The following is a 115343-nucleotide window of genomic DNA, read 5'->3' as shown; positions in this document are numbered from 1 at the left end:
CTGTCTTTACATTTGTTTTCATTTCCCGTAGCTGACGCTTAGATGATAGTGAATGGAGCTGCAAGATGGTATCTTGATCTTCTTCAATAACCGTCAATGTTTGTGTTTGCTTTGCATGTTCTGGTTCTTGAGTAGTCATACTTCTAAATTGATTTAGCGTTGACTGCATATTCGTCATATATTCATGGACGGGATAGCAAATAAATACGTCCTGATTGTTATACGCTTCTGGTTTATAATAAACGTCAAATAAAGCAACTGGATTATCAAACGTAATCATATTAAGCTCCACACGCTTTTCTTCTCGTTCTCGAACGAGAGTTTTTAGCTTTTCATGACTGTCTTTATCAATTATGTCGGCTATATCGCTAGCTGGTAAAAACATTTTGGTCACGCTTGGTGTAAAATCAATGATTTGTCCACTTTTATCCACAATAAATAACGGAACGGGAATAGCTTCAAGCGATAATGACGTCATATTCCCCCCCGATACAAGAGACTGCTTCAGTGCGTTTTCAAACAGCCACTGCTCAAATTGTTCAATCTCGTTAATAAATACGGTTTGTGTTGAACCGTATCCAGTTAAATCATAATGTTGCAATAACCTCCCCCCTACTAACGCAGTAGGTGAATAGGTTAAACTTTCTATTTCGTTAATATATTGCTTTAAGCTTGGTAACAAATGCACCTGTGAAATAGATATTCCAACAACTTCTGGCCTCCGCTTTTCAATGCTGTTAATAGCGTATGGTAAAGGAAGGTTAGCTCCTAAATTCCCCACTTCCCATTTATACTTTTCAAGCAAAGATGCCAACATTTTTAGGCCAATATAGTGTTCTTCTCCTTCGACACAAAAAAGCAAAGCACGCTTGCTTGGCAGCTTTTCTTTATTCACGGTAAACTGTAGTCGAGAAAGTATATAATCACATGTTGCCGTAGCCAAATGTTCATCAGCAACTGAAATTTTATTCTCTTGCCACCATTGCCCAATCTGATACATGGTACTGGTTATTAGACGATAAGTATCCAATAAGGACGAACCATTTTCTATATATGAACCCACAATCAACCAACTTTTTTGTATCTTCCCTTCAACAAGTGATTTTGCTAATACTACGGGGTCGTGGTTGTCCAAAATGAACACATCCTTTCTCTTCTAGATAGAGAGCAAATCTTTTGGTAAAGCCTCTTTTTCACATGACGGACAGTAAGCGTAGACACCTTCTCGAAACGCAACTTCAACCTTTTTCTTACAGGCTTTACATTCAGCATTTACATGTCTTAAATAATCTTGGAAAATTTTTCTCGTTATACCACCTGTATTCCCGCAGTGATGACAAACAAACCGAATTTTTCCTTTTACTGTCACTTCAGCGTCTCGAACGCTATAACATTCCGAACATCGATCCCATATATTTAAGTAGTCTGCCAATGAATATCCTGCCTTATTTACCTGTAGCCATTCCTGCTTTAAATGACTGGAAACGGGCGTCATATCAACATAACTTAAAAACATTTGGACAAAGTCTGAGTGCTCAATGCGAACGGTTAAAGAAATAGAATTCCCCTCATTAATTTCGTTACTACACCACAAACTTTTCTCATCCATCGCAAAGATAAAAAAAGGAAAGTGAGAAGGTATAATTTCAACTCCTTCTTTGACCTTAAGCCTTCTTGGTTCTTTTGTCAAAATTGTAACCGTTCCCCGAAACTCATTAATCGCTTCCCAAAGCCTATTCGGCCATTCTTTTGTAGTAGGCAACACGATAAATAATTTATTTTTCGCACGTTTAATATCCATTACTATCTTGTGGACATCGATTCCTTTATGCCAAATTAACTGCTTATCTTGAATCATTTCTTTTAAATATTCATTCGGTTGATAGATAGCATTTCGTTCCTTCATATATTGAAGTAGCTTAAAAAGCAATCTCTCGTTAGGCAAACGTTTAGTTAAGTAAGGCAGGTCACCTATCATAATAAATTTTCCTTTTGCTCTTGTAATTGCTACGTTTATGAGACGGTCCGCTAATTCATTTATAAGAAGTATACCTGGCTTTGAAAAAGGATGACTATCAACTGTATCAAAAATCATAAGATCTTTTTCAGAACCTTGAAACTTATGAACTGTTGCAGCAAGAATATGCTCCTCAGGAATCACTCCTTTTACTAGATCTCTTACAAGCTGCGCTTGTGCTCGGTATGGGGTAACATAGCCTAATGATGTAATTCCACTTTTAAATGCGCGAATAAGCAAGCTACTTGAAATAAAAGCAGATACTAAATTATACCGAGATCCCCCATTTTTTTCTTTTTGAGCAAATGTCTTAATACCGCTTGTATTCATCAGCACAAGGGCTTTGTCTACAAACGGTTTTAGTTGAGCAATCGCTTCTCTTTGTACTACAGATGCATGGTCGCTTACTTTACCACCATATACATGAGCGTTTGTAAACGCTGAAATATTTGGGTGCATACGACGCTGTTGCTTTAATATCACTAAATGTGGATGCCAGTTTCCTTCATGGATTTGTGCAGCAATTCCTGATTGCTCAAATACATCACGCCCTAACGCTTCTTGCACATACGCATGCTTTGATTGAGAAACGGCTGGAAGCTGCTTAAAATCTCCACAAACAACAATGTGTTTACCTAACGAAGCAGCTAAAGCCACTTGTGGCGTATAAGCCATGCTCACTTCATCTACAATTACTACATCATATTCTTTTTCATAAACGGATGCATCCGTTGCCACTTTAGTTAATGTTGTGCCAATAATGACTGCTTTTTGCACTAGCTCTTTTTCAAGCTCAGCCATCTCTTGTTTCACGCTATTGAGCTTCTTTTTAACTTGTTGAATCTCACGCTCTTTAGAAGGATATCTCGTTAAACGTACATATTGTTCTTGTAAATCCTTCTCTTTTCTCGCAAGATCTGGATGCTCGTGTTCAACTAATAGAGTCGTAGAAAGTTTTGTTTGAAGCTCCTCATTTGCCATAGTCCCGTAACGTACAACCTCTCCTTTTTTCCACTTGTGCTTAGCCTCAATACGTACTAACGCCTCGTTCATTAATACGTCAACAGCTGCATTGCTATGCGACACTACCAATACGCGCTTTTTCTTCCGGTACATGCTATTAATAATGCGTGATAGCGTGTATGTTTTTCCTGTTCCCGGAGGTCCCCATAAATACGTTGTTTGATTATGATGAGCTCTCAGTAAGATTTCATGAAGATCGTTTTTCATTTTGTATTCTTCATGATTCACCTTCGCCGCACCCGTCATTAAGCGTTTAACTCTAGCACGCTTTTTCTTATAGTCTTTCAGTTCTTCTAACCGGTCAATCAATGCTTGTAAAAGTTCCCATGGTTCGTTAAATAAGTATAAAATAGGAACATCAGAACCTAAATAAACCCCTACCTTTACATATACCTCGTGTTTTTCATGAGCTAAAATCTCGCCATCAAGCTCTGCATCCTGAACCTTTACGCGCATGCTAGTTCCATCGATTACGTTAAAAAAGCGTACCATCTGAAAACGGTACACAAAAGCTTCTCCATATCGTCCTACGTATTCCCCGTTAACTAGCTGCTCTTTTTTTCCGCCTTCTTTCTTCAAGTGGCTAATTTCAATTGATAAAGCCCGAACCCACTCTTTTAAATACTGTGAAACTGTTTTTTTCAATTGAGTTAAGCACTGTCACAACCTTTTTTCTAACAGTGCCTTTCACCTCCAAATCATTCATTCCGTTCTCTACAACTTTTCTATTCTAGCATGTTCCAACACTTTATGCAGGCATAAAATCCGACAAAACTTTCATAGTTTTTTCTACCATTAAGTATGAATAGGACTATTTGTCTACAAATAACGACAAAAATCACACAAGTATTCTTCTTTATTTTCCTTTTTGTAACAAACTATCTATACTATTGAAACATTCCTGTTACATAAGGTTGATAGAATGGTAATAAATTCATAGTCACAAAGGAGAAAAAAGAATGAAAAAGCATATTTTTTCACTTGGTGCAACGGCACTTGTTTCAATGGGAATTGCAGGCATGGCATCAGCAGACGCGGAAACTTATAAAGTTCAGTCGGGCGACACGCTTTATAGCATTTCAAAAAAATATAATGTATCGGTGAAAGACTTACAAGCATGGAATAACTTATCATCCACTATTATTTATACAAATCAAACCTTACATATTAGTAGTTCAGCTGATACGCATACAGCATCACCAACATCTTCTACATCCCAAAATACATATAAAGTTCAATCAGGTGATACGCTTTATCGCATTGCAAAATCTCATGGTTTATCAGTTGAGCAACTAAAACAGTATAATAACTTATCATCCAATATTATTTACGTTAACCAAGTGCTAACTGTAAATGGGGCCAGCGCTGTAACAGCACCAGCCGATAAAAAAATAGAGCAACCCCAACAACAGGCTCCTACTAGTACATATAAAGTGAAGCCAGGAGATACGTTGTGGAGCATTGCCCAAAGGCATGGTATTTCAGTTTCAACATTACAGCAGCTAAACGGCTTATCAGCAAACACAATTTACATTAATCAAACGCTTAAAGTAAATGGATCTGTTGCTCCAGCACCAGCTGCCCCTGAGGTATCGAATCCTGTATCTTCTAAGCCACAAACACCAAACCCTTCTGAAAATCAAGAAGTAAAAAAAGAATTTCAGGTTGTTGCTACGGCTTACACAGCTTTTTGTACTGGCTGTAGTGGTATTACAAAGACAGGAATTGACCTACGTGCAAATCCAAATCAAAAAGTAATTGCTGTTGATCCATCTATTATTCCTCTTGGGTCACGCGTATACGTAGATGGATACGGAGAAGCAATTGCAGGCGATACGGGTGGTGCTATTAAAGGGAATCGTATTGACGTTTTTATTCCATCTCAAAGCGACGCGATGAAGTGGGGCCGTAAAACAGTTACAGTTAAAGTATTAAACTAAAAGAAGCCTACGGGGCTTCTTTTTTATTTTAGTGTTTAAGCCTCACCTTAAAGGGAATAGGAATTCTAAGACAACAACGTAGACGTTTCAACTATTTAGATTGCTATACTGGAGGTTATCACTATGAATATTGGCACCTTATATTTTCCAACGAGCGTATTATTATTAGTTGTTTTATTATTAGGAGGCCTTTACTTTTATTTTAAAAGACGCCGCAAACATAATAAAAAGTAAAAAGAAGCTATTGTAGCTTCTTTTTTAAACGCTCTTTGTTTAACGATTATAAAATTGAAAATCCTTCTTGATTTTAGGTAGCTCTCTTACTTCTTGAGACATTTCATTTCCACACATTGGGCAATTATAATCTGACGTCACAAAATCTTCTCTCATCCATCCGTTACACGAGTCAGACTGGCACGCATAAACATTTGTATCCATCATCTGAGTAACCTGTTCTTCCATACCTTTTTTCGCAAAATACATGAGCACAGCTCCCTTTTTTTCTTAGTATATGGAAAAAACGCTTTTTTATTTAAGGTATTGTGACAAACTATGTCAAAATTTACATTTGTTTGTTTTGAATCTCTTTGATAAATTGTATATAATTACATAGTGAACAATTATATTGAAGGAGTTTAAAATGACCGATTTATTTTCAAGATTAAAGTTAGAAAATCAGCTTTGTTTTTCTATTTATGCTACGTCACGTGAAATTACAAAAGTGTATAAGCCTCTTTTAGATAAAATTGGCGTTACGTACCCACAGTACTTAGCTCTTCTTGTCCTATGGGAGCATGGAAGAGTCAGCGTAAAGAAAATGGGAGAACTCTTATACCTAGATTCTGGTACGCTAACTCCGATGCTGAAACGTATGCAAGAGCAAGAGCTTGTAATCCGTGAACGCTCTCAGGAAGATGAGCGCGTTGTATTAGTAAGCTTAACAGAAAAAGGCGCTTCACTTCGAGATAAAGCTTGTCAAATTCCAGATGAAGTATTTAATATGACAGATTACTCTCCTGAAGAGCTAGCAAATTTAAAACAAATGCTTCACCAGCTGTTAAACGCTATCCATAGTCACAATGGAAAAAGCCAATAAAAAAGCAGTGCACTTTTGTGCACTGCTTTTTTATTCAGCCGTCGTATTTAACGTTACGTCAATGTTCCCTCTAGTTGCTTTTGAATATGGACAAAATTCATGTGCTGCCTTCACTAGCTTTTCAGCCTCTTCTTGAGATACCCCTTTTAAATGAGCGTTTAACGTTACTGCTAACTTAAACCCATCATCAGCTGGGTCTTTCATTAAGCTAACTTCAGCCGTAATTGATGATTCGATGGAATATTTTTGCTTTTTAGCAATTAGATTTAAAGCCCCGTCAAAGCAAGAAGCATATCCTGCTGCAAAAAGCTGCTCCGGATTCGTTCCTTCTTTTGTATTGTTTGGTGAAGGCATTACTAAATCTAGATTAATTAAGCCATCATCTGATTTGACATGCCCTTCACGCCCACCTACTGCTGTTGCTTTTGAAGTAAATAAAACTGACATCAAAATCACCTCATATACGTAATTGTAAAGTCCTTGCTCATGCAAAAAAGCTCTTGCACGCTCTATGGATATATTACCCTTTTAGAGTGGATTGAAACATGTCGTTCTATACTCTCTTCTATTATTTTTTTAACCCCTTTCGTATAATTTCATCACCATATTTACTTTGAAGCTGCTGAACTGCTTTATAGAGCGGTTCATCTTTTACGTGCCGTTCATATGTAAATAAACTAAGCTGCTCTTGATTTCGATCGTTCATTCGTTCTACTTGTAGAGCTGCTACCCCTAACAAGCGAACTGGTTCACCGTTCCAATGCTTTTGAAGCAACTTGTTTACCCAATGAAGCAACACTTTTGACTGATTGGTCCACTGATCAATGGTTTGGGTTCTTGTAATTGTTTTGAAATTACTATAGCGAATGGTTAACTGAATCGTTTTGCTGACTACTTTTTTGGCATGCATTCGCTTACTAACAGACTCAGCGAGATCATTTAAAATCGGTACCATCTCCCGATCATCCGTCATATTTTTCGCTAATGTTTTTGAATGTCCAATCGACTTAAATTCCGACCTGCGATTTGGATTTACAGGTCGATCGTCAATCCCATTAGCTCTTTGCTTCATTTCTACTCCTCTTACTCCAACTGTGGCCTTTAGCTTATGATCATCTGCGTGCGCTAGCTCTTCAATCGTATGGATATGAACGGCATTCAACTTCTCAGCGGTTTTATTACCTATACCATGCATATAAACCACTGGGTGTGGCCAAAGTTTCTGATGAACATCGCGCTTTCTTAAAATTGTAATTCCAAGCGGTTTTTTCATGTTGCTTGCCGTTTTAGCTAAAAACTTATTTGGTGCAATGCCGATTGAGACCGGTATTTGTAACTCATTCAAAAGATCGTTCTGTATTCGCTGTGCAATCTCGAGTGGCGTACCTTGATGAAAGCAATCCGTTATATCTAGATATCCTTCGTCAATAGAAGCAGGCTCAAGAATAGAAGAGATCGTTGATAAATAAGAAAACATTTGCGCTGATACTTTGCGATAAAGAGTAAAATCTGGTTTTAACACAATTAGCTGAGGAAAAATTTTTTTAGCTTCCCATAATGGCATCGGTGCATATATTCCTTTATTGCGAGCCGCATAGTTGCACGTTACCACAATCCCTCTACGCTCTTTTGGGTTACCCGCAATGGCCATAGGTTTTCCTTTCAGCGCCGGATTACGCGCTTCTTCCACCGATGCATAAAAAGCATTAACATCAATATGCAATATGACTCTTCCCTTTTTTGGATACATGCCTTTCAACACACTCACCTTCTTTCTATCCGAACCAACAGAATATATGTTCTTATTTTAAACCAAAAAACAATTAATGTGAATAATTCTATAGCGGTTTGTAATATGATGGACAAAGAGTAAAAAACGGGCGGATTGTTTGATGAACATCCCTTTGAAGCATTCGTATACTATAATAACTTTGACAAAAATGGGGGAAACGCCGTGGTGGATCAGATTATCACAGTAATTCAACAGTTTGGATATGGATATTTCTTTTTATTAATCATCATTGGTGCTAATTTCACACCTATTCCAGATCCTCTCTTTATTATGCTTGCAGGTAACCATGCCACTCTTTCTACTTTTCACCCTCTTATTGCTTTTCTCTTGACTTACAGTGCCATGATGCTTAGCTTATATGTTAAATTCTTATTTGCTAGATGGTTTCGCAAGCAAACAATAAAAGCTCTCTCTCAATCACGCTTTCAAAAAAAGCGATATGAAATTGAAAACCTCATTACCTCATACGGTTCCTTCGGCATTATGCTCAGCTTCTTCTTGCCGGGAATGCGACACGTTATGCCATTATTTTTAGGAACAACGAAAATGCCTCACCTTAATTATATAACAACAACATTTTCATTTGGATTGGTTTGGACGTTTGCGTTTTTTTTATGGGGGTTTAAAGTTGATGATGCCGCTTCATTTGAAACCATTTCTCAATTCACTATTTTGTTTATTGCCATCAGTGTTGGAAGCTTAGCCTATAAAAAGCGAAAAATGCGTAGTAAAGAATGAAAAAAGCCAATCCTCTAAGTAGAAGATTGGCTTCTTTCACATAAGCTGATATGCATAATGCTTCATGAATAGCTTTCGTGCTCGATAAAGTGCAGACTTAATAGTCGTGACTTTCATGTTAAATTGTTCAGAAAGCTCTTCATATTTTAAACCATACTCATATTTTAAGATCAATAGGTTTTTATATTGAGGCTTTAATTTATTTAAAGCTTTTACATATTGCTCAAATTGCTCTTTGGATAATACAAAATCCATCGGTGCATTTTTTAGCTCTGTTGGTCCCTGTGTTAGCACATAGCGAGTATGAACGGAATTTTTTCTGATTAAATCACAGCGCTTATTTAAAGCAACTCGAAACAACCAAGCTCTTTCTTTCCCCTGTTCAACTTTATGTTGATTTTCTAAGTATTTCATCGCTACATCTTGCGTGATATCTTCAGCATCTTGCTTGCTGACACCTCGCTTTTGCAAATAAGCTAGCACCTGTCGCAAATATGGTTCAATATTGCTAGCACTCATATTTCTTCTCCCTTTATTTTAGTAATTTTTCTTTAATAAAGTCTGGAACTGTCTCCTCAGTAAATTCCTGGATTTCAGGAGTACTAGGATCTTCTTTATAATAGATACCGACTAAATAAGCTCCGTTGCTTGCCCAAGATACGGTTTCTAAAATTTCTTCTTTTTGATCGTTATTCTTCACTTCAATCGTTTTCTCAGATTCTACTAATGAAGGAAATTCTTCGTCTGCATAAAAGTCTATTTCATGCTGATGTGGATTTTTTAGCACAACTATTTTTTCAATATCTTCTGGTAATACACGCACTTTGTTATATAGGCCTTTCTTCTTTAGCCAATCGCTCACTTCATCATACGATTTTTCCCAGGTTACGTGTTGCTTATTTTTGCCTTGGCCCGTATTGAAATCAATATAAGCCCATGGTCCGCGCTCGCTGTACATTTCTTCAAATGTTTCGTTTTTCATCGACGTTTTTAGTATTTCAGCAAGCGCTTTAATATCTTCTGGGTTGCGAATGCTAGCTTGCTTACTAATTTGTCCATCCGAGGTAATTTGTACATTTGTAACATCACTCATATCTCCACTTCGTAAAAATGGATTAAAGTTTTCTTTAAACTCTTTTGTTTCAGCGATTTTCTTATACAGTGGATGATACGCTTTAAAGTTCAACTCATACTCACGCACAAGCGTCTTGCCGTTTTTAAGCTTATAGGCAATTGCTGCTGTGCGCCCATCATCTCCTTGAATATCCTTACTTGTCATTGAGACTGGATTCTTTGCTAATTGTTCATGTAGCCGATGAATTGCTTCAACTGCTTCTTGACTCGTATAGTAATAAGGAGGAACATACTCGTTTCCATATTCTGTGTACTGTTCACTGGTTGGATCTTCAGTAAGTAAATAGGTTCCTTCTTCGAAATAAACACTTTCTACTTCATTTAGTGCAGGAACCTTTGATTCATAGCCAAACGCATCAATATGAACAAATGCACCAATAGCAAAGAAAATAGCTAATGAAATCACATATCCTTTCCAATACTTAGCGATTCGCCACGTTTTGTGTAAAATGACCTGAGCAACAATATACCCAATAAGAGCACCTAACACATAGCCAAAGACCATCCATCCAAATGTTCCTTGCATGGACCCAAAATAAACACCGCCAACAAGTAGCGCACATGTAGTCACACCGTAAACAAAAATTGGTTTCACCCATTTAAATGAAATGGACTGAGTGGCCGCTTCGATATGACGCTTTTTATACGCGATGTATCCAATCGCATAAAAGATAATGATAAGTATGACGTAAATCCATGGACTAATTGTTAAATTCTTTTTCGTCATTAGCTCCGTCGCATGTAAAAACGGTATTAATTTTTCAGCACTTTTATTTAAATAATAATCAATTGGGAATCCATACCAATAGAATTTTAAATTTGATAAAAGAAGCATAACGAAGCCACCAGGTAAAAGAAACAGAACGTATAGGAAAATAGCTTGTAAGATTGAGATACCTGTGAACATTCCAAATGCTACTGTTCCAAAGAACACAACAAGGTTAAAAATAATTGTGTAACCTGCCCATACCATAATGTCTTTTGCTGTATAGAGATCTGTAACGTTTAACATCCCTTTTACAAGGCCGATTATACCTGCTGTAATTACCACCGGCACGACAAGAATTGCGATACCCACAATGATGTTTTGGTGATATAAAGCTTCTCTTCGAACTGGCAAACTATGAAAATAGTCTGCTGCTGCTTTGGTTTGAATATAACGGAATAAAAAAACCGCGAGTAACACCGGTACTGTAAACATAAAGACAAGCTGTAAGCCATCGAATAGCTCAAATAATGTCTTAATCTTTTCTGGCTTAAATTCTGGATTGCCCGTATACTTCATTAGAAGCTGGAGAGGAAGAGCAAACAAAAGAAGGAATGAGTAAACTAATCCGATCCACCCTACGCTTCTAAATGACTGTGTGAACAGCCCTCGATTAAACGATGATATTTTCGATGGCATAACCAACATCCCCCATTTCGTAAATAAAGATTTCTTCGAGCGTAAGCGGTAAAATATCAAATACAAGCGGCTTGTATGATTGAATGCGAGACGCTAGCTTATTTTCTTTACCACGTACAATACAAAGAAGTACGCTTCCTCGCTTCTCTTCGTATAAGATTTCCAAGTCTTCATGAAACGCAAGCGGTACGTCGCCTTTAAAAGCTACTTGAATCTTGTGAATATCTGATTTCAAATCGTCAAGGTCTTTTTCAATTAACAGCTGTCCTTGATGCAAAATGCCCACATGATCACATAAATCCTCCACTTCACGAAGGTTATGAGAGGAAATTAAAATGGTCATCTCGCGTTCCGCTACGTCTTGCACTAGTAAATTCTTGATTTTTTGACGCATAACAGCATCCAGCCCATCTAGAGGCTCATCTAATATTAAAATATCCGGCATCGTGGATAAAGCGAGCCAAAATGCTACTTGTCGCTGCATCCCTTTCGACATACGGTGTACCTTTTTCTTCAAGTCAATTGGAAATGCCTGCTTTAACTGCTGAAAACGTTCTTCGTTCCACGTTGGGTACATATTCTTGTAAAATTGCGCAAGCTGCTTAATCGTGGATTGTGCAAAAAAGTACGGAATGTCTGGAAGAAAAATGATGCTTTGCTTAAGAGCCACATTTTCAAATACTTCTTCATTGTCAATATGTATGCTCCCTGAATTTTGACGATAAATGCCCGCAATTGTTTTTAATAATGTTGTTTTACCTGCACCGTTGGACCCAAGCAAACCATAAATAGATCCTTTTTTAACAGTTAGAGAAACATTGTTTAATACTTTTATATCTTCAAAGGATTTTTTTACTTCGGTTAATTCAATCATCACTTTCTCCCCCTTTGACGGTTTGTTCAGCTTGTGAAATAAGTGATAAGATTTCTTCTTTTCCCATTCCTAAATACATCGCTTCAGCAATAAGCTTTACTAAATCCTCTTTCATTTTTTTCACCTTTTCATTGTTTAATAGTTCCGATTGCGCCGTCACAAAACTTCCTTTTCCAGGAATTGAATAAATATAATTTTGATGTTCTAGCTCTCGATATGCTTTTTGAATTGTATTAGGGTTAATTGTTAGTTCTTTCGCTAGCAAGCGTACAGACGGCAGTTTCTCGTCTGCTTTAAAAACCTCATGGATAATTAGCTCTTTTAACTTATCAACTAATTGTTCATAAATAGGCTTACGACTACGAATATCTAAATCAAACATACTTTCCCTCCTCTCCATCACATTTATCATTCATCATGATCGTATGTTCAGGTGTACTAACCGTACTAACTGTACTACATGTGTTACTACAGTTAGTATTATACAACGTTATCTGGAAAAAACAAGTACTTTTGTGACTTTTATTACAAAAAGGTAACAAACAGATTAGCTAACGTAATTCAATTCGATAACTTATAAATCTGATAAGGAAAATAGGTATTAAGCTATCTATTAACAAAAACTTACTATATAATGAACTCATAAGATGTTTTATGTAAGGAGCGATTTACCATGTATTACGACGCATTGCGAACCTTTGTGACGGTTGTAGAAGAGAAAAGCTTTACAAAAGCTGCTGAAAAATTGTTAATTTCGCAACCAAGCGTAAGCGTACATATAAAAAATTTAGAAAAAGAGTTTCAAACCTCATTGTTTTTACGTTCGCCTAAATTATTAAAAATTACGCCAAGCGGCGAGATCCTTTATACTCGTGCGAAGCAAATGATTCAAATATATGAGCACACGAAGCGAGATATTTATGAACATCACCACTTAGTTAAAGGCACTTTAACAATTGGAGCTAGCTTCACAATTGGTGAATACGTTCTTCCTTCGTTTCTCGCTAAGCTTCAAGCACAGTATCCCGATATCAACGTAAACGTAACGATTGGCAACACAAAGGAAATTGCGCAGCTGGTTCGACACTTTAAGTTAGATGTAGGATTAATTGAAGGACAAACCGATGACCATGAGCTCCATATTGAACCGTTTATGGAAGATGAGCTCGTGGTTGTAGCGGGTACGGCTCATCCATTAGCAGCACAGCAGCACGTTGCAATAAGCGAGCTTCAAAACGAAGGTTGGGTTGCGCGCGAAACAGGGTCTGGTACAAGAGCCTATCTTGATCTGATGATGAGTTCAAATGGACTAAAAATGAAGAGCATGTTAACCATCAGCAGCAATCAAGGAGTTAAGGAAGCAGTTATGCAGAACTTAGGATTATCGGTCCTTTCAAAATCCGCTATAAAACAAGATGTGGCACAAGGCAATTTAGCTATCTTAAACCTTGACACTGAACCATTTAAACGGAAATTTTCGTATATTTATCCGACCACGAATGGACAAAATAAAATCGTAGAACTGTTTTTACATCTGTTAACGTCTAACTAATAAAAAGCACACTTCAAAAAATTGAAGTGTGCTTTTTCACCTAATCACGCCTGTTGGAATACAAATTGGAGATTGATCCACCTGGTTTTTAATAATCGTTGAAGATAAACGAAAAACGTCTTCAATCATTTTCTCTGTAAAGACCTCTTCAGGTGGACCTTCCTTATAAATAGTTCCTTCAGAGATACTAATTAAGTAATCACCATAGCGAGCAGCTTGATTTAGGTCATGCAGAACCATCAAAATTGTTCGCTTATGTTGTTGATTCAACGAACGCAATAGTTCTAACACTTCGATTTGGTGAGCCAAATCAAGATACGTCGTTGGCTCATCGAGCAGCAAAAGGTCCGTTCCTTGAGCAAGAGCCATCGCAATCCATGCTCGCTGACGTTATCCACCTGAAAGAGCATCAAGCGTACGTTCACTGAAAGCATCCATGCGCGTTGCACGCAAAGCTTCGTCAACAATTTGGTGATCTTCTTGCGTATACCTTGCAAATAGCCCTTTATGAGGGTGGCGTCCATAGTAACAAAGCTCTTTAACAGTTAAATCTTCGGGTGCTTCGGGAGACTGCGGTAAAATTGCTAGCTGCTTCGCTACTTCTTTAGACGAATGACGGTGAATATCTTTTCCGTTTAAATAGATGCTTCCTTTTGATGGCTTTAAAAGTCGAGCTAATGACCGAAGAATTGTTGACTTCCCACATCCGTTTCGCCAAGTTCATGCTTAACGGTTACGGTTTCACCACTTTTTCATCAGTGGACTTAGACTCTTCAGCCGCTCCTCCACAAGCTCCTAAGAACAATAGTCCTGATAAAGCAGCAACCATTCCTAAGCTTTTTTTCATTCTTATACTCTTCATATGTACTTCCTCCTACTGCATATAAACCTTACCGTATATGATAATCATTATCATTAATACTAGACGTTTCAATTAGAACACTCAATAGTTTTCTCACAATTTGGTAGATAGTCTTAGTAAACAAATAGTATTATGACAAAAACAAACCGCTTCTTTCACGTCGAAAGAAGCGGTTTGTTTTTGTCATAATACATACGTAGCAAGTGCTTTTTGCACCTCATAAATATTTTTGTCTTTACGAAACTCTTTTACGATTGGAGCCGTTGAGCTTGAAACCCAGATAACAAGTTCTGCGTCTAAATCAAATGTTCCAGCCGTTTCGACGCTAAAGTGCGTAATATTTCTATATGGAATGGAATGATAGCTGGTTTTCTTGCCAGTTACACCTTGCTTATCAATTAAAATTAATCGCTTGTTTGAAAAAACAAAGATATCTCGGATCAGTTTAAACGCATGCTCTACCTGTTCTCCCTGTACCAAAATGTCTCGCAAATCTTTTTCTACTGAAGACACGCTTACTTCAGATGCATTGCCCATTAAACCATCTAGTAAACCCATATGATTCACTCCTTTACTGTTCCTACTGCTTTTACCCTATATTATAGGTTCATAAACAGCTGGTACTATTACATACGTTTCAAATGTAGTTATGTTTCAGTTTTTTTTACATAGATTGTAAAGTGAATTCAAAAAGAAAGGATGTTGTCATTGTTTTTTCATAAAAAAGAACTCCAATATCTTTCGAAACCCGACCGTCCTGATCCCGTTTTTGCCAGACAGCTGCAAGAAGTTTTAGGTGGACAGTTTGGCGAGATTTCAGTTGCCATGCAGTATCTGTTTCAAGGTTGGAACGTTCGAGGAAACGGTAAGTACAAAGATTTGTTAATGGATACTGGAACAGAGGAGTTAGCTCACATTGAAATGCTCGCCACTATGATTGCTAGGCTACTAGAAGGCGCACCAGTAGGAGATCTTGAAAAAGCTGCACAAGACCCTGTTATTGGAGCTATCCTTGGAGGTATGAACGTTCAGCATACGATTGTTTCAGGGCTTGGTGCGATGCCAGTTGACAGCATGGGTAACAAATGGAATGCAGGTTATATTGCAGCAAGTGGAAATCTATTAGCAGACTTCAGAGCCAACTTAAACGCTGAGTCTCAAGGACGCTTACAAGTTGTTAGATTGTACGAATCAACAAACGATCGCGGTGTAAAAGATATGCTTTCATGGCTCATCGCCCGTGATACTATGCATCAAAATCAGTGGATTGCCGCCATTAAAGAACTAGAAGCAAAAGAAAACGTTGTTGTGCCTAGTACCTTCCCGAAAGAATTAGAAAAGCAAGAAGTTTCGTATGTGCTGTTTAATTTTTCTGAGGGTGAAAAAAGCGCGACAGGACGGTGGGCTAGCGGTACGAGTATGGATGGCCTTGGAACGTTTCAATACGTGCAGCAGCCTGAAGCATATGGTGGTAAACCTAACTTAAACCCTGCTCCTTTTTATATTCATAATACACTTCCAAAAAACTTACGCCCTTCTTCTCATACACTTCCTCCTTCACATATGTAAACAAATCTTTTCTCCATCACAGGTTGATGGAGATTTTTTTATCATTGCTCTTTACTTTCTGTTAGGATAAGAGTTAGATACTGAATTTTTCTTTACAGGAGATGACAAAATGATTGAAAGAATTTATTATACGTCCCCTTATACAACAAAGTGGACTGCTTCTATTTTATCTGCATTTGAAAGCAACAATCATTATTACGTTGAGCTAAACAAAACTGCTTTTTATCCTGAAGGTGGTGGTCAACCATCTGATACTGGTACTATCGCAGGTCATAAAGTATTAGATGTCGTGGAAAAAGATCATTCCGTCTTCCACGAAATTGACACATTATTAGAAGTAGATACTCAAGTAGAGTGTGAGATTAATTGGAACCGTCGCTTTGATCATATGCAGCAACATACAGGGCAACATTTGCTCTCAGCAATCTTAAGCGATGTGTTTAACATACATACTGTAAGTTTTCATTTAGGCAAAGATATCGCTTCAATTGATGTAAATGTTTCTTCCATTGATGAAGATACGTTAATAGAAATTGAACAAACAGTAAATAAAGCCATTTATGCGAATAAACCGTTAAGCACATATTATGTATCACAAGATCAGTTATCAACTCTTTCTCTTCGTAAAATGCCTGATTTAGAGGATGAGCAAATTCGAATCGTCGAGATTGATACGCTAGATATTTCAGCGTGCTGCGGAACCCACGTAAGAAGCACGGGAGAGCTAGGTATTATTAAGCTATTGAAAACTGAAAAACAGCGAGGACAAATTCGATTATTTTTCAAATGCGGCATGAGAGCGCTAAAAGATTATGAACAAACTCACCGCATTCTTTCTCACGTCAGCCACCATTTTAGTACAAAAAGTGAGCTTGTCTTAGAGAGATTAGAAAAACTAGAAGCTGATTTCAAAATACTTAGCAAACAAAACGAAGTACTAAAATCTGAAAATGCTCATTACTTAGCTCAATCTCTTCTTGATAAAAAGCAAGGTATTGTTTTAGTTCATGAATTTGAAGATAAAACGTTAAAGGATGGACAAGCTATTATTAAGCAGCTGCTTCAAACTGAGAATATGATTGGTATTTTCTCCTCCTCTTTAGAACCAAAAGTTATATTAGCACATAGTACCGATAGAATTCACAGCGGAAACCTCTTTAAAGAGCATCTTAATCGATTTAATGGAAAAGGTGGCGGAGGTATAAACCAAGCGCAGGCGCAGTTTTCAACGACGGAAGATCGTAACCACTTTATCTCCTATCTCCAAGAATACTTACAAAAAGTATAAAAAAACCACGCGTTAAGCGTGGTTTTTTATAAGTAATAGCTAATAAACAATCCAACTGACAACAATAGTCCGAAGAATGTATTTGTTTGCGCAGTAGATTTCATTGCAACAATCATATTCATCGGTGGCGTACCCGACACAAATCCTTTAATAGCTCTAATTGGTTTTGGGATACTTAAGAAAACTAACAGCGCAAATGCACCAACCACTCCTGTTATGACAAGAACAACAATCCAAATATATGAAATAACAAATAAAAATCCAAGAAAATAAACTGCTTTCTTTTCGCCTAGTAAAATGGCTAGCGTTTTACGTCCGCCTTTTGTGTCTTCTTCGATATCACGAATATTATTGGATAAGTTAATTGCCCCAACTAAAAAAGCAATAGGAATTGAAACAAGAATACTTTCTGTCGTTATGAAGTCCGTTTGAATATAAAAAGAAATTAAAATAAACAGAGCCCCCATACATACACCCGCAAACAGCTCTCCAAAAGGTGTATAAGCAATCGGCAGTGGTCCTCCTGTATATAAATACCCAATTGCCATACCGAATAGTCCGACAAGCGCTAACCACCATGTACTGCTCATACAGATGTAAACACCTAATAATAAAGAAAGTCCATAGCAAGCTAAGGCAAGCTGCAACACGGTTTTCGGCTTCATTCCATCGCGCACAATGGCACCGCCAATCCCTACTGAGTCTTCCGTATCTAGCCCTCTTTTAAAATCATAGTATTCATTAAATAAGTTCGTCGCGATTTGAATAAACAAACACGCAAAAAGCATGGCTAAAAATAACCATACATCAACTTGTCCAACATACATTGCCATCACTGTTCCAATTAACACCGGTACAAACGAAGCTGTTAATGTATGGGGACGAGTTAACTGCCACAGTACTGTTTTTAGCGGTCTTTTAGGTTGAGCGTAACTCGTTTGACTCATCATCCTCTTCCTTTCATTTTAAAAGTGAACATGTCACCTTTCTCTTTCTAGTTGATAATTGTAGAAAGCGACCATACACAGCTTACATATTTCTAAAAAACAAGTAAACGTTTTTATTTTAATACTACTTTTTATTATCTGGTACAGCTTTTCCTATTCAACGCCTATCCATTATAACAAAAAGTTCACACATTCGACATAGAATTATATCAAAAAAATAACGATTGGAAGTTGGTCAACGTCTGTGGCAAAGCACTACATGTAAAAGAGTTTGGGACATAACAAAATGATTGCTTCTAAAAGACGAACAATAGCTGTTCCCATCTCTTTAGTTTGTCTGAACACGTTCGTTCCATTGCGCTACGGCCACTCGCTTTCCAAACGGTTTTTCCCAATCAACAAAAAGCCTGAACGATTAAAAGTTGTGAACTCTCAATCGTTCAGGTATAGTAGGGGCTGAACTACTTATGTCTCAGTCTCTCTTCTTTGTTCATACGACGCAAAAATAAAGCGACCTTGATCATAAAATACGTAACCTCTTCAGGTACGGCTTCTTTAATTGGCTTTAGCTTATCATCTCCGACCAATTCAACCGCTTCGTTGACAAGCTCTTGCTGTTTAGTTGTTAAAATGGTATGCCAATCTATTTCGTACCCTTCTTCGGCACATTTAAATAAATGATTTTCAACTGTTTGCGTACTTAATTCTCGCTTTGCTGCAATCTCTTGAATGGAGGAACCCTCTCTCCACATTTGATAAGACTCTAGATGAGACCCTTGCTTAGATGCACTTTTTGCTTTTTTTTCCCTCTGTACTTCAATGATCTGCCTCTCCCGGTCAGGGTGTTCAGCGCAAAAGCTCACAATCGCTTTAATAAAGCGATCTCCATACTTATCAAGCTTTTGGGAACCTACTCCTTTTACATTCTCAAACTCAGATACCGTCTCAGGAAGCTTTGCACACATATCCCGAAGCGTATCGTCTGAAAAAATAACAAAAGGAGGAACGTTTTCAAGCTCGGCTATTTCTTTTCGTAAAGCGCGCAGGTGCATAAACAGCTCATCATCCTGCACAAGCTGATTCACTTGAATTTGTTCTTTTCTCATTACTTTTTCTTCACCAAGAAGTACCCCTTTTCCCTTAGCTGCGACAGAAAGAGTTGGAAAAGACCCTTGTCCAACCAAAATATACTGCTCTGAAATAAGAAATTCGATAAACTCACTTACTTCTTTTAACGACTGCTTGCTCATTACTCCATAGGTAGAGAGTTGGTCAAAGCGAAAGTCTAGAATCTTTTTGTTTTTAGAACCCGTTAATACTTGAGCAATCATTGTCTTACCAAAACGCTCTCCCATTCGAATCATACAAGATAAAACCTTTTGTGTATCAACCGTTACATCAACAGCTGTACGAGTATCTGTACAGTTGCTACAGCGACCGCAAGCATGAGCTTCCTCTTCACCAAAGTAGTGTAAAATGTATGCCTGCAAACATTCTTCTGTGTGACAATAATTTACCATTTGCTGTAGCTTCTCCAGATCTTGAACAAGCTTTCCTGAATGGTTAGTTGACTGCTCAATTAAAAAGCGCTGAACGCGAATATCCTGAGCCGAATATAAAACTATACACTCACTCGGCAAACCATCTCGCCCTGCGCGACCCGCTTCTTGATAATAGCTTTCCATGTTTTTTGGAAGCTGATAGTGAATGACGAAACGAATATTGGACTTGTCAATTCCCATTCCGAAAGCAGAGGTAGCAACCATAAGGGTTACGTCATCCTGTAAAAAGCGGTTTTGCTCATGATCTCGACTTGATGCACTCATTCCAGCGTGATATTTCCCCACTTGTATACCTAAGCTTTGCAAATGTTCATGTAAACTGTCCACTTCTTGGCGCGTTGCGGCATAGATAATACCAGCTTCTTGCTCATTTTTCTTTACATACTCATCGATATAAGATAGGCGGTCTTGCCCTTTAACAACGGTAAACGACAGATTAGAACGCTCAAACCCTGTCATGACCGTATTTTGTTCCTGAATTTGTAAAGCTGTACAAATATCTTCTCGAACCTGAGGCGTAGCAGTAGCCGTCAGCCCAACCACTATTGGCTTGCTCGGTAGCTCGGAAATTAAGCTGCTGATGCGTAGATAGCTAGGCCTAAAATCATGGCCCCACTGTGAAATACAGTGTGCTTCATCAACCGCGATTAAAGGGATAGGTAACGATTTAAGTTGCTCAAAGAAAAACGGTGACTCTAGGCGTTCCGGTGCTATGTATAAAAGTTTATACACACCAAGAGAAACTTCTTCTAATCTCTCTTCCACTTCTGACGATGTGAGTGAGCTGTTAATATACGTTGCTGATATTCCAGCTTCATTCAGCGCGTCCACCTGATCCTTCATTAGGGAAATCAGTGGCGAAATAACGATTGTTGTTCCTTCTAATAAAAGTGATGGGATTTGATAACAAATGGACTTCCCTCCACCTGTAGGCATGATACAAGCGGTATTATGACCTTCTAAAATATGACGTATCGTCTGCTCTTGCCCTTGGCGGAAGCTGTCGTAGCCAAAATAAGTTTTCAACTGTGATAACGCTTTTTCAAATAACAAAGAAACTCCTCCTTACAAAATACATATCGGGGAATAAGCGAAGAAATTATCTTGTGGGTAATGGATTCATTTTATCAAAAAGTACTAGGAGTTCCTAGAAAATCTTTTGTTTCTTTAGACAAAGTGAGTATTATTTCTTAAAAAGGAAATAATTTAAATATACAAAAAATGTAAAAGAATTGATTGCATTGATTCACGCTATTGAAGCATTAACAACGTATTTAAAAACAATTAACACCAACAAGCACGAACCATTACATATAGGAGAAGCTATGGGATGCTGGCTTTATTTTACTACACTTACCGAAGAAATACCGGCCGTTGAAACGTCTTTACATACAACAACAGATAAAACGCTATTAGAACTTGCTCATGAATCAAAACTGTTAGCTTTGACTCAGCGAGATAAGCTCAAGGAATTCATGCTACAAGAAGGGATACCACTTTCTGATATTCCAGCTCCAAAACCAAAATCTGATCCTCACCAAATACCTCTGGGTGTACGCGCAACAGATTCTGAAATTGCTAATTTAATATCAGCAAAGGTTGCTTCGAACATCATTATGTGCAGTACAAACATTAGTCAATCCATCCGTAATGATGTTGGTATGCTCTGGCTAAAGTTTCATAGTGAAAAGGTTGCCTTTGGCTTTAAGGTAAAAGAAACACAGCGGGAAAAAGGCCGGTTAAAAAACCGCCAAGCTACACTCCTCCGGGTTCTTAAATTCACATGTGTAAATTTTTTCGACATTTTTGGTTTAACTTTCTCCAAAACGTCTATATACATAGCAAGGAGATTGATATTCTTCTTAAAGAACGAATGAACTTAACCATTAGCACGTTGCACGTACTAAAACTAGGAGGTTTTACAAATGACAAACGTAAAAGTAGTCGAAAATGGTGTTCAGGCAAAAGAAACGATTGATCAATTCTTACGAAGTGGATATACGAAAGATGAAGTTTATTTGCTCGCACATCACAAAGAACGCTCCAAGCATTTAACAGACGCAACGGATGTAAACAACATTGGATTATCAGAACAAGGACTAACTGATGCAGTCGCAAACATTTTCCGTTCACGAGGAGATGAGCTTCGTTCAAAAATGGAATCGCTTGGGTTATCTCAAGTAGAGGCTGAAAAGTATGAAGAAGAATTGGACAAGGGTCGCGTTTTAGTCGTGGCCAGTAAAAGTGCATAATTAAAAAGACGCGACTAGTAGTCGCGTCTTTTTACCTGTTTTTCCTTAATCGTTTTCAATGTGAAATCATATTCCCAAACGCTTGAAGTTGTTAATTCTACACATGCTAATCTCCCTTTGCTCACAACCTGAGCTCCGAGGTCGATTCCAATTCTCGCCCCGTCAAATGCTACGTTCGGTGCCGGCGTATGTCCGTGGACAACAGGTTTACCGTTTGTTTCTTGCAGGAGGCGATTAATTGGCGTTTGATAAAACTCTTTGCGGGGTAGCCACAAGTTGCTTCTATTAATAAAAGCAGTTTTATAAGGTAGTTGAAAGCCAGCATGCGCATAAACGTATTCATTATCTTCAAAAATAAGAGGTAGGTCTTTTACCCACTGAATGGCTTCATCAATACCCTGTTTCCCAAATGCTTCAATAATGGTGCTCGAAGAACGTTGCCCACCAAACTGCGACCACATCGGATTTTTACCTTCAATATACCAAAGCATCATTTCTTCATGATTTCCGATTGTGACGTGAACGTGTTCATACGCTTCATTTAATCTTTTTATTTCTTTTAAAACTTCACCGCTATAGGGACCACGATTAATCATATCTCCTACGATTACGAGCTGATCTATGTTTGGGTTAAATTTCACCGCCTCTAATAAACGCATCATTTCATAATAACTGCCGTGAATATCACTTATTGCAAATTTTCTCACGCTGCCCTCTCCTTTTTACTTCATGAATCTATTATACGCATAGGCCAGATGGTTTTGAACTCGGTAAAAAGCCGCTAATGCTAGCGACTTTTTTAATCACAAGATTTTATGTATTGTTTTCAATCTTTACTTTTACGCTCCCAACCTTGAGATCGAGCCCATAATCAATGATAAATAAAATGGAAGCTAAGATAAATTCAGCACCAAAGGATAGCGTAATTCCTTTAACGAATGTATCCGCTGTGTAAATAGCAAACCAAGAGAACCAAATGTCGATAGTGGCAATTAAAATGAAGCGGCTTAAAGCTGATGTAGCGAAGGGTTTAAATAGTGAAATGAGTGCTCTAGAAAGTAAATCTACTATGCTTCCAACAATCAGTACAAGCAAAACAAACCATAAAAAAGCACCTGTTGTTGTATACGTAACTCCCACAAATTTAAATATGCCTAAGAGACCAAAAAAGTATACTCCTGCGATAACAACAAGCGCTACGATGATAATTAGCGTAACGAATGAAATCGCAATTACCTTGGACATCATATCTTCTTTTTTCTTTTGTTTTCTCATTCTATCTCCTTTACTGTTAGGGTTAAGTTAAATTATACCAAAAACCAACAAAAAAAGGGCTAGAAAAATCTAGCTCCTTCTTTCTTGTCACTCTTTTTTCTTCAGCGCTTGCTTTAATGCATCCCCTAAGCTTGAGCCAAAGTCACTGTCGTCACTGTATTTATTAAGCAGTTTTCTTTCTTCTCGCTTCGTCATTTTTTTCTTTTTGTCTTCTGCTTTTTCAACAACTTGACACTGACGACATTGGAAATACTTACCTGCTTTTCCGTCGTGAATTTCCATCTTTTTATGGCACTGTGGACAGCGACGATTGGATAACTTTGGATCTTTAGAACGTCGGTAGCTACATTCAAGGCTAGAGCAAACAAGTACTCTCCCTTGCTTTGTCTTTTTCTCTTTTAAGAATGAGCCACATTCTGGACATTTTGATCCTGTTAAGTTATGAGGCTTATACGTTTCTTCACTCGTTTTTACCTGCTGCACAAGCTTTGCTGTTTGCTTACGAATGTTAGCTAAAAATTCTTTTGCGTTTCCTTTTCCTTTTGCAATTGCTTCTAGCTCTCGTTCCCATTTGGCTGTTAAATCAGGTGATTTTAGTTCATCTGCTACAAGCGAAATAAGCTGCTTTCCTTTTGGCGTCGGATGCAGACGGTTATTTTGTCGATCAATGGACTCATTTTGTAATAGCTTCTCAATAATATCAGCACGAGTTGCTGGCGTTCCAAGATTATGCTTTTCCATTTGAGCAAGTAAATCCGCTTCTGAATGACGAAGAGGTGGTTCTGTTAAAGCATGCTTCATTTCAACCGATTTAATGGATAAAGCAGCGCCTTCTTGTAAATGAGGTAACGATGCCTCTTCTAAATCACTATTAGTTACTTGTTTAAATCCAAGGTTTATCACTCGTTTTCCTTGTGCTACAAGCTGCTCTCCGTTCGCTTCAAGCTCTACTTTTACCGTTTCAAATTCGTACGCAGGGTAAAATAGTGCCATGAAGCGCTTAGCAATTAAATCATACAGTTTGCGCTCATCCGAAGATAAATCCTGCAAGAAGACAGGCTGGTCGGTTACGATAATCGCATGGTGATCGCTGACTTTTTCATTGTTCACTACGCGTTTTGGCAGCTGTGCATTTTTAGCAATCAGCGGCCTCACTTCTTCTTTATAGGCACCTGATACGGCTTCTAATCGCTCTTTCATCGTTCCAACCATATCCGTTGTGAGGTAGCGAGAATCTGTTCGTGGGTAGGTTACGAGCTTGTGTTGCTCATATAATTTTTGTAACACGTTTAACGTCTTTTTAGCTGAAAATCCGAAGCGCTTGTTAGCATCTCTCTGCAGTTCATTTAAATCGTATGGAAGAGGCTGTGCTTCTTTCATTACTTTCTTTTTGACATGCTTAATTATGGCTTCACCCGCAAGTTTATCACGAAGTTCTTTTGCTTTTTCTTCATTAAAAATGCGCTTTTCTTGGCCGCCTTGCCACTTTGCTTCAAACCCAGGTAAAACTGCGGTTAACGTCCAGTACGGCTGCGGCTTGAATGCTTGAATTTGCTGTTCCTTTTCGATAATCATGGCTAGAGTTGGAGTTTGTACCCTTCCTGCTGATAAAGGCTCTTCATACTTTGTTGTTAGCGCACGGGTAACGTTGAGGCCAATTAGCCAATCTGCTTCTGAGCGACAAACAGCTGAATCATACAGGCGATTAAACTCTTTTCCAGGCTTTAGTTCTCGAAACCCTTGCTTAATCGCTTTATCTGTTTGAGATGAAATCCACAAGCGTCTAAATGGCTTGTTCCATCTTACTTTTTCCATGATCCATCTCGCAACAAGCTCTCCTTCGCGCCCTGCATCTGTTGCAATAATTAACTCTTTGATGTCGCTACGTTTAGCCAGTTGAGAAACTGTTCGAAACTGTGGGCTTGTTTTTTTAATCACCTTCAGTTTCATTCTCTCGGGCATAATCGGTAAATCTTCCATTCGCCACGTTTTATATTGATTATCATAATCTTCTGGTGTTTGCAATTCAACCAAATGACCTAATGCCCACGTTACGACATATTCAGGTCCTTCAATATAGCCTTTTTTCGTTTGAGTGCAGCCAAGTACACGTGCTAAATCTCGCGCAACGCTTGGCTTTTCTGCTAATACAAGTGATTTCATTTTATGTATACCTCCAATTCACTTGTTCCATTATACATGTATTATGATTGTTTGTGTATGATTAGATAAGTTTACATAATAATTTTATAGTCTATTATAAATAAAAAAAACCATAGTAAAATGGGACTGACCCCTGTTTTTGAGACAGGAATCAAAACACCTTTTAAACAACCCGTTTTCTGTATTGTACAGGAGACTGGTTGTTTAATTTTGTTTGAATACGGGCATGGTTATAATACGTAATATAGCTTTTGACGGTTTGCTCTATGATGGTAGTCGTAGTGTATGTCAACTCGTCAAGGTAGAACGTTTCAGACTTTAGTGAGGAATGAAACGATTCAATTGAGGCATTATCTGCAGGCGTCCCTTTTCGGGACATACTCATGATAATGCCTTTCTCTTTAATTGTTTGTTGATAAGCATACGATGTGTACACAGAGCCTTGATCACTATGCAACGTGCACCCTTCCGGTAGAGAAGGGAGTTGGTTAAGCGTGTCTAAAACAAACGCGACATTTTGACAATCACCTATGGAATACGCAATAATCTCTCCGTTAAATAAATCTTGAATACTTGAAAGATACAATGGTTTCGGCCCAAAAGGCAAGTACGTAATATCAGTCACGAGCTTTTGAAGAGGGCGTTCAGCTCGAAAGTCACGTTTTAATACATTCTCTGCAACCTGATAAGGTTGCCCTGTTCGCTGCCGTTTCTTCCGTTTAACGCGACATTGCCAACCGTATTTCTGCATGGTACGCTGCACAAACTTGTGGTTAATCTTCATGGTTCGCTTGAGTACAGCTGTGATCTTCCGATAGCCATATCGAAACTTGTGTGCACGACATTGTTCACCCACTTGCTGTTCCATCCATTTCTTTCGTGTATCCTGTTGACTATGCTGCTTCCAACGGTAGTAAGTGGACCGAGGAATACCAAGATGGAAACAGATTTGATAAATAGGGATTTGTTCTTTTAACTCTTCCACTAGGTTCACTGCGATTTCTGGTACCACTTCCTTTCCAATTCCTTGTACTTTTTTAAAATCTCGATTTGTTGCTTTAATTGTCGGTTCTCAGTCTTTAACTTAGCTGTCTCGTTTTCAAAATCAGGACCTTTTCCATAGGCATATTGCTTGCCTACTGGCTGTTCCAACCGGTGTACATCCCCATTTTGATACCACTTCATCCATGTTTTTAATTGAGTAGGATTCCGAATGTTTAGTTGTGATAATACTTCTTTTACAGGTACACCGGCTAACCTCATTTCAATCGCTTTTAACTTTATTTCGACTGGATAACTGACTCTTGTTCCCATAGAAAAAACACCTCCAAGTGATTGTTAGGTACTACATACCCAGTTTTCAACTTAAAGGTGTTTTTTATTTGTCTCACTTTATGGGGTCAGTCCCAAATCTCATTCTATCTCTTTTTTTATTTATAGTGTCCATACTATTTCTTCTCTTTACTTCCTACAATCACCTTCTTAACTTGCCTCAAGACTTATCTATGATTTTATGTCGGGTTTAACATTATTTACTGTAAGCAGTTGTTTACTTATCGCTCATATATTATAGTAACAGTAAATTCTTTATTGTAGACAAAAAGGAGATGCTCAATCGGTGACATTTAAGGAGACTTTCACTTATCACGCTAATTCCTTATCCTCTAATAGCAGTACCACTACAAGTATTGTTAAATAAATGGCCTAAGAAATTTAATATCCTCTACTTGTTAATTTACTGTTTGATAGCTACTCTATTTCTTTATGTTTCCTATAAGCTTAAAGGAAATTGGTCTACTCCAATTAACAATCATGGTGACATCTTGGCATTTGTAGTAAGCGCAGCAGTTATATACTGGTTTTGGGATTCTATTATTATGAACAGGGATGAGTATCCTTATTATTAAAATTAAGACTAATTCCTTAACTAATTTATATAGAACTGATTATTGATGGATTTCCATTAAATTCAAGTCACCATAATTCATGTTATCGAAAGTAAAGAAGCTCACTTATAAAAAGTGAGCTCTAAAATGAATACTAAGCCTATTCAATCAACAGCGCAATATTCCTCTCGAATGGTTCTTCTCTTTTTCCTCATAAAAATCCCCTCGGTAGTATACAGAATAGATTGCTTTCTTTTACTTGTCTATCATAAGAGAAACATACCATATTTCGCAAAGCTTTTTATATAAAAACTCTTTTTAAATCCGGTTCAAGAAAGCTATTAAATAATTTTTAAAACGCTTTCAATTATTTGTTTATATTTCGGAAAATAAGAGACCCTGATTAAGTTCTATATAGCTCTCTATTGAATTAAATCTTATTTTGTTAAATTAATCCCAATTAACGTAGGTTGATCGCTACTTCTATAAAATTTTTTCAGCCCTGTTTATCCTGATTTTAATGAATGTGTTCTATTAAAGATTTATAACTTTTTCGTTAGTTAATGAGCGTCGACGCTCAAGTTCAACATCCATTGCTGCACGCTTAGCATCGAGGTTATAAAACCACATTGTTATTCCGATAAGTAAACAAATAGCCAAGGGTACCCATATAAAAACAAGTTCAATATAGGTTAAAGTGGTTGAACTTTGTATAGCATTTGGCACATAACCACCCATTTTTAGAATAACTCCTACGAACGCACTTCCCAGTCCGAGACTTACTTTTACAAAAAAACCTTGAAAAGCAGCAATCATACCCGCAATACTTCTATGATTTTTGTACTCTGAATAATCGATAATGTCTGGTTGAATCGCAAATGTGATGCCAAAGATACCATAAATTCCGAGTCCGGTTATCGCTAGTCCTGCTATGAGTAAAAAAGGGGAAGATTTTCCGAGATATATTACTAAATCTCCGATAATATAAATGGCAGTACTCATAAGCAATACATTCTTCTTTGTCATCTTTTTTTGAAGCCAAGGTAAAATAATTAACATGGGTAGCCCTGATAGAATTCCGAATAGACCAACGAAAGTTAACCAGCCTTCATGTCCAAGATTATACGTAAAGTAATAGATTACAGTCGTATTTCTTATGACAAAAAGGGCGAAATAGAGAAAATTCACAATAAAAAAAATAAATGCTTGGTCCGTTAACCCTTTAAAATCTTGTTTAAAAGAGGATTTCCCTGGTTGAGTCGACGGTGGAACAACCTCTTTCGTATTCATAAAAGTGAACACAAATATTAACATTGCTGCAATGGCATAAATGCTCATCGTAATTAAAAATCCTTTTTGTGGATCTCCATGTCCGAAAAATTTTACTAGTGGCGTTGTAATGGACATTACTAAAGCAGTTCCAATCAATGCACAAATCATTCTTGTCGACACTAACCAATTTCGTTCATGGTTATCTGAAGTTAACCTTGGTACAATTGTATTCAGTGGTATATTTACCACTGTATAAGCAATGTTCAACAAACAATAAGTGGCATAAGCCCAAATAATTTTCCCCATCATATTGAAATCAGGAACAATAAAAGTCACTATAGTAAATAGAGCAAAAGGAATAGCTCCTATCAGGAAATAGGGTCTTCCTTGACCCCATTTCGTATGCGTTCTATCAACCAACACCCCCATCCCAATATCTGCAAAAGCATCAATTATTTTTGTTACTAACATTAAAGTACCGGCCACTGCGGCTGTTATTCCAAAAACATCGGTATAAAAAAACAAAAGGTAAGATGCCATTGTGCTAAATACCAAATTGCATCCTAAATCGCCAACACCATATCCAATTCTCTTTTTCCATTTATCCATGTGTATTACCCCACAATTTTAAATTGTTTTTTGTAGTATAGGATCTTCATAGTTTTCGAATGAAAGCCTTGTTAGCGTTCTCATATCATTTTTTAAATTATTGTATATAGATTTGTAAACCTTGTAATAGTCATTATACTTCTCATGACTCTTCTTATTTGGCATGATTTTTTCATCTAACACTTGCCATTGTTTCACATCTTCATAAGATAACAGCCCTGTTCCAATTCCAGCTAGCATGACATCTCCCATATTTGCCTCTACATCATGTATTGGACAAACAATCGGATAGCCAGTTACATCAGCAAAGATTTGTCTCCACAATTTTGATTTTGTTACTCCCCCAGCAAGTAGGATAGATTTACCCAAATTTTCTCCAGTCGCTTCCATTGCATCTCGCAAAGAAAATGCGACCGCTTCCAAAAATGCACGGTAAATATGAGCTTTTGTATGGGCTAATGAAAGTCCCACAATCGTCCCCTTTGCATCTGAATCCCAAACAGGACTTCTTTCTCCCATAAAGTAAGGAAGTACAATTAGACCTTCACTACCAACAGGAATGGTTTCTGCTTGTTCATTTAACGCATCATAGGCATTCTTCCCCCCGGATTTTTCCACTTCAACTTCAAATTGACACATTGTTTGACGAAACCATTTTACAATCGCTCCTGCGGTAGCACCACCAGCAAAATAATAAGAAAGCCTTTTTGCATCGTATAGATATGGCCAAACAATCAGATCTTTTCCTTTCACTGGTTTGTCTGAAACCAATGCTGCACACATTGAAGTTCCAATTGCTGCTGCATAAACACCTGGTTCAAATACACCAAGTCCAATATTTGCTGCACCACAATCAATACCACTTGCTATCACGGGCATTCCTTTGGAAAGCCCCAATTCAACTGCAGATTCTTTCGTTAATCTACCGACAATGTCTGTTGATTCTACAATTTTCTTTGGCATCATTGACAGAGGAATACCCATCTCTTCCATCAGTTCTTTAGACCAGCTTCTATTGTTCATATCAAAAATACCGCCGATATTTCCTGCAGAAGAATAATCAATGGCAATTTTCCCTGTTAGTTTATAAATAACGTAATCATTTGGGGGCAAAAACAGCTTTGTCTTTTTCCAGTTTTCTGGTTCATGCTTTTTCATCCATAAGATTTTGGTATAACCATAATAGGGATCAGCTCCATTGTGAGTAATTTCTAAAAGTCTTTTTTCTCCAACATTATCTAAAACCCATTTTGTTTCTTCTTCTGCTCTACGATCCATCCAAATCATACAAGGTCTCACCGGTTCCATATTTTCATCCAAAGGAATACCAGAACCACCATACAAACCACTGATAGCAATTCCTTGTATTTTTTCCGCAGCAATCCCTGATTTCTGCACTGTATTTCTAATAGAAGTTTTGGTAGCCTGAAGCCATACTTCAGGCCATTGTTCAGCCCATAATGGCTTTGGGGTTAATACATCATATTCCTGTAAGTCTTGGGCAATTAGATTACCTTCTGTATCCATTAAAATTGTCTTGGTACCGGATGTTCCAATATCTGTACCGAGTAAATAATGCATATATAGCCCTCCAATCTTGAAAATTAGAATCTGTTAGTCTATTAAATACAAGTAAAAGCACCATCTACTACAAAGTCTGCTCCTGTGGTGAAGCTGCTAGTATCTCCAGCAAGATAGACACATATAGATTGAAGTTCTTCTGGTCTTCCCATTCTCTTAAGGGGAGCCATTTGATTCCATTGCTCGATTAATGGCAGCAAACTTGGAGAATTTAATGTAAGTTCTGTACCCATATAGCCTGGGCTAATACAATTTACACGTACATTTCTTGTAGCCCATTCTACTGCCAGAGATTTTGTCAACTGAATTACTCCTGCTTTAGAAGCGTTATAGGAACACTGGGGCTGAGGTACGTTCACAATGTGACCTGACATAGAAGCCGTATTAATAATAGAACCTCCACCTTGCTTTAACATTATTTTTCCAGCTGCTTGAGCTGTTAAAAACACACCAGTTAGATTAATATCAATGACCTTTTTCCACTGATTAAAAGTCATTTCTTCTGCAGGTACATTCATACAGATTCCAGCATTACAGAAGGCAACATCTATACGACCAAAAACGTTAAGTATTTTTTCAATCATGTTATCTACATCTTCTGGTTTTGTGACATCGGCTTCAATTGCAATCGTTTCAACCTCATGATGTTCTTTTAACTCAGCTGCGGTTTTTTGAGCTGCTTCAAAATCCAGATCCACAATTGCTACATCGGCTCCTGCTTCAGCAAAAGCGATTGCAACACTCTTTCCAATACCTCTTGCTCCACCTGTGACAAAAATTTTCTTTTCATCTAATCTCATTTTTTCAATGATCCCCATATTTAATTCCCCCACTTTTAATAAAGTAGTTTTATAAAATATATTTATAAAACTACTTTATATAATATATCCTTTTTATGTATGAGTCAATATAAAGAAATAGAAAAAGGTAAATTTACCCTTCACTTACTTTGCGAAAGTTGTTATTGCATCAGCTTCTGTGATATATTTTAATTGAAGTTAAAAGAAGAAATTTTATAAATTTTTTTTATATAATGAGGTTCTTTCATGGATAATAACATTACATTTAAAGATATAAAGAAAAGTAATTACTCGGCGATCTACCACCTTATTTATCAAAACGAGAGACTCTCCAAACAAGAAATTGCGAACCAACTTCATCTGAGTTTACCAACTGTAACCCAGAATTTAGTTCGTTTGGAAAAGGAAAAATTAATTGAAAAGAGTGGACAGTTTGAATCCTCTGTTGGTAGACGTGCAGTTGCTTATGCAATATGCCCACAGGCTCGTATTAGTATTGGTGTTGAAATTCTCAAAAAGACAGTTTGCATTTTAGCAATTGATTTGCTTGGTATTACATTTAAAAAAACGAAACTATCAATCAAATATTCAAATACAGACCGTTATTTCAAAGAAGTTAGCGATGCTGTAGATGATTTTATCTCGTCTCTTAATGTGGAAAAAGAGCAAGTTCTTGGTATTGGTTTTGCAGTACAAGCTTTAACATCAACTGATGGTAAGAGTATTACATATGGAAAAATATTAAACTGTACAGGTTTAGATATTCAGGTATTTTCACAGCATCTAGATTATCCTTGTGTGTTTTTCCATGATGCAAAGTGTGCAGCTACTACAGAACTGTGGATTAGAAATGATATTGGAGACATTATCTATTTGTCAATAGGTACCCATCTTGGGGGGGCTCTTATTATAAATAATCAAATTTATATGGGAAGAGAAGGGCATAGCGGTACGGTAGAACATATGACAATCGACCCTCATGGAGACCCATGTTACTGTGGAAAAAAAGGGTGTATGGAAACATTTTGTTCTGTTAGTGCCCTGTTAGAAGAAGATGAATCACTAGAATTCTTCTTTAAAGAATTACGATCTGGGAACACTTCCTATCAAGAGAGGTGGACTTCATTTTTAGATGGTTTAGCATTTTCAATCAATAATATTCATCTTGTTATTAACAGAGAGTTTATTCTAGGTGGACATATATCTCCTTACTTAAAAGAAAAAGACATTGAATTTCTTCACAAAAAAATTTATGATAAAACCCCATTTCCAAGTAATGAGGCCTTTATTCATATTAGCCGTTCACCTGAAAATGGAGTTCCTATAGGTGCTGCTATACCATTCGTTCAATCTTTTTTAAATACAATTTAATTATATAGATAAATTAAACAAGTGAGCATTACTATAGCTGAAAGTGAAATCTTTATATAATGTACTACTATCCACTTTAGATTAACTCTATTAACAAGTTTATAAAACGATGAAAAGGTTATCGAACAATAAACCTAACTAGTGAGGAGCTTAATGCCAAACCATATGCTCCAAAAGACTTAACAAGGATAAAGTTGAATCCCACATTTAATAAAACAGAAAGTAGCAAAGGTAGAGGTTAAGGCTGCGTCAGAATCGCTAAAATTTGTATAGATGACTTTTACAAGCTCAGAAATTAAATAACATATACCTACTATTGCTGGAGCTAACAGAAGAAACATATATACTAGCCCTTTCTCCATGCTTTTCTTGAATAATGCAATATCCTTGTCATGAAAGGCTTTCACAATACTAGGATAGATCATGGTTGCTACCGTTACACCAAAAGGAGCATCTCATATCTTAACGAGATATGAGATGCTCCTTTTATAAGTCATTGTTCTATCTTTTCTTTTCGTCCAACAATCCAAGCTAACGATAAAATTGAAAACGTTACCATAATTGCAGTTAACATACCTACACGCACCTCTTTTTTCCTTATAATTACAGTATGACATAAAATTAAAATAGAATCTAAGGGTATATATCAAATATAAAGTTAAGTCATTTTTTTATGCAAAATTCTTGATACGATAAGACCAATTCCGCCTAACGCAATGAATAAAACAGCTCGGATGGCTAAAGGAATGAACGGTAAATCATAAAGAACAAGCTTAATTAAAGTAAGAAACAATAAGCTAATTCCAATATAAGTACCCGCTTTGAATGATTTTACTATACCAATAGATAAACCAATGATAGCTAGTAAAATCCACGAAAATGTCAGAGCTAATGTTTGAGTATTGGTCGATAACGCTTCTGTGAAAAGTTGAACTTCCTGCGTGACAAAACTTAAGGTTAAAATGGTAAATAAAATACTGGTACTTGCTACAAACAAGGTCGATTTTTTCATTGAATTATTTTGAATAAACACTAAAAAAAGCATTGTGCCTAAAAAACCAAGCCAATTTAATGTCGGTTGTGAAAATACCGCCTCAATTGGTATCGCCATAACAGCAACTGCGCTGATTGTGTAAATTGCATATCCCACAAATTTCTGAATTGGATTGTTATATTTATGTGCTAAATAACAAGTAACAGCTCCTTGAATAATATAAAGCAACAGTGCATCTTCTTTATTAAGAAGCTGATTAATCAAAAACGCAATGCCAATGACTAAATAGCTCATAAAAAAGTCAAATTTCACCTTTTCTTTTTTATATACCTTAATACATAGGGCATATACTACAATAAGTACAGCAATTATAATGGTAACAGTTGTTTTTTCCATCGTACTACTTATCCAGCCATAAACGATAAATAAGCTTGCCAAAGTAGTTGAGGCATAAATAAACTCATTCCCCTTGCGAACGGCTGACAGTAAAAGTAAACAGACATGTTGAATAAGAAGAGCTGCTCCTAGAAGGGATGTAAACTCTACAAACCAACCATATACTAACAACACTACATTCAAGAGTATTGCCGCTAACCCATATAACACATGATAATTCAATCTCCACGCAATGAACGCAAAAGCGAGGTATAAGAGCGTTTCGTAGCTAATAAACACAAGTTGATTGGGTGAGTTACTTTCTATTAAGAACGGTACAAGCACCCCGCCAATTATGCTAATGATCCCAAGCGCTTGTGAACGATAATAAACAGTCATGCCAAGCCCTGCTACAACCCACAGCGCGTTTAACATAAATGCAAACGAAGGCCCAATCATTCCATATAAACTATGCGCTGCAAACGTTGTTAGCATTAGGATTGGAACGGACCCACCAAGGAGCACTTGCCCTAATACAGAGCGTTTTTTTACAATTTGCAAATGGCCAACACCTACAAATGCGGCGCTTACAATATATCCTAGCGTAACCTTGACACCTTCACTCATTACCCCGTAGTCAGAAGCAGCTTTAAATCCCCAAAGAACACCAATTATAAAAACAAAAATAAAAATGCGGGGCAACCATATTTGAAAAAGCTGTTCTTCCCAATTCGTTGATTTTTTCACTTGTTGTTCATAAACTTCAGTTGGCTTCATCGGCTGATGAGAAACCGCTTCTTCATGATTTGAAGGTTTCTTTGCCTGCACTGTAAATTCTGTTTTGCTCCCATATTGATTAGTAAGTAGTTGCTTTAACTCCTTTACTTCCTCCTCTAATACCGTAATCTTTTTTTCTAGGTTCTCTATTCTTTTATGATCCATAACATCTCTCCCTATAGCTTTATCAATTACCAAATTATATCATTTTAGTGTTTTTTAGGATATCTCTTTTTTCAATTTAACAATAAAAAGTGCAGGCTAAAAATGCCTGCACTTTCTGCTCATGTAAAGTATTCAATTTTTGCATTTGGAAAGAATTGACCAATATAGTATTCAAGCGTTTCACGAAGCTCATGCTCTTCGTCCTTTGTATACACATACTTTCCAATCCCATAGCGTCCCCACTTATAGCGACGCTCTTCTTCATTCATTTGTAGCTTAGACTTTGGATAGTTCTTTTCAATGACACGTTTGGCTGGTTTTGTAAATCGATGCTGAATCATTTCAAATGTAATATCATCACGCGATTCCTGTGGAATGGAAGCATCCAGCTTTTCAAATAGCTCGCGATACCCATCTCTCCATCCCTCATGGATATAGATAGGTGCTACGATAAACCCCAGAGGATACCCCGCTTTTGCCACTTTGTTCGCTGCTTCAATTCGGTAATCTAACGGTGACGTTCCAGGTTCAAAATATTTAATAACATAATCAGCATTCACGCTGAAACGAAAGCGCGTTTTACCGTTATGTTTAGCATCAAGAAGGTGATCTACATGATGAAACTTTGTCACAAAGCGAAGTTGTCCTAAATCGCTTTCTCCAAAATATTCAATGGCATGCTTGAGCGTATGAGTTAAGTGATCAATACCTACAATGTCAGACGTACACGCAGCCTCAAAACGCGTAATTTGTGGTGCTCGTTCTTTCATGTATTGCTCAGCTCTATCTAGAATTTCTTCTACATTTACATACGTTCTGATGTACGGCTTACTTCCCATCGTCGTTTGTAAATAACAATAGTGACAGTGTCCCATACACCCTGTTGCAAAAGGAATTGCGTATTCTGCCGAAGGCTTGGACGTATCAAAATTTAGCGTTTTACGCACACCCACAACAAGCGTTGATTTTGCATTGCGATACTTTTGCAGGTGATTGTCTCCAGGAATATTTCGAACCTGGTTATGAGACGTTGTTTCGCGAATTTCAATGCCCATTTTTTCAAATTTATCTTTTAGCTCTACGCCTAGCGGATATTCTAAAGCACGTGGCTCAATATATACTAATTGCGGTACAAACGGTTTTATCACATTCATCACTTCCCTTTACTTTTCACTTCATAACATTTAGTGTTCGAAAAAAGGAATGGCATATGCCTGTTAAATGTAGGCTAAAAAAAAGACGCTGTTTAAACAGCGCCTTTTTTTTAGCCTTCGTACGGTTCGTAATCAAATAGTTCGTTATATGCTCGTTCTGCTTCTTCATAGCTTGTGTATATCGCATCATCATCTGATAATAAGTGATACGACTCATGTAAAAGCAGCGCAACGTCGCTGTTATTTTCAGGATGCTGAACTACTTCTCCCTGCGTAATATTGGCTACGTTTGCCGTATGAGGGTTTCGATAGATCACAAAAACTTGGTCCCCAACATGATATTCTTTTTTCATTATGTCACCTTCTCTATTTCAGCTTTATTTCTATAGTGTCCGCACATAGTGATTTTATAATGGTGCTTTTTTACACTGTCTGACGTTCAATAAGCTGAAAAGGAAGTTCAATGTATTGAAGACTTTTATCAAGCACAAGTTTAAATAAATGCTCCCCCATTTCAAAAAGTGGTAGCTGAATAGTAGTAATGTCTAAATAAGCTGTTAACGGATGATTATCAAACCCAATAATCGCAATGTCTTTGGGCACTGATAAACCTTCTTTCTTACAGCGAGTTATAACTCCTACTGCAAGCTGATCATTGGTAACAAGCAATCCTGTTGGCCGGTCGTCCATTGCAAGCAAACGATCTACAATCATATCTCCATCTGTTATGTATAAGCAATCTGTGAATACCCACTCTTCTCGTATCGGTTCTTGCAACCTCTTCATAAAATCACCGTAAGCATTAGCTCGCTGTTCACTGTTTGTACCACTCATCCTGCCTACGCAGTAACCAATTTTCTGATGTCCGTGCTCATGCAGGTAAGATAGGGCTTTTTCAAAAGCTGCGTAATGATTAACGTACACGGACGACACCTTTTTAGCTGTTCCGTCTTCGCATACAACAACAGGGCCATACGATTGATACTCGTTAAGAACACTCCAATCATTTGCTCTAGAGCAAATGATGACACCATCTACCTGCTTGGTTTTCAACATATGAAGTGCTTCAATTTCCTTCTTTACATCGTAAGCTGTTTGGCACAATACAAGCTGACAGTGAGCGCTAAGTGCTTGCTTTGAAATCCCTTCAAGTATGACGCTAAAGTATGGGTGATTAATAAATGGAAGAACAACTGCAATCCGATTAGTCTTTCCTTTTGATAAAGTAACCGCATTGCTATTTTGCTCATAGTTGAGCTCATCCACGACTGCTTGTACACGCTCTCGCTTCTCTTCGCTTACATAAGGGTGATTGTTCAAAACTCGCGATACGGTAGAAACGGATACCCCAGCTTTCTTTGCAATATCTCGAATATTTACCATTTTTCTCTCCTTTTGCTCTTGTTCTGAAACGCGTTTCATCATTTATGCTGTTTTTATTATAACGAAAGGTGGTCATAAATGATGCTTGGATTGGTTATTTTATTTGTTTTATGCGGAGTTGAACTTTTACTAGCTATGGTAGCTTTAAAGCAAAAACCAGATTTATGGAAGGAGGTTGAATTCGAAGATTTTTATGATTTTTACGATTCAAAAAAGCGATAGAAACCTATCGCTTTTTCTAATTATTTATGTACAACCTCTTCAGTGATTGATCGACCTTTTGTCTGATCTATATCTAACCATTGCCACTCTTCATGTAGGCGAATCCTTCCGTCTGGCAAAACCTCCGGTGTAGAAAAGCATGTGCCTCCGCGAATTTCATAAGCTATGTTAACATGCTGATAGCGGAATGTAAGACAGCTCTTTTCGTCTATAGTCCCAACTAACGTCCCGTATAAAATGTCTCCACCTTCATACGTTGCGTGAATAATTCTGCCTTCTTGCTCATAGCGAAAGGTCGTATGAGAAGATACTTCACCGTTATCCGTATTCTGTACAGATCGAAACACTCGATTCCTAAAACAAATCATCCTTTCACCTCTTTTTCAATATTCTAACATTTTAACTCTAAAAAAAGATGACATCAACCCTTCTTTCCGGTTGATGTCATCTAATGAAATGATGAAATTAAGCTATTTGTTTTTTAGCAGGTTGTTTATGAGTAAGCTTTGGATAATTAAAGACAATCGCTAAAATTCCAAATATCGCTGTTAAGATTGGATAAAATGCGAATGGCATTAGTTCAACTGAGGATACTTTTGCAAATTCTGATGCAATTAGCATTTGCGCTCCATATGGAACAAGTCCCTGCACGCTACATGAAAATAAGTCAAGTATACTTGCTGACTTACGGTTATCGATTTCGTATTCATCTGCAATCTCTTTTGCTAAAGACCCGACCGTAATAATTGAAATTGTGTTATTAGCTGTCGAAAGATTTGTCGCGCTTACTAATCCAGCAATACTAAACTCTGCGCCTTTTCTTGTTTTAATATTACGTGTTAATAGCCCAAGCAAGAAATGGATCCCTCCATTATACTTAATAAGTTCAACGACTCCACCAATTAAGATGCTGAGAATAATGAGTTCAGCCATACCGCCAATTCCTGTTGTAATAGCTTTTGCAAAGGTTGCTAGCGTATAGCTTCCGTCTGCCAATCCAATAATTCCAGCTACAACAATACCCCCTGTTAAAATTGCTAACACATTTAATCCAAGCAATGCTGCAACCAGCACTCCTATATAAGGAAGCATTTTTACAAAGCTAAAACTTTCAACATCTACATTAGAATTATTTCCAAGCGTCATTACTAATAAAAGAACCATTGTAATAATTGCTGCTGGTAATACAATTAGAAAATTCACTTTAAATTTATCGTTCATTTTTGTTTTTTGCGTACGAACCGCAGCAATTGTTGTATCAGAAATAATGGATAAATTATCTCCAAACATTGCACCGCCGATAACGGCTGCTACGGCTAGTGCTGCAGAAATATCCGTTTCAGCACTTACTCCAACTGCAATTGGTGCTAGAGCCGCAATGGTACCAGTAGAAGTACCCATCGCAAGTGAGATAAAAGCACCGATAAAGAATAATCCAACAACAAGCAAGCTTTGTGGCAAAACAGATAAAGCAAGGTTAACCGTTGAATCAACCGCTCCCATGCCGCTTGCTACTTCTGAAAAAGCGCCCGCCAGAATAAAGATAAAGACCATAATCATCAAGTCCGGATGACCTGCGCCTTTAGCAAAGCGCTCAACCTTCGCATTTAGCGTTTCTTTCCGGTTCATCGCTAAGGCAACGATAGCCGCTACGATAATTGCTACAAGTACAGGAAGCTTATAAAAATCACCTGTAATAATCCCCGAGCCTACAAACAAAGCTAGAAATACTCCTAGCGGCAGCAGTGCCCAGCCGTTTTCTTTTTGTTTTCCCATGTTTACACCTCTTTGCATAAATAAAAGACCTCTTCATCAAGAAGAGGCCCTCTTATAATTCTTTATAAGAATACGCTCTTCTCATCTTTCAAACAAAATTGTTTGCTGGATTTGGCACCGCACTCTGTGAGTCAGTTGCCGAGACATCATCGGGCCAGTCCCTCCGTCTCTCTTGATAAGAAGTATAATATTTTTTAAATTTATTATTCAAAATTAACTCTTAACTACTTTAATATCTTTTACTTTCCTTGTCAAACACTATTGTAGAAAAACAAAAAGAAAGAAAATTCAAATATCAATTCGCTACGTCTCGCTTTAAGAAAAACAGCCAAGCCGTTCCAACAAAGAAGATTAGATGAGCTATAATAATAAATAGAGAAAACGGTAGGGTCATCCCAGGGAAATACGTTTGATTTCCATCCATATATTGACTAAGGTTGGTGTTAGCAAACAGTAAAATAATTCCCCACTGTACTTGAAACTCAGATAAAATTCCAGCAAGCATTTTTGCTCCTACTCCAACAACAATGCCAAGACCAACTGCTAATGCACTATTTCTGAATACCGACGATAGCATAAACGCAAAAGTAACCATCATAAAGGTTTCAAGATATGAAACACCATATGCAATCCAGATACCTTGTCCTTCTTGACCATTAAAAGCTCCTCCTGAAAAGAAAATAATCCCCCAAATGATTGAAAATAAAAAGAAGGCAGCCAAATAGTACAAGCTAATAAAAACGCTAGTCAGGTATTTGGATAAAAGAATAGTTGAGCGACTCTTAGGACGAATTAATAGAAGTTTAATCGTTCCTTTTTCAAATTCAGATGCAACAATCGATCCAGCAGCGGCTACAGCAAAAAATTGGACAATAATTAAAAAGTTTGAAGTGAAAGCAACAAAGCCTGGCAACGTTTCTGTAATTCCAGCATTCGTTGTAATAGCTCTCATTATAAGAGCCATTCCAAGCGTTAAGACAGCAATTGCCAGAAATACGACTTTCGTGCTTTTTTTCATAAACCACTTCATATGTTCATTTTGTATTAAATTAAGCATTGAAATCTCCTCCCGTAACAGACATAAACGATTGTTCTAGCGATTCATAAATTGGAGTAATTTGGTATACTTCAATGCCTTCTTCCACTAGAAGTTTATTAATAGCAGCAGCCTCTTTCGGTTGAGCTTGTACAGAAAGCTGCTTTTCTTTTATTGCACAAGTGTAGCCTTGATTTGATAGCAGATTTTCCGCTTTTTCTACAGCATCAACTGCAAATACAATCGTTAGGTTCTCTTCTGTATTACGCTTAGCTAATTCTTGAACAGATAGCAGTCTGCCGTCTTGAATAATCCCTACGCGATCACACAAGGCTTCCACTTCTTTCAACAAATGGCTAGCAATAAGAATTGAAATTCCTTCTTCTTTGCACAACCGCTTTAAATATGTTTTAAATTCAATCATTCCTGCTGGATCCAAGCCGTTAGTAGGCTCATCTAGTAGCAGTAGTGACGGTTTATGTAGAATAGCTTGTGCAACTCCGAGGCGCTGACGCATTCCGAGTGAATAAGTCTTTACCGGTTGGTGAATGCTTTTTTCTAACCTTGTTAGCTCGACCACTTCATCGATTCGATTTGCAGACACACCGTGCATTCGTGCAAAATGCTTTAAATTTTGATAACCTGTCAAATATCCATAAAACTCCGGGTTTTCAATGATTGCACCAATTGATTTGACAGCTTCATTAAATTGTTTGCGCTGGTCATGATTGTTAATGGTAACGTCTCCTGTTGAACTTACTAAACCTACAACTGCTCGAATAAGCGTAGTTTTACCCGAACCGTTTGGACCTAGTAACCCAAAGATTTCTCCTTTTCGCACAGACAATGATACGTTATCCAAAATAATTTTATTGCCAATCTTTTTCGTGACGTTATGAACCTGTAGTACCTCTCTCTCTGACATAATGTTCATCCTCTCTTCTATGTAATCCGTCTTTTATTTTTCCTTGTTTTGAGGTATTTGTCTAGATTAAAACAAACCATTCGTTTATTTTTCATTTTTTTGGTAAGCTATACGTATATATATTTTTTTATAAAGGGGATGCCGTTATGGAATTAGTCGTTTATTTAGCAGGACAAATTCATGATAATTGGAGAGACGATATCAAAAAGCAAGCGGAGGACTTAAAGCTTCCAATTACGTTTGTAGGACCGATGACGGACCATGATCGCTCGGATAATATCGGCGAAGTCATTTTAGGTAAACAAGACTCAGCTATTTTAAAAGATGAAGCCGCTTCAGCTTTTAACAACTTGCGCACAGAAGTACTGCTTAAGAAATCCGACGTAGTCATTGCGCTTTTCGGTGAAAAATACAAACAGTGGAATAGCGCAATGGACGCGGCTACAGCCGTTGCATTTAACAAGCCCCTTATCCTTGTACGTCCAGAAAAACTGCACCATCCTTTAAAAGAACTTTCAAACAAAGCACAAGTTGTCGTTGAAACACCAGACCAAGCAATTCGTGCACTGGCTTATATCTTTGAATAAGGCTGATTCATAAGTATTTTAGTTAATGAGATATCCGAACGATCGCTAACCTGCAATCGTTCGGATATTTTTTGTTCGTTCCCAAAACAAGTTAAAAAACTTGTGGAATGGAGCGTAAGACATTCGGCTCCTGCCAGAAATAGAGTAAAAGCTGAGCCTCCTTGACGTTATTCCTTGGTTCATGTACACTTTATGTTCAATTTATTGCTATTGATATCGCTCTTGTAAAGAAAGAATGATATAATTTGATAGATATTGAATTTGGAGGATTGCTCATACATGATTACAGTTAGTAATGTAAGCCTACGTTTTGCAGACCGTAAGTTATTTGAAGATGTAAACATTAAGTTTACGCCTGGTAACTGCTACGGATTGATTGGAGCGAACGGTGCTGGAAAGTCAACATTTTTGAAAATTTTATCTGGTGAACTTGAGTCACAAACTGGTGATGTACATATGGGACCTGGCGAACGCCTAGCGTTCTTAAAACAAAACCATTTCGAATACGAAGAATATGAAGTATTAAAAACCGTTATTATGGGTCACGCTCGCTTATATGAAGTGATGCAAGAGAAGGATGCTATTTATATGAAAGCTGACTTCACTGATGAAGATGGAATGAAAGCAGCTGAGCTTGAAGGTGAATTTGCTGAACTTAACGGTTGGGAAGCTGAATCTGAAGCAGCGATTCTTTTAAAAGGTTTAGGCGTTTCTGAAGATCTTCACGATAAAAAAATGGCTGAGCTGACAGGTAGTGAAAAAGTAAAAGTATTACTTGCTCAAGCTTTATTTGGCAAACCTGACGTTTTACTACTAGATGAGCCGACCAATAACTTAGATATTCAGGCAATTCAGTGGTTAGAAGAGTTTTTAATTAACTTTGAAAACACAGTAATCGTTGTATCCCATGACCGTCACTTCTTGAACAAAGTGTGTACGCACATTGCGGATTTAGATTTTGGTAAAATTCAAGTTTACGTTGGTAACTACGACTTCTGGTATGAATCTAGCCAGCTCGCTCAAAAAATGGCATCTGATGCTAATAAGAAAAAAGAAGAAAAAATTAAAGAACTTCAGGCGTTTGTCGCTCGTTTTAGCGCCAATGCATCAAAATCAAAGCAGGCAACATCTCGTAAAAAATTACTTGATAAAATTACGTTAGATGATATCCGTCCATCTTCTCGTCGTTACCCATACGTAAACTTTACGCCAGAGCGTGAAATTGGAAACGACGTACTGCGAGTTGAAGGTTTAACAAAAATCATTGATGGTGTTAAGGTACTAGATAACGTAAGTTTTACAATGAATCGAGAAGATAAAATTGCGTTAGTTGGCCGTAACGAAATTGCAAACTCAACGCTTATGAAGATTCTAATGGGTGAAATGGAAGCAGATAGCGGTACATTTAAATGGGGTGTAACAACATCTCAATCGTTCTTCCCGAAAGATAACTCTGAGTACTTTGAGAATAGCGACTTAAACTTAGTTGAGTGGTTACGCCAATACTCACCACAAGATGAAAGCGAAAGCTTCCTTCGTGGATTCCTAGGAAGAATGTTATTCTCTGGTGAAGAAGTACTAAAGAAAGCCAATGTATTATCTGGAGGCGAAAAGGTTCGCTGTATGCTTTCTAAAATGATGCTAAGTGGTTCAAACGTTCTTCTTTTAGACGATCCTACCAACCACTTAGACTTAGAATCGATTACGGCATTAAATAACGGATTAATGAGCTATAAAGGTGCAATGATTTTCACATCTCATGACCATCAGTTCGTTGAAACAATTGCGAATCGCATTATTGAAATCACGCCAAACGGAGTGGTTGATAAGCAAACAACATATGATGAATACCTAACAAACACAGACTTACAAAAACAAGTTAAAGGTATGTACGCTTAATCATAAAAAGGTGACGAATATTCGTCACCTTTTTACTATACTTGAATTCCACGCTCCATCAATTTTTGTTCAAAGTAAGAAATCATCACGCTTAAGGTTTTGACTCGCGCATATTGCTTATCGTTACCTGCAATAACAAACCACGGAGCTTGATTCGTATTCGTATATTTAAACATATGCTCTACCGCTTCTTCATACTCGTCCCACTTTTTTCGATTACGCCAATCTTCTTCTGTTAACTTCCAGCGTTTGAAAGGATCCGCTTCCCTTTCTTTAAAGCGCTTGAGCTGCTCATCCTTACTAATGTGGAACCAAAACTTTGCTACAATATAGCCGTTATCCGTTAACGTACGCTCAAACTGATTAATCTCTTCGTACGCCCTTCCCCACTCACTTGTTGAAATTAAATTTTCAACGCGCTCGACGAGTACGCGTCCATACCAAGAACGATCAAATAAAGCTATTTGCCCAGCGTGCGGCAATCTTGTCCAAAAGCGATGAAGATAGTGATACCTACGTTCATCATCAGTTGGTGCACTAATCGGATACACGTGAAAGCCTCGGGGGTCCAACTTTTGTGTAATACGCTTAATAGCTCCCCCTTTCCCTGCCGCATCCCACCCTTCAAACGCAAATATAATAGGTACCTTTTCCATATAGATAATGTGTTCTAACCGCAATAAGCGTAGCTGCAAAGATTTTAGCTTTTTTTTATATTCTTTTTTAGATGAAATCTTTTTAGACAGATCAATATCTTCTAAATTCATATAATCACTCCTACCTACTAGTCAGTAGTATAGTATGAACGTTCTAGGCTGTAATTATGTTATTGAAACATCTTGCTAATGAGCTCATAAGAATGTAGCTTCGCCTGGAAATCGTGAATGTTAGTAATGATTAAGAATTCATCGTTATTATATTCATTTTGTAAGCGTAACAATTTAGCATGAACAGTTTCTGTAGATCCTACAATCATTCGACTCCTATTTTTCTTTATTTTTTGTTTCTCATATTCAGAATACACGCGCTGGTTGACTTCATTAATAGAAGAAACCTTTGTATCTTTTCCTTTTTCTACTTTGAGCAACCAATCATCAAGCGTTTTGGCATGTTGCTCCGCTTCTTCGTCTGTATCAGCACACACCACAAATACGCAAACGTTCGTGTGAGGCACTTGCTGATAGTCTGATGGAACGTATTCTTGTCGATAGTGTTTCAGGGCTTCTTTTCCTCCAATAGGAGAAATAAAGTGACCAAACGTAAAGGAAACGCCAAGTTCCCCAGCTGCTCGCGCACCTCGTTTGTTAATGCCTAGCTGCCACATCTCAGGCTTAGTATCACTTTTGGGATAAGCTGTTACCCCGTAATAAGGGTGATTTTCAGGAAGGTTTTGCAGCAAATGTCCCTGTAGCGCTTGAATTTGACGTGGAAATTCATTCAGACTTTTTCGTACTCCGTCTGTTAATGCTAACCTCGTTAGTGCATCGCCTCCTGGAGATCGACCTAATCCCAAGTCAATTCGCCCTGGAAACAAATTCTCTAATAACTGTACGTCTTCAGCCACTTTATATGGGCTGTATTGAGGGAGAAGCACGCCTCCAGAGCCAATTCGAATCGAACTTGTTTGAGATGCCAAATGAGTCATTAATAAAAGTGGCGAAGAGCCTGCTAACCCATTTGTATTATGATGTTCAGCTACCCAAAAGCGATGATATCCTAGTCTTTCTGTCCACTTTGCTAGCTGTACCGTCTGAGCAAGCGCATCTTTTGCTGTTTGGCCGCTTGATATTGGAGACTGATCTAATACGCTTAAAATCATAATTGATATCACTTCCTTTGCTTTTATTTTAAAAGAAAGAGGCTTGCTCGTCCGTTATTTTGCTTAGTCATTTATGTATACATATTTACAATTTCAGTTGCTTTCTTTTTTAAGGACTCCCGTAATTCTTTTGGTTCAATTACTTCTGCATAACGTCCTAAATTCAGCAATATATTTGCCGTAAAATCAAGGTCATCTCGACCAATTACTGATTTTATTGTTCCCGTTCCATCGTTATTTATGGTTATATGAGGTCCTAAGCTAGGATTTGCACTTGCTAACCGCACGCCTTCTTTTGTTATTTCAATATGCAACAATAGAGCCTTTTTGGGAATACAGTCTTGAGCTAACCATTTCTTTAACGTTAGCGATTCCGTAAAATCTTCACCTAAGTTCTCTATTTTTTTTACCCTATCTGCACGAAAAAGCAGGATTTTTTCTTTTTTATAGCTATATGCCGGAAAGTACCATAGACCTTCATGCGCATAAATACCAATTGGTTTAACAATATGCCCCTTTATCCCTGTTTTACTTTCATACTGAATCGCTATTTTTTTATGCTTCATTGCTGATAGCAATAAGTCTTTTAAAAGGGGGGCTTCCTCTGAACGATTTGGCGTTAAAAATACAACAAAATCTTTTATCTGTTCTAGCTGATTTCTTACATCTGCAGGTAAATGAGTATAAAACTTTGTTTTTACCCTCTGAGTATCTACTTGAAACGGGATTGTAGGATAATGAGTGATCATTTCAAGTAAAAAATACATCATTTTTCCTTCTTCCTCAGAAAAGAATAAAGGAGGCAATACGCGATTGTTCAAAACACGATAGCCGCCATATTTTCCTTTTTCAGCATATAAAGGAACCCCTAGCTCCTGTAAATCCAATAAGTAGCGCTGAACAGTACGCACAGACATATCAAACTCTTCTGCAACTTCTCTAGCAGTAAAATAGCGCTTCGCATTAATATAAAACATCAGTTCAAATAACTTTTTTGTTTTCATAATATTCACCTATCTATGACAGTTTTTGACGCATTTAAATGTTATTATCATACACGAAGCGGGTAAAATATAATAGCGATTTGCTAAGGAGGAACATGGCATGACAAGAAAAGTAATTTTATATATTGCAACTACAATTGATGGATTTATTGCGCGTGAAAACGGAAAAATTGATTGGCTAGTGGAGAATGAAACAAACGAAGATTATGGATATAATGAATTTGATGAAAGCATTGATACCGTATTTATGGGTCGACACACGTACGAACAAGTATTAACGTTCGGCGAGTTTCCTTATAAGGGAAAGGAAGTATTTGTAGTGACAACAAAAAAGGTCGGCAAATCTGAAGATATAACGTTCATCTCACCTACAGAAGTTCACGACAAAGTCACCGAATTAAAGAATCTGGAAGGGAAAAACATCTTTCTTGTAGGGGGCGGGTCACTAAATGCACTATTTTTAAATGAAAACTTAATTGATGAGTATTGGATCTTTCAAAAGCCTATATTGCTAGGAAGTGGCATTCCTCTCTTTCAAGGAAATGTAGCTGACACGCCACTTTCGTTAATTGATTCAAAAATTTATCCTTCTGGATTTGTTTTTCTTAAATTTGTGAATGATAAGAAGAGACTGAGACATAAGTAGTTCGGTCCTTACTATACCTGAACGATTGAGAGTTCATAACTTTTAATCGTTCAGGTTTTTTGGTTGATTGTGAAAACAATGTTGGAAACAGGGTGGAATGGAGCGTAGGACACTCGACTCCTGCGGGAAAGAGAGGGAAAACTGAGATCCCGCAGCGCAGCGAGGAAGCTCAGGTTCCTCCCCGCGGAAAGCGAGTGGCCGTAGCGCAATGGAACGAACGTGTTGAGACAAACTAAAGAGATGGGAACAGCTAGTGTTCGTCTTTTAGAAGCAATCATTTTGTTATGTCCCAAACTCTTTTATAATTCGTTATTCATCTCTTTTACTTGCTTGTCACTTGGCAATAACCACGTTAGAATTCCAATTAGAGGAAGGATACTACAAAACAGCATAATAAATTTTAGGCTATATATATCCGCTAACTTTCCAAATATAACGGCTCCCAGCGCTCCCATCCCGAACGCCAAGCCCACGATAAGCCCTGAAACAAGGCCGATTTTTCCAGGTAATAATTCTTGAGCGTAAACTACCGTAACGCTGAAACTAGATTGAAGAATAAAACCAATAAGCACTAACAACAGGGCTGCTGCACCAAGCATTACGTGCGGTAGCATAAGTGCAAATGGTGCTGACCCAAGCATGGATACCAACAAAACGTTTCGTTTTCCGAAACGATCTGCTAAAGGTCCCCCAAAAAAAGTGCCAAAGACTCCTGCAACCATAAATAAAAAGACATAGATTTGTGCATGTTTTATTGTGACTCCGTATGCTTCAATTAAATAAAATTGGAAGTAATTCAAAATCCCAGCTCCATACCACGAACGAGCAAAAACTAAAAAAATTAATAAAGCAACAGCGAATACTAATTTGCTTGTCACTTTCATTTCATTTACTGATCGCTTTTTTTGCAACTGTTTTCGAACAATCAGCTCTTGCTTGTACCACGTTGATACATAGTAAAGAGTTACAATACCAACTGCTGCCAAGAGTGTAAACCACATTGTACCAAACTGACCTAAGCTAATAAAGATAAAAGCAGTAAATAAAGGCGCCATCGACTGCCCCGTATTACCTCCTACTTGATAGATGGACTGAGCTAATCCCCTTTTCTGTCCAGCAGCCATATAGGCAACACGTGACCCTTCCGGATGAAAAATGGCTGATCCTAAGCCAATAAACAGCACGGACGCTAGAACAAAATAAAAGTTAGGTGCTAGCGCTAAGCCAATAATGCCGACTAAACTTAAACACATTGCAATTGGTAATAAAAATGGGAGTGGCCGCTTATCTGCGAAGATACCAAATACCGGCTGCATGATAGAGGATGTCATATTCAGCGCAAATGCAATCCAACCAATTTGCGTATAATTTAAATTCATTGATTGCTCTAGAATGGGAAAAAGCGCTGGAACAACTGATTGCATGCAGTCGTTTAAAAAGTGACCTAAGCTGATAGCAAATAAAATACGATAAATAGTTTGTTCTTGTTTCGTTTGTAACTTTACTGCTGCTTGCATATAAAACCTTCTTTCTATTACCTTCTCGTTCCTGTATAAACTTTCTATGAACTTGTATTATATTCTTCAACCAAAGAAAATTTCCTTTTTTGAAAAGCAATTATATTTATATCAACCTACTATTTTGATAAAATGGAAAAGTAAGCGTTTTATATAAAGCGTGTGGGAGGAATGAACAATGGTTAAAAATAAAGTTGTATTAATTACAGGGGCTGCTCAAGGAATTGGCTTTCAAATCGGCGAGCGTTTTGCTGAACATGATGCAAAGGTTGTCTTGACTGATTTAAATGAAGAAGGTGTTAAAAAAGCAGAGCAAGAACTCTCTTCAAAGGGATATGACGTCTACGGTGTAAAAGCAGACGTCACAAATGAAGATGATATTAAATCGATGATTAACGCTGCTTCTGCAAAATACGGAAAAGTTGACGTATTAATTAACAATGCGGGCATGCAGTTTGTCTCCCCACTCGAAGAGTTTCCAACTGAAAAATTTGAACTTTTATTAAAGATTATGCTGACTGCACCTTTTGTTGCTACAAAGCACGTCTTTCCTCTTATGAAGCAGCAAAAATTTGGTCGCATTATCAATATGGCATCCATAAATGGCTTGATTGGCTTTGCAGGAAAAGCTGCTTATAACAGTGCAAAACACGGAGTCATCGGCTTAACAAAAGTAGCGGCGCTAGAAGGTGCTGAACATGGAGTAACCGTTAACGCTATTTGCCCTGGCTACGTAGATACGCCTCTTGTCCGTAACCAATTACAAGACTTAGCTCGTACGAGAAACGTTGAGCTCGAGAAAGTACTTGAAGAAGTAATTTATCCACTCGTCCCTCAGAAACGTTTATTAGATGTAAGCGAAATTGCCGATTACGCCCTCTTTCTAGCAAGTGATGCAGCAAAAGGCGTGACCGGTCAAGCTGTCGTTATTGACGGGGGATATACGGCTCAATGAAAACAAGAGAGGGCTCTTTTAGCCCCCTCTTGTTTTCAAGATTAAGAGAAAGGTGAAGTATTCTTGTTAGAATCCAGACGACTCACTTCCTTATCTTTCCATTTAAAACCTATGCTTTTCACTACTAGCTCTTCACTCCCACTATGCTACACTAGTGATAGAAACAGAACGGGGGAACATGTATGATGATAGCATCTTTAGCAGATAGCATCATTTCAGAAATCAATCATCTAATTCATGAAGATTTAATTGTAGCCGATACGTCTGGCATGATCATCGCCAGCACGGATAAAAACCGAGTAAATACATTTCATGAAGGAGCTCTCATTTGCACGCAAAAAAAGCAAAAGTTCATTATTACTCAAGAAAATCAAGCTCCTTTAAAAGGCGTCAAAGCGGGAATTAATCTTCCAATCCTTTTTCAAAATCAAATTGCTGGTGTAATTGGTATTACCGGTAACCCAGAACGCGTATCCGCTTACGCCGAAATTTTAAAAAGAATGACTGAACTAATGATGAATGAACGCTACTATTCCGAGCAGCTTGAATGGCAAGCGCGAGCACTTGAAGCGTTTGTATTCGATTGGGTCCAAAAATCCGATTGGAGTGAAGAATTTATCCACCAAGCGGAATTGATTGGTATCGATCTTTCAATTGAACGACAAGTTTTAATTGGTCACTGTTCAGACGTAATGAATAACAAAATGTTAAAAGATCTTATGGAGAACTTTAGTCAGGACAACAAGGATGTGTTTGTTCGCTGGGGAAACGACCGCTTTGTTATTTTACAAGCTGACCAAAAGACAAAGGAACGTACGCTTCACTTTGCTAAGCAAATTAGCCGCCATTTCAAAACTCGATATCAAGTAAACGCTTCAATTGGAATTGGACAACCTGCTTCTCCTAGAATGGTTCATCAATCTTTTCACGAAGCGGAACGAGCTTTGAGTACTGCAAAAAAATCCGGAGCTATTATATTTGATGATGACCTTCGTCTTGAAATGTTGTTAAAAGATATAAAAAAAGAAACAAAGGTTGAATTTATTCGCAGAACCATTTCCCAGGTTATGAATGATCAAGAATTAATAAAAACTGTTAAAACGTTTTTAAGGCAAAATCAATCCTTCAAAGCTACGGCAGATGCACTGCACATTCATATCAACACGCTACACTATCGAATAAAGCGAGTCGAAGAATTAACTGGACTAAACCTTCGCCATACCGAGGACTTGCTCATTTTTCACCTCGCTTTTTTGTTTTTAGATGAATAACCAACGATACCGCATAAATAACTGCTACACTTTAGAGGATTAACCATAGTTAATCCTTCTTCTATTTCTTATTATAAAAGTAAGAATTCGTTTACTTAAAAGGAGCTATAACCATGATACCTATTGAACTAAAGAAATCCTTTGAAGACATTGTCGGCGCCCATAATTATGATGACTCAAAAGCTGGTCGACTCGTTTACTCCTACGATGCTACACCTCAATTCCAATCACTGCCTGATGCCGTTATTGCGCCCAATAACACTGAAGAAGTAGCAGCTATTGTAAAACTATGTAATGAATATAAAATTCCGATTGTACCTAGAGGGTCGGGCACAAACTTATGCGCAGGAACCTGTCCAACTGAAGGTGGTATCGTTCTTTTGTTTAAACATCTAAATCAAGTGTTAGAAATTGATGAAGAAAACCTAACTGCTACAGTTGAGCCAGGCGTCATTACCTTAGATTTCATCCACCAAGTAGAAGAAAGAGGTCTGTTTTATCCTCCAGATCCAAGCTCGATGAAAATTTCTACAATCGGGGGAAATATCAACGAAAACTCAGGGGGGCTTCGCGGTCTTAAATATGGCGTTACGCGCGACTATGTGTTAGGGCTTGAGGTTGTACTCGCAAATGGAGACGTTATTAAGACGGGAGGAAAGCTCGCAAAAGACGTAGCTGGCTACGATTTAACACGCTTGTTTGTTGGTTCTGAAGGAACTCTTGGAATCATTACAAAAGCAATCTTAAAACTAATACCAATGCCTGAATCAAAAATGACGATGCTTGCTCTTTATCAAGACCTTGAAGCCGCAGCAAAATCGGTGTCAACGATTATTGCGAATAAAATTATTCCGACTACGCTTGAGTTCTTAGATCAACCAACATTAAAAGTCGTAGAGGATTTTGCTAAAATTGGGCTTCCTACAGATGTAAAAGCTGTTTTATTAATTGAACAAGATGGACCAATTGACATTGTGAAGCGAGACATGCTGAAGATGGCTGCCATTTGTGAAAGAGAGCATGCTGTATCGGTAAAGGTAGCTGATTCAGAAAAAGAAGCTGATGATCTTCGCACAGCAAGAAGATCTGCCCTATCAGCTTTAGCGCGTTTAAAGCCAACGACTATTTTAGAAGACGCAACGGTTCCAAGATCTGAAATTGCAAAGATGGTTGTGGCCACTAATGAAATTGCTAAAAAATATAACTTAACAGTTTGTACATTCGGTCATGCTGGAGACGGTAACCTTCATCCAACATGTTTAACAGATGTACGAAACCATGAAGAAATTGAGCGTGTTGAAAAGGCCTTTGAAGAGATATTTATTAAAGCGATTGAGCTCGGAGGCACAATTACAGGTGAACACGGAGTTGGCGTCATGAAAGCTCCTTATCTTGAGCTTAAAGTGGGCAAAGAAGGAATTGCTGCAATGCAAGCCATTAAGAGTTCCCTAGATCCAAATAACATTCTCAACCCAGGGAAAGTTTTTGCTAAAGATTCCCGAAAACGAGTGGTGATTACAACATGACAACAGTTAAAGAACGCGAGAAAATCCAAAAGCAATTTAAAGAACAAATGAATGAAGATGAACTATTAAACTGCATGCGCTGTGGTTTTTGCTTACCAACCTGCCCTACTTATATTGAATCAGGCTTTCAAGAATCGCATTCTCCAAGAGGAAGAATTGCGCTCATGAAAGCCGTAGTTGACGGTGTTATTGAGCCTGATGAAGATGTAGAAAAATCGTTAAACATGTGCCTTGGCTGTAGAGCCTGTGAGCCTGTATGTCCTTCTGGAGTCAACTATGGACATTTACTTGAAGAAGCAAGAGATATTATCAATCAAAATAAAAAGCACTCTATTCCTGTAAAAACGATTCGAAAAGTGGTATTTGAAGGACTGTTTCCTCATCAAAACCGCATGCAAAACGCGACAGGGTTACTTAGCTTTTATCAGCGTTCTGGCCTTCAACGAATTGTTCGCTCTACCGGAATACTAAAGCTTCTTCCAGACAACCTAGCGTCAATGGAAACAGTATTACCAACTGTTCCTCCTTTAAAGGAAATGAAAAATCGACCTACCCATTTGCTTTCAAAAGTTGAAACAAAAAAACGAGTGGCCTTTTTTTCTGGTTGCTTGATGGATACCATGTTTATGAAAACAAATGATGCTACAATGAAGCTACTTCAGCTTGCGGGTTGTGAAATTGTGATTCCTAAAAATCAAGCTTGCTGCGGGGCTTTACATGGTCACAGTGGTGAAAAAGACGGAGCGAAACAGCTTGCGAAGCGCAATATTCAAGCCTTTGAAGATTTAAAAATAGATTATATTATCACAAATGCAGGAGGCTGTGGTGCTTTTTTAATTGATTATGATCACCTGTTAAAAGATGATGTTAACTGGGCTGAGCGCGCTCAAGCGTTCTCTAAAAAGCTGAAGGATATAAGCAGTATTCTTGTCGATCTTGAATTTTTCAACATGAAACTTTCACTGCCTCAACAAGTGATTACGTATCAAGATTCTTGTCACTTGCGCAACGTCATGAAAACATCAAGTGAACCTAGAAAGCTTTTAAAAGCCATTGCTAACGTAGAATATAGGGAAATGAAAAATGCAGATAGCTGCTGCGGATCAGCTGGTATCTATAACATCGTTGAATCTGAAATGTCCATGCAAATCCTCGATACAAAAATGAAAAATGCTGTGGCTACACAAGCTACAACGATTGTGACAGCTAATCCAGGCTGCCTTCTTCAAATGAAGTTAGGAATTGAAAGGGAAGGATTATCCTCGAAAGTAAGGGCTGTTCATCTCGTGGATTTATTACTTGAAGCCGTGCAAGAATAACCCTAAAAAAGGAGCTCTACAACTAGAGCTCCTTTTGCTATTTCTGTTATTTCCACCACGTATCAAACATAGTTGCCGGAAGCTGGCGCTTATGCTCAGTCATTCGATAGCGCTTCTCAATCTTTTCAGCTACTTCTGGCCCCACTTCTTTTCCTTCTAAATAATCATCCAGCTCATCATATTTAATGCCTAATTCCGTTTCGTCTGCTTGGCCTGGCTTGTTATCCAATAAGTCTGCAGTTGGAACCTTTTCATATAAGCGCTTATCTGCACCTAGTTCTTTTAGTAATTCTTTTCCTTGGCGCTTTGTTAATCCAGATAACGGTAGGACGTCTGCTCCACCGTCTCCATACTTCGTGAAAAATCCTGTGACTGCTTCAGCAGCATGATCTGTACCTATTACCAATAGTCCATGTTCCCCGCCAATTGCGTACTGCGTAATCATACGAACACGTGCTTTCACATTTCCTTTATGAAAGTCTCCCAATTCATGACCAGCTGCTTCATTAAAAGTTTGAGAAAATGACGTAACTGTTTTTTCAATGTTAAATGTAATCGTTTCATCAGGCTTAATAAAATCCAATGACGCTTGCGCATCGTCTTCGTCTTTTTGAACTCCATACGGCAAACGAACCGCGATGAATTTTGCTTCATAACCTTCTTTACGAAGTTCTTCAACTGCAAGCTGAGCAAGCCTTCCTGCTAAGCTTGAGTCTTGACCTCCACTAATCCCTAACACAAGCCCCTTCGCGTGAGCTGTTTTTACATATGTTTTTAAAAAATCAACGCGTTTACGAACCTCTTCTGATGAAGTGATTGTTGGAGAAACGTTTAACTCTTTCATAATTTGCTGTTGAATTGTCATAATAAGCTCCTTTCAATTTCTCACTTATCTTTTATATAAATGATGATTCTTAATATAGTCATAGCATGCGTCTGGTAGTAAATAGCGAGGTTCTCCACCTCTGGCGAATTCCTCTCTGATATAAGTAGAGCTAATTTCCATAGCTAATCCTTTATCTAAGAGCTGAAAGCGACCATCATCATAATTTCGTAAAAGCGGTGAGCGGCTAATTGCTTGTAACATGTCAATGCCATTTCGAGCCATGACAATAAACTGATTTTCGCTGACAAGCTCTTCTGACATTTTCCATTTACCATCCGCAATATCAACCAGTAAGTCTGCACCCATGATGAAATAGAAATTTGCTTTTGGCAAAAGCTTTTTGAAATAATCCATTGTGTAGTATGTGTAATGATAACCTGGCAATACGTTTAATTCATAAGTATCTAATAAAAATTTAGGATTAGTTGAAATAGCTTTTTGAATCATGGCAACGCGATGGTCATCGGTTATTTGCAAGCGTTTATCTGTACGTTTATTAGAAGATGGAAGAAAGATAATATAATCTAGCTTTTTACGATGAGCTACGGTTGATGCGGTCCACAAGTGCACATTAGTAATTGGATCAAAGGATGAACCGTATATTCCAATCTTTATTCCCGGTGAAGTAAGCTGATTGAGTTGCTTCGTATCATTTAACTGTTTCAGTTCGTTCCACTTATTTTCTTCCATCTTCAGTATCCCCTTTTACGCTTGATTTAATTTGGATGAGACTTTTTTACGCACTTCATTTATTTGACGTGCTTTGTTTTCCCAGCATTTCTCACTTAAATCAACTGGGTATTCCTCTGGATTTCGCGTTCGTTTATACTCATCCCAAAGTAACCCTAAGTTATCTTCTGCATACTGTTGGATCGTCTGTAAGTTTGGCGTTTGATACACAAGCTCTCCACTTTTGTATATATCTTGATGAAGTTCTTTTGCTTCAAAGTTTGTCACGAATTTACTAATAAATGTATGCACTGGGTGGAACATTTTTAATCGTTCTTCACTTTGTGGATCTTCACCTTCAAGGGTAATGTAGTCACCTTCTGATTTGCCGTTCAGCTTATTGATGATACGATATACGCGCTTTAAGCCTGGTGTACTTACTTTTTCAGGGTTAGCGCTAATTTTAATTGTATCAACCATCTCACCGTTTTCTCCTTCAATAGATACGAGCTTGTATACAGCACCTAATGCAGGTTGGTCATATGCCGTAATAAGCTTTGTGCCAACACCCCACATATCGATTTGAGCACCTTGAGACTTCAAGTGCATAATAGTGTCTTCATCGAGATCATTTGAAGCCACAATTTTTGTATCAACAAATCCCGCTTCATCTAAAAGCTGACGTGCTTTTTTAGAAAGATATGTTAAATCTCCGCTATCTAATCGAATCGCTCGAAAGTTTATTTTATCTCCTAATTCTTTTGCAACTTTAATAGCATTTGGCACGCCTGATTTTAAGGTATCATACGTATCAACTAAGAATACGCAGTCTTTATGGCGGCGCGCGTATTTGTGAAACGCTACGTACTCATCTTTATAAGCTTGAACCATTGAGTGAGCATGGGTTCCTGCTACTGGGATACCAAATTTTTTCCCAGCTCTCACGTTTGATGTTGCCTGAAATCCACCGATGTATGCCGCTCTTGTTCCCCAGATTGCTGCATCCATTTCCTGAGCGCGGCGAGTACCGAATTCCATTGCTACTTGATCTCCAACTACATGCTTAATGCGAGAAGCTTTTGTAGCAATTAGCGTTTGGTAATTAACAATGTTTAAAATAGCCGTTTCAACAAGCTGGGCTTCAATTAACGGGGCTTCAATTCGTAAAATGGGCTCATTTTGAAACACAAGCTCCCCTTCTACCATTGAACGAATATTTCCTGTAAAGCGTAGCTCTTTTAAAAAGTCTAAGTAGTCTTCTTTAAACCCTACTTCTTCACGTAAATACGTAATGTCTGATTCTGAAAAACGAAAGCTTTCAATATAGTTTATAATGCGTTCTAATCCCGCAAATACTGCATAGCCGTTTCCAAATGGAAGCTTGCGAAAGAACACCTCAAACACTGATTTTTTGTTATGAATACCATCTTCCCAATACGTTTCACCCATATTAATTTGATACAAATCCGTATGCAGCATAACGCTATCATCTTTATACACAGTCATTCTATTTTCCTCCAAATAATCAATCCACAACTTATTTAATAACCGTTGCGTTTAATGAATTCTTAAAATGAGTTAACGCCCATTCATGCCCTACTTGGTTAAAACTTGCAACCGCTTTTTCATACACGGTGATACTAAATCCTTTATTATACGCGTCTACAGCAGTATGCAAAACGCAAATATCGGTGCATACGCCTACTAGATGTACCTCAGTAATTCCTCTTTCCCGAAGCTTCATTTCCAAATTTGTGCCTGCAAAAGCACTGTATCTTGTTTTATCCATCCAGTAAGTGTTTTGGTTTTCTTTGTACGTATCATATACCTCTTGTAACGTACCGTATAAACTTCTTCCCTTTGTACCTTTAATATTATGTGGCGGATATAGTTTGGTTTCAGGATGGTATTGATCCTTTTCTTCGTGCAAATCAATTGCAAATACCACATAGTCACCGTTATCGATAAATTGCTTAGTTAAGCTAACTATTTCTGATTCAATTTGCTGTCCAGGCTCTCCACAAGTTAAAGCTCCTTTATCGTCTACAAAATCATTCGTGTAATCGATGTTTAAAAGTGCTTTCATTACTTTTCCCCCTTATCATTAATTAACAATAAACAAATTGTTTATTAATTAATATCTAGCTGTGTAGATAGATGTAGCAAAATCTGCATCAATAAACCGATATAGCTTTGTTGGCTTTTTAGATGTTCTAGTCGTTGTTTGTCCTTCTACTTCTTCAATAAAAGGCAGCATTCGAATCTTACGCGCAAATGCTTGATCACTCCTAATTGCCGGATTATCCGTAATTGTAAGCAATACAGCCTGAAGCTCTGAATACGTAAACATTTTAGGTAAAAATTTTTGTGCAACCGTCGTCTGAAGGAGATCTTTTTTAATTTCAGCAATTCCATCTTGAATAATTTGAGCATGATCAAATGCCAGTGGTAGTGAAAAAACTTCTTCTAAATCAAAAAGTTCAACGTTTGCTGCATCATCATTTGCTTGTCTTTTAGCTAACATTTCTTCTGGTACAATGGCATAGTGAGCATTTGAAATAACCCATCCCCGTGCGTCTCTCCCAGGTTTATCATAGACTCCATACTGCTTCATATGAATACCAGCTACACCTGTTTCTTCTTCTAGTTCACGCTTAGCTGCTTCATAAGCGGATTCAGCAGGGTGCACAAATCCACCTGGAAGCGCCCATTTGCCTGCTTCTATATTTTGTTCACCTTCAGCATTTAAAATTGCTCGTTGAATCAACATTAGTTTTAGCACCATTTTTGGTGGCTTATATGCTTCTTTTTCAGTAGCTACAATCGTAAACACAGCAATATCTGCCGTATATCCGTATGGCTTTGGATATTCTTTTTTTACATTTTTTTGATCATGATTTAACATTGCTCTATCTCCTGATTAGTTTTATAATTAACAATTTGATTAATGTTAATTATACGTACTTTTTTTATAATGTCAACAAAAAGAAGTGAATTTATGCTTGGATAATAAAAAAAGCACCGTCGTATAGGGGACTGACCCCATAAAGTGAGACAAATAAAAAACACCTTTAAGTTGAAAACTGGGTATGTAGTACCTAACAATCACTTGGAGGTGTTTTTTCTATGGGAACAAGAGTCAGTTATCCAGTCGAAATAAAGTTAAAAGCGATTGAAATGAGGTTAGCCGGTGTACCTGTAAAAGAAGTATTATCACAACTAAACATTCGGAACCCTACCCAATTAAAAACATGGATGAAGTGGTATCAAAATGGGGATGTACACCGGTTGGAACAGCCAGTAGGCAAGCAATATGCCTATGGAAAAGGTCCTGATTTTGAAAACGAGACAGCTAAGTTAAAGACTGAGAACCGACAATTAAAGCAACAAATCGAGATTTTAAAAAAGTACAAGGAATTGGAAAGGAAGTGGTACCAGAAATCGCAGTGAACCTAGTGGAAGAGTTAAAAGAACAAATCCCTATTTATCAAATCTGTTTCCATCTTGGTATTCCTCGGTCCACTTACTACCGTTGGAAGCAGCATAGTCAACAGGATACACGAAAGAAATGGATGGAACAGCAAGTGGGTGAACAATGTCGTGCACACAAGTTTCGATATGGCTATCGGAAAATCACAGCTGTACTCAAGCGAACCATGAAGATTAACCACAAGTTTGTGCAGCGTACCATGCAGAAATACGGTTGGCAATGTCGCGTTAAACGGAAGAAACGGCAGCGAACAGGGCAACCTTATCAGGTTGCAGAGAATGTATTAAAACGTGACTTTCGAGCTGAACGCCCTCTTCAAAAGCTCGTGACTGATATTACGTACTTGCCTTTTGGGCCGAAACCATTGTATCTTTCAAGTATTCAAGATTTATTTAACGGAGAGATTATTGCGTATTCCATAGGTGATTGTCAAAATGTCGCGTTTGTTTTAGACACGCTTAACCAACTCCCTTCTCTACTGGAAGGGTGCACGTTGCATAGTGATCAAGGCTCTGTGTACACATCGTATGCTTATCAACAAACAATTAAAGAGAAAGGCATTATCATGAGTATGTCCCGAAAAGGGACGCCTGCAGATAATGCCTCAATTGAATCGTTTCATTCCTCACTAAAGTCTGAAACGTTCTACCTTGACGAGTTGACATACACTACGACTACCATCATAGAGCAAACCGTCAAAAGCTATATTACGTATTATAACCATGCCCGTATTCAAACAAAATTAAACAACCAGTCTCCTGTACAATACAGAAAACGGGTTGTTTAAAAGGTGTTTTGATTCCTGTCTCAAAAACAGGGGTCAGTCCCTAGGACGACGATGCTTCTTTATTCGTTATCTTGCAGCTAATCCGACAGTAAAGCATTTGTCTTTCACCCACTCAATGACATACTCAATTGTTGGACAATAGATAAACAAATGACAATCTTGCAGTTTTGTCACCACTGTTAAAGCTTCTTTCAAATTTACTCGCACAGCCGGAATACGATAATCTTTTGAAAATAAAATAACGTGTTCATCATAAATTTTCATTGTTTGTAGCCATTGAATAACCTGCTGAACCTGCTGACATTTTTCTTTAATTAGCACTCGTTTCCAATCAATGGTATTCGTTTTTGTAAAGGGGAATTGCCCCACTAATTTTTCAAAATAAATGCTCGACTGTTTACTTGTCAAAACATCGACTCTATTTCCTAATTCTTCAATTAATTTTTTAAATGGTTTCATTGTATACCTCCATCCACTCATCTTACTCTGTCTGAAAACCGACATTTTCAGAAAATATCTAAATTTAACTGTACCATAAATTCCACAGATTCACTTTGATGAGATAGAATGATATTTATGGAATTTTTTTATTTAAAGTAGATATATGGACCTAAAACAAAACCATTTAAAAAGAAACCTTCTCTACACCATTAAAGTTCGCTATTCCATTACTTTCATTTGCTTTTCCAACAGTCTGTTAAACAACAACCCTTTGTCAGCCGCTAGACTTTTAAACTCTCCCTGCTGAATAACTTGTCCTTCTTGAAGTACAAGTACTTGATCAGCATTGCGAATTGTAGATAATCGATGAGCAATTACAACAATAGTCATTCTGCCTTTTAAACTATCTAAAGCCCGCTGAATTTTATACTCATTTTCCGTATCTAACGCACTGGTGGCCTCATCTAACACAAGAATTTTTGGTTTTTTTAAAATAGCTCTTGCTAGCACTAAACGCTGTCGTTCACCACCAGACAGCTTTATTCCTCTGTCTCCTATTAACGTATCTAAACCGCTTGGTAGATTTTCTACGAAATCAGCAGCTAAGGAAAACTGAAGAACTTCCCACATTCTTTCTTCTGTAGCGTTAGGATCTACTAATAATAAGTTCTCTCTAATGCTCGCATTAAATAAAACTGGATCTTGCGGCACATAGCTAATCAACTGTCGAAATGCCATTATGTTAGTAGCACTTAAAGGAACACCATCTATAAATACGGCTCCTTTTTGAGGTTGATTTAACCCCATTATAATATCAATCAATGTACTTTTCCCAGCACCTGAGCTTCCTACTAGTGCCGTCATTTGATGAACTGGAATGACAAGATTGATATTTTGTAATGCGTAGGCTTCTCCGTCATCGTTGTAACGAAAATGGATATTTCGACAAGCGATTTCTCGTTTAAGTACGAGCTGAGTACTTTGTGACTGTCTATTACCGTACTCTTGCGCTTCTCTACATTCCTCCTGTAAAAGTTTAATCGCTTCAAAAGATGGAAACGACTTCGCAATTTGTTCTAACTCCCCTTGTATACCCGCTACCTTTGGCCAAAGCCTTGAAAAAATTAAAATAATGAGCATTAGCTGGCTAGCTTGGGCCTGGAACAACTTAATCGCAACAAAGATAAAGAGAGCAATAAAAATGGAGGAAGCTACTTTATAGTAAAATTGAGACGTCATCTTCATCTTTGTATATTCCAGCTGCTCACTTTGCATTTGTTTCGTAATAGATGAGTGCCATTCTACCCTCGAAGCTTCTAATGTATTGCTCTTGATATCTTTAATACCATTAATTTGATCAGTCAACCCTGCTACGTAGTCTCTGCCCAATGTGAAATTTCGCTTTCCTAATGACAATGACTTTCTCAAAAAGGTTCGATTGAAAAAGAGCAAAATCGCACCGCATAATAATACAAATAGCGTAATAACAGGTGAGAGCAATAAAGCTAACATAATTTGAATACACGTAAACACTAAAGAAGTCATAAACTGCAAAAGTGCGTGAGTGCCTCCACTGACTCTAGCCACTTCCGTTTGTAATAAATGAATAAGATCTGATTTTCTTTTTCTTAAAAAAAAGCTCCAATTAGCATGTAGAACGCTCTCATATGTTTGCAGGCGCATCTGTCGAAAAAAACCCTGCTGTATCATCGCATTTTTAATAGAGACACGCCTGTACAAAAAGTACTGAACAAAAGCAATCAATACGAATACTACTAAAATAAGCGAAAGACTAAGCTGGTTCGGTACATATGTAAACAACTCAAAGAATTTCATCCCCGATTCATTTACCTTACTAAAATCAACGATTCCACTCATAGTAAGCATTGGAACTAACAATAAAATAGCTACTCCTTCAAGTAAACTAATGGCTACCATAGCCAATAAATTTAAATAAAGAGCCTTTCCAGCATATGAGTGAATTTGTTTCAAGAAATAAAAAACATAATTCATAAATCGACTACACCTCCTAGGAAAATACTTGCTTCCTAGTTTTGCGCCATGCCCATAATACAGGTCGCAAAGGAAAATAGAAAAAATGTAAATAGCTTGGTAAAGGGAGCGTTTCAGCATCCTCTGGATAAGGATATAAAAAGCTAAGCAAGAACCATGCTTTTTGTTGAGTTGACATCAGCGAAAACAAATGACGAGAGTGATAAGCGGAAATGTCTTCGGCTAAAGGCTCCGTATGCAGATTAATCATTTGTTCTAAATAATAAAAGGCTCCTTGTGCTAAGCGTTTTGCCTTTTTTGTTATAAAAAGCTTGTGTGCTCCTTCGGGGATTGACGACTGAAAACATGCTTTTACTAGCAAAAGCGCCTGCCCACCGACATGGTAATTAGAATGTTTTTTTAACAGATTATATACCAGCTTCCATTCTATATCCTGATTTAAAATTTGATGAATATCTGCTAACCAGCGCAGTCTTGACCAGCCGTGCCGAGCTCCATGAGAGATTAAAAACACAGTTAGATCTTCTTGTCCTAAAAAATACACAGGCGAACTTGTTACGGTGCTTAGCCTTTTGCGACTCCATAATTCTTTAAACTGTGGCTCACTGCTTGGGCCTGGATTTAACCGCCAATGAATCTCAAGCTTAATGCGCTTTATAGGATGAAAGTAGGTTACGTGATGATGTCTCCACTTCCAGTCACCCAAGATCGTTTGGATATAATCATCTTTTTCATATCCAAGACTAACAAGCAGCTCTTCAGCTTGCTGTAGATGCTCTATTGAAATTAAAAAATCTAAGTCACTCGATGTCCGAAGCGATAAATTCTGATAAAGATGTTCTGCGATAACAGGACCTTTTAAGAACAAAGTTGGAATATTCTCACCTAAGAATAAGGTACTGACTGCTTCCATTTCACCACTTAAATAAAGCATTTTAATCGTATTATGCTCATATTGTGCTTTTAGTTTTTCTGAAACTGCTTTTGGGATTTTTAATTTCTTATTTTCATTGAGCTTTACATGCAGCAAAGGATATACCCGATGATGCATTGCTAACTTAAAAAAATGATTCCAATCGATTGACCGTGTATAATTAACCCAAGATTCTTCACTTTGATCGTCGTGCTGGTTCCTTAACAACTCTAAAATAAGCTTAAGTTCCTGCGGAATATTTGTTAATGGTAACGTCTGGTTCATCCTGTTCTCCTTTTCGTGGGATGCTTTGCAAACTTTGCAATGACGGTATAACGCTCTTTTCCTTCAACACCTGATACATAAAAGCTCCCACTTCGTAACCACGCGTGAGCTACTAGCTGGTGATCCTCATCTTTAGCCGTTCCTAAATAAAGTGTGCTTTCAATATTTCTTTTTTCCAGCATCTTCATCCCAGCTAGCGCTTTAACCAAGCATTGACTTTCCCAAAAAGTGTAGCCGCTCATTGCGTAAAGCGCGTCTGAAACGTTTTGAAGCGTTTGTTTATGAGCTGCCTCTGTTTCAAAAGAAGTTTCATTCATCTGTAAATGAAGCGATGATGCCACTTTTTCAAATGACTTTTCTTTCATCAAGCGTGCCCATGCTAAATACACAAAAGCTTCAATAAATAAACGCTTTTTTTGACGCTCCAATTCTATAAATCGCCTGCACCTACTCCAAATTTTCATGATGGCCCCCTGCTAGTTATTTATTAGGTGCGTCTTGGATTAAAAGTAAGCCTTCAGCTTTTAGAGAGGTTAAAAAGTGAATGACCTGCTGCTCACAAACGTCTTTTTCGACTTCATACTTTTCTGTTAAGCGTAAGATTAGGTTGCTCACTGTCATCGGTTGCTTTAATTCTTCCCAAATACCACCACCAACTTCACCTAGATTGTAATATTTGCTGTTTTGAATGCTTAGCATAACTTTCTCTCCACCCATATCACTTACAATCTGTCCTTTTGCTTGTGCAACAAGTTGGCTTTTTTCAATCACTTGGCTATTTATCATTTTTCTTCTCTCCTTCATGAATTTTATGTAGAATACTCTCTACTAACTCACTTGCTGTAAAGCGATTAATAGGTCGTTTTAGCTGATACATACTGATTTGGTTAGCGACGGATACTGTGGTTTGAAAATGCCAATCATACAGATTAAACGATTCCATTAAAAAACGACGATACGTATGATTAAACAGCATTTGGAGCTTTTCTATACCCGCTACTTCGTTTATTTCTATTTCCTCTTGATTGCTTTTTACCAACTCTACTACGCCTGCTAGCGGAACTGGACAATTAGCAAACTGAGAAGTAACTGGAATCGAAAACTTTGTTTCACGCTGGACAATCGGGCGATATATGGTAGCGTTCATACCAAAATGACTTAAGCTTTCTTGCCATAGCTTTTGCTGTGGATAAGCAGGAATCACAACTGGCTGGTTATTCTGCAAAGGCAGGGCAATCACATCATCTGTTAGCAGCTCGTATCCTTTTTGTAAAAAAGCTGACGCTAGCGTAGATTTACCCGCGCCTGATTTCCCAACAATTCCGTACGCTTTTCCATTAATAACAACTGCACTTCCGTGTAAAGGCAGGGTTTTTCGCTGCAATAATAGTGCACCCATGCAAGAACCAAGCACATACAGCCTTATTTGATCTTCATTTGAGTTTTTCATAGGACATATGCTAATCTCATTGCCATTTTTTACATCAAAAATGGCTACATCAGGGACTTTAAAAAAGAATCGATTTGCTTCAACATGAAAATATTGATCTTCACGGCATGTTTGATTCCATAAAAGCTCCAACTCTTTTATTTGCACGGTTACTCCCTCTTCGCTTTTTCCTAAATCGACCGCTATCAGTTCCGGGAGCTTCATTTCACTAGCAATTAATAATCCAAACGCTTGATACCTTACTTTTGTTTGAATATCTAACAATCATCACGCCTCCTCTATATTAAAAACACTTTTGTTCATTATAAAGAACAACCAGTGAAAAAGATACGTTCATTAGTTGAAAGATACCCTTATACTGATAAAGTGCGTACAAGGGCAGTCCATCAATTAAATCATCTATTTAGCTATGGTGAATCACTTCATCAACATCAGGCTGCACTGCATCTGGTGTTTTAATTCCAGGCCCTGCCATCGTCATTTTAACTTCTACTACCTCTAATACTGGTAATTCCCACTGTTTTTTCATTCGTTCACCCCCTTTCAATTCATTTTTTTCATAAACCGATAAAAAATTAGGCTACGCATAAGCAATCGAAAGCGAAGGTCGAAAATCAATTCAGGCTTCGGGATAGTACCAATCGTCTTTTTAGCTTCTTTTAAAGAAGCCATATCAAGATAACAAGCCATTTGTTCATCAGAAATTAAAGCTTCAACTTCCTGTAGAAAACTTGGCCATGCTTGAACCATACGTAAAGTCCCGTCAGCGCCTTGCACACCTTTCACCTTTTGATTCATACGAATGTTATCCGGAAGCATCCCTTTTGTAGCTCTTCTAATCAGCGATCTGTCAACTCCATCTTGTACGTATTGAGATTCTGGGACGGATAAGCAAAAACGAATCACGCGCAAATCGTTGGTCGGGTCTCGATCCCACACACCATACCGTACAGATAGTTTAGAGCCATATGTACCAGTAATATTCCAATAATAAGGGTGTTCAAATTGTTTCTCTTTCACTTCATATACGCTGGTTATAGCATTTCCTGTTAAATCAATTTGGTGCTTCTTCAGCTTTTTATATACGTCTTGCTTTCGAGCAAAGTTGGGATTAACCATTTGTGGAAATTGACTTTCTTGCTTTCGGTACGACGACAAATGTAGTAGTGGAAAAGCTTTTCTACGGACAAAATGAAAAACCCTTGAGCGAGTAACGCCGATGTTTTGACTATACAGTTTCATCTCGTGAGACAGCTTTTTCAAAGATAACTTCTTCAAAAGAGATGCCTGGTAGTCAAGCGCATGCCCCCAAGAAATTGTCCAGTTTCCTCTTTGACCATTTAACAAAATACCTATATTCTGTCGCGCAGCTTCTTCATAAATTCCTTTAAGCCAAAACGTGTTCTCAAAAAATTTGTAGGGCATTTCTAATAAGTCAATCCAATCATCGATTTCCGTAAATGGATTTCGCTCTTTAAAATCTAGATAAGTATCTTCTATATTCCCTAAATATTGGACAGTTGATTTTATAAATTTTTTCTCATTAGCTATTCTATATTTTGGCGTCCAATCAACGAAATCTTGAATAGGTACATAGCTAAAGGTGCGAAGTTTTTCCTCTCGATTTCGTAAAGCTTTCGCAGCGAAGCTAACAACTGACCCTGAATCCAATCCCCCGCTTAAATGTGCACCAATTGCTTTATGCGTACGAATTCTTGAGCTAATAGCTACTTGAAAAACTTCTTTAAATGCTTCTTCATATTCCTCGTTTGTTTTCAATAGCAAGTCTTGTTGCTGAATAAATGCATAGCGTGTTAGCGTTACGCGTCCGCTTTTGACGATGATTTGATAACCAGGAGACAGCTGCTTGATCTGTTCGTATACCGTTGAAGATGTATCAACGGACTCAAAGTTCCACGGAATTGTTAAGAATTCTGCTATCCACTCTTCATTTCTTTTTGACCTCACGAATGGCAGATGTAACAGCGGGCGAACAAGGGTAGAAAATGCGAATGTTTCGTAACCATGATGATAATAAAGTGTACGAGCTCCTGAGAAGTCTCTTGCCCCAAACAACTGGTTTTCGCTTTCATCCCAAATCATAAAAGCAAAGTCACCAATTAAATAACTTGGACAGCTACTATTCCAGCGCTCATATGCAAGTAAGATTAGCTCCGTATCAGAAATGTCTCCCCAAGCGTTTTTATCAACACCTAACTTTAAAAAAAGCTCTTCACGATTGTCAATGATAGCATCCGCTGTGATAACAAGCTTTTTCTCTAAATGATAAAATGGGATAGGTTGAGAAATAGATTCAGGCGTAATCCATTGATTATGACAACCCAAAAACAAACCTTTTTGACGCCAAACCTGAATATCATCGGCTGGGTATGATTGAAATGAACGCATTACCCGGTTTATTTCTTCGGTTGATACTTCTCTTGAATTAAAATGGTATATACCAGCAATTGCACTCACTTCTCTACTCCCCACTTTTCTATTCTTAATAAAGAACACATAATTAAAAAATATATCTTATTTTTGTTCTTTATAAAGAACTTTACTATATTTCTTTCTTCATTGCAATACTGTTTCTTCCAGTTTTGTCGTCAATTATTGACCTCTACTAAAACCTTTTTGGAAAGAAAAACGAGAACGACTAGCCGCTAAGCTGTTTACTACTAACTTCTTAAAATAAGAAAACTCCGGTGTACGATGAAAAATTGCCCAATAGAAACCATTAATAATAACTAAATTAAGCACACAGTTGGATAAAAATAACAGAATACTATCCGAACCTTTAAGACTAGACGTCACCAAATGCGTTACGAACAAAGGAATTAAAGCAAATAGTAAATACTTAAAATAGAGCTGGAAGTATTGGCGTAAAGGCTTATGAAATACATATTTATATACCATTTTTGGTTTAACCCAAAAGATAACCGCTATGTTGCTGATGAGCGTTCCTAAAAAAATACCTGATAAACCCATCACTTTTACCAGCACAAGTGACGCAACGATATTCACAGCACCTTCAATTAAAGGAGCATATCGATCTTGATAAAATATTCCACCCGCTTCTTTAAATCGATCTACCGACCCTCGCATTAAAAAAATATACAAATTTACTAATATGAGGCCAATCGTTAGTGAGTCTAATAGCTGTTCTTCATTAAGCCATATCAAAATAAACGAATTAATCGTATTCCACAGTGAAATAACCATACATGACACCAACCAAAAGCTTATAAAAAATAAACGTTGATGAACGACAAACGCATTTTCTCGATTATTTTCTGTGAGCAGCTGGCCAATGCTTGCTGTTATACCTGATAAGCCGTTTAGTATGGTAGCTTGAAACGCACTAATAATCATATAGTAATTATTAAACACTCCTACTACTCCTAGGTTAATATAGTAAGCCATGATGATATTATCTGTACTAAACACCAAGATACCGCCAATTTTATGAAAGAACATGGCTTTCATATTCTTCGTTAACTCTCTTTTTTCTGAAGGTTCTATTTCTCCCTTTACCTCAAATACCCAAGCAAACTTTTTATGAATTAAGCGATTTAATATATAATAAAAGAGAAAGTTAATAACGAGCTGAATAATCAAGAAAGCATATAAGCTTGGATATAGTTTTAATAACACAAACTGTAAAGCAAAGGTCCCCAGCTTAGCTAAGGTCATGCTCACAGCTATTCGATATTCTTCTTGTGCTACAATGAGCAAACTAAATTTATATGAAAAAAAATAGGTGATAACGCTATTCGCTAAAAATAAAAGAAAGTATATTCTTGCGTCCATTATATTCAAATTTCCTTTTATAAACAGCGGTAAAAACGGCAGCATACATATACCTACGCCCAATATAATTGCACCAATTATTTTATAAAATTTAGCATAATAATTAAGGTATCCTTTAATCTTGATTGTATTTCTTTCAGCAAATGGTTGATATAAAGCATATACAATTGCACTACCAATACCTAATTCTAGAATTGATAGCATCCCAATCATGCTAGTATATAGCGCAGTAAGCCCTAGTAGTTCGTTACCTAAAGCATCAATAAAAGCTTTTCTCACTATAAAAGCGGGAAATAATAGTAGAATAAAAGATAATACGTTCATCACCGCATTTAAGGTTGCTTTTTGTACTCTCATTTCATCTTCCACCTTTAATTTGCGGCCTCAAGTAAGGAATACACCTTGAAGATTTCAGCTTCTGTCCCTACTTGTTCATGGCTCAGCTTTTCACAGACAGACTTTTTTAATTCACTATCACAAATCATTTCTTGAATACCTTTAGCCAAACTGACAGCGTTCATTTTTACAATTAATCCATTCTCTCGATCTCTAAGCTGATTATAGACAATCGGAAAATTAGTAGCGACAATCGGCTTTTTCAATAGCCTCGCTTCCGCCATAGCTAAACCATAGCCTTCTAATTTAGAAGGTTGCACGTAGATATCCGCCTGATGTAAAAAAGGATAGGGATTTTGATATGTGCCTAAAAAAACAAATACACCTTCTAAGTGGTAGGCGGCTACTTTTTGCTTTAGGTTCTGTTCTAGTGAGCCTTCACCAATTGCGTACCACTTTATATTGAAGCCTTGCTTTTTTAATCTATAGCACGCTTCAATGGCAAGATCATAGCCCTTTTGCTCAACAAGTCGCCCTATTGTCAATATTCTTATGCCATCGAACAAATCAGTAAACCCTCCTTTTTTTATTGCCATCTCATAAATGAGCGTAGGAGAGATAATATCATAAATGACTTCCACTTTTTTTGCTATGCTTGGTAGCTCAGTCGTCAACACTTCTTTACATGAATCCGAAACAGCAATAATATGGTGAAATTGATTATAGTAATACACATCAAATTTTTTATGATGACGAATTAATTTGTAGTCAGTATTTATCCAGGCAAGTTTTTTAGCTGCCTGTACTTTCTCTGCTACAAAATAAGTTGGCATTCCTTGACTATATGCAATCGCTACGTCATATCTTTGTTCTAGCGGTTCCATTCCTCTATTCGCCCATGTCCATAAAATTTGAGAGGAGTGCATTGTTTTCTTTTTTAAAGGGTTACGCAAAGCAAGCGATGCGAACGTTCTAAAATAGAGTGATTTAAACTCTTTTTCTTTTACTAAATCTACTCGCTTTTTAGCTTGCTTTTTCATATACGCAGGCTGCGGTAAAATAGTAACTTCCTTTGGAAGCATATTTAAATAGAGTCCCTCAATTGAAAATAATAGTAAATCTACTTTATATTTTTGATAATTAAAACAAGCTAATAGTGAGATTAGGCTTTTTTCGGCCCCTCCACTATTTAAAGAGTCGATTACAATTAGGATCCGTTTTTTCATTTAGTTTGCCTCACTTTTCACACGTCTTCTATTTAAGAATACGGCAACCTAGTTCATTAACTCATAAAGCTTCTCTAATTCTTTCTCATTGTGATAGTTTATACTTTTACACTTAGAAGTTAGCTGACTCCTCAAACCCGAGTTATGTAGCATTTCTTCAATTCCACTTGCTATTCCTTCTATAGAAGCTTCACATATAACGCCGTCTTCATAGCTCTTCACCTGACTCACAGCCGTTGGGTAGTTCGTAATAAGCACCGGCTTTGCAAGGATTTGCGCCTCACATATCGTTACTGCTTTCCCTTCGTACCTGGAAGGCTGCACGTATAGATCGGCTGCTTTTATATACGGATATGGATTCATTTTTTTTCCTACCAGTAGGAAATCATTCTCTAAATTATTTTCTTGGATTAACGATTGGAGCATCTCCTCATCCCCACCATATCCAACCACGTACCAGGCGATATTACTATGCCCTTTTGCTTTCAAGTATTTGAATGCTTGCACAGCTCGATCAATCCCTTTAGCATGAGAAAGCCTAGCTACCGTGACAATTTTAAATCGATTATCTTTCGCCATTCGAGATTCTAAAGGCTCATTAGCTTGATTTTCAATAAGCTTAGGGGAGCGAATGTTTTCAACCACTGTTGTTTTATCAGCTAAAGAAGGATACTTTCTTAAGAATGCTTGTTTACACTCTTCTGACACCGCTACGATGTGGTTAAACTGTTTCCATACTTTAAGGTCGAGTACCTTATCCGTTTCGATCGTAGAAAAATCAGTATGTATCCACGCAATTTTAATTTTAGCCTGTACTTTTTCTGCTACAAAATCATGTGGCCATAGATAGCTAATTGCTACATCATACTCTTGCTTCAGAGCAGGTAAGAAAGGCAGAGCATACCTCCACATATACTGCATTTGCTTATAGCCATTTTCAGCACTTTTACAGTAAGCTACTCGATACTTAGCTAAAAGTCGAGCTAGCACAATGGGGAACTGCTTATCTTTTATATTTTGAACAATTGATTTACGAAACGTTTTATATGCTTTTAATTCTGGTAACAGTTTAGCTTTTGATGGTAAGTCCGCAAATAAATCTCCTGTATGACTATGAAGATGAAGATCTACTTCATATGCTTCATAATCAAAATGACCGAGCATACTTAATAAGCTACGCTCCACACCTCCTACTTCCATGTCAAACGAAGAGATTAACATTTTCTTCATGGCTTCACAATCCCTTCGTTATAATGCTACGAATATATGCTAAGTTGTTACCACCAATAAGCTTGACAACTGCTTGCTTTGCCATTCCTTTCGCTTTTTGCCGTGGGGAAAGCCAGCTTTTATAAAAATGGTGGACCGCGTACGTTTCTTCCGTTTGAAGTAGACGACAGTTTATATAATCGTACGGTGAAAAATAACTTTGCGGATAAATAACTGCCATTTCTTCAATATACTGTTGCTCTCCTGTTCTTTTCATTCCCATTTTTTCAAACATTTTTGTCATAACAGCGACGTTTGTCAGCTGGTTGTAGGATCCATCTTTTTGAATAAAGCTTTGCCCATCATAATAATCAAGCATGTTCTTTATAATAGGATGTTCTTTCATAGCACCAAATGTACTTGTCGCGACAAAACTTTTTTCTTCAAAACCAAAGAAAGACTGATTGATTAACAAATTATTAAAGGATTTAAACACTTCTACATCTGTGTCTAAATAAATTCCGCCCATGTTATACAACGCTTGCATTCGAACATAATCACTGACAAATGCATACTGCTCTTGTTTATACGCTTCTTTCACGTATTGGTTAGACTCTAACGATGTATTTGATTCATTCCACTCAATGATTTCGTAATCTTTCAAACAATCTCGCCAGCTTTGAATACACTTTTGAACTAATGGAGGCTTTTCTTTATTACCAAACCAGCAGTAATGAATAATCTTAGGGATTGTTTCTTTGGATTTAGCCACCTCTCATAACTCCTTCCTACTATTCTACCAACGTATTTTTCGTTTCCTGCTGCCATTTAATAAACGCAAAAACCCTTTTATACTCTTCTAACTGTTCTTTTTTCACACCTATCTTCTTTAGTTCATCAATAAAATCTAGCCATTCTTGTTCCGGGAGAGAGTCATGTTGAGGTTGTAATTCTAATAACCAATTAAATTCGACGCCCAATACTGCTGCAATCTTCTCAACAACTTGTATAGATGGGTTTTGGTTTACATTTCGTTCAATATTGCTTAAATATGACTTTGAGACATTTGATCTTTCTGCAAGCTCTGACAAAGTTAAGCCTCTTGATTTACGAATCCTATATATATTATCTCCTATCATTATATACATACCTCATACTTTCTCTTATTGACTACACGATTGAATGACTGCTGGTCATCATACTAGTTTGCAATAGCTTAATAACAGCTGTTTGTTCGTCTACGGAGAGGTTGGAACCAGATGGTAAACACACTCCTGTATAAAAAAGCGTTTCAGCAATATGCTCGACTTCAGAATGGCTATAGTAAAGGCAGCCTTTAAATAGTGACTGTAAGTGCAAAGGTTTCCATACAGGTCTTGCTTCAATTTTGTTTTTCTTTAAGACATTTATAATTTCTTTAGGCTTTAGGTTTAGCTTGTCACAATCAATTGTAAGGGCTGTCAGCCATCGATTGGTGATAGTCTCTCGTAGCTCAGGCATGAACGCAACGCCGTTAATATGAGATAAACGTTTATAATAGCGCTGAAATACTTCTCTCCTAGCTTCAATTCGTTTCTGTAAAACATTTAATTGAGCCAAACCAATTCCAGCCAATATGTTGCTCATCCGGTAATTGTATCCCATCGTGCTATGCTCATAGTGAATCGCTGGATCCCTTGCTTGTGTTGCTAAAAACTTCGCTTTGTTCAATGCTTCTTCATTATTTGAAACAAGCATTCCACCACCTGATGTCGTAATAATTTTGTTGCCGTTAAATGAATAAATACCAAAATCACCGAACGTTCCTGTATACTGGCCTCTATAAGTGGAGCCTAGAGATTCAGCAGCATCTTCAATTACAGGTACCTTATATTTCTGACAAAGTTCCATAATTTCGTTCATCCTTGCACTTTGTCCATACAAATGAACGACAATTACAGCTTTAGGTAACTGATTTATTTGAACAGCTTCTTTCAATGCTCTTTCTAGTGCACGTGGAGACATATTCCATGTATCTGGCTCTGAGTCAATAAAAACCGGTTCTGCTCCTTGATAAAGAATGGGATTAGCACTTGCCACAAATGTTAGAGTTGAGCAAAATACCCGATCTCCTTTTTTAACTTCTAGCAAAGAAAGAGCTAAATGAATGGCAGCAGTACCTGAACTTACTGCTACAGCTCCTTTAGCTCTTACGTATAAGGCTACTTCTTGCTCGAACCGGTCAATATTAGGGCCTACTGGTGCAATCCAATTCGTTTGAAATGCTTGTTGAATATACCTTTGCTCTTCTCCGCTCATATGAGGAGGCGATAAATAAATTTGGTACATGGAACTTACTCACCTTCTTTCTGCTTTTATGGAGTTATTATTTTTCACTATTGCTGGCGAGCCTACTGCTATACAATAACTTGGTAAATCTGATGTAACCGTTGAGCCAGCACCAATTATTGACCATGCTCCAATTTTTTTTTGAGGGATAACGGTAGCTCCTGCTCCAATAAATGCGCCTTCACCTATTGTTACTTCACCTGTAATCGTAGCTCGAGGAGCAGCATGTACATAATCTTCTAGTAAACTATCGTGTTCAATGATTGCACCTGAGTTGATAATGCAATGTTTTTTTATCACTGCACCAGCATTAACAACCGCATATGGCATAATAACGGTTCCATTATCAATCTCTGCTGTTTGACTGATAACAGCCGTTGGATGAATAACAGATAAATACTGACTGGGTGAAAGATTTAACAGCTCCATTAACTGTCTTCTTATTGAATTATCTCCAATAGCAATACTAATTTGAAATACATACGCACTCTCCAATTTTTCTATATACGATATAGGTGCATAAATCACTTCATCCTCAAAGAAATTGGTCTGATATTGATCATCTAACACCGCGATAATGATATGGCCGTTTAAGCGAATTATCTCTTGAATAACTTTACTGTGACCTCCGTTACCTATAACAACAACATTCATCCTATATCACATCTTTCGAACCCGTAAATTTATCCGTCGTGACGTGCCCTTGCTTTGAAACCCCTTCTTTTTTTACAACTTTTAAAGCCGTCAGTAGTAATATTTTCAAATCCAAGCCCATCGTTTGGTTTCGAACATACCAAGTATCTAACGCAAGCTTTTCTTCCCAAGAAAGATTGTTCCGACCGTTCACCTGTGCCCATCCTGTTATTCCCGGTCTAACTGAATGACGAGTTTCTTGTTCTTTTGTATAGAGGGTTAAGTATTCCATTAAAAGTGGTCTAGGTCCCACTAAGCTCATGTCCCCTTTTAAAACATTAACTAATTGGGGAAGTTCATCTAAGCTATATTTCCTTAAAAATAATCCCATTTTGGTTAACCTTATATGGTCAGCTAATAGTTCACCCTCTTCATCTACCGTCGAGTTCATTGTACGAAGTTTGTATACATAAAAAGGTTTCTCCTCTAAGCCAGGACGCTGTTGCTTAAAGAAAATTGGTGAACCTAAGCTAAATTTCACAATCATACAACAAATTAGTAGTATAGGAAATAGTAGAATTAATAAGATAAATGTAACAACAATATCAAGTAAACGCTTCATGTGAACACTTACTCCTTATCTTGTTTACTTTTTGACGTAGCATCTGCTGTCACATTCACGGCTAGTAAACTCTGCTTTAAATCATCAAGTACTTCCGAAAGCGTTAAGTGTGTGGCTACCTGTGCTTTTTTCTCCAATTCAGCTAAAATCCGCCGTAATGTCTGTTCATTTAGTTGCTTAATGTTAGAAGCCATTAAATTCATCCTATTCTGATAAAAGTATTTTCTGCACTGATTGAGTGGTGTACCCATTTGGGTTTAATTTCTGCCAATTCCACGTATCTTTACAAATCTCATCAATACCACGAAGCGCAGACCAATTTAATTCTTTTTCCGCTTTCGTTACGTCAGCAAAGCAAATGGCCATGTCACCACTTCGACGATTCGTTGTACGAAACGGAATATTTTTCTTTGAAGCAAGCTGGAATGCAGCCACTAGTTCCAATACACTATAGCCTTTTCCTGTTCCTAAGTTATACGTATGAATTCCTGTTTGATTCCTCACCTTTTCCATTGCTTTTATATGTCCTATAGCCAAATCTACGACATGAATATAGTCTCGAACTCCCGTACCATCAACCGTCGGATAGTCGTTTCCATAAACATTAAGGTGAGAAAGCTCACCTATTGCTACTTGTGAAAGATATGGCATTAGGTTGCTTGGAATCCCTCGAGGGTCTTCACCGATTAACCCACTCTCATGAGCACCAACAGGGTTAAAATATCTTAGTATTGCAATGCTCCATGAAGCATCTGAGCCATACAAGTCACCTAAGACTTGTTCGATGATCTCCTTCGTTTTTCCATAGGGATTAATCGCTCCTAAGGGGGTTTTTTCTGTAATGGGAACCTGCTTGCTCTTCCCATAAACAGTTGCTGACGAGCTAAATACCATCTTTTTCACCCCGTATTGCTTCATTACATTACATAGTACAAATGTTGAAGTTAGATTGTGCTGATAGTACATCAAAGGTTCCTTTACAGACTCTTCAACAGCTTTGAGACCCGCTAAATGTATAACTGCTTCGATAGGATGTTTTGCAAAGATTTGTTTAAGCTTTTGCTCATCCAGTAGGCTGATACCATATGTAACGAAAGACTTCTCAGTTAGCTTAGAAACCCTTTTTAATGCTTCAGGATGACTATTTGAAAAATTATCAACTACAATCAGCTCATAGCCTGCATTTAATAGCTCTACGCAGAGGTGACTGCCAATATAACCAGCTCCTCCTGTGACTAAAATAGCCATCTTTTTCCTCCTCCACTCACTTTACTCTTAAACTTTTAAAACCAGTTTAAGAAGTCACTTTTATATATAATATTTAACGTCACCACGTGCTCGTAATAAAAATAAACAAAGTAAAAAGCTAAGATTCCGTAGTAAACGACTTTCTGATCTTTCTCTCGAAATAGCTTGACTAGCCAGGAAATTAAAATTAGCTGATAAAGACCAAAGTAAATGGTAAAGCGAGCAAAGATCCAGTTTTGTGTTGAAACAATCATGAATACAAAGCCAAGAAGCGTCATATTGACGATATAATCACTTTCTGGAAATAATTCTCGCAGCCGCTCTCTCCCTAAATAGGCAATGACTAAAGGTATGGCATTAATCAAAACTCGTAGAAAATTCGCTCCTCCTTCATCAAAGTTTTTGTACTCTGCATACTGGGTATCTTCAATAGCTGAAAACAAGATGTTTATAAATTGGTCAAAGCCAATCACTGCAGTTACAGCTAACAAAACGAGAGCGACTGTAGATTTAGACCATGCTTTTGTCCGAACAACAAAATATAAAGGAAGTAAAATAAATGCGCTTTGATGAAAAAACGAAGCGCATATAACAACTAGAAAATATCCTTTCCATCTACCTTCAATTAGCAGTTTTGTGGCTGTGAAGATAATAGCTGCTGCTAACATTTGCCTAATACCATTCATTGATACTAAAAATAAACCTCCCGTAATGTATACATAAAGGCTTAAATCTAGCATTCTCGAATATTTATAGAGGACGGTTACAACCAAAACATTTGTTATTAAAGCTGTTGAAAAGATGAGAAGCTGTGGGTCTTGTGAAAGGTTCTTTAGCTGCATTTGAAACAACCCAAACCCGATGTCTTTTTGACTCATCACATATTGCCACGTAAAATCATTGGATGTGTAAATATCTATATAAGCCAATGTATCGCCGATATTTGATCTCAAACCTGAAATACAAACAAGCGCCATCAGCGCTCCTGTAACAAGAAGCTTATTAGGGCGAATTTCAACAGGTGAACCTGATTCCATTAAAGGTGTAGCTGCATATCGTGAAAAAAAGACAATAAAAAGACAATAATTAGGTTTAACCATAAAAGAGCCATTTGAAAAGATCCTTTCATTTAAACCAAGTTTTAGGATATAAACATTCTCGTTTTTAACGTAATATAGCCATATAGCGTAATACCAAGTGGGACAGCTAACAGAGTTATTGTTTTAAGAGGTGTCTCCTTTAAAAACTGACCGTTCCGGCTGATGAGGCTGCTTGATACATAATGAACAGCTTGGCGAAATTTAAACAGAGGGCTGGCAAAAGGAAGTTTCATCAACTCTTTTCTGTAAAATGCAAACCCCTGTGGATTCTTTAGATACTGTGATAACATATTTTGAGATGATCCATCGGGAAGATATTCTACACAGCACAAAACTTCGTTCATTAAAAGCAGCTCATAGTCTTTATCAAGCATGTGATACTTATAAGCAAGCCCGACATATTTTTCACCTTCAAACAGTGGATATGGATATCTTTTAGTTAGTTCTGTTCGATATACAAGCTTTTTATCTCCTGTAACGCCGTGCTTATGATAAAGATGAAACAGCGTTGACTGCTTTAATTCTTCAGGAAAAGCCGTTCCGATGATAGTGCCGTTACGGTTTGAATCTAACCCCATAATTCCGCTTACGCTGCTATTTCCGTATCGCTTCCAATGCTGTATAATCTTCTCTACCGCGTCTCTTGGCATGTAATCGTCTGAGTCGATACAGACATTCAGTTCTGTATCTATTAATTCATACGCCTTATTGTGTGCAGCGTGCATGCCTTTATTTTCTTGGAAATAATAGGAGATATCTACATCTCCTTCTTCTTTCCAAACAGCCACTTTTTGACGAGTATCATCCGTGGAGCCATCATCGATAATTAACCAAATAAAGTCTTTGCACGTTTGGACTTTTAAACTTTCATAACAATCGTTCAAACAATATGCCCGATTATATGTTGGCGTAAAAATGGTTATGGTTTTCATCATGGCCCTCCTTCATGCACACCCGATAAAACTGCTCAATTTTTTCAGCTTGATGCTTAATGTTATAGCCTTTTCTATCTAATAAATAAGCCACTTCTTTTCGAGGCAAAGAAGGGTCTATAAAAGATAGAACCCTTTCCCACTCCTTCACCTTATCTAGTGATAATCGCTGAATAAGACCACATTCCATGTCAACTTCTTCACTGATGCCATCAGAGATGATACAGGGTAGACCACATGCTTGTGCTTCAATCAAGGTTAAGGGTAACCCTTCATGTACTGAAGGAAAAACAAAGCAATCAAACCCTTGCAAGATCTCATGAACATCTGAGCGAACGCCTAATAATCTAACGCTTTGTGCGAGCTCCAGTTCTTTAATTTGCTTTTCAATCTCGCTTTTTAATACTCCCTCTCCAACGAGGACCAGCACGGTATTTTGATTTTTTTGATGAACTTTATGAAATAATTCAAGTAAAAAGCGATGGTTTTTCTGATGGTTAAAGCGACCAACATGTCCCCATACAAGTGTACGTTCATTAACGCCCCACTCTGCACGAGCTTTCTGCCTTGCTTGCTGACAATAGCGGAATCGATCCACGTCAACTCCGTTGTTCAACAGAATGACTTTCCTGTCATGCTTCTGAAATAACCAGCTAGCAGCTGCTTTTGAACAAGCATATAAGTGTGTAGCAGATGGGACAATTCGAGTTCCTGCATACCATTTATAAGTGCGCGCCACTAAACCACCTTCACTTCTCGTATTATGACTATGGGCAATTCGAATTGGAATTTTAGCTTTTTTAGCTGTTTGCAGTACAAAACCACTCATTTTATCTAAATGAGCGTGTACAATTTGATAAGTGTGATGTTGTTGAAAAAATAAGTAGAGTTGCTTTAAATACAAGCGGTGACCAACTTCAGTTACATATGGAATACGGTAGACCTTTCCACCCAGTTCTTTTATTTCTGAATCAAAAACCCCTTCTTTGCATGTTAAAAATCAAACTGAACTTTAGAACGGTCGATGTTGCGATACAAATTCATGAGCAACGTTTCTGCTCCACCTCTGTTCATATTAACGACAACATGAAGTACTCTTAATTTGCAATCCACCGTTTCTCTTCCTTTCTCATACATGCTTCATAGATTGCTCTTTTTCTATCCATTACTTTCTCTAAACTGTAATGATTCATAATTGCGTTTCTCCCTTTCATGCCCATTCTATATTTTAATTCTTGGTTTGTTGCTAGCTCTTCAATATAAGAAGCAAATTCTTGCAGAGTATGAGCAATGAAGCCGTTTTGTCGCTGCTGAATTAGTTCTCTATGTCCTCTATTATCTGTACCTACGATCGGTAACCCACATGCCATGGCTTCCATTACATTGACGGGTAGACCTTCTCTAAAACTTGAAGCAACAGCAACATCGCAAAGCGGCAGTAATTCATTTAAGTCCTTATGATACCCTAAAAACTCAACGCTTTCTCTTACACCTAATTGTTCAGCTAATAACCTGCAATTTGCTTGTAAAGGTCCCTCTCCTGCAAGCAACAATTTAGCATGTGGTATTCGTATTTTTAACTCTTTCATTAAATGAATAAGGTACTGTTGATTTTTATTGTGATTAAACTCTCCGGCGTAGATTAGTAAAAAATCCTGAGAATTGTAGCCTAGTATTGTTTTATTAAGATTTTTGGACCTTGGCTTGAATTTATCAGTATTAACCCCTACACCTTTTACATGCACTGTTTTATGCGCTTTTAGTTTTGTTTTAGCCAGATGATAATCTTCACTATTAATTGTAATTAAAACATCAGTGTAAGACGAAATTGCTCGCTCAATTGGATAATATACAAGCCAATTTAATAAAGGTGCCCCTTTATAGAAATGAAAGCCGTGCGCTGTATAAAGGACATACGCTTCATGCTTTCGAATTTGTAAAGCCGCTAAGCGCCCTAATATGCCACCCATTGGCGTGTGGCAGTGAATAACTTCATATTGATGCTTTTTCATTAGTTTCTTTAACTCTTTATATGCAAGCAGATTCTTCATATGAAAAGGTGAACGCTGAATAGATAACGCATGCTGGTGAGTGACATATGGTAAATCCATTGTTTTAGCCGCTGCAACATGAACTTCCCACCCTTGTTCTTTAAACCACTTTAAATATGGAAGGTGAAACGCATTGAAGTGAAAATCAACTGTCGCACAAAACAATATTTTAGGCATAGACGAGCGTTCCTTTCTACTACAGTAATATTAACTTGATACAGATAATGTCTTATCTACCTTCTTATTTGATAAATAAATTAACTCGCTGCGCAGTTCATGCTTATTTAATTCATGAGATGTTGCAAGTAATCTCTCAATCTCTTGAAAATAAGGCGAAGATGTTTTGCCTACGTAAATTTTTGGATAAATCTGTTCCTCATGAACTTCTTCTTTTGTCAATAATTCTTCAAATAGTTTTTCTCCTGGACGAATTCCCGTGTATGCAATGTCAATATCATCCAAACTATAACCAGATAAGGTAATTAAATTTTTAGCTAAATCAACAATTCTCACAGGCTTTCCCATATCTAAAACAAATACTTCGCCACCTTTTGCTAATGCTCCAGCTTGAATAACAAGTCGAGACGCTTCTGGAATCGTCATAAAATAGCGAACCATTTCTGGATCTGTAACGGTCACAGGTCCTCCTGCTTCAATTTGCTTCTTAAAAAGAGGAATAACACTCCCTCTGCTTCCAAGCACGTTTCCAAAGCGGACGGCTACAAATGTTGTTGCACTCTGTTCATTCATATATTGAACAATGGATTCAGCTAATTTTTTTGTTGCTCCCATAACGCTTGTCGGATTTACGGCTTTATCTGATGAAATCATGACAAATGTGTTCACGTGATTATCACTGGCAGCTCTTGCTACGTTCATCGTGCCAATAACATTGTTTTTTACAGCTTCCTCTGGATTATGTTCCATAAGTGGAACATGTTTATGAGCGGCGGCATGATACACGACGTCAGGAGCATAGTGTTTCATCACACGCATCATTTTTTCAGCATCTTGAATATCTGCAATTTCTGTTATAAAAAGCGTTTTCGTAGTGGGGAATTGCTCTTTTAGCTCTACGCTAATCGAATAAATACTGTTTTCTCCGTGTCCCAATAAGATTAATTGCTTAGGCGCAAACCCTGTAATTTGTCTAGCGATTTCAGAACCAATGGATCCACCAGCTCCCGTAATGAGAACCGTTTTATTTGTTACGTACTTGGCCACGCTTTGCATGTCCATATCTACAGGCTCTCTTCCCAACAAGCTCTCTATCTTCACATCTTGAAATTGATTGACTGATACTTTCCCAGTTACCAAATCTTCAAGCATTGGAAGTGTCTGAGTTTTCACTCGTGTTTTAACACAAGCTTTTGATATGCGATGTAACTGCTTTTTTGTTAAAGAAGGAATTGCAATTATGATATTGTCAATTTTCAAATCACTAACGACCCAATCAATGCTGTCCAAGCCTCCTACAACTCTTACACCTAAAATATCAAGGTGTTGCTTGCTTACGTTATCATCAATAAACGCAACAGGATAAAGCTCACTTTGTTTGTTTTTTACTAGCTGTCGCACAACCATGGTGCCGGCAGAGCCTGCGCCTACAATTAGTGTTCGTTTTTTCTTTTGCTTTTCTTTATTTAAAGAATCTAAATAAACACGCCACACAAACCGTGACCCCCCAATAAGCAAAAGATGCAAAAGCCACGTTATTAATAAAAGTCGAACATGAACGGTCTGTATAATCACTTGTTGAAACACACCGGCCAGCATAACTGAGTAAGAAACAGCTTTTAAAATGATAACGAGCTCCCCTACGCTTGCATACTCCCATGATTTATAATATAAGCCCAATTTAATAGCGAACAGATGGTGCCCAAGCAGCAATACTAGTGAACTCATCCACATTTCAGCAGTTACTATATGAAAGTCACTATTAACAAGAAATCTACTAATGAAGATTGTCATGAAAACAATACATGAATCGATGACGATAAATAGTGATAATCTCTGTCTGTACGTCATGAATTGATCCCTTTCTTTCTGGAATTAATATAATAAAGTTCTTATGTATAAAGTTCACACTATACTTCATACATAAAAACTTTATTTAAACTAAATAGGCATCTAACCTATCCTCACACCACACTTTTGACGACTAGCGTCTAAGGTTTTGTAACCCACAGCACGGTCGAGTGTCTCCATTGATACAGGTAAGTAGACATCACCTTGTTCTTTATAAAGAACATTTGTATACTTATTTTTCATTAATAATCGTTCCTACTAGCTTTGCATGCGCTAAATCTAAAATATTTTTCGCTTCAATCAATTGCTGAGGTTTGATCTTTCCCTGCTTAAGTACAAGTACAACCCCATGACACCGGTTAGCCATTAACCTTGTTTCCGTAAAATCTAATACGGACGGTGAGTCAATAATCACTACATCGTAGCGATTAACAATAATTTGCATAAGTCGAATCATTGTGTCGCTTCCCAAAAGCTCTGCTGGATTATAAGATGGTTTACCGCTCGTTAAAATTTCAAGCTGACCGATGGCGGGCTGATATATAGCCTCTACTAAATCAGCGGTTCTTTCTAGTACATCTGTAAGCCCAACTTTATTAGACAGCTTAAAAATTGTATGGATGAACGGAGAGCGGAGATTGGCATCAATTAATAACACTCTTTGCTTTTGAGCAATAGAAGTCGCTAGATTCGCTGCAATCATTGATTTTCCAGTTCCTTGCTCTGCAGATGTAATTAACAGCAAGTAGTTCTTTTTCTCTTTCATTAAAAATTGAATATTGGTTCTAATTGTTCGAAACTGATCTGAAATTAAAGAGTTTGGATTTGAGTAAGCAATTAGACTTTGTTTTTTAAAAGCGGATGATTGACTTTTTTTACTTAGCATCAGCAGCTTCTCTCCTTACTTCCATTTCTTTCGCTCGTTTTTTATTAATAGATAAATTTTTCTTATTCATACTTGAGATTACGCCGAGAACTGGAACACCGAGAATATCTTCAATCTCACTATGCTTTCGTAGCGTTACATCTAAAGAGTCCAATAAGAATGCCAAACCCACACCAACTGCTAATCCAAACAAAAAGGTAAAAATAATTGTACGACTTTGTGATTCATTGATGGGATAAGGGTTTTCTTTTGCACCGGATAATAGCTGTACATCTTTAAATTTTAAGATGGAAGCAATTTCATTTTTAAAAACGCGAGCCGTTGTATCCGCAATACTTACTGCCCTTTGTGGAGTTGAGTCAACAACTGAGATGCTCACAACTTGAGATTCGTCAATCCTTGTAACTTGTATTTGATTCGCAATCGACTCTGGAGATTTTTGTAGCCTTAACTCTTCTTTTACTTTTTGCATCATGATAGGATCTTTAATCATGACCATTAACGTTTTCATGTATTCACTATCTGTATTAATAATAATTCGTGTTGATGTTTGATAAAGAGGGGAGCTATTTAAGCCGCTGTAGATAACGCCAATCATTGTAGTAATAGCCGTAATGATTAGAATGACCCAGACTCTTTTCTTTAACACATCATAATATTCCTTTAAATTAATTTCTTTGTCACTTTTACCTCTTTGAAAGGTTTGTATATTCTCACTCTTCATGCTAACCACCCTTATTATGCATGTTCAACAAGAATATTGTTCTTTATAAAGAACAATATAAGTTTAAAGTTTCTTCATTTTTAAAATCTATGACATTATATTAGTTCTTTATAAAGAACATGTCAATATAATGTTTTTTTATTTTTTATCATTTATGCTTAGTGGGTGTTCGGTTCTTTCATAATTGACAACAGGATTCCTTCTTGCATCATTTTTTCAATATGAATGATAACTGGAATTAGAGATGTTGTAGGCCCAACCAACTCAGGACCTGTTTGTTCAACCCACGAGTGATATGAAAAGCGAAGCATACGGTACAGCTTCTTTTCAACGAGGGCTATGTAGTACTTAGGCTGATAGATCTTTGCATGATGGTTAAAAATAGAAAAGAAATGACTGAAGTAACCTTGACGCTGATAGTTTAGATGTAAACAAAGTTTATCTATTTCCCATACTCGGGTTCTTTCTTCATAAATCTCAGCATGCCTAGAGAAATCATATTTCCGAACGCCGGATACTTTAGAAGCTTCGTAAACACTATAAGGGGAAAACTCTATCGTTCCCATAAATCTTCTCCTATGATAAAACTTTCGAGTTGGAGCAATGAGAAGATAGCGAACACCTTCTGCTGAGTAAGGATCATTATACCATTTATACTTTTCACAAAAGTACTCCCAAATATTTTGGAAAATCTTCTGTTGCTTAGCTGTTTTAACAATGTCATACATAGCTTCTAATCACCTATTTCCCAGGATCACTACATGCTGTGGTTTATAAAACCAGAAGATGACCTTGCGAACAACGTAACAAGGCCATCTAGCTGTTATTAGCTGTCTAGGTCATTGTTGGAAGAATCTTTTGATGGCTTGTCTTCCCAACCTTTTAATGTCATTTTGACTTCTAACACTTCAACCGTTGGCGTATTCCATTCTTTTTTCATTTTAATCCTCCTTTATATGCTTTTGTTTCATAACTGCTCATGTACCTCATAAACAAGTAAATAAGAGCAAAAAACACATGTGTTCTTTATAAAGAACACATGTGAATCTTATCACTTTAACATTTTATTGTCAATAATCTTTCGTTATTTTCTGAATTTAAACACCATCTCATTTATTTTTTAAGCAGCTTATTGATTAGTGCGCTGCCACTTTTGAAACTCTAAAAACTGCTTAAATTGTTCTTTACTAACTCCGGAATGTGCCGCTTCTTTTGCAAGCTCTACCCATTCTGCGTCTAACTGTGATTCATCTTTATCACTGGTACCATTGATAAGCGTCTCAACATTAACATTTAATACATTCGACACTTTTGTTAAAAACTGAATTGAAGGATTAAGCTGAATGCCACGCTCTACCGATGAAATATAAGATTTAGCTACCCCAGCTCGTGTAGCAAGTTCGGTTAAAGACATTCCTTTTTTTCCTCTTAACTCTCTAATACGCTGACCAATTTCCATTGTCATCACCCTTAACTGTTACTGTTAAGAGCATTATAACATATTTTCTTTTACATTACTTATTTTCAAAATACCGATTGTGACAACTGCTACAATTCAGTTTATGTTGACCATTTTTTATTTTACAGGCGTTTTCCACCACCGATATAAATCGACGCAGCTACCCACTAACAAACCACTGAATAGACCGAGCGGTAAAACTGCCATTTCTTCGTATACAACCCCTTCAATAAAGAGCCCAGAAATACAGCCAAATAAAACTCCTACAAAGGTATAATGTCCAAATAAACCCGCTTTCACCACGATAAAAACCTCTTTCTAATTTTTAAAAATAAGTCGATAGACTCACTATTAGTATAAATTACTCATTATCGCGTGTATAGCATTTTAAACAGTGATCCTGTTATTTTATAAAAAAACTGCCTCATACAAGCAGCTTTTTGTTAGCTAGTTAAAACTTACCTCTTTAATCTTCCAAGTACCACTGGTTGAAGGTTTTTCTAATTTAAAGCTCACTGTTAAGCTTCTTTGACCTTCACCTCTCTCAACTGCAATAGTTGAAACATTTACTGTTCCCTTTACGATTAAGGGCTGTGTTTCTATCACTGATTGAATTTCTTCTTGTTTGTAATGTAATGCTTCAATTTTTTCCACTTTTGAATAGACTTTTTCTAGCTGTTTTTTACCTACTGCTGCTTTCAACAGTATATCATCTCTTTGTTTAACTCCAATTAAGAAAAGCTGAATGAGTTGTTCTGGTGTAGCTGTAGAAACAAATTTCTCAAGATTATCTCCGGCTTTTAACACCATCATTTGATGATCTGGGTCAGCATGATTTCGTTTATGAGTAGTGCTGTCTAAAAAATGAATGCAAAAATGTCCTGGAAATCCGTTATCTAGCGCTCCGGCCCCGTGTGGCATACCATTCATCGATGCAGCTATAAGCTGTCCTTTTACAGGAATCAGAACTGCTTTTCTATTCCAGCTCCAATGATTGTCATAGATGTATTTCATAACGGCTGTATCGGTTCTTGTTAACGGTTGTACATCTGCATGCTTGTTTCCCGCTCGCCGCTGCACGTTAAAGGATAAGCCTGTATCCATATCAATTACCGTAAATTTCTTGCCTTTAGGAAGTAAATGTTGGGCTTCTTTCCATGGTATAATTTTACCTTTTTGTACTGCGCCATAATAAGTTAAAGGATGATTTTTTGCTTTTGCATTTGCTTGAGTCGGCGTAATAAGACTTATAAACAATAAAATAATGAAATATTTGTTCATACATAAACCTCTTTCATGTACATTTTAGCTTTATTAATATACGACAGTTTATGTATTTTATAATTGGCACTTAATAACTAAAAGAAACCTTTATTCGGTTACATGAAATTGTTATGCTTACTTATACTAACATCGGGAGGGAAATGCGTATGAAACTAACTTGGATGTTAGGTCTTATGTTGGTTGCTCATCCAACTGCGTTATCAGACCATTTGTTATTAACCGATGACAATAAACCAATTACAACCATTAATCGTGCAGATATTCAAAGTGATATTCCAGGCGTTCCACTTATTGATGATGATAAATACGACATGCTATTGAAAAAAATTCAGCCTATTGTGTATAAACCACCTGTTAATGCAAAGCTTGATCGTGCGGGCAACATCATTTCTGAGCAGCCTGGCTCACAGCTTAACAGCGTATTATTTAAAGAAGAGTTTTACAGAACCTTTTATAATCATTCACAACCATCCATTAAGATTCCAAAGGTGGCTATTTATCCTAAAGTGGACAGCGAACTGTTAGCATCCGTACGGTCCAAGCAAATTAGTCATTATTATACTTATTTTAATACGCATAATAAAAACCGCTCACACAACATCTCTTTAGCTACAGAAGCCATTAATAATCAAGTTATTTTTCCTGGAGAAACGTTTTCGTTTAATCGTACTGTGGGGCAACGAACAAAAGAAAAAGGCTATCTTCCTGCTAAAATTATCGTGCGTGGTGAATTTTCAGAAGGAATTGGGGGTGGCATTTGTCAAGTTTCCTCAACCTTGTTTAACGCCGTTGATCGTGCGGGATTGGAAGTAACTCAGCGATTTTCACATAGCAAAACGGTTCACTATGTTCCACCGGGAAGAGATGCCACTGTAAGCTGGTACGGTCCTGACTTCAATTTTCGAAACAACTATGACCAACCGCTCCTTATTCGCGCTTATGCAAAGGGAAGTACAGTAAGCATTATGCTATTTTCAACAAATGATCTTCGCTACGAACCAAAAAGTGTACCAAGTATTCAAAAAGAAGATCTCGTCCCATCAGCAGTTGACTAAGTAAAAAGATGTGTTCTGCATGCTATATTGAACACATCTTTTTAGTAAAGAGAGAGCTGTACGCAAACGGCAATCCATTCTTCATCACTCCATTATCTTTTCTTATTTTTTTAGGATAAGAGATAAAAATGGAGAGTTTTTATCACTGTATTACGTCTAATCCGCTGATGTATCATCTTAATGATTATTTAGAACATATATTTATTGGTTGGCTTGAATTGCATCTTCTACAGAATAGTCTTCAAGAGGTAGCTCAATTTCTTGTCCGAGCGCAAGCTTAGCAAGCTGTGATCCTAAATAAGGTCCTACTGTTAAACCTGATGCTCCAAGTCCATTTGCTAAAAAGACGTTTGAATGTGACGGAACGGCCCCGATAATTGGTAAGAACCCTGGCGTAAACGGTCTGAATCCTACGCGAATTTCATCTATTGCTCCGTCGGCTAATCCAGGTGCTATCTCTAATGCTTTATTAAGCACTTCATAAACCCCACCAGCTGTTACCCGGTAATCAAAGCCCGTGTCGTTTTCATGTGTTGCCCCAATTACAATCTTACCTTGTTCAAAAGCGAGAATATATTGGTCATTGGGTGGCATCACAACAGGTAAAGAACCGGTGTCTTCTTCGTCAAGCTGCAAATGCATAATTTGGGCTTTTTGATACGTAACTTGTAAATCAATCCCAATCGGTTCAAATAGCTCTCTTGCCCAAGCTCCCGCCGTAACGATAACATAATCTGCTTCAATAGTAGCTGAACTTGTAAGAACTCCTCTTATTTTTTTACCTTTATATAGAAGTTCGGCTTCATCATGAATGAGTTTTGCTCCATGTTTTTGGGCCCCTGCAAGCAGAGCTTCACACAATGCTCTTCCATTAACGCGAGCAGCTCCGCTAATGTGAACAGATTGAAAGCCATTTTGTAAAAAGGGAAACCCCCGTTGAGTTTTATCTTCTAGCAAGCGACTGATATCACCAATTTCAGGCGCATCTTCACGTCGCTTGTAAGCCCGCTCTTGCATTTTATCAAGTTTATTTTCATCTGTATGAATACTGATCGCTCCAACCTTTTTATAGCCTATATTTGTTTCTCCATCCGCTTCTAAGCTTGCAATTAAGTCTTGATAATATTTTGCACCGTACTTAGCTAAACGGTACCAAGCTTTATTACGACGCTGTGACAGCCATGGGCATACAATTCCTGCAGCTGCATCTGTTGCTTGTCCATCATGCTTTTTGTCTACAACCGTTACATCCGCTCCTGATTTGGCTAAATGATAAGCAGTTGATGCTCCTAATATTCCTGCTCCGATAACGATATATGTACTCATTTATTAACATTCCTTTATTCTCTATTAGTCATTAGTTGATGAAGATGGTGCTTCACCACTTTGTTCTTTAATTTGTTTATCGATTGCTTCCTTTGTTTGCTTACGAACCTGATCTTTTCGCTCATACTCGTTTTGGTAATAATCTTTAACCGTTTGATAGCGCTCTTTAATGAGGTCACGATAAACTTCGGCTTCTTTTTTATTTTTAAACTTATTTTCTTGTTCTAAAAAGCGACCAGCCTTTTGCATCCTTAAATCTGTATATAATAACCTTGTTGATACACCATTGACCGCAAACAGGGCTTGACTAAAGATTTTATTGCTTGTAAACATGGCTTGCTGCAAATTTCCCGACTCCCACTGAGCCCATTCCCATGCTAAGCGCAGCTACTACGTTTTTCATGCTTTCGCGTCCCCCTTCATACTATATCATCCATATGGTAACATAAAACAGCTCTCCGAAATCCATTTTTTGTATAATGAAAATTCGAGCTACTGCTTTATCTACTGCCTTCGAAGTCAATTAAACTATGATATGCTAGAGAAAGGAAGGTGACTATATGAAACAAATTAAAGTTAATCAATACGATGCGTTTAGTAGAAAACCGCATAAGGGAAACCCTGCAGGAGTTGTTTTTAAAGCTGACTCACTAACAGATCATGAGATGCAGCTCATTGCAACAAAAACAAAATTTAGTGAAACAGCTTTTATTTTACCATCTTCATCCGCAGAATTACATATCCGCTACTTTACTCCTGGACAGGAAGTTGATTTATGTGGACATGCCACCATTGCGTCGCTTTATGCACTCTATACGAATAATATGCTCTCAAAAAAAAAACTAAAGATTGAAACCAAAGCTGGCATTTTACCAATTAAAATAGAAGATAACGATCAGGTACTCATTACAATGAATCAAGCAAAGCCTAGCTTTCACCCTTTTAATGGCTCAAAAGATGAATTAGCAAGTGCTCTTGGAATTACAGTACATGACTTTTCTTCAGATTTACCCATTGTTTACGGAAGCACGGGAAGTTGGACTTTAATTGTGCCATTAAAATCCCTGACTGCTTGTCAAAAAATACAGCCTTTATCGAAAAGATTCCCGCAACTACTAACAGATTTTCCGAGAGCTTCTATTCATCCTTTTTGCTTTGAAACCGTTCATAAAGATGCACATATGCACGGGCGCCACTTCTCTTCTCCTTATTCAGGGATAGTAGAAGACCCGGTAACAGGAACTGCTTCAGGCGTGATGGGCGCTTACTACGCAACCTATGTTCACGACTCAGCCTTCAGCAGCATGAATCTACTTGTTGAACAAGGGTTGGAAATAGAGAGGGATGGATTGGTGTATGTTAAAGTGGAAAACTCTCGTGATTTGTGCATTTCAATTGCTGGTGAAGCTGTCTATGCAGAAACAAAAACTATTTTAATTTAATAAAACAATAAAAAATCGTACATCTTCATGTACGATTTTCCTATGTAAAAACTTATGAGAAAACAGCTTGAACGCTCATCACCGTTACAGTTAACACAAGCACTAAATTTCCAAGAATTAACCAGGGCTTCACGCTCCCACGCTTTCCTTTAATCGCTGTAATAAGTCCAGCTACTGGGAGTAACGCCATTAGGATGACCCAAATTTTTCGAATAATTCCTGATTCTAAATAAAATCCTACTTGCACCATTGTAAATAAAACAATTGTCAGTACAAACAGTAGGCCCGGAATAAATAAATGTACGCCTCTTGGCCTTGATGAATAGTACAAAACATCACTTTCTTTCTATATATAATTTTAGCTAACAACAACGTTATCATTTACCAAAGGTTTTGACAACTTGTCAGACAAAGTTGTTAACAAAATTTAATAAAAGGTCATTAGTGCTTGGTTTCTTCAAATGGAAATTCCTCTGTTGTATGAATAATCCCTTTCAAATATGATTTATCCAAAGGTTTACCTTCTATCCATTCTTTAAATGAAAAGGTGAAAGGCTCAGCTGACCGACCAATTCCAACTGCTACTTGCAGCGTATGAGGTTCATATGCAACCGTATGCAACGTTCCAGCTGAATTTTTATAGTCTTCTTTAAAGACTCCGTAGGCTGGATCATTAAAAACTTGATACGAATCTCGTATGGATAGCGCTTGGTCAATCTGGTTCCGAATATTCTCTAAACGCTCTGTTGATTCAACGAGGTGATGACGATTCTCTTCGACTAATTCATGAAAATGATTTGTACAAGCCATCGTAGCTCCTCTCAATACGCGCACTCCTCTACCTGATGCCTCCACAACAGCTGCATTCCCACTTCGATCATAAAGTGAATAGTTAAATGCATGCCTGTGGGGTGCTCTCTCTAAAACAGCTATCGCTTCTTCCGTTGTTTCGCATGATTCCAAAATAAAACGAGCTAACGTGCAGCAAATGAAGCCACCTGTCTGCCTGCGACGATTGACAAAATGGTAGCCGACTACAAGGCCTTTTTCGTTCATACCATCCATACGACCAATCATTCTAGTTCCAAATCCTACGCTAGCAAAGCCTTGGTCGGGTTGAAAGAGTAAAAACCTTCCTTCATATGTTTTAGGGTGATAGTCATAGTTACGCACATACACTCCGTTTTGCATAAGAGCAGAACACCCTGTTTTATCCCAGTTTTGTTGATAGCCACTGTATTCATGAACAATATCTTCAAGCGACCATTCTAGCCCTTCACTCAATCCTTCTAGCTCACTCCACAAGCCTGGTGCAAACAAATCATAATACGTTTTAGCCTGACGTTGATTAGCCTCATAGCTTCGAATCGATCGCTTTCTTCTTTTCAAATGATTCTCTTCAAGCTTTGTGCCCTTATGCAGTAACCCTTGTAGCATACCAAGGTTATAATAAGATCCTCTTCCCTGGATAATCTCTACCTTTATTTCTTTCATTTCCTTTTCACCTCATTTAATCTACTCTTATTTTGCAGGAAATGAACATTGCTTTGCAACTTTCAACCCTCATACAAGACATCCAAATGGAATAAAGTTAAAGAGTGAGCGTTTTGAATTAATAAATATTAATTTGAGGTGATGACTAATGCTACAAGAGAAAATAGCAAAAGAAATCCATTATTATATACAAAAAATTCAAGGCAGACAATCAGCTGATGGTTCCTTTCAGTATTGCTTTGAAGGGGGTGTTATGACGGACTCTTTCTTAATTATGCTCTTGCGAAGCATTGAACACCCAAACCAGAAGCTTGTTGAAAAGCTTACGAAGCGAATTGTTTCAAAACAAAACAAAGATGGCGTTTGGACTTTACACGATGATGAAAAGCCAAACCCCTCTGCGACTCTTCAAGCCTACGCAGCCCTTTTATATTCTGGCTTCTATACGCGCGAAGATCGCGTTCTTCGAAAAGCAGAAGCTTACCTCATTGAAACCAATGCGCTATCAAAGGCTCATTTTATGACAAAATGGATGCTCGCAGCAAACGGATTGTACGACTGGCCTTCGTTATTTTATTTACCGCTTTCGTTTCTAGTCGTTCCGCCTAACGCTCCACTTAGCTTTTATAATTTAAGCGCTTATGCACGCATTCATTTTATTCCAATGATGATCGTTGCCAATAAAAAATTTTCAGTGACATCTAAGCATACCCCTTCTCTCAGCCATTTACTCACAAGGTTAGAGGAACTGGATATGCAACGAAATGTTCGAGCATCACCATTTCTTAAGCAAGTGAAACATTTGACATCCCTTCCATCTTATATTCATCGACTTGGGTATCAAGCAGCTGAGCGCTACATGCTCGATCGATTAGAAGATGATGGGACGCTATACAGTTACGCTAGTGCTACATTTTTTATGATTTACGCTCTTTTAGCGCTTGGATATAAGCGTAATTCTCCAATTGTTCAACGGGCCGTTGAGGGAATTTGCGGATTAGCTAGTGAATGCTCCACTTATACACATATTGAAAATTCTACGTCAACCGTATGGGATACAGCTCTTTTAACTTATGCACTTCAAGAAGCCGGCCTATCTTGGAAAGACCCCATGATAAGAAAAGCGACTTCCTATTTACAGCAAAAACAACATTCTCGCTTTGGAGATTGGCGTGTTCACAACCCAGGTATTCAACCAGGTGGATGGGGATTTTCACATAACAACACCATCAACCCTGATTTAGATGATACTTCAGCTGCAATTCGTGCACTAACAAGTCGAGCCTCAGACGATCCTTCCTATTTCCATTCGTGGCAAAAAGGAATCAACTGGCTGTTATCGATGCAAAATCGAGACGGTGGGTTCGCTGCCTTTGAAAAAAACACTGATAGCACGTTGTTTACGTATCTACCCCTTGAAAATGCGGAAGATGCGGCTACAGATCCCGCAACTGCGGATTTAACGGGCCGAGTACTAGAATGCCTTGGGTCATTTGGAGGCATGAACAAAAATCACCCAAAAATTCAAGCAGCCGTTGATTGGTTATTTGACAATCAAGAAGAGAATGGCAGCTGGTATGGTCGATGGGGAGTTTGCTATATATACGGTACATGGGCAGCCGTTACGGGCCTTTTAGCAGTAGGTGTTTCAAAACACGATAAGCAGATTGTAAAAGCAATTAACTGGCTTAAGAGCATCCAGCGTTCAGATGGCGGCTGGGGAGAATCATGCTCTAGTGCGAAATACAAGCGCTATATACCATTATCGTTTAGTACACCTTCTCAAACGGCTTGGGCTATAGATGCACTACTAAGCGTCTGTCCGAAAACAAACCAAGAAATAATAGATGGTGTTTCCTTTTTACTTAATCGCTCAGAACAAACTATACAGCAACGGAACTATCCGACCGGTATAGGACTTCCCGGGCAATTTTATATTAACTATCACAGCTATAATGACCTTTTTCCATTATTAGCTCTTTCTCATTATCAAGCAAAGGCTTAAAAAAACTTCTCCAACTAATGGAGAAGTTTTTCATTTGAAAATCCCATATTTTCAATAGGTAACTTTTTCTTTTAGCGATAGCCATGTACGGTCTTTTATTTTTTGAACTAATACTTCCTGTTCAAAGAACGCAGAAAGCCGATCCTCCGTTAACAAATCAGCTGTTTTGCCAGCCGAAAACACTCGTCCTTCTTTCATTAGCATAGTATGGGTAAAGCAGGATAAGATTTCCTCTACATGATGCGTCACATAAATAAGAGTTGGACCATCTGGTTCTATCGCAATCTGCTGGATTAACAATAGTAATTGCTCTTTAGCTAAAAGGTCTAAACCTGTACACGGCTCATCTAGAATAAGAAGCTTTGGAGACGCCATCAATGCGCGTGCAATTAACACTCGTTGACGCTCACCTTGAGATAAGGTGCGATACAGTTGATTTGCAAAGTGCTGGCACTTAAGCTGCTTGAGCAGTTGGTTTGCACGTTTTATCTCTTCTTGAGTTACGCTTTCATACAATCCAATTGAAGCAAACTTACCGCTTAAAACAATCGTGATTGCCGTTTCATCCTCAGGAAATCGCTGTTGTAACGACGAACTGACCCAGCCAATTTCTTTGCGCATTTCTGGCAAATTAGTTGCACCAAACGTATGATTTAAAATGGTTGCTTCTCCTTTAGTTGGCCATATGTATCCATTTATAACGTTTAAGAGCGTTGTTTTGCCACAGCCATTTAAGCCTAGTAAACACCAATGCTCGTTTTGATTGATTTCCCACGATATGTCGTTTAGCAGCAATTTGTTTTCGCGTATAAGTGAAATATTTGTTAATTCTACAATATTAGTCAACTGACACCCCTCCAGCTTGAATTGAATAAACATCAATAGGTTTATCCCACTTTATAATCTGCTTTTCTTTTTTCATTCCTATTTTTACCACTACTTTTCGCGATGCGTGATGCTCTGGATCAATTAAAGCTGTAATCCTCGTTAACCCAAGGTTTTGAAACCCGTGGTTAATACAACTTTGAGCCGCTTCGGTTGCATAGCCTTTCCCCCAAAAATCTTGAAGAAATAAATACCCTAACTCTACTTCTATGGTGCCATCAACCCTTTGCAACAACAAGCCACACTGCCCGATAATTTGTTTTCCCCCTTTTTTTTCTGCGGTCCACAAACTAAAGCCGTAGGACATATCATGATTTTGGACAGATTGAATCCACAGCTTGGTTTCATCCATGCTTTTTGTATGAAGATAGAATTTCATCGCTTTTGGATCATTAAATATTTGAAACAGCGCTTGATCATCAGACGCTTTCATCTTTCTTAAAATTAACCGCTCTGTTTCTATTATAGCAAGATTCATCGCTCGACTCCTTTTTAAGTTTATGATGATAAATACAGTTTACGAAATGCCTTAGGGGTTAATTTTTCATATTTCTTAAACTGCTTAATAAAATAGCTGACATTTTCATATCCAACAAATGCTGCAACTTCTGAGACAGACATTTGGCTATGTTTAATTAAGAGCTCCTTCGCTTTTTGAATGCGCACTCGCGTAACGTATTCGATTGGTCTTAAACCAAAAACTTGCTGAAATAAAAGGCACGTATACTGAGGCGTTACGTTTAAAGAGTGAGCAATAGCATCTAGGGTTACAACACTAGCATACGAACCTTCAATATAATCAATGGCAGGCTGAAGCTGCGCGTGGTGCTCATGTCTCGTTTTTCTTTCAGACAGCAAGCAGTCATTTTGTAAATGAAGTAAAAAGCTATAAATTAACTCAGAAGCCTTTAAGCTACTTGATGATCCTTTGCTTTCGAACGCTGTAATCATATCATTTAGCTTTTGCAAAAGCGTTTCAGCATACGTTACCTTAACCTTTGTTGAGTTTAGCAAGCCAAATGTTCGAAGAGTTTCATTGATTTGTGCTCCATTAAACGAAACCCAACATACTTCCCACTGTTCACTTAAAGGATAATATTCATGCGGAACATGAGGAGTTAGAAAAAAACCTTCATTCTGTTCAATTGTATACGCTTCGTTATTCACACAAAGCTTCCCCTTCCCACTCATACACTGAATCCACTGAAAGTCTGGAAACTCGTGTTCACGTGCGATATGAACTTGATGTTTCCAGTACCCTACGCTTGAGACATAAAAGGGTAGGCTAATATCTAACTCTGTTAGTGTTGGAAAAATTGCTTTATCCATTTAACTTCCTCTCCTGCTCATCATTCTTCATATGAATTTTGTTATATTTTTTTAAAATTGTCTGATTGATTCGCTTTTTAGTAAGCGTTATCATATTCATATACCATTATAAATGAATAAGGGATGGATGAACATGTTAAAAACAATTAAAAAATTCAGCTATACTCCACCAGCAAACGGGTTTCCTGAATGGAATAACAATCCTGAAATTTTCCAATTAAATCGCTTACCAGCTCATGCAAATACGACAATTTATCAAACGCCAGAACAAGCCTTACACTCTAATACCTCATCTTCTTACTATCAGTCTTTGAATGGAGATTGGAAGTTTCAGTGGGTACCGCGCCCTGATGAACGCATTATGGATTTCTATCGCAAAGATTTTGATCATAGCGCGTGGGAATCCATTTCGGTCCCTTCCCACTGGCAGCTTCAAGGAGACGATTACCCACAATATACAAACGTGACGTATCCTTGGATACATCATGATGATATTAAAGCACCTTTTGCACCAACTAACTATAATCCTGTAGGACAATACACGCGCACTTTTACAGTAGATAAAAGTTGGAACAATCAGCCTATCTATCTTAGTTTTCAAGGAGTAGAATCCGCTTTTTATGTATGGGTAAACGGTGAACTAGTCGGATACAGTGAAGATAGCTTTACGCCTGCTGAGTTTGATTTAACTCCTTATATTCAAGAAGGTGAAAATAAACTAGCTGTAGAGGTATATCGTTGGAGCGATGCTAGTTGGCTTGAAGATCAAGATTTTTGGCGAATGAGCGGAATTTTTAGAGACGTTTATCTATACTCTACTCCTCCAGTTCATATTTTTGACTTTACCGTCCGCGCACAGCTAGATGACAAATATGTGAACGGAAAGCTAACGATTTCTGCTGATATTACGAATTATATCGAACAAATTGCTGAAAACGTAACGCTTGAAGCCATGCTTTATGATGCTGAGCTTAAAGAAGTGCTGAATCAGCCATTGCAAACATCTCTTTCAGTACATGAACAAGAGACTGCTTTGCTTGAAGCAGGCATTGCCTCACCAAACAAATGGAGTGCAGAAAGCCCTTATCTCTATACGCTTGTGCTAACCTTGAAAGGTGGAGACGGAAACGTAATTGAAGCACAAAGCTGCAAGGTTGGATTTCGTACATTTGAATTAAAAGATGGATTAATGAAGATTAACGGCGAAACAATTGTTTTCAGAGGCGTAAACCGCCATGAGTTTTCTGCGACGAAAGGTAGAGCCGGCATTACAAAAGAAGATATGCTCCATGATATTTTATTAATGAAGCAGTTTAATATTAACGCAGTGCGCACCTCTCACTACCCTAATGCTTCAGGCTGGTACGAACTTTGCGATGAGTATGGCCTTTATGTAATTGACGAGACAAATCTGGAGACGCACGGGACATGGAGCTACCTGCAAGAAGGGGAACAAGATGCAATCCCGGGAAGTAAGCCTGAATGGAAAGAAAATGTTTTAGATCGCTGTCGCTCTATGTACGAACGTGACAAAAACCACTCTTCTATTGTCATTTGGTCACTTGGAAACGAATCGTTTGGTGGGGAAAATTTCAAGCATATGTATGATTTCTTCAAGCAAAAAGATGATACGCGCCTCGTACATTATGAAGGAATATTCCATCACCGAGATTACGATGCATCTGATATCGAAAGCACGATGTACATTAAGCCGGCCGACATTGAAAAATATGCGCTGATGAACCCTAAAAAGCCTTATATTCTCTGTGAATATAGCCATGCAATGGGGAATTCGTGCGGTAACTTAGCTGATTATTGGAATATTATTAATCAATACCCTATCTTACAAGGCGGCTTCATTTGGGATTGGCGAGACCAAGCTCTTGAAACAACAACAAAAGAAGGAATTACTTATTTAGCATACGGTGGTGACTTTGGAGAAAGTCCACATGATGGCAATTTTAGCGGTAACGGACTTTTATTTGCTAATGGTGACGTGACGCCAAAGCTGTATGAAGTTAAAAAATGCTATGAAGCTGTATCATGGAAGGCTACTGATCTTAGACAAAAAACCTTTACTGTCCAAAATGATTACTTGTTTACAAATTTAAAAGATTATGAGTTTACGCTTACAGTGACAAAAAATGGTGAAGACATTTATAACTATTCGTTTATAGTAGATGTAAAGCCTCAAACAACAAAAGAGATTCAATTACCGTTGGATGATTATAAAAAATCCCAAAACGATGATGAATTTATTGCTACTCTATCAATGAAATTAAAAAGCCAGACCAAGTGGGCTGACAAAGGTCATGAAGTAGCATTTGAACAGTTTATTCTACCGGCACAAGTTGCTTCACAACCTGCAGCTGAGACAAAAGCGCCACGTGCTATAAAAGATACAAGCCAAGAAATTACGATTAAAGCTGACTCTGCTACCCTTACATTTAACAAAGAATCCGGGTTGTTAACTTCTTATTTATGTAAAGATACCGAATTATTGCTAGATGGATTGCAGCCAAACTTTTGGAGAGCAGTAACGGATAACGATCTGGGTAACAAACTTCAAGAGCGCTGCCAAGTTTGGAGAGAAGCAAGCCTTAACAGAGAGTTGGAATCGTTCAGTGTACAAGAACAGCAAAACCATATAGCTATTACCACACGCTTTTGCTTTCATGCGCTTGAAAATACAACCTGTGAAATTGTGTATAAAGTAGATAACAGCGGACAGGTTGCCATTCGTCAAACTCTCGTTCCGAGCAGTACGCTGCCTGAAATTCCTGAATTCGGCTTACGCTTTACTATGCCAAAAGAATTTAACCAGCTCTCTTGGTACGGAAGAGGACCTCATGAAAATCATTGGGATCGCAACACAGGAGCAAAGGTTGGTTATTATACAAGTGATGTAAAGTCACAGGTAACACCTTATTTACGTCCACAGGAATGCGGGAATAAAACGGACGTTCGTTCAGCACGCGTTCTCAATGAAAACAGAGTTGGTTTCTCAATTAAGGGTACACCAACCATTGAATTAAGTGCATTACCGCACACTCCGTTTGAACTTGAAAGCTATGATCATCATTACAAGCTGCCTGTTAGTGATAAAACGTCCATTCGCATTAACTATAAGCAAATGGGTGTAGGCGGTGACGATAGCTGGGGAGCAAAAACGCATCCACAGTATACGCTATACGCTAACCGTTCATATGTGCATGAATTTATGCTGAAACCAATGGTTTAATTACCTAAAAGGTCTGGACCATACGTATTTTAGCTAACGAGATATCCAAACTGTTGAAAGTTAAACACTTTTGATCGTTTGGATGTCTTTTTATTAGTTCCAAAAACAAGTTAAAAACTAGTGGAATGAAGCGTACCTGCGGGTACTAGAAGAAAGCCTGAGACCTCGCAGCGCAAGCGAGAAGGCTCAGGTTCCTCCCTGCGGAAAGCGAGTATCTGCAGCGCAATGGAACAAACCATACTTAACTCCTGCTTCTATTCATGCCAACTTATTTTTAAAATATGGTTGATTTCTACTTGATTACCTGGCAAGCTTAAGGAGGAACTAAAATTTAGAAGAAAGAATAAATAGGTGAACACATGATCGAAATTAAGGCCTCAACATTAAGTGATGGTGAATTTAATCGCGGGGTATTTGCAACGCAAGATATTAAAAAAGGTGATTTAATCCACGAAGCACCTGTTATTGCTTACCCTAACGAAGAACATGAACATATTGAAAAAACGCTTTTAGCAGATTATTCATTTGAATATGGCATTAATCATTCTGCTATTTTATTGGGCTATGGGATGCTATTTAATCACTCTTATACCCCTAATGCTACTTATGAAATTAACTTTGATAAACACGTATTCGAGTTTTATGCCTATACAGACATTAAAGCTGGGGATGAAGTGTTAATTAACTATAACGGAGACGTTGACGACCAAGAACTGCTTTGGTTTGATAAGGAAGAAGAATAAAAGAACAGCCTGAGCTTTTTCTCAGGCTGTTTTCTTATTCCGTAATGGTAATCTGATCTTGGTCCTTACTTTCTACTCCTTCACTAAAAGTTAACCTTGTTTTAAACCTATACGATCGTTTATCGTTAGAAGGTAAAAGCTCTGTTGGTAAATCAAATGTAAAAGGGATTTTCTCTAGGTGTCCATTTTTAATTTTTCTTGATGTTAAAAGACTCGTTGAACCAATCATCACTTCTTCCTTACTTTGATGGTCTGTTACAATTAAGTCACACTCAATGCGCGTAATTTCCTGCTCAACAATTCCACCTTTTAAATGAAACTCCCCTTTGACAGATTCATCTTTGCAATACTGATCTTTTGATAAAATTAAATCAATCTGAGCTGAACCTACACCTAACAGGGACATATATTTTCGTAAAATCATGTTATTTTCTCCTCTACTGTCTATATTAAATGAAAAAAGCCTCTACCAATGTGGTAAAGGCTTTAAACATAAATACAGACCTTTACCGTATGGGTAAAGGTCTTGCTAACAACCGTTCGTTGCCAATAAAGCCGAGAGCAACTGCTCTGAAATGACGACTTTATTGTAAAAGCTACTCCCCTCTAGGAGAACATTTTTCATTTATAAGCTTATATTAGTGGATAATCTGCATTTCTGTCAATATCCTTAAATACTTTTATGAAGTAATTTTTTCAGAAGCGGAAATAAAACATCTGGCAACTCTTTAATATCTGGTACTAGGATGCTATATTTCCCATACATATTTTGAATTGTTTTTCGCTGTCCCTCATCAATTTCACCGTTTGATAAAAAGACATTAATTACTTCCATTCCATGCTTTCTTGCTTCAAGCACTGCTTCATGCGTATCAACGATACCGTTTTGTTCATATCCCATCGCTGCAGGCTCTCCATCTGAAAATACGAGTAAAAATTTTTGTTTTTCCGTTCGCTTTAACAAGCGTCTTGTCATGTGACGAATAGCAAATCCGTCGCGATTATCTTCCTCTGGCTCTAACTGCATAATTTCAGGACCGCTTTTTGGTTTAAGAGAAGATTGAAAGTCCATCACTGTTTTTAAATAGTTAGGCTGGCTTGTTTCAGTTGCATCGTTTGTATCTTCCCAAAACCCAACGATTTGATGTGGAACCCTCACTGATTTTAGCGCTTCGTGGAATAAGATAATTCCTAGCTTCGTTTCATCCATTTTGTCATACATTGATGCTGAGCAATCAACGAGTAGAGAGAAAACCGCGTCAATCTGCGGAGATTCTTGGTCTTTTTTATAAAACAAGCGAGGATTATCATCTGTCCATAGCTTTAATAACCTTTTATTTAAACGACCAAACTGAAGTTCACTTCTCGGTAACGTTTTTTTATGCTCTAACGTCTTCTCAATCATTTGCTTTAGCTTCTTTTGAAAAGATGAAATAAGCTGTTTATTTTCACCATACAAAGCAACTTCTTCGTCTGTGGGAATGGTTGGATCCAGGAACACTGGAAACGCGTACTTATTATCTTTTCCATATTCATAGTCAGCTGCTCCGTCTTTTTCTGGATGCGTTTGATCCATTGCTTCCATCTGTGAGTAATCGTTTCGTGACGTTTTTTGTGAAGCACCTTGAACAATACCGAGCGCTTGATCACCATCGTCTCCTTCACGTACACCATCGCCTAGCATATCCGTTTTAGAGCCTTGATCCATATCAAATTGCAAAAAGCTTTGCGTTGCTTTACTTGTTTCACGGTGCCACATTTCCATTTTCTCTTCATGAATATCTTCATCGCCGTCTTGTTCATGCTCTAAAATATCATCATTTGCAAGTTTGGATTCACGTTTTAAATCGTCAAAAGTTAAGCCTGTCTCTAACTCTTCATAATCCAGCTCTGCCAAAAAGAAATACGTATTAAGCATGTCTTTTTCTAAAATATCATCAAACAAATCAACAAGCTCTAAGCAAATACGCGCAATATCTTTAGTAGTTTTCGCTTCATACACCTTCACTAGCTGGCTTCGAATAAATGGCATTGCCATATCAACCTCATTTGTAATGAACGGAATTTCTTCAAACGGGTTTTCCGCCGTTAATAAGAGATAGATGCCATTAAAGAGTGCATCGGTATGAACGCTTTTTATTAAATTTGCATTGAGCTGGGTAGCAAAATACTTACGGTATACGTTTCTGCGTGTGGCGAAAGCTTTCTTCGTACCAGGTCTTTCTTTCGTACATACATCTTCTAAACGTAAGTCTTCAAAAAGCATAAAGAGCTGTTTTGCAAGACTTGAGACAGATGAACGCTTCACTTTTTCAAATACGCATTTACCTCTTGGAAATCACAGTGATAATAGCTTCCAATCGCTCTTAAAAACACGTCGCTTTTAAGGCCATACACTTTATCACTATCGGGTCGATTATCCCAGAAGTGACTTAGATAAATAATTTTCTGTAGCGGATCATAGTAAGAGGACACCCGATACTCAACTTCAATATCATCGTTTTTTGTAAGCGTTTTTGTTAAATCGGCAAGCTCCATATATAAAAATGAATCAACGTTTTTATCGTTAAATTTAATAAATCTCATAGCGCCACCCCTTATTCAAATAACGTTTCTGCAATATTTTGAATGGCTGCCTTTTCCCTTTCATCTTCTAACTTTTCAATAATCCCTCTTTTAATAGCACGCAGTGGAGGCATATATAACGCTAAATCGCATGTATCTAATAACGCGCGAATCGATGCTGCTTCTTCTGAAATATGACCGTTGCTAACCTGCGTGATTAAATCTCCTGAAAGCTGTACAAACTGGTTAATTAACTTTTCATCTTGAAGCTGTGATTGTGTTTTTAATACTTGTCGCAAGCTTTCTCCTTGAATATATGGTACATCGATAACAACAAATCGATTTTTTAATGCTTCGTTTAACGGAACCGTCCCAACATAGCCTTCATTAATTGCCGCGATTACACCAAAGGTTTCTTTTCCTTTTACGACTTCACCTGTAAATGGATTTGTAATCATTTTACGGTAGTCAAGAACACCATTTAAAATTGGTAGTGTTTCAGGCTTTGCCATATTAATTTCGTCTATATAAAGAAGCTGACCTTTCTTCATTGCGTTGATAACTGGTCCAGAAACAAACTCAATACCTTGCTTTCCATTTTTCTCAGCGATTGTTTTAAAACCTAATAACGCTTCAGCATCTAAATCAACTGAGCAGTTAATGCTGTGCATCGGTTGTGAAAACAAATAAGATAATGTTTCTGCAAGCTTTGTTTTACCAGAGCCTGTCGGACCTTTTAAAAGTACGTTTTTTCCAAGTGCTAAAGCAATAAGAGCATCTTCTAAGATGTCAGCTTCTTCTGCAGTATAGCCCCCTTTCCCAATTAAAAATTCATCTTCTGCTGTTAGCTTTTGTTTTCTTTCTTGAATACGAGTAAGTACCTCGCTTGGTAGTGATAAATCTGTTAATTCAATTGCCATAATTCATATCCTTTCTCTCGGTTTGCTGTCTTCATTCTACAAGATTTTATTGGGGTTCTCAAAGGTTTTATGTCACGAAAAAAAGTAGGTGGATACCTACTTTTTCACAATTTTATAGTTTTTGTGATTAACGACTGTTTTCATTGATTCGCCTGTTTCAGCGTCTTTTCCAAAATCGACGATGACCGAGTTATCACGAACCACCATGACGATACCTTTGTATCCTTTAAAATCACCTTTTTTTGGCTGAATTGTGTCACCGACTTTTGCTGCTTTTACCTTCGGTGCTTGCTCTTCTGTTCCTTGTGTATTTTCTACATCCATGATGATCCCACCTTTGTATTTTATTAACTATATACACCTTTTATCTACAAAGCTTGATTTTCACCACTCGTTTGAGCTATCTTGTGACTTTTCCCGAAACTACTTTATTTCAAACGTTTAAATAAAATTTTATGAGAGAAGTTTCAACGAGCGTCATTTTTAAAAATGCTATGTACGCCATCAATATGACAATGTATACCTTCTGAGTCTTATCATACCATTTTCTTGCCATTCCGAACACCAATTAAACCTTAGTTTTTTTAAAAAATGACATTTTTCATGGAATTTTGTCGAATTTCATCGCATTTTCTCTTCCATATGGTATGCTAACATTTATGTTTTATGCGCTTAGAAAACAGTTATATTTTCCTACATTATAATTAGAAACTTTTGACGAACATTTCCGTTAGTTAAAGGAAAGGGGGAGAAAATGGCACCTAAGCATCATTTCGAAGAAATTTATGAACAGCATATGCACGATCTTTTCCGCTATCTTCTCTCTCTTACGCGGCGGAAAGAAGCTGCAGAAGACCTTATGCAAGAAACGTTTTATCGCGTACTGCTACATTTAGAAACATATAGCGGTGAAGAAGTAAAGCCTTGGCTGTTCAAAATTGCCTATCACGCATTTATTGATTGGTATCGAAAAGAAAAAAAGCGACCAACTGTCGAACTAGAGGAATGGCATTTTTCACCACAACCAAGTGCTGAAGAGAAGGTGTTTGTGCAAGATGAAATTAACACGTGGCTTTCAGAAGTATCCTCTCTTCCAGAGCCAAAAAGAAATATTGTACTACTTCGTGATTATCACGGTTTTACATATGAAGAAATTGCTGGGATGACTGGCTTTACTCTAGCAAAAGTGAAAATGGCTCTTTATAGAGGACGTCAGCAATTAAAGAAGAGAAAGGAAGAGAACGTATGAGCTGTCAAAATATGCAGCACCAATGGACAAAATACAAAGACGGAACTTTGACAGATGCAGAAGTAGAAGAGCTCGAACGCCACACTGAAGAGTGTGATGAATGTATGAATTATCTTCAAAACCTGCTTGATGAAGAAGAAATACAGCCAGTCACTGCTTCCTCTACGTTTGACCAGGAAAAAGCAAAGCGCTCAATGATAAGGGCGAAATGGAGACAACGCTTTACTAATGTATTGACTGTGCTAAGCGCTTTTATCTTACTTTGGTTAGGAGGCAGCTTTTTATCGGCTATTTACTATTCTTTCACTCCTAAAGGTGAATATTTACGAACTGTGGATAAAGCGGCGATTGAATCTGCTTTACCAAACATATATGTACAAAATTCAAGAACCGAAACGAAGCCTTTCTTCCGCTTACAAAATGAGTACACGCTGTATAAAGAGATTGGGCAAGAGCAAAAAAGTGTCGGACAATATACGTTTCACCACCTGTTTGAACGGGTCACAAACGTCGACAAAAACTTTTTAAACGACCATTATAATATGAAGTTATCATTTGCTTATCCAGAGCGAGTAAAAAAAGAAAAAGACGCTTCTTTCTATCAAAAATGGTCGAATGAAACATGGGGAGCACTTGATCAACTCCCTGAAGGCACAGTTAGTGAAATTGCGCTTTCTTTTGATCAAGCCTATACTATGGAAGAAATTGAAGAGAAACTTAGCTCTACACTTTCAAGCGACATTTCACCCGTCTGGTATGCTTTAGACACTGGGTATGAAGCAAAAGGAAGTGATACAAGCAATCCGCTTGTAGATTTAACCTCATCTTTTGGGTTCCCATCAATGCTAGAGCTACCGTTTTATGAAGAAAAAGAAACCTTTACTGATGAAGAGCGCGTGGTGCAGCTACTGAAGCTGCTTGCTGATAACGAACGGACGGTTCAACAAATTAGATGGATGAACCCAGATGAACTTCAGTTAACTAACCGATACAAATTTGTAAAAAGAACGGTGTTAAAATATACGGCATTGTCTTAACAGGACCAACAAAAGAACTGCTAAAACTAAAGAACGAACCGTCGATTACCTATTCTTCTTTAGGCGAAGTAGAGTTATGGAATTGGTTTACTCGTCCCACTCAAGGTACCTTGCATTAAAGCATGAGAACATTACGTTTTCATGCTTTTCTTTTTACATGCTATGATAAAACGAAAAGGAGTAAGGATTTTGAAGTATCTATCCATGTGGACTTTCCTTATTATTTATGCATGGCTATTAGCACCAGGCAGTAAAGGAAAAAACGACCTCGTCATGATGAAGTTGATCTCTGGGCAATTCGCAACAGTGGAGCCACTCGTCGTTATGATTTTTTCTTGTTTAGGACTATTCCCTCTTTTATTTGCATCACTAATTATGCCAAACGACTCGTTTAAACTTCCAGGCTGGCCTTTTTCACTGCTCTCTTTTGGATTAGGAGCCTTCGCGCTTTTACCTTACTTTGTACTAAAGGGCGAGAAATCAACTAAGAGTCGCGGATTTAGCCTTCTAAACAAATGGTTAACCTCACCCACTTTCTTACTGTCTTTGTTGACAATCACTCTCATTCTTTATTTGTATGGTTTTGCAGCAGGCTCATTTTCAGGTTATATAGAAGCTTTCAAGCATTCTCAATTAGTTAGCGTTATGACCGTTGATTTTTTTGTCCTTACTTGGTTAACCTATATTCTTTTTAGGGGTCATCGCTACCGATTCATATGTGTTCTGCCTATCTTAGGGCCCCTCGTTTTACTTTTAACTATAAATCAAAAAACAACACATCTTTAAATACATTTTTTAGCATTAAATAATTATGTTGCATTTCCACAAATATTGCTTTATAATCATCTCTTGTACACATGATTGCGATTGTGTAAAATTCCTAACACACACCATGTATACCTTTTTAAAAGGTATACCTACATACCTGCGCTGTGCGTATACTCATGTTGTCTTAAACCTTTGAGTGTTAAAAGGGAGTTCAAAATTCAGTTGCGGATAGCATGCCCTTCTTGGGACGCTAAAACCGACTGTGCGAACACCCACCTAGTTGATCTGGGTATTTAAGACACTTCGAGTTACGGCAGTGCGGGCTTTTTATTGTATTTCAGTTTACATAATTATATTATTGTCTATTTAAAAGTAAATAGATACACGATGTTTAGTTTTTTCCAACGGTGGTATATCTTAAGTAAGACGATAAACTTAAGGAGCTGATTCAAATGAATAAGCAAGAAATGATGGACAAGTTATCGAACTTACTAGATGAAAACCGAGTGGGTACATTAGCGACCGTTGTGAATCAAAAACCTAATTCTCGCTACATGACGTTTTTTAAAAAAGATGGTGACATTACCTTGTACACGCCAACAAGCATAGCTACGCATAAAGCTGATGAAATTGATGAAAACGGCAACGTGCATATTTTGCTTGGCTATAGCGGCGAAGGATACGGAGATAATTATGTAGAGGTGTCTGGAATTGCTAAAATTAATGATAATCAAGAGTTAAAGAACCGCTTTTGGAATGATCATATGTCACAGTGGTTTAATGGACCTGATGACGCTAACTACGTTTTACTTGAAATTACGCCTACTCATATCAAGTTGATGAATGAAGGGAAAGATACACCAACTTCTATAAGCTTATAGTGAAATGAAAAAATGCCTCCCGCAGGAGGCATTTTTTCATTTCACTGCTTGAAGCAACTGTTCTGCTGCTTGCTTAGGTGACCTTGCTAAGCTAATCGCTGTAATAATAGATATACCGTCAGCACCACCTTGAATGACTTTCTCAGCATTTTCGGCTGTGATGCCTCCAATCCCTACAATTGGGAAATCAATCTTCTGTTGACGAGCTTGCTGAATTAAATTTGTGCCCTGAACAGCTTTTGTATCTGTTTTTGTAGTGGTTGGAAATACAGGCCCCATTCCCACATAATCCGCTTTATCTTTAATTGCTTGCTGTAGTTCTTCAATCGAATGAACCGACACACCGATTAGTTGATGAGGAGCCTTTTCTTTCACAATATACGCTTTCTCGTCTTCTTGACCAATATGAATACCATCAGCACCTAATTTGATTGCCAAGTCAACATCATCATTTACAATAAAAGGTACCTCATGCTGTTTACAAATTTGTTGAAGATCATAAGCAAGCTGATACTTCTCTTTTCCTTGCAGAGCTCCCTCTCCTTTTTCACGAAACTGGAACATCGTAATTCCACCCGCAATCGCTTCTTTTAATACGACTCGCGGATCTCCCTTACAATTATTGCTTCCCATAATAAAATAAACTTTTAGATACTCTTTAATATTCATCTTCTGTTAGCTCCCTTCTACTGCTGTTCAACTCTTGCTCCGCTTTTCACTTGTTCTGGATGAATATGGTGTAAAGCATCCAAAAAAGCGGTTTGAAAACTTCCTGGCCCTTCACCTGCTGCTTTATCAGCTGCCAGTTCAGCTGCGACTTCATATGCACATAACGCCTCAAGAACTGCTTCAACAATTCTTTTCTTTTCAACTGCAACAAAGGCACCAATAACGGATGTTAATAAACAACCGGTCCCTGTTACATTGGCAAGCATTGAATGCCCGTTTGTGATAATATAAGCTGAATCTCCATCACTAACAACATCTTGTACACCCGTTACAACAACTACTGTTTTCAGCTGCTTTGCAGCCATTTTAGCTAACGTAACGACATCCCCTTCTTCAGGTGCTGCATCTACACCTTTTATCGCCCAGTTTTCTCCTACAACATTGGCAATTTCAGCAGCATTTCCTCGAATAACTGCTATGTTTACTTTATTTAATAACTCTCTTGCTGTAGCTGTACGAAATGGTGTTGCACCTGCTCCGACTGGATCAAATATAACCGGAACGCCTGCCTCATTCGCTGCTTTTCCTGCAATTATCATCGCTTCAACTTCAGTACTTGTTAACGTTCCCATATTAAGCACGAGTGCTCCAGCGATTTTAGCCATATCCGCAACTTCTTCTTTTGCATAAGCCATTACGGGCGATGCGCCTAAAGCCAATAAACCGTTCGCTGTAAAATTTGTTACAACAAGGTTCGTCATATTATGTACTAGTGGCTTTTCTTGTCTTACTTGAGATAATAAATGACCTATTTCCTTTTGGGCCGTCATTTTTCCATCCTCCTACCTTTCGATATAAAAAAGCACCCTGCATGAACGCAAGGTGCTTTTACAATCTACTCACATTCCCTACGCTGGCATTATCCAACAGGTTCAAATGGTCTATGATGGTTTCCTAATCATACTCTCAGCCTGCATCCGCAAGCTCCCCATTCTATTAAACTATAGTAAAAGTCTACTATATAAGTACGCTTCATGGCAATATTGAGGCTATCTTGATTTTGTTTTTTCACTTTCAGATTCCCGAGACTGTGTCAAGCAGTTCGTTCATAAACTGAACAATGGAGGTGAGAGTTAAATGAAGAAAAAACTTTTGCTGCTATTTGTTCCACTGCTGTTGCTTTTATCCGCCTGCCTCAACGACCCCGTTCAAGACGATTTATTAAACTATTCAAATACTGAAATCCCCAAGGTCAGTGAACTAGAAATACAGGCGGTTGAAGCATATGACAGCGTATCCGGAGCTAACTACACAGATGATTTTACGATGTATGATACGCTTGTGGATGAAGTCATTCCACAATATCGTGAATTTATTGAAGAACTTGAAAAAATCGAAGTAGAAACAGATGAGCTACGGGCGCTCCATGAAGATTATATTAAAGCTGCCAATACTCAGTATAACGCTTTTGCAAAAATTGTTAGCGCTCTTGAAAAACAGGACCCTGAATTAATTGTCGAAGCTAATGTGATGTTAGATGAAGCGAGAAAAGGAATGCGTAAATATGCAAGTGATATTAAAAAACTTGCCAAAGAGCATAAGGTTACGTTTGAGAAGGGTGAAGAGCTATAAAAGTGAAATTAAAATCAGGTGCACGCACCTGATTTTATTTCGCAACCCGAAAAAGATTGACAAACGTATCATAAAATTCTATATTTATATACCTGTAGACAGGTTTGAGAATTAATGATATACCATTCAATCTTGATTAAATATGCTATTTTGTAAGGAGATAAAGATGACTACCACTACTATTACTACAAATGAAGAACATTCAATCTTAGAACCAAAACCATTTAAAGAATCTGTCGTCATTCCTTTTTGGAGCTTGACAATCATGCTTGTAGTAATGAACACTACAATGTTTAACGTTGCTCTTCCTAAAGTATCCACAGAATTTGCTTTAACATCTTCAACCTCTGCTTGGATTATTACTGGCTATTCTGTTGTTTTTGCAATTGCAACAATTACATATAGTCGACTATCCGACTTCATTCCGATTAGACAGTTGCTAACGACTGGCTTAACGCTGCTAGGGATTGCTTCAATTATTGGCTTTGTGTCGAACAACTTTACAATGCTGTTATTTGCCCGCGTTCTTCAAGCTGCAGGAGCAGCAGCAGTACCTGGACTAGCAATGATTTTAATCACGCGCTATATCCCGAAATCCAGACGTGGTAAATCAATGTCTATGATTTCTTCTGCTGCGTCACTTGGATTTGGTCTTGGTCCTGTTATTGGAGGAGCAGTAACGCAGTATATGGGTTGGAATTTTCTATTCATCGTAACAGGGTTAGTTTTAATTTTCATCCCATTATTTCATAAGGTTTTACCTGCTGAAGATAAAAAGAAAGTTTATTTTGATATTCTAGGTGGTATCCTAACAGCAGCGGGCGTGACCGGCTTTTTACTATTTCTAACTTCCTATTCTTTATTATTACTAGCAGTCGGTATTGTAGCCATTATTTTATTAAGCATTCGTATCCGCAAGCATAACCATCCATTTATTGAGCCCAAGCTTTTTCAAAGTAAAGGCTATTTACTATTAAATGGCATCGGTTTTGCAGCATACATGACTCACTTTGCCACTCTTTTTATTATGCCGTTATTATTGGTACAAGTTTTCCAAAAAAGCTCTGCTGAAATTGGATTACTCATTTTCCCAGGTGCAATTCTATCAGCCATTGCTTCTCGTTTTATTGGTAAAATTATTGATCAGTTCGGAAACAAAGTATTAATTCGATTTGGCCACTTATTTTTAGCTATTGCAGCTTTACTTTTTACCTTTTTCAGCACTGTATCACCTACAGCCATTTTATTTATGTATATGTTTATGAGCATTGGTTTCACATCCCTTACGTCTAGCGTAGCAAACGAAATCTCACGCATGCTACCTTCAGATAGTGTTGGCACAGGAATGGGCTTTTCACAACTTTCTCAGTTCGTTGGTGGAGCTACCGGCGTAGCTTTAACAGGAGTAGCAATCGTTTGGCAAAAAAGCTTACCAATCGAATCAATGTTTCAAAATTTATTTATTGGCATGACCGTATTAACTGTCGTATCATTTATGTTATTTTTAGGATATAAACGCTTTGAAGTAGAAACGTCTGAAGACTAACTTAACATACAAAGGAAGGGATTATCCGTGAACGGTACATTATCACTCCAGCCTCTCGAGGCTTCGTTTTATAATCAACCAACGTTATCTTTAGCACAATCCCTTCTCGGTTGCCTGCTTATTCACGAAACAAGCGAAGGTACTACTTCTGGGTTTATCGTTGAAACAGAAGCCTATATGGGACCTGAAGATCGTGCTGCACATAGTTTTAATAACCGACGAACAAAACGAACCGAAGTGATGTTTGGCGCTCCTGGCAATGTGTATACCTATGTAATGCACACCCACTGCCTTGTTAATATTGTCAGCGGCCCAGTTAATAAGCCAGAAGCCGTGTTAATTCGAGCAATCGAACCTTTTAGTGGAATTGATCTTATTCAAAAGCGTCGAAAACAAGCTCTGCCTAAAAATTGGACAAACGGACCAGGTAAGTTAACAAAAGCACTTGCGATTACAATGAAGGCTTATGGACATGACATTACTAATTCTCCTCTGTATATCTCAAAAGGATTTACGCCTACAGCTATTTCATCAGGGCCAAGGATTGGCATCGATAACTCTGGTGAAGCAAAGGATTATCCTTGGCGATTTTGGATTACGAATCATCCATATGTATCAAAATAAAACAACGCACTTTCAAAGTGCGTTGTTTTATTTATACCCACCACATTTGTGAAGGTTGCTCTTCAATTAAAATACTTTGAAGGTTTGTTACGGCACGCTTAAACCCTTCATTAATTGACATAATCGGGTCTTCATGCTCTATGCTTACAACATAATCATATCCATACGTACGTAAAGCGCTCATCATATCCGACCATTCTGTTAAGCTATGTCCACATCCTACTGAACGGAACGTCCATGCACGAGAGCGAACTTCACCATAAGGCTGCATATCTGTTAATCCATACATATTAATGTTTTCTTGATCCAAATACGTATCTTTTGCATGGAAGTGATGAATCGCATTTTCTTTAGCCAGAATTTTAATGGCTGCAACAGGATCAATTCCTTGCCACCACAAATGACTTGGGTCTAAGTTTGCACCGATTGCATCGCATGTTTCTTCACGTAGCTTTAATAATGTATACGGTGTATGTACTAAAAATCCACCGTGAAGCTCCAAACCAATTTTCACATTGTTCTCTTGTGCATAAGCGCCTACTTCTTTCCAATAAGGAATTAATTTTTCTTCCCACTGCCACTTTAAAACATCACCATACTCATTTGGCCAAGGCGTAACGGGCCAGTTTGGATATTTCGCCCCCTCATGATCACCTGCTGTCCCTGAAAAACAATTTACAACTGGGACATCCAGTAGCGAAGCTAGTTTAATCGTTTTTAATAGCGTTTCATGAGATTCTTTTGCAAAATTAACCTCTGGTGAGATTGGGTTTCCATGACAACTAAATGCGCTAATCGTTAATCCACGATTTGTAATTTGATTTTTATATGCTGTTCGTGCGGCTTCATCTTCTAACAGCTCATCTAATGGACAATGATTGTTTCCAGGATAGCCTCCTGTTCCAATTTCCACTGCATGAAGCCCAGCTGCTTTGACAGTATCAAGCATTTCTTCAAATGATTTATCTGCAAATAATACGGTAAATACCCCTAGTTTCACCTTGTTTTCCCCCTTTTTTTACTTCTTACTACTATTATAAATAGCATCGATGATTGCTGATGTTTGAAGCGCTTCTTCCGGCTTTACAACGAGATCCTCTTTACCTTTACAAGCATTAATAAAATTGTTCGCTTGTAATAAGCTAAAGTTTTCTTCCCCGTCTATCCAAGCTGCTTGGCTATTTAACAACATGCCATTTTTGGATGTATATAATTCAAACGGGAATACATTGATGCCTCCATTAACACCAGAGATGCTTACATGCTCTTCGTCATCTGCTATGTTAGCTGACCAAGATGTTTCAAGTAACAAAGATGCACCGTTATCAAATTTGACATAGGCTGTGACGTGGTCATCTACTTCAAACGTTTCGTGATTAAACGTACCCCACTGATTTAGCTGGTTGGGTGAACGGCTTAAGTCGTTATACGTAGATCCCACTACTTCTGTATGGCTTGGATTCCCCATTAGCCATACAGCTAAGTCAAGAAGATGACAGCCGTAGTCGATTAAGCTCCCTCCACCTTGCAGCTCTTTATTAGTAAACACGCCCCATCCTGGTACCTTTCGGCGTCTCATTGCTCGTACTCGCGCAACAAGTGGTTTCCCCACTTCGTCCATGCTTTTTTTAGCCGCCTGTGCTTCCTGCATGAATCGATAATGATAGGCAATTGCTAACACTTTATCTGCTTTCTTCGCTTCTTGAATCATCTGCTCACATTCAGCTTTCGATAAGGCCATTGGCTTTTCACATAGCACATGAACACCCGCTTTTAACGCTTCTACTGCGTATTCAGCATGGAATTTATTCGGTGTACAAATGCAAACAGCATCGACTTCTGCAAACATGTCTTTGTAATCAATAAATACGTGTGGAATATTATGCTCATTTGCTACTTCTGTTGCACGCTCAGCGTTAATATCACTTACAGCCACAATCTCACACTCATCCTGTAGCTGTTTAAATGCGGGAATGTGGCGGCCTACTGCAATGCCGCCCACTCCAATAATTCCTACTTTCACAGCTGTCACCTCATTACACTTGCTTAATTTGTTTTGTTTCACTTGACTCAAGAGCAGCCAAAATAACAGCTAATGACTTAAATCCTTCTTCGCCGGAAACCGGTGTTTCGGTATCGTTAATGATTGCATCCACAAATTTTTCAACAACGTGAGAGTTGCTTTGACCACCATCATCATTTGATTGAATTTTTCCTAACTCGTACTTCACAACTTCCCCAGTTGTGTATTGAACTACTAATGAATAGTTTGGATCATCTTCTAGGCGAAGAATTGCTTTTTCGCCATAAATGATTGTTGAATTATCTTCTTTGCTTGTGTACGCCCAGCTTGCTGCTAGCGTACCCACAATACCGCTTTCTGTTTTTAGTACGCACACAGCATTATCATCTACGTCGCCAAAGTCTTTTGCAGTTGTTTCGACAAATGCACCAACTTCAACGATTTCTTCTCCTAAAATGTAGCGAAGCAAGTCAGTTTTATGAACACCTAAATCTCCCATCGCTCCAATAAATGCTTCTTCTTTTCTAAAGAACCAGCTGTCTTTACCATCTACGCTCCAACCTTCTGGACCACCGTGTCCGAAAGCTGTACGGAAGCTATAGATCCTTCCAACTTCGCCGTTTTCAATTAATTGGCGTGCTTTTTGATGAGATGCTACAAAGCGTTGATTATGAGCAATCATAAGCTTTTTGTTGTTGGCTTTAGCCGCTTCAATCATTGCTTCAGCTGATTCTTTTG

111 protein-coding genes, 1 other RNA gene, 6 pseudogenes and 1 riboswitch (2 of these 119 only partly in view) are annotated in these 115343 nt (G+C 37.7%); of the genes and pseudogenes, 33 read left to right on the top strand and 85 right to left on the bottom strand.

Features of this window, described 5'->3' with window-relative positions:
• Positions 1 to 1135, bottom strand: partial view of a cobalamin-dependent protein gene (locus LZP85_RS07885; protein ID WP_234562137.1) — the 5' portion only. The gene continues 152 nt to the left of window position 1, outside the view; the window shows 1135 of its 1287 coding nt (coding positions 1-1135); its start codon is at positions 1133 to 1135; its stop codon lies off the left edge, out of view.
• A gap of 21 nt (positions 1136 to 1156) precedes the next feature.
• Positions 1157 to 3685 (bottom strand): DEAD/DEAH box helicase, encoded by a 2529-nt coding sequence (locus LZP85_RS07880; protein WP_119543371.1) that lies wholly within the window; start codon positions 3683 to 3685, stop codon positions 1157 to 1159.
• A gap of 314 nt (positions 3686 to 3999) precedes the next feature.
• Here LZP85_RS07880 and LZP85_RS07875 point away from each other — a divergent pair, with 314 nt between their 5' ends.
• The gene (locus tag LZP85_RS07875) at positions 4000 to 4980 is read left to right on the top strand and encodes a LysM peptidoglycan-binding and 3D domain-containing protein (RefSeq protein WP_119543370.1); all 981 of its coding nucleotides are present in this window, start codon (positions 4000 to 4002) and stop codon (positions 4978 to 4980) included.
• A 123-nt stretch (positions 4981 to 5103) separates the two neighbouring features.
• A complete protein-coding gene (locus LZP85_RS07870; RefSeq protein WP_224840172.1) occupies positions 5104 to 5214 on the top strand; it encodes an LPXTG cell wall anchor domain-containing protein in 111 nt (36 codons plus the stop codon).
• A 39-nt stretch (positions 5215 to 5253) separates the two neighbouring features.
• Here LZP85_RS07870 and LZP85_RS07865 read toward each other — a convergent pair whose 3' ends face one another.
• Positions 5254 to 5463, bottom strand: coding sequence for a cold-inducible protein YdjO-related protein (locus tag LZP85_RS07865; protein ID WP_025908450.1), 210 nt, complete (start codon positions 5461 to 5463; stop codon positions 5254 to 5256).
• 157 nt (positions 5464 to 5620) lie between these two features.
• On the opposite strand from LZP85_RS07865, the gene LZP85_RS07860 reads away from it, so the two are divergent.
• On the top strand, positions 5621 to 6076 hold the full coding sequence (locus LZP85_RS07860; RefSeq protein ID WP_119543368.1) for a MarR family winged helix-turn-helix transcriptional regulator: 456 nt from the start codon (positions 5621 to 5623) through the stop codon (positions 6074 to 6076).
• Between the two features lie 30 nt (positions 6077 to 6106).
• Here the strand turns inward: LZP85_RS07860 and LZP85_RS07855 are convergent, their stop codons facing one another.
• Positions 6107 to 6526 carry an organic hydroperoxide resistance protein gene (locus LZP85_RS07855; protein WP_025908452.1) on the bottom strand — a complete coding sequence of 140 codons (420 nt, stop codon included), beginning with the start codon at positions 6524 to 6526 and terminating at the stop codon, positions 6107 to 6109.
• Positions 6527 to 6644: 118 nt separating this feature from the next.
• Positions 6645 to 7826, bottom strand: a complete 1182-nt coding sequence (locus LZP85_RS07850; protein ID WP_224840204.1) for a DNA polymerase IV — start codon at positions 7824 to 7826, stop codon at positions 6645 to 6647.
• Between the two features lie 204 nt (positions 7827 to 8030).
• On the opposite strand from LZP85_RS07850, the gene LZP85_RS07845 reads away from it, so the two are divergent.
• The gene (locus LZP85_RS07845) at positions 8031 to 8606 is read left to right on the top strand and encodes a DedA family protein (protein WP_025908453.1); all 576 of its coding nucleotides are present in this window, start codon (positions 8031 to 8033) and stop codon (positions 8604 to 8606) included.
• A gap of 36 nt (positions 8607 to 8642) precedes the next feature.
• Here LZP85_RS07845 and LZP85_RS07840 read toward each other — a convergent pair whose 3' ends face one another.
• From LZP85_RS07840 to LZP85_RS07825, 4 genes are read right to left on the bottom strand one after another with little or no spacing between them, the layout of a single operon-like run.
• Positions 8643 to 9125, bottom strand: a complete 483-nt coding sequence (locus tag LZP85_RS07840) for an RNA polymerase sigma factor (RefSeq protein ID WP_061786639.1) — start codon at positions 9123 to 9125, stop codon at positions 8643 to 8645.
• Between the two features lie 13 nt (positions 9126 to 9138).
• Positions 9139 to 11145, bottom strand: coding sequence for a DUF6449 domain-containing protein (locus LZP85_RS07835; protein ID WP_119543366.1), 2007 nt, complete (start codon positions 11143 to 11145; stop codon positions 9139 to 9141).
• Complete coding sequence (locus LZP85_RS07830) at positions 11120 to 12019, bottom strand: ABC transporter ATP-binding protein (RefSeq protein WP_025910217.1); 900 nt, start codon at positions 12017 to 12019, stop codon at positions 11120 to 11122. Before LZP85_RS07830 ends, LZP85_RS07835 begins: the two co-directional genes overlap by 26 nt.
• Complete coding sequence (locus tag LZP85_RS07825; RefSeq protein ID WP_025910218.1) at positions 12012 to 12401, bottom strand: GntR family transcriptional regulator; 390 nt, start codon at positions 12399 to 12401, stop codon at positions 12012 to 12014. The genes LZP85_RS07830 and LZP85_RS07825 overlap by 8 nt, the downstream gene beginning before the upstream one ends.
• A 291-nt stretch (positions 12402 to 12692) precedes the next feature.
• Between LZP85_RS07825 and LZP85_RS07820 the strand changes: the two genes are divergently transcribed.
• The gene (locus LZP85_RS07820; protein WP_025910220.1) at positions 12693 to 13571 is read left to right on the top strand and encodes a LysR family transcriptional regulator; all 879 of its coding nucleotides are present in this window, start codon (positions 12693 to 12695) and stop codon (positions 13569 to 13571) included.
• A gap of 36 nt (positions 13572 to 13607) precedes the next feature.
• On the opposite strand, the pseudogene LZP85_RS07815 reads toward LZP85_RS07820, so the two are convergent.
• From LZP85_RS07815 to LZP85_RS07810, 3 genes and pseudogenes are all read right to left on the bottom strand, one after another.
• Positions 13608 to 14282, bottom strand: a pseudogene (locus LZP85_RS07815) (ABC transporter ATP-binding protein); the annotation flags it as partial.
• A gap of 22 nt (positions 14283 to 14304) precedes the next feature.
• Positions 14305 to 14433, bottom strand: a complete 129-nt coding sequence (locus LZP85_RS20735) for a hypothetical protein (RefSeq protein WP_259344285.1) — start codon at positions 14431 to 14433, stop codon at positions 14305 to 14307.
• Between the two features lie 183 nt (positions 14434 to 14616).
• Positions 14617 to 14991, bottom strand: coding sequence for a PH domain-containing protein (locus LZP85_RS07810; RefSeq protein ID WP_025910221.1), 375 nt, complete (start codon positions 14989 to 14991; stop codon positions 14617 to 14619).
• Between the two features lie 150 nt (positions 14992 to 15141).
• Between LZP85_RS07810 and LZP85_RS07805 the strand changes: the two genes are divergently transcribed.
• Positions 15142 to 16002 (top strand): manganese catalase, encoded by an 861-nt coding sequence (locus LZP85_RS07805; protein WP_025910223.1) that lies wholly within the window; start codon positions 15142 to 15144, stop codon positions 16000 to 16002.
• 109 nt (positions 16003 to 16111) lie between these two features.
• Positions 16112 to 17290 (top strand): alanyl-tRNA editing protein, encoded by a 1179-nt coding sequence (locus LZP85_RS07800; RefSeq protein WP_119543365.1) that lies wholly within the window; start codon positions 16112 to 16114, stop codon positions 17288 to 17290.
• 26 nt (positions 17291 to 17316) lie between these two features.
• On the opposite strand, the gene LZP85_RS07795 is transcribed toward LZP85_RS07800, so the two are convergent.
• Complete coding sequence (locus tag LZP85_RS07795; protein ID WP_035320879.1) at positions 17317 to 18237, bottom strand: 1,4-dihydroxy-2-naphthoate polyprenyltransferase; 921 nt, start codon at positions 18235 to 18237, stop codon at positions 17317 to 17319.
• Between the two features lie 461 nt (positions 18238 to 18698).
• Positions 18699 to 20852, bottom strand: coding sequence for a DNA helicase RecQ (recQ, locus tag LZP85_RS07790; protein WP_025910229.1), 2154 nt, complete (start codon positions 20850 to 20852; stop codon positions 18699 to 18701).
• Positions 20853 to 21031: 179 nt separating this feature from the next.
• On the opposite strand from recQ, the gene LZP85_RS07785 reads away from it, so the two are divergent.
• Positions 21032 to 21676, top strand: coding sequence for a DUF3231 family protein (locus LZP85_RS07785; RefSeq protein WP_224840174.1), 645 nt, complete (start codon positions 21032 to 21034; stop codon positions 21674 to 21676).
• A 48-nt stretch (positions 21677 to 21724) separates the two neighbouring features.
• Positions 21725 to 22051 carry a YflT domain-containing protein gene (locus LZP85_RS07780; protein ID WP_206833464.1) on the top strand — a complete coding sequence of 109 codons (327 nt, stop codon included), beginning with the start codon at positions 21725 to 21727 and terminating at the stop codon, positions 22049 to 22051.
• A 14-nt stretch (positions 22052 to 22065) separates the two neighbouring features.
• Here LZP85_RS07780 and LZP85_RS07775 read toward each other — a convergent pair whose 3' ends face one another.
• The 4 genes from LZP85_RS07775 to LZP85_RS07760 all read right to left on the bottom strand — a co-directional run bounded on the left by LZP85_RS07775 (position 22066) and on the right by LZP85_RS07760 (position 26803).
• A complete protein-coding gene (locus LZP85_RS07775; protein ID WP_025910231.1) occupies positions 22066 to 22758 on the bottom strand; it encodes a metallophosphoesterase in 693 nt (230 codons plus the stop codon).
• Between the two features lie 106 nt (positions 22759 to 22864).
• Complete coding sequence (locus tag LZP85_RS07770) at positions 22865 to 23326, bottom strand: YrvL family regulatory protein (RefSeq protein ID WP_206833463.1); 462 nt, start codon at positions 23324 to 23326, stop codon at positions 22865 to 22867.
• A gap of 87 nt (positions 23327 to 23413) precedes the next feature.
• Positions 23414 to 25489 carry a DNA topoisomerase III gene (locus LZP85_RS07765; protein ID WP_206782407.1) on the bottom strand — a complete coding sequence of 692 codons (2076 nt, stop codon included), beginning with the start codon at positions 25487 to 25489 and terminating at the stop codon, positions 23414 to 23416.
• Between the two features lie 163 nt (positions 25490 to 25652).
• Positions 25653 to 26803 (bottom strand): IS3 family transposase gene (locus LZP85_RS07760; protein ID WP_163071374.1). Its coding sequence is split into 2 segments (ribosomal slippage): positions 25653 to 26530 and positions 26530 to 26803, totalling 1152 coding nucleotides; the frame shifts between segments, so codons are not numbered across the junction.
• Positions 26804 to 27177: 374 nt separating this feature from the next.
• On the opposite strand from LZP85_RS07760, the gene LZP85_RS07755 reads away from it, so the two are divergent.
• Positions 27178 to 27396, top strand: coding sequence for a UPF0715 family protein (locus LZP85_RS07755; RefSeq protein ID WP_234562134.1), 219 nt, complete (start codon positions 27178 to 27180; stop codon positions 27394 to 27396).
• 513 nt (positions 27397 to 27909) lie between these two features.
• Here the strand turns inward: LZP85_RS07755 and LZP85_RS07750 are convergent.
• From LZP85_RS07750 to LZP85_RS07740, 3 genes are read right to left on the bottom strand one after another with little or no spacing between them, the layout of a single operon-like run.
• Positions 27910 to 29256 (bottom strand): MFS transporter, encoded by a 1347-nt coding sequence (locus LZP85_RS07750; protein ID WP_025910235.1) that lies wholly within the window; start codon positions 29254 to 29256, stop codon positions 27910 to 27912.
• An 18-nt stretch (positions 29257 to 29274) separates the two neighbouring features.
• A complete protein-coding gene (locus LZP85_RS07745) occupies positions 29275 to 30837 on the bottom strand; it encodes an FGGY-family carbohydrate kinase (protein WP_206782408.1) in 1563 nt (520 codons plus the stop codon).
• A 41-nt stretch (positions 30838 to 30878) separates the two neighbouring features.
• Positions 30879 to 31655: an SDR family oxidoreductase gene (locus tag LZP85_RS07740; RefSeq protein WP_025910238.1), complete on the bottom strand. Its 777-nt coding sequence runs from the start codon at positions 31653 to 31655 to the stop codon at positions 30879 to 30881.
• Between the two features lie 228 nt (positions 31656 to 31883).
• Between LZP85_RS07740 and LZP85_RS07735 the strand changes: the two genes are divergently transcribed.
• Entirely contained in the window at positions 31884 to 33008 is a 1125-nt protein-coding gene (locus tag LZP85_RS07735) for an ROK family transcriptional regulator (protein WP_206782409.1), read from the top strand.
• Positions 33009 to 33187: 179 nt separating this feature from the next.
• Here LZP85_RS07735 and LZP85_RS20865 read toward each other — a convergent pair.
• The 5 genes and pseudogenes from LZP85_RS20865 to LZP85_RS07715 all read right to left on the bottom strand — a co-directional run.
• Positions 33188 to 33442: pseudogene (locus LZP85_RS20865) on the bottom strand (hypothetical protein); the annotation flags it as partial.
• 224 nt (positions 33443 to 33666) lie between these two features.
• A complete protein-coding gene (locus tag LZP85_RS07730; protein WP_078989814.1) occupies positions 33667 to 35319 on the bottom strand; it encodes a DUF2339 domain-containing protein in 1653 nt (550 codons plus the stop codon).
• Between the two features lie 119 nt (positions 35320 to 35438).
• Complete coding sequence (splB, locus tag LZP85_RS07725) at positions 35439 to 36467, bottom strand: spore photoproduct lyase (RefSeq protein WP_076513187.1); 1029 nt, start codon at positions 36465 to 36467, stop codon at positions 35439 to 35441.
• 116 nt (positions 36468 to 36583) lie between these two features.
• Positions 36584 to 36826: a transcriptional regulator SplA domain-containing protein gene (locus LZP85_RS07720; protein WP_119542795.1), complete on the bottom strand. Its 243-nt coding sequence runs from the start codon at positions 36824 to 36826 to the stop codon at positions 36584 to 36586.
• A gap of 70 nt (positions 36827 to 36896) precedes the next feature.
• The gene (locus tag LZP85_RS07715) at positions 36897 to 37856 is read right to left on the bottom strand and encodes a LacI family DNA-binding transcriptional regulator (RefSeq protein WP_119542794.1); all 960 of its coding nucleotides are present in this window, start codon (positions 37854 to 37856) and stop codon (positions 36897 to 36899) included.
• A 78-nt stretch (positions 37857 to 37934) separates the two neighbouring features.
• On the opposite strand from LZP85_RS07715, the gene LZP85_RS07710 reads away from it, so the two are divergent.
• On the top strand, positions 37935 to 38078 hold the full coding sequence (locus LZP85_RS07710) for a hypothetical protein (protein WP_153301172.1): 144 nt from the start codon (positions 37935 to 37937) through the stop codon (positions 38076 to 38078).
• A 20-nt stretch (positions 38079 to 38098) separates the two neighbouring features.
• On the opposite strand, the gene LZP85_RS07705 is transcribed toward LZP85_RS07710, so the two are convergent.
• The 4 genes from LZP85_RS07705 to LZP85_RS07690 all read right to left on the bottom strand — a co-directional run bounded on the left by LZP85_RS07705 (position 38099) and on the right by LZP85_RS07690 (position 41815).
• Positions 38099 to 38446 (bottom strand): avidin-fold protein, encoded by a 348-nt coding sequence (locus LZP85_RS07705; RefSeq protein ID WP_182840813.1) that lies wholly within the window; start codon positions 38444 to 38446, stop codon positions 38099 to 38101.
• Positions 38447 to 38543: 97 nt separating this feature from the next.
• The gene (locus LZP85_RS07700; RefSeq protein ID WP_061785254.1) at positions 38544 to 39854 is read right to left on the bottom strand and encodes a Na+/H+ antiporter NhaC family protein; all 1311 of its coding nucleotides are present in this window, start codon (positions 39852 to 39854) and stop codon (positions 38544 to 38546) included.
• Positions 39855 to 39932: 78 nt separating this feature from the next.
• A riboswitch (SAM riboswitch) is annotated at positions 39933 to 40036 on the bottom strand.
• Positions 40037 to 40149: 113 nt separating this feature from the next.
• Positions 40150 to 40911, bottom strand: coding sequence for an ABC transporter permease (locus tag LZP85_RS07695; RefSeq protein ID WP_206833462.1), 762 nt, complete (start codon positions 40909 to 40911; stop codon positions 40150 to 40152).
• Positions 40904 to 41815, bottom strand: coding sequence for an ABC transporter ATP-binding protein (locus LZP85_RS07690; protein WP_025910475.1), 912 nt, complete (start codon positions 41813 to 41815; stop codon positions 40904 to 40906). Before LZP85_RS07690 ends, LZP85_RS07695 begins: the two co-directional genes overlap by 8 nt.
• A gap of 146 nt (positions 41816 to 41961) precedes the next feature.
• Here LZP85_RS07690 and LZP85_RS07685 point away from each other — a divergent pair, with 146 nt between their 5' ends.
• Positions 41962 to 42402, top strand: coding sequence for a YtoQ family protein (locus tag LZP85_RS07685; RefSeq protein ID WP_025910476.1), 441 nt, complete (start codon positions 41962 to 41964; stop codon positions 42400 to 42402).
• Between the two features lie 279 nt (positions 42403 to 42681).
• Positions 42682 to 44301 carry an ABC-F family ATP-binding cassette domain-containing protein gene (locus LZP85_RS07680; RefSeq protein ID WP_025910477.1) on the top strand — a complete coding sequence of 540 codons (1620 nt, stop codon included), beginning with the start codon at positions 42682 to 42684 and terminating at the stop codon, positions 44299 to 44301.
• Between the two features lie 35 nt (positions 44302 to 44336).
• Here LZP85_RS07680 and LZP85_RS07675 read toward each other — a convergent pair whose 3' ends face one another.
• The 3 genes from LZP85_RS07675 to LZP85_RS07665 all read right to left on the bottom strand — a co-directional run bounded on the left by LZP85_RS07675 (position 44337) and on the right by LZP85_RS07665 (position 47124).
• The gene (locus LZP85_RS07675; RefSeq protein ID WP_025910478.1) at positions 44337 to 45068 is read right to left on the bottom strand and encodes a polyphosphate kinase 2 family protein; all 732 of its coding nucleotides are present in this window, start codon (positions 45066 to 45068) and stop codon (positions 44337 to 44339) included.
• A gap of 59 nt (positions 45069 to 45127) precedes the next feature.
• Complete coding sequence (locus LZP85_RS07670; RefSeq protein ID WP_083686519.1) at positions 45128 to 46123, bottom strand: LLM class flavin-dependent oxidoreductase; 996 nt, start codon at positions 46121 to 46123, stop codon at positions 45128 to 45130.
• A 68-nt stretch (positions 46124 to 46191) separates the two neighbouring features.
• Complete coding sequence (locus LZP85_RS07665; protein ID WP_206833461.1) at positions 46192 to 47124, bottom strand: helix-turn-helix transcriptional regulator; 933 nt, start codon at positions 47122 to 47124, stop codon at positions 46192 to 46194.
• A gap of 100 nt (positions 47125 to 47224) precedes the next feature.
• Between LZP85_RS07665 and LZP85_RS07660 the strand changes: the two genes are divergently transcribed.
• Positions 47225 to 47770: a dihydrofolate reductase family protein gene (locus tag LZP85_RS07660; RefSeq protein ID WP_234562133.1), complete on the top strand. Its 546-nt coding sequence runs from the start codon at positions 47225 to 47227 to the stop codon at positions 47768 to 47770.
• A 299-nt stretch (positions 47771 to 48069) separates the two neighbouring features.
• Here the strand turns inward: LZP85_RS07660 and LZP85_RS07655 are convergent, their stop codons facing one another.
• A complete protein-coding gene (locus LZP85_RS07655; RefSeq protein ID WP_119542790.1) occupies positions 48070 to 49287 on the bottom strand; it encodes an MFS transporter in 1218 nt (405 codons plus the stop codon).
• Between the two features lie 178 nt (positions 49288 to 49465).
• Here LZP85_RS07655 and LZP85_RS07650 point away from each other — a divergent pair, with 178 nt between their 5' ends.
• The 4 genes from LZP85_RS07650 (at position 49466) to LZP85_RS07635 (ending at position 54358) form a co-directional block, all read left to right on the top strand.
• Positions 49466 to 50242: a 3-hydroxybutyrate dehydrogenase gene (locus LZP85_RS07650; protein ID WP_025910483.1), complete on the top strand. Its 777-nt coding sequence runs from the start codon at positions 49466 to 49468 to the stop codon at positions 50240 to 50242.
• 182 nt (positions 50243 to 50424) lie between these two features.
• A complete protein-coding gene (locus LZP85_RS07645; protein WP_119542789.1) occupies positions 50425 to 51513 on the top strand; it encodes a CdaR family transcriptional regulator in 1089 nt (362 codons plus the stop codon).
• A gap of 113 nt (positions 51514 to 51626) precedes the next feature.
• A complete protein-coding gene (gene glcD, locus LZP85_RS07640; RefSeq protein WP_061785246.1) occupies positions 51627 to 53039 on the top strand; it encodes a glycolate oxidase subunit GlcD in 1413 nt (470 codons plus the stop codon).
• Positions 53036 to 54358, top strand: a complete 1323-nt coding sequence (locus LZP85_RS07635) for a (Fe-S)-binding protein (protein ID WP_119542788.1) — start codon at positions 53036 to 53038, stop codon at positions 54356 to 54358. The genes glcD and LZP85_RS07635 overlap by 4 nt, the downstream gene beginning before the upstream one ends.
• Before the next feature lie 46 nt (positions 54359 to 54404).
• Here the strand turns inward: LZP85_RS07635 and nadE are convergent, their stop codons facing one another.
• Genes nadE through LZP85_RS07610 form a run of 5 tightly spaced genes read right to left on the bottom strand, consistent with a single transcriptional unit; the run spans position 54405 to position 58818 of the window.
• Positions 54405 to 55223 (bottom strand): NAD(+) synthase, encoded by an 819-nt coding sequence (nadE, locus tag LZP85_RS07630; RefSeq protein WP_206833458.1) that lies wholly within the window; start codon positions 55221 to 55223, stop codon positions 54405 to 54407.
• Positions 55224 to 55247: 24 nt separating this feature from the next.
• Positions 55248 to 55934, bottom strand: coding sequence for a nicotinate (nicotinamide) nucleotide adenylyltransferase (nadD, locus tag LZP85_RS07625; protein ID WP_119542787.1), 687 nt, complete (start codon positions 55932 to 55934; stop codon positions 55248 to 55250).
• Between the two features lie 15 nt (positions 55935 to 55949).
• Positions 55950 to 57419, bottom strand: coding sequence for a nicotinate phosphoribosyltransferase (locus LZP85_RS07620; RefSeq protein WP_062686461.1), 1470 nt, complete (start codon positions 57417 to 57419; stop codon positions 55950 to 55952).
• 31 nt (positions 57420 to 57450) lie between these two features.
• The gene (locus LZP85_RS07615; protein WP_061785244.1) at positions 57451 to 57999 is read right to left on the bottom strand and encodes a cysteine hydrolase family protein; all 549 of its coding nucleotides are present in this window, start codon (positions 57997 to 57999) and stop codon (positions 57451 to 57453) included.
• A gap of 48 nt (positions 58000 to 58047) precedes the next feature.
• A complete protein-coding gene (locus LZP85_RS07610; RefSeq protein ID WP_061785243.1) occupies positions 58048 to 58818 on the bottom strand; it encodes an NUDIX hydrolase in 771 nt (256 codons plus the stop codon).
• A gap of 221 nt (positions 58819 to 59039) precedes the next feature.
• Here LZP85_RS07610 and LZP85_RS07605 point away from each other — a divergent pair.
• Positions 59040 to 60190 (top strand): IS3 family transposase gene (locus LZP85_RS07605; protein ID WP_234561726.1). Its coding sequence is split into 2 segments (ribosomal slippage): positions 59040 to 59313 and positions 59313 to 60190, totalling 1152 coding nucleotides; the frame shifts between segments, so codons are not numbered across the junction.
• A gap of 66 nt (positions 60191 to 60256) precedes the next feature.
• On the opposite strand, the gene LZP85_RS07600 is transcribed toward LZP85_RS07605, so the two are convergent.
• From LZP85_RS07600 to LZP85_RS07455, 30 genes and pseudogenes are all read right to left on the bottom strand, one after another.
• The gene (locus LZP85_RS07600; RefSeq protein ID WP_025910496.1) at positions 60257 to 60649 is read right to left on the bottom strand and encodes a CDI toxin immunity protein; all 393 of its coding nucleotides are present in this window, start codon (positions 60647 to 60649) and stop codon (positions 60257 to 60259) included.
• Positions 60650 to 60850: 201 nt separating this feature from the next.
• Entirely contained in the window at positions 60851 to 62644 is a 1794-nt protein-coding gene (locus LZP85_RS07595; protein WP_206782413.1) for an ABC transporter ATP-binding protein, read from the bottom strand.
• Between the two features lie 16 nt (positions 62645 to 62660).
• Positions 62661 to 63842 (bottom strand): nucleotidyltransferase domain-containing protein, encoded by a 1182-nt coding sequence (locus tag LZP85_RS07590; protein ID WP_206782414.1) that lies wholly within the window; start codon positions 63840 to 63842, stop codon positions 62661 to 62663.
• Complete coding sequence (locus LZP85_RS07585; RefSeq protein ID WP_062686464.1) at positions 63839 to 64306, bottom strand: lasso peptide biosynthesis B2 protein; 468 nt, start codon at positions 64304 to 64306, stop codon at positions 63839 to 63841. Before LZP85_RS07585 ends, LZP85_RS07590 begins: the two co-directional genes overlap by 4 nt.
• Positions 64307 to 64322: 16 nt before the next feature.
• Positions 64323 to 64628, bottom strand: a complete 306-nt coding sequence (locus tag LZP85_RS07580; RefSeq protein WP_206782415.1) for a lasso peptide biosynthesis PqqD family chaperone — start codon at positions 64626 to 64628, stop codon at positions 64323 to 64325.
• Entirely contained in the window at positions 64618 to 65556 is a 939-nt protein-coding gene (locus tag LZP85_RS07575; RefSeq protein WP_374955874.1) for a phosphoenolpyruvate carboxykinase (ATP), read from the bottom strand. Before LZP85_RS07575 ends, LZP85_RS07580 begins: the two co-directional genes overlap by 11 nt.
• A 139-nt stretch (positions 65557 to 65695) precedes the next feature.
• Positions 65696 to 65821 (bottom strand): paeninodin family lasso peptide, encoded by a 126-nt coding sequence (locus LZP85_RS07570; protein WP_062686466.1) that lies wholly within the window; start codon positions 65819 to 65821, stop codon positions 65696 to 65698.
• 14 nt (positions 65822 to 65835) lie between these two features.
• A complete protein-coding gene (locus tag LZP85_RS07565; protein ID WP_206782416.1) occupies positions 65836 to 67770 on the bottom strand; it encodes an asparagine synthase-related protein in 1935 nt (644 codons plus the stop codon).
• Between the two features lie 135 nt (positions 67771 to 67905).
• Entirely contained in the window at positions 67906 to 69462 is a 1557-nt protein-coding gene (locus LZP85_RS07560; protein WP_234562131.1) for a lipopolysaccharide biosynthesis protein, read from the bottom strand.
• 14 nt (positions 69463 to 69476) lie between these two features.
• Entirely contained in the window at positions 69477 to 70667 is a 1191-nt protein-coding gene (locus LZP85_RS07555) for a glycosyltransferase (protein WP_119542783.1), read from the bottom strand.
• 48 nt (positions 70668 to 70715) lie between these two features.
• The gene (locus LZP85_RS07550) at positions 70716 to 71897 is read right to left on the bottom strand and encodes a glycosyltransferase (RefSeq protein WP_119542782.1); all 1182 of its coding nucleotides are present in this window, start codon (positions 71895 to 71897) and stop codon (positions 70716 to 70718) included.
• A 4-nt stretch (positions 71898 to 71901) separates the two neighbouring features.
• A complete protein-coding gene (locus LZP85_RS07545) occupies positions 71902 to 72648 on the bottom strand; it encodes a glycosyltransferase family 32 protein (protein WP_119542781.1) in 747 nt (248 codons plus the stop codon).
• A gap of 19 nt (positions 72649 to 72667) precedes the next feature.
• Complete coding sequence (locus LZP85_RS07540; protein ID WP_062686472.1) at positions 72668 to 73015, bottom strand: helix-turn-helix domain-containing protein; 348 nt, start codon at positions 73013 to 73015, stop codon at positions 72668 to 72670.
• A 31-nt stretch (positions 73016 to 73046) separates the two neighbouring features.
• The gene (locus LZP85_RS07535; protein WP_206833456.1) at positions 73047 to 74204 is read right to left on the bottom strand and encodes an aminotransferase class I/II-fold pyridoxal phosphate-dependent enzyme; all 1158 of its coding nucleotides are present in this window, start codon (positions 74202 to 74204) and stop codon (positions 73047 to 73049) included.
• Between the two features lie 9 nt (positions 74205 to 74213).
• Positions 74214 to 74858, bottom strand: coding sequence for an acetyltransferase (locus tag LZP85_RS07530; protein WP_119542779.1), 645 nt, complete (start codon positions 74856 to 74858; stop codon positions 74214 to 74216).
• A 1-nt stretch (position 74859) separates the two neighbouring features.
• The gene (locus LZP85_RS07525) at positions 74860 to 75459 is read right to left on the bottom strand and encodes a sugar transferase (RefSeq protein WP_119542778.1); all 600 of its coding nucleotides are present in this window, start codon (positions 75457 to 75459) and stop codon (positions 74860 to 74862) included.
• An 8-nt stretch (positions 75460 to 75467) separates the two neighbouring features.
• Positions 75468 to 75653 (bottom strand): hypothetical protein, encoded by a 186-nt coding sequence (locus LZP85_RS07520; protein ID WP_062686476.1) that lies wholly within the window; start codon positions 75651 to 75653, stop codon positions 75468 to 75470.
• 10 nt (positions 75654 to 75663) lie between these two features.
• Positions 75664 to 76707, bottom strand: coding sequence for a UDP-glucose 4-epimerase GalE (galE, locus tag LZP85_RS07515; RefSeq protein WP_206833455.1), 1044 nt, complete (start codon positions 76705 to 76707; stop codon positions 75664 to 75666).
• 35 nt (positions 76708 to 76742) lie between these two features.
• A pseudogene (locus tag LZP85_RS07510) lies at positions 76743 to 77818 on the bottom strand (EpsG family protein).
• A gap of 30 nt (positions 77819 to 77848) precedes the next feature.
• Positions 77849 to 78739, bottom strand: coding sequence for a glycosyltransferase family 2 protein (locus LZP85_RS07505; protein ID WP_119542776.1), 891 nt, complete (start codon positions 78737 to 78739; stop codon positions 77849 to 77851).
• Positions 78705 to 79852 (bottom strand): annotated as a pseudogene (locus LZP85_RS07500) (glycosyltransferase family 1 protein). The gene LZP85_RS07505 and the pseudogene LZP85_RS07500 overlap by 35 nt, the downstream one beginning before the upstream one ends.
• Positions 79837 to 80967: a glycosyltransferase family 4 protein gene (locus LZP85_RS07495; protein ID WP_119542774.1), complete on the bottom strand. Its 1131-nt coding sequence runs from the start codon at positions 80965 to 80967 to the stop codon at positions 79837 to 79839. The pseudogene LZP85_RS07500 and the gene LZP85_RS07495 overlap by 16 nt, the downstream one beginning before the upstream one ends.
• Before the next feature lie 30 nt (positions 80968 to 80997).
• Positions 80998 to 82818, bottom strand: a complete 1821-nt coding sequence (locus LZP85_RS07490; protein ID WP_119542773.1) for a polysaccharide biosynthesis protein — start codon at positions 82816 to 82818, stop codon at positions 80998 to 81000.
• 232 nt (positions 82819 to 83050) lie between these two features.
• The gene (locus LZP85_RS07485; protein WP_064484033.1) at positions 83051 to 83704 is read right to left on the bottom strand and encodes a CpsD/CapB family tyrosine-protein kinase; all 654 of its coding nucleotides are present in this window, start codon (positions 83702 to 83704) and stop codon (positions 83051 to 83053) included.
• Positions 83694 to 84428, bottom strand: a complete 735-nt coding sequence (locus LZP85_RS07480; RefSeq protein WP_062686483.1) for a YveK family protein — start codon at positions 84426 to 84428, stop codon at positions 83694 to 83696. Before LZP85_RS07480 ends, LZP85_RS07485 begins: the two co-directional genes overlap by 11 nt.
• Before the next feature lie 158 nt (positions 84429 to 84586).
• On the bottom strand, positions 84587 to 85156 hold the full coding sequence (locus LZP85_RS07475) for a hypothetical protein (protein WP_206833452.1): 570 nt from the start codon (positions 85154 to 85156) through the stop codon (positions 84587 to 84589).
• Between the two features lie 98 nt (positions 85157 to 85254).
• On the bottom strand, positions 85255 to 85368 hold the full coding sequence (locus LZP85_RS07470) for a paeninodin family lasso peptide (RefSeq protein WP_119543706.1): 114 nt from the start codon (positions 85366 to 85368) through the stop codon (positions 85255 to 85257).
• A gap of 189 nt (positions 85369 to 85557) precedes the next feature.
• Entirely contained in the window at positions 85558 to 85887 is a 330-nt protein-coding gene (locus tag LZP85_RS07465; protein WP_062954471.1) for a helix-turn-helix domain-containing protein, read from the bottom strand.
• Between the two features lie 117 nt (positions 85888 to 86004).
• Positions 86005 to 86190, bottom strand: coding sequence for a hypothetical protein (locus LZP85_RS07460; RefSeq protein ID WP_062954473.1), 186 nt, complete (start codon positions 86188 to 86190; stop codon positions 86005 to 86007).
• 144 nt (positions 86191 to 86334) lie between these two features.
• A complete protein-coding gene (locus tag LZP85_RS07455; protein ID WP_234562129.1) occupies positions 86335 to 87168 on the bottom strand; it encodes a hypothetical protein in 834 nt (277 codons plus the stop codon).
• Positions 87169 to 87317: 149 nt separating this feature from the next.
• On the opposite strand from LZP85_RS07455, the gene LZP85_RS07450 reads away from it, so the two are divergent.
• Positions 87318 to 88226 carry a VanW family protein gene (locus LZP85_RS07450; protein ID WP_206782422.1) on the top strand — a complete coding sequence of 303 codons (909 nt, stop codon included), beginning with the start codon at positions 87318 to 87320 and terminating at the stop codon, positions 88224 to 88226.
• A gap of 201 nt (positions 88227 to 88427) precedes the next feature.
• On the opposite strand, the gene LZP85_RS07445 is transcribed toward LZP85_RS07450, so the two are convergent.
• Together LZP85_RS07445 and LZP85_RS07440 are read right to left on the bottom strand one after the other, a co-directional pair.
• Positions 88428 to 89552 (bottom strand): NAD(P)/FAD-dependent oxidoreductase, encoded by a 1125-nt coding sequence (locus LZP85_RS07445; protein WP_234562128.1) that lies wholly within the window; start codon positions 89550 to 89552, stop codon positions 88428 to 88430.
• A gap of 24 nt (positions 89553 to 89576) precedes the next feature.
• Complete coding sequence (locus tag LZP85_RS07440; RefSeq protein WP_142925381.1) at positions 89577 to 89897, bottom strand: hypothetical protein; 321 nt, start codon at positions 89895 to 89897, stop codon at positions 89577 to 89579.
• A 215-nt stretch (positions 89898 to 90112) separates the two neighbouring features.
• Here LZP85_RS07440 and LZP85_RS07435 point away from each other — a divergent pair, with 215 nt between their 5' ends.
• Entirely contained in the window at positions 90113 to 90994 is an 882-nt protein-coding gene (locus LZP85_RS07435; protein ID WP_234562126.1) for a PhzF family phenazine biosynthesis protein, read from the top strand.
• A gap of 52 nt (positions 90995 to 91046) precedes the next feature.
• On the opposite strand, the gene LZP85_RS07430 is transcribed toward LZP85_RS07435, so the two are convergent.
• Entirely contained in the window at positions 91047 to 91325 is a 279-nt protein-coding gene (locus LZP85_RS07430) for a hypothetical protein (protein ID WP_224840177.1), read from the bottom strand.
• Positions 91326 to 91435: 110 nt separating this feature from the next.
• Positions 91436 to 92488 (bottom strand): C45 family autoproteolytic acyltransferase/hydrolase, encoded by a 1053-nt coding sequence (locus LZP85_RS07425; RefSeq protein ID WP_076513162.1) that lies wholly within the window; start codon positions 92486 to 92488, stop codon positions 91436 to 91438.
• A gap of 148 nt (positions 92489 to 92636) precedes the next feature.
• Between LZP85_RS07425 and LZP85_RS07420 the strand changes: the two genes are divergently transcribed.
• Entirely contained in the window at positions 92637 to 94493 is a 1857-nt protein-coding gene (locus LZP85_RS07420; protein WP_226639207.1) for a terpene cyclase/mutase family protein, read from the top strand.
• Between the two features lie 51 nt (positions 94494 to 94544).
• Here LZP85_RS07420 and LZP85_RS07415 read toward each other — a convergent pair whose 3' ends face one another.
• From LZP85_RS07415 to LZP85_RS07405, 3 genes are read right to left on the bottom strand one after another with little or no spacing between them, the layout of a single operon-like run.
• Positions 94545 to 95330: an ABC transporter ATP-binding protein gene (locus LZP85_RS07415; protein ID WP_025910517.1), complete on the bottom strand. Its 786-nt coding sequence runs from the start codon at positions 95328 to 95330 to the stop codon at positions 94545 to 94547.
• 1 nt (position 95331) lies between these two features.
• Positions 95332 to 95856, bottom strand: coding sequence for a GNAT family N-acetyltransferase (locus LZP85_RS07410; protein WP_119543720.1), 525 nt, complete (start codon positions 95854 to 95856; stop codon positions 95332 to 95334).
• 20 nt (positions 95857 to 95876) lie between these two features.
• Positions 95877 to 96707, bottom strand: coding sequence for an AraC family transcriptional regulator (locus LZP85_RS07405; RefSeq protein ID WP_226639209.1), 831 nt, complete (start codon positions 96705 to 96707; stop codon positions 95877 to 95879).
• A 133-nt stretch (positions 96708 to 96840) separates the two neighbouring features.
• Between LZP85_RS07405 and LZP85_RS07400 the strand changes: the two genes are divergently transcribed.
• Both LZP85_RS07400 and LZP85_RS07395 read left to right on the top strand, forming a co-directional pair.
• Complete coding sequence (locus LZP85_RS07400; protein ID WP_226639211.1) at positions 96841 to 99948, top strand: beta-galactosidase, LacZ type; 3108 nt, start codon at positions 96841 to 96843, stop codon at positions 99946 to 99948.
• A gap of 359 nt (positions 99949 to 100307) precedes the next feature.
• Complete coding sequence (locus tag LZP85_RS07395) at positions 100308 to 100691, top strand: SET domain-containing protein (protein ID WP_025910521.1); 384 nt, start codon at positions 100308 to 100310, stop codon at positions 100689 to 100691.
• A gap of 34 nt (positions 100692 to 100725) precedes the next feature.
• Here LZP85_RS07395 and LZP85_RS07390 read toward each other — a convergent pair whose 3' ends face one another.
• The 4 genes and pseudogenes from LZP85_RS07390 to LZP85_RS07375 form a co-directional block, all read right to left on the bottom strand.
• Entirely contained in the window at positions 100726 to 101115 is a 390-nt protein-coding gene (locus LZP85_RS07390; protein WP_025910522.1) for a sporulation protein, read from the bottom strand.
• 246 nt (positions 101116 to 101361) lie between these two features.
• A pseudogene (locus tag LZP85_RS07385) lies at positions 101362 to 103277 on the bottom strand (vWA domain-containing protein).
• Between the two features lie 11 nt (positions 103278 to 103288).
• Positions 103289 to 104176 carry an ATP-binding protein gene (locus LZP85_RS07380; protein ID WP_206782427.1) on the bottom strand — a complete coding sequence of 296 codons (888 nt, stop codon included), beginning with the start codon at positions 104174 to 104176 and terminating at the stop codon, positions 103289 to 103291.
• A 96-nt stretch (positions 104177 to 104272) separates the two neighbouring features.
• The gene (locus LZP85_RS07375) at positions 104273 to 104503 is read right to left on the bottom strand and encodes a DUF2187 family protein (RefSeq protein ID WP_025910525.1); all 231 of its coding nucleotides are present in this window, start codon (positions 104501 to 104503) and stop codon (positions 104273 to 104275) included.
• A gap of 427 nt (positions 104504 to 104930) precedes the next feature.
• Between LZP85_RS07375 and LZP85_RS07370 the strand changes: the two genes are divergently transcribed.
• From LZP85_RS07370 to LZP85_RS07345, 5 genes and pseudogenes are all read left to right on the top strand, one after another.
• Entirely contained in the window at positions 104931 to 105425 is a 495-nt protein-coding gene (locus LZP85_RS07370; RefSeq protein WP_061785801.1) for an RNA polymerase sigma factor, read from the top strand.
• Positions 105422 to 106581, top strand: a pseudogene (locus LZP85_RS07365) (anti sigma factor C-terminal domain-containing protein). The gene LZP85_RS07370 and the pseudogene LZP85_RS07365 overlap by 4 nt, the downstream one beginning before the upstream one ends.
• A 70-nt stretch (positions 106582 to 106651) precedes the next feature.
• Positions 106652 to 107248 carry a hypothetical protein gene (locus tag LZP85_RS07355; protein ID WP_226639213.1) on the top strand — a complete coding sequence of 199 codons (597 nt, stop codon included), beginning with the start codon at positions 106652 to 106654 and terminating at the stop codon, positions 107246 to 107248.
• 133 nt (positions 107249 to 107381) lie between these two features.
• Positions 107382 to 107559, top strand: a non-coding RNA gene (ssrS, locus tag LZP85_RS07350) — 6S RNA.
• A 123-nt stretch (positions 107560 to 107682) separates the two neighbouring features.
• Positions 107683 to 108111 (top strand): pyridoxamine 5'-phosphate oxidase family protein, encoded by a 429-nt coding sequence (locus LZP85_RS07345; protein ID WP_076513153.1) that lies wholly within the window; start codon positions 107683 to 107685, stop codon positions 108109 to 108111.
• Positions 108112 to 108147: 36 nt separating this feature from the next.
• On the opposite strand, the gene thiE is transcribed toward LZP85_RS07345, so the two are convergent.
• Positions 108148 to 108780: a thiamine phosphate synthase gene (gene thiE, locus LZP85_RS07340; RefSeq protein ID WP_061785804.1), complete on the bottom strand. Its 633-nt coding sequence runs from the start codon at positions 108778 to 108780 to the stop codon at positions 108148 to 108150.
• Positions 108781 to 108797: 17 nt separating this feature from the next.
• Positions 108798 to 109610: a hydroxyethylthiazole kinase gene (gene thiM / locus LZP85_RS07335; protein WP_119543327.1), complete on the bottom strand. Its 813-nt coding sequence runs from the start codon at positions 109608 to 109610 to the stop codon at positions 108798 to 108800.
• Between the two features lie 307 nt (positions 109611 to 109917).
• Between thiM and LZP85_RS07330 the strand changes: the two genes are divergently transcribed.
• The 3 genes from LZP85_RS07330 (at position 109918) to LZP85_RS07320 (ending at position 112582) form a co-directional block, all read left to right on the top strand.
• Entirely contained in the window at positions 109918 to 110412 is a 495-nt protein-coding gene (locus LZP85_RS07330; RefSeq protein WP_061785805.1) for a hypothetical protein, read from the top strand.
• A 166-nt stretch (positions 110413 to 110578) separates the two neighbouring features.
• On the top strand, positions 110579 to 111958 hold the full coding sequence (locus LZP85_RS07325) for an MFS transporter (RefSeq protein WP_226639215.1): 1380 nt from the start codon (positions 110579 to 110581) through the stop codon (positions 111956 to 111958).
• Between the two features lie 27 nt (positions 111959 to 111985).
• The gene (locus LZP85_RS07320; RefSeq protein WP_025910538.1) at positions 111986 to 112582 is read left to right on the top strand and encodes a DNA-3-methyladenine glycosylase; all 597 of its coding nucleotides are present in this window, start codon (positions 111986 to 111988) and stop codon (positions 112580 to 112582) included.
• A 31-nt stretch (positions 112583 to 112613) separates the two neighbouring features.
• Here LZP85_RS07320 and LZP85_RS07315 read toward each other — a convergent pair whose 3' ends face one another.
• The 3 genes in view from LZP85_RS07315 to LZP85_RS07305 are tightly spaced (at most 18 nt apart) and all read right to left on the bottom strand, a layout consistent with a single transcriptional unit that may run on beyond the window.
• Positions 112614 to 113582: a sugar phosphate isomerase/epimerase family protein gene (locus tag LZP85_RS07315; protein WP_025910540.1), complete on the bottom strand. Its 969-nt coding sequence runs from the start codon at positions 113580 to 113582 to the stop codon at positions 112614 to 112616.
• Positions 113583 to 113600: 18 nt separating this feature from the next.
• Positions 113601 to 114605, bottom strand: a complete 1005-nt coding sequence (locus LZP85_RS07310) for a Gfo/Idh/MocA family protein (RefSeq protein ID WP_061786618.1) — start codon at positions 114603 to 114605, stop codon at positions 113601 to 113603.
• A 13-nt stretch (positions 114606 to 114618) separates the two neighbouring features.
• Positions 114619 to 115343, bottom strand: the 3' portion of a protein-coding gene (locus LZP85_RS07305) for a Gfo/Idh/MocA family protein (protein WP_025910544.1). It continues 301 nt past the right edge of the window; the window shows 725 of its 1026 coding nt (coding positions 302-1026); the start codon falls outside the window, past its right edge; its stop codon occupies positions 114619 to 114621.

It is taken from the genome of Priestia flexa (genome assembly GCF_021441905.1).
Taxonomy (GTDB): domain Bacteria; phylum Bacillota; class Bacilli; order Bacillales; family Bacillaceae_H; genus Priestia; species Priestia flexa.
The sequence above is the reverse complement of the archived record's forward strand: the minus strand, read 5'-3'. Positions and strand labels throughout refer to the sequence as shown.

Coding starts and splice junctions, on each gene's coding strand:
- LZP85_RS07875 (WP_119543370.1), top strand. CDS start 4,000: ATGAAAAAGCATATTTTTTCACTTGGTGCAACGGCACTTGTTTCAATG.
- LZP85_RS07870 (WP_224840172.1), top strand. CDS start 5,104: ATGAATATTGGCACCTTATATTTTCCAACGAGCGTATTATTATTAGTT.
- LZP85_RS07865 (WP_025908450.1), bottom strand. CDS start 5,463: ATGTATTTTGCGAAAAAAGGTATGGAAGAACAGGTTACTCAGATGATG.
- LZP85_RS07860 (WP_119543368.1), top strand. CDS start 5,621: ATGACCGATTTATTTTCAAGATTAAAGTTAGAAAATCAGCTTTGTTTT.
- LZP85_RS07850 (WP_224840204.1), bottom strand. CDS start 7,826: ATGTATCCAAAAAAGGGAAGAGTCATATTGCATATTGATGTTAATGCT.
- LZP85_RS07840 (WP_061786639.1), bottom strand. CDS start 9,125: ATGAGTGCTAGCAATATTGAACCATATTTGCGACAGGTGCTAGCTTAT.
- LZP85_RS07835 (WP_119543366.1), bottom strand. CDS start 11,145: ATGCCATCGAAAATATCATCGTTTAATCGAGGGCTGTTCACACAGTCA.
- LZP85_RS07830 (WP_025910217.1), bottom strand. CDS start 12,019: ATGATTGAATTAACCGAAGTAAAAAAATCCTTTGAAGATATAAAAGTA.
- LZP85_RS07825 (WP_025910218.1), bottom strand. CDS start 12,401: ATGTTTGATTTAGATATTCGTAGTCGTAAGCCTATTTATGAACAATTA.
- LZP85_RS07820 (WP_025910220.1), top strand. CDS start 12,693: ATGTATTACGACGCATTGCGAACCTTTGTGACGGTTGTAGAAGAGAAA.
- LZP85_RS20735 (WP_259344285.1), bottom strand. CDS start 14,433: ATGAAGAGTATAAGAATGAAAAAAAGCTTAGGAATGGTTGCTGCTTTA.
- LZP85_RS07810 (WP_025910221.1), bottom strand. CDS start 14,991: ATGGGTTTACTAGATGGTTTAATGGGCAATGCATCTGAAGTAAGCGTG.
- LZP85_RS07800 (WP_119543365.1), top strand. CDS start 16,112: ATGATTGAAAGAATTTATTATACGTCCCCTTATACAACAAAGTGGACT.
- LZP85_RS07795 (WP_035320879.1), bottom strand. CDS start 18,237: ATGAGTCAAACGAGTTACGCTCAACCTAAAAGACCGCTAAAAACAGTA.
- LZP85_RS07780 (WP_206833464.1), top strand. CDS start 21,725: ATGACAAACGTAAAAGTAGTCGAAAATGGTGTTCAGGCAAAAGAAACG.
- LZP85_RS07770 (WP_206833463.1), bottom strand. CDS start 23,326: ATGAGAAAACAAAAGAAAAAAGAAGATATGATGTCCAAGGTAATTGCG.
- LZP85_RS07765 (WP_206782407.1), bottom strand. CDS start 25,489: ATGAAATCACTTGTATTAGCAGAAAAGCCAAGCGTTGCGCGAGATTTA.
- LZP85_RS07750 (WP_025910235.1), bottom strand. CDS start 29,256: ATGGATAAATGGAAAAAGAGAATTGGATATGGTGTTGGCGATTTAGGA.
- LZP85_RS07745 (WP_206782408.1), bottom strand. CDS start 30,837: ATGCATTATTTACTCGGTACAGATATTGGAACATCCGGTACCAAGACA.
- LZP85_RS07740 (WP_025910238.1), bottom strand. CDS start 31,655: ATGGGGATCATTGAAAAAATGAGATTAGATGAAAAGAAAATTTTTGTC.
- LZP85_RS07735 (WP_206782409.1), top strand. CDS start 31,884: ATGGATAATAACATTACATTTAAAGATATAAAGAAAAGTAATTACTCG.
- LZP85_RS07730 (WP_078989814.1), bottom strand. CDS start 35,319: ATGGATCATAAAAGAATAGAGAACCTAGAAAAAAAGATTACGGTATTA.
- LZP85_RS07720 (WP_119542795.1), bottom strand. CDS start 36,826: ATGAAAAAAGAATATCATGTTGGGGACCAAGTTTTTGTGATCTATCGA.
- LZP85_RS07715 (WP_119542794.1), bottom strand. CDS start 37,856: ATGGTAAATATTCGAGATATTGCAAAGAAAGCTGGGGTATCCGTTTCT.
- LZP85_RS07710 (WP_153301172.1), top strand. CDS start 37,935: ATGATGCTTGGATTGGTTATTTTATTTGTTTTATGCGGAGTTGAACTT.
- LZP85_RS07705 (WP_182840813.1), bottom strand. CDS start 38,446: ATGATTTGTTTTAGGAATCGAGTGTTTCGATCTGTACAGAATACGGAT.
- LZP85_RS07700 (WP_061785254.1), bottom strand. CDS start 39,854: ATGGGAAAACAAAAAGAAAACGGCTGGGCACTGCTGCCGCTAGGAGTA.
- LZP85_RS07695 (WP_206833462.1), bottom strand. CDS start 40,911: ATGCTTAATTTAATACAAAATGAACATATGAAGTGGTTTATGAAAAAA.
- LZP85_RS07690 (WP_025910475.1), bottom strand. CDS start 41,815: ATGTCAGAGAGAGAGGTACTACAGGTTCATAACGTCACGAAAAAGATT.
- LZP85_RS07685 (WP_025910476.1), top strand. CDS start 41,962: ATGGAATTAGTCGTTTATTTAGCAGGACAAATTCATGATAATTGGAGA.
- LZP85_RS07680 (WP_025910477.1), top strand. CDS start 42,682: ATGATTACAGTTAGTAATGTAAGCCTACGTTTTGCAGACCGTAAGTTA.
- LZP85_RS07675 (WP_025910478.1), bottom strand. CDS start 45,068: ATGAATTTAGAAGATATTGATCTGTCTAAAAAGATTTCATCTAAAAAA.
- LZP85_RS07665 (WP_206833461.1), bottom strand. CDS start 47,124: ATGAAAACAAAAAAGTTATTTGAACTGATGTTTTATATTAATGCGAAG.
- LZP85_RS07660 (WP_234562133.1), top strand. CDS start 47,225: ATGACAAGAAAAGTAATTTTATATATTGCAACTACAATTGATGGATTT.
- LZP85_RS07655 (WP_119542790.1), bottom strand. CDS start 49,287: ATGCAAGCAGCAGTAAAGTTACAAACGAAACAAGAACAAACTATTTAT.
- LZP85_RS07650 (WP_025910483.1), top strand. CDS start 49,466: ATGGTTAAAAATAAAGTTGTATTAATTACAGGGGCTGCTCAAGGAATT.
- LZP85_RS07645 (WP_119542789.1), top strand. CDS start 50,425: ATGATGATAGCATCTTTAGCAGATAGCATCATTTCAGAAATCAATCAT.
- glcD (WP_061785246.1), top strand. CDS start 51,627: ATGATACCTATTGAACTAAAGAAATCCTTTGAAGACATTGTCGGCGCC.
- LZP85_RS07635 (WP_119542788.1), top strand. CDS start 53,036: ATGACAACAGTTAAAGAACGCGAGAAAATCCAAAAGCAATTTAAAGAA.
- nadE (WP_206833458.1), bottom strand. CDS start 55,223: ATGACAATTCAACAGCAAATTATGAAAGAGTTAAACGTTTCTCCAACA.
- nadD (WP_119542787.1), bottom strand. CDS start 55,934: ATGGAAGAAAATAAGTGGAACGAACTGAAACAGTTAAATGATACGAAG.
- LZP85_RS07620 (WP_062686461.1), bottom strand. CDS start 57,419: ATGACTGTGTATAAAGATGATAGCGTTATGCTGCATACGGATTTGTAT.
- LZP85_RS07615 (WP_061785244.1), bottom strand. CDS start 57,999: ATGAAAGCACTTTTAAACATCGATTACACGAATGATTTTGTAGACGAT.
- LZP85_RS07610 (WP_061785243.1), bottom strand. CDS start 58,818: ATGTTAAATCATGATCAAAAAAATGTAAAAAAAGAATATCCAAAGCCA.
- LZP85_RS07600 (WP_025910496.1), bottom strand. CDS start 60,649: ATGAAACCATTTAAAAAATTAATTGAAGAATTAGGAAATAGAGTCGAT.
- LZP85_RS07595 (WP_206782413.1), bottom strand. CDS start 62,644: ATGAATTATGTTTTTTATTTCTTGAAACAAATTCACTCATATGCTGGA.
- LZP85_RS07590 (WP_206782414.1), bottom strand. CDS start 63,842: ATGAACCAGACGTTACCATTAACAAATATTCCGCAGGAACTTAAGCTT.
- LZP85_RS07585 (WP_062686464.1), bottom strand. CDS start 64,306: ATGAAAATTTGGAGTAGGTGCAGGCGATTTATAGAATTGGAGCGTCAA.
- LZP85_RS07580 (WP_206782415.1), bottom strand. CDS start 64,628: ATGATAAATAGCCAAGTGATTGAAAAAAGCCAACTTGTTGCACAAGCA.
- LZP85_RS07570 (WP_062686466.1), bottom strand. CDS start 65,821: ATGAAAAAACAGTGGGAATTACCAGTATTAGAGGTAGTAGAAGTTAAA.
- LZP85_RS07560 (WP_234562131.1), bottom strand. CDS start 69,462: ATGAGAGTACAAAAAGCAACCTTAAATGCGGTGATGAACGTATTATCT.
- LZP85_RS07555 (WP_119542783.1), bottom strand. CDS start 70,667: ATGAAAAAACGGATCCTAATTGTAATCGACTCTTTAAATAGTGGAGGG.
- LZP85_RS07550 (WP_119542782.1), bottom strand. CDS start 71,897: ATGAAGAAAATGTTAATCTCTTCGTTTGACATGGAAGTAGGAGGTGTG.
- LZP85_RS07540 (WP_062686472.1), bottom strand. CDS start 73,015: ATGATAGGAGATAATATATATAGGATTCGTAAATCAAGAGGCTTAACT.
- LZP85_RS07535 (WP_206833456.1), bottom strand. CDS start 74,204: ATGTACCAAATTTATTTATCGCCTCCTCATATGAGCGGAGAAGAGCAA.
- LZP85_RS07530 (WP_119542779.1), bottom strand. CDS start 74,858: ATGAATGTTGTTGTTATAGGTAACGGAGGTCACAGTAAAGTTATTCAA.
- LZP85_RS07525 (WP_119542778.1), bottom strand. CDS start 75,459: ATGAAGCGTTTACTTGATATTGTTGTTACATTTATCTTATTAATTCTA.
- LZP85_RS07520 (WP_062686476.1), bottom strand. CDS start 75,653: ATGGCTTCTAACATTAAGCAACTAAATGAACAGACATTACGGCGGATT.
- galE (WP_206833455.1), bottom strand. CDS start 76,707: ATGGCTATTTTAGTCACAGGAGGAGCTGGTTATATTGGCAGTCACCTC.
- LZP85_RS07505 (WP_119542776.1), bottom strand. CDS start 78,739: ATGAAAACCATAACCATTTTTACGCCAACATATAATCGGGCATATTGT.
- LZP85_RS07495 (WP_119542774.1), bottom strand. CDS start 80,967: ATGCCTAAAATATTGTTTTGTGCGACAGTTGATTTTCACTTCAATGCG.
- LZP85_RS07490 (WP_119542773.1), bottom strand. CDS start 82,818: ATGACGTACAGACAGAGATTATCACTATTTATCGTCATCGATTCATGT.
- LZP85_RS07485 (WP_064484033.1), bottom strand. CDS start 83,704: ATGCTAAGTAAAAAAAGTCAATCATCCGCTTTTAAAAAACAAAGTCTA.
- LZP85_RS07480 (WP_062686483.1), bottom strand. CDS start 84,428: ATGAAGAGTGAGAATATACAAACCTTTCAAAGAGGTAAAAGTGACAAA.
- LZP85_RS07475 (WP_206833452.1), bottom strand. CDS start 85,156: ATGTATGACATTGTTAAAACAGCTAAGCAACAGAAGATTTTCCAAAAT.
- LZP85_RS07470 (WP_119543706.1), bottom strand. CDS start 85,368: ATGAAAAAAGAATGGAATACGCCAACGGTTGAAGTGTTAGAAGTCAAA.
- LZP85_RS07465 (WP_062954471.1), bottom strand. CDS start 85,887: ATGGAAATTGGTCAGCGTATTAGAGAGTTAAGAGGAAAAAAAGGAATG.
- LZP85_RS07455 (WP_234562129.1), bottom strand. CDS start 87,168: ATGAACAAATATTTCATTATTTTATTGTTTATAAGTCTTATTACGCCG.
- LZP85_RS07450 (WP_206782422.1), top strand. CDS start 87,318: ATGAAACTAACTTGGATGTTAGGTCTTATGTTGGTTGCTCATCCAACT.
- LZP85_RS07445 (WP_234562128.1), bottom strand. CDS start 89,552: ATGAGTACATATATCGTTATCGGAGCAGGAATATTAGGAGCATCAACT.
- LZP85_RS07435 (WP_234562126.1), top strand. CDS start 90,113: ATGAAACAAATTAAAGTTAATCAATACGATGCGTTTAGTAGAAAACCG.
- LZP85_RS07425 (WP_076513162.1), bottom strand. CDS start 92,488: ATGAAAGAAATAAAGGTAGAGATTATCCAGGGAAGAGGATCTTATTAT.
- LZP85_RS07420 (WP_226639207.1), top strand. CDS start 92,637: ATGCTACAAGAGAAAATAGCAAAAGAAATCCATTATTATATACAAAAA.
- LZP85_RS07410 (WP_119543720.1), bottom strand. CDS start 95,856: ATGAATCTTGCTATAATAGAAACAGAGCGGTTAATTTTAAGAAAGATG.
- LZP85_RS07405 (WP_226639209.1), bottom strand. CDS start 96,707: ATGGATAAAGCAATTTTTCCAACACTAACAGAGTTAGATATTAGCCTA.
- LZP85_RS07400 (WP_226639211.1), top strand. CDS start 96,841: ATGTTAAAAACAATTAAAAAATTCAGCTATACTCCACCAGCAAACGGG.
- LZP85_RS07395 (WP_025910521.1), top strand. CDS start 100,308: ATGATCGAAATTAAGGCCTCAACATTAAGTGATGGTGAATTTAATCGC.
- LZP85_RS07390 (WP_025910522.1), bottom strand. CDS start 101,115: ATGATTTTACGAAAATATATGTCCCTGTTAGGTGTAGGTTCAGCTCAG.
- LZP85_RS07380 (WP_206782427.1), bottom strand. CDS start 104,176: ATGGCAATTGAATTAACAGATTTATCACTACCAAGCGAGGTACTTACT.
- LZP85_RS07370 (WP_061785801.1), top strand. CDS start 104,931: ATGGCACCTAAGCATCATTTCGAAGAAATTTATGAACAGCATATGCAC.
- LZP85_RS07345 (WP_076513153.1), top strand. CDS start 107,683: ATGAATAAGCAAGAAATGATGGACAAGTTATCGAACTTACTAGATGAA.
- thiE (WP_061785804.1), bottom strand. CDS start 108,780: ATGAATATTAAAGAGTATCTAAAAGTTTATTTTATTATGGGAAGCAAT.
- thiM (WP_119543327.1), bottom strand. CDS start 109,610: ATGACGGCCCAAAAGGAAATAGGTCATTTATTATCTCAAGTAAGACAA.
- LZP85_RS07330 (WP_061785805.1), top strand. CDS start 109,918: ATGAAGAAAAAACTTTTGCTGCTATTTGTTCCACTGCTGTTGCTTTTA.
- LZP85_RS07325 (WP_226639215.1), top strand. CDS start 110,579: ATGACTACCACTACTATTACTACAAATGAAGAACATTCAATCTTAGAA.